Below are 115,343 nucleotides of genomic sequence, written 5' to 3'. Positions count from 1 at the left end.
TGCTGAAACTGAAATGGGACCTGTGATTTCAGCTGAACACCGTGAAAAAATTGAAGGCTATATGGAAGTAGCGAAATCTGAAAATGCAACAATTGCTGTTGGTGGTAAACGCCCAGAACGTGAAGACTTAAAAGATGGATTCTTCTTTGAGCCAACTGTAATCACTGATTGTGATACATCAATGCGTATCGTGCAAGAAGAAGTATTTGGCCCAGTTGTAACAGTAGAAGGCTTTTCAACTGAAGAAGAAGCTATTGAAATAGCTAACGACTCTATTTATGGCTTAGCAGGCGGCGTATTTACAAATGATATTTCTAAAGCAGAACGTGTGGTAAATAAATTGAAGATGGGTACAGTTTGGATTAATGATTTCCACCCATACTTTGCACAAGCACCATGGGGTGGCTATAAACAATCAGGTATTGGTAGAGAACTTGGTAAAGCTGGCTTAGCTGAATATCAAGAAGAAAAACATATTCTACGTAACACAAACCCAGAACCTGTGAATTGGTTTGGCAAATAATACTTTTAAGAAAATATAAATAAACACAAAGTTAGACATAAATTTTAGGAGGCAATATAAAAATGAGAAAATCTTATGATTATATTATCATTGGTGGCGGAAGTGCTGGTTCAGTATTAGGAGGCAGATTAAGTGAAGATGCTTCAAAAAACGTACTTGTATTAGAAGCAGGACGTAGTGATTATCCTTGGGACCTATTAATTCAAATGCCAGCAGCATTAATGTACCCAGCAGGTAACAAGCTATATGACTGGATTTATGAAACAAATGAAGAACCACATATGGATGGACGTAAAGTAGGCCACGCACGTGGTAAAGTATTAGGTGGTTCAAGTTCTATCAATGGTATGATTTATCAACGTGGTAACCCAATGGACTATGAGAAATGGGCTAAACCAGAAGGTATGGAGAAATGGGATTTTGCACATTGTTTACCATACTTTAAACGATTAGAAACAACTTTCGGCTCAACTAAAGATGATCCATATCGTGGACATTATGGTCCGATTAAATTACGTCGTGGCCCAGCTACAAACCCATTATTCCAAGCATTCTTTAATGCAGGAGTAGAAGCAGGATATAATAAAACACCTGACGTGAATGGTTTCCGTCAAGAAGGTTTCGGACCTTTTGATAGCCAAGTACACAATGGACGTCGTGTATCAGCATCAAGAGCTTATTTACACCCAGCAATGAAACGTAAAAATCTAGACGTACAAACACGTGCATTCGTTACTAAATTGAATTTCGAAGGTAATAATAAAGTGACAGGTGTTACATTTAAGAAAAATGGTAAAGAACATACTGTAGAAGCAAAAGAAATTATTTTATCAGGTGGGGCAATCAACTCTCCACAATTATTACAATTATCTGGTATTGGTGATTCAGAACACCTACGTTCAGTTGGTATCGAGCCACGTTTACACTTACCTGGTGTCGGTGAAAACTTTGAAGACCATTTAGAAGTATATGTGCAACATGCATGTAAAGAACCTGTATCAATGCAACCAAGTTTAAATAAATTAAAAATGCCATTTATTGGTTTACAATGGATCTTCGGACGTAAAGGTGCTGCAGCATCTAACCATTTCGAAGGCGGCGGATTCGTACGTTCAAATGACGAAGTAGATTATCCAAACTTAATGTTCCATTTCTTACCAATTGCTGTAAGATATGATGGTACAAAAGCGCCAACAGCACACGGATACCAAGTTCACGTTGGTCCAATGTACTCAAATTCTCGTGGTCATTTGAAGATTAAATCTAAAGATCCGTTCGAAAAACCAGACTTTGTATTTAACTATCTATCAACAGAAGAAGATAAACGTGAATGGGTAGAAGCAATCAAAGTTGCAAGAAACATCTTGTCTCAAAAAGCATTAGATCCATTTAACGGTGGAGAAATTTCACCAGGACCTGAAGTTCAAACAGACGAAGAAATTATCGAATGGGTTAAGCGTGATGGTGAAACAGCATTACATCCATCATGTAGCTGTAAAATGGGACCTAAATCTGATGAACTGTCAGTTGTTGACCCAGATACATTTAAAGTACATGGTATGGAAAACCTACGTGTAGTAGATGCATCTGTAATGCCACGTACGACTAATGGTAATATTCACTCTCCAGTACTAATGATGGCTGAAAGAGCAGCTGATATCATCAGAGGTAAGAAACCATTAGAACCAGAATATATTGATTTCTATCGTCATGGTGTACATGACAAAGATGCTGGAACTATTAAATAATTCCACTCACCAATAGTGATTATATAGCATATAAAAATAAAGCAGTGAAGCTGACGTTATAACTAACGTGACTTCACTGCTTTTTTGATATGGAATGTGGGTACAACAAATGATGATTGATTTAATAGACAAGCATTTAGTTACTGCTATTCAAGGTCGACTTCGTTTTATATATTATTTTATATTAAATTCTCCCAAACGATGTTATTCCTTTTCGATAAGCGTAAATTTATGTTCTAAAGTGTTTAATGCTTCTTCGATTAAGGTACTTTGTTGCATGAGATTTTGTTGGTGTAGCTTCAATATTTCAATCCTATCGTTTTTAGTTGCTGGACCTTGATGATAGAGTTCTGCAATTTGTTTGATTTGTGCAATAGGCATATGTGTTTGTCTCATACACTTCACAAATTCTATCCAATAGAGGTCTTCTTCCTTAAAATCTCTATTACCATTTTGATCGCGTTCAATAAATGGAAATAATCCGGATTTGTCATAGTATCTAATTGTGTGTGCACTCATGCCAATTTTTTCTGCTGCCTGCTTTACATTCATTATAAACGCTCCTATATTGCAATTGCGGTGTTTTTTAGTTAATCATTGTTATGGTTAATTTAATAGATTTAATCTAGTTGTTATTTATACTGAATAAGAGATTGAACTAGATTATCATGATCTTGTTCAATGTACGCACTGAAGCCGAATTTACTTTCTAAATCAGTTTTTAGTTGTGCTAATTCTGAATAATTGATGGCACTGATATCTGTGATGCTAAGTCCGATTGCTTTAATATCATCATGATATAAGTGGTTTTCGTGAGACAGTTCAATGATATACTCTGCAAGCTGGTTGACATACTCTGTTGGTTCTATTCGTACGGTTTGTTGATCAATGATTTCACCTTGCCCGTCAATGATGCTTAATTGCGTATTTGGATTTAAGAAATCTGCTATAAAATATTGCATCTTTAAAACCTCCATTTATCTTGTCGTGTAACCCCCATTTGCAAATAGCGTTTGACCGTTAATCCACCAACCTTCTAAAGTGAGAAATTTGACGATTGGCGCAATATCTTCAATTTGTGTGAGTTGATTGTGTAATGCTTGCGATTTATGGAAAGCAACAGCATCGTCAGATTCTTGCGGATAAAAGAAAGGTGTATCCATTGGGCCTGGTGCCACATTATTTACAGAAATACCACGTGCCATAAACTCTTTAGAAGCAGCTCTTGTATAATGTTCTAGTGGTGCTTTTTCACCTGCATACGTTGAGTAGAAACCTGTATATGCTGCTAACAATGATGTTGCAATTGAAATAATTTTCCCGTCATCATTCATATACTGTTCTGCATATTTAATAAAAAAATATGCCTGTTTGGCATTGATAGATTGCATTATGTCGAAATCTTCTTCACTGGTATCTGCAATTGGTTGTTTTAATACTTTACCCACTGTATTGATAGCGATATCAATTTTTCCGAAAGTTTTTTCGGCAAATGCAAATAAAGCTTGGATATTTTCGATTTGAGTTAAGTCACCAGAAAAGATTGCGCCGTTACCTCCTAAGTCTTTGACGGTTTCTAAAGTATGATTAGCTTGCTTTAAACTGTTATCATTATGATGATGAATGATAATATTTGCACCCTCTCTTGCATAGGTTTCACTTAATAAGCGACCTAGATTTTTTGCTCCCCCGGTAATGACTACGACTTTGTTGTTTAATGAATTAAATTTACCCATCATATTACCTCCTAATTTTTATAACGTTACGTTACACCTTAGAGTACGCTCTTAAGCAAGTTATATGTAGAAGGGGGTTAAGATATATCAATTAAAAACCACAAACAAATTAGGGAGTATCCCATTTGTTGGTGGTTTTAGTTTAATGATCTTATTTGGAGTTTATTAATTTTAGCACAGATTTAAATAGAAATTATTTTTCAGTTATTAAGTCTGAAATTGCTTTTGAAGCTTTACCATTTTCTATTGAACAGAAATCATTATAGAATTTATCAATCTTACCTTGGTAGTCATTGGTAATTTTATCTAAGTTCTGTAAATCATCTGCTAATTGATAAGCATCTTTATAAATTGGACCTGGTAAGTCGTTGTGGAAATCAAGATAGAATCCACGTAGGTCTTGGTCATATTTATCTAAGTCATAAGCAAAGAAGATTTGAGGGCGTTTTAATACACCGAAATCGAACATAACTGATGAATAATCTGTAATTAAACAATCAGAAATTAGATATAGCTCTGAAATATCGCTGTAATTTGATACGTCTATTGCAAAGTCTTCGTAACCACGTAGGTCTAACGCATTTGAAATTAGATAATGCATTCTTAGTAATACAACATAGTCGTCGCCTAGCTTTTGTTGTAAATTATCTAAATCAATTTTTAAGTCGAATAGATATTTACCTTTTTTCACAAATTCATCATCTCGCCAAGTAGGAGCATACATAATGACCTTTTTACCTTCTGGAAGGTTTAGATTTTCTTTAATTTGTTGTATAAATGCTTGGTCATTCGCTCTGTTTACTAAGACATCATTTCTAGGGTATCCAATTTCTAAGATTTTTTCGGGTGGCATCCAGAAAGCTGTCTCGAAAATTTTAGATGAATATGCATTTGGTGAGATAAGGTAATCCCAACGATTAGTTTCTTCACGGAAATTACGTTTATAATTATCCGTTGTTGTACCTGGCATACGAACGACTTTCATGTCATTTGCTAATCGTTTTAAAGGTGTACCGTGCCATGTCTGTATGTAGACTTGGTTTGGTTTTTTATTTAAATAAAGCGGTAATCTAGCGTTAGACACCCAATATTTAGCTCTTGAATATGCATCATAGTAAGCAGCAGAGCCTTTCTTTACTTTTTTAGCTGGACCAGGTAAAAAGGCTTTGTCTGGACTTTTGAATACCCAAATAAATTCTAATTGAGGATAATGTTTCATCATATATTCATAAATATATTTAGGGCTATCGCTATAATTTTTACCACCAAATGATTCAAAAACAATCGTTCTTGGATTTACTTTATCGATGTTATCGGTTAATTGATAGTGTGCACGATTTTTATTTTTCCTTTTTAGAACAACACTTTTCAATAATCTCGTATTTTTGCGTATGCGATTGACTTTAAATGCTTTATTACGTTTGTTAAACATCAATAATAGCATTTCTATAATAAATAAAGGTTTTTCATTTTTTATAATAGACGGGAATAATGAACGTACTACTTTTGGTAATAATTCACTATGTTGTTCGTAACGTTCTGGTGTCTTTCTCAATGACGGTTCGAATGAATGCTTCAGTAAGTTTTTCATTTTATTGCGAATGAATGCTTTGTTTTCTTGTCTTGACGCACGTTTGACTGAGTCACTAAAGCTATAAACATAATCGTTAAAGATTACGCCAAAGTCTTGTTTAGATAACGTCGGTTTTAAAAATGGATCATATACTTCTCCTTTAATATAGAAAGGGAAGCGACTGACACGTACGAATTTATTAGCATATTTAATAAATTCTAGTACAAATGACCAGTCAATAAATATATTTAAATCTTCATTAAACTGTATGTTGTGTCCATGGACGATAGCAGTTTTAAAGACGATATTACACGCAGAATGCTTACGTAAAAATTGATTAGAATTTTCTTTCGTATCTAAGTAACTAACTCTTACAAGATTTTGATCCACATATTGAGGAATATCAAGTGTAAATGAGTGAATTGGTGCGATTAAAGCATCAAAATGATTCAAGTTTTTCATATAGAATGATAGGGCGTAAGAAGCGAGATAATCATCTGAATCTACAAAAACGAAGTAGGGCGCTTCTACTGATTTCATTGCCACATTTCTTGCGTGTGCATGGCCCATATTTTGTTCTAAATCAATTTCTTTAACGGTAATATCCCAATCTTTAAGTATTTGTGTAGCGATGACTTTAGATTGGTCCGTTGAACCATCGTTCACTAAGATTAATTCGAAATCTTGGAATCGCTGATGTTTAAGACTATTTAGACATCTCTCTATATAATCTTCTGAGTTGTAGTAAGTTACTATAACGGATATAGACTTCATTGTTTTACCTCTTTTTCAATTTTTTTCTTAATTTTTATAAGGTAGAATGTAACAAAAAGTAAGTGGTTATTTCAAATGTTAACTTACTTTGGTCATACCTTAGTCTAGATACAGTAGTTTCTCTGTATTAAGAAATAGTAGTAGTCTTGTTGTTTGTATGAATAGTTAAATTATACCATGTAAATGTGTATTTTTTACTTTTGAATTATGAAAATACAGCACATGGTAAAAAACCACCTCTCTTATTTTACTATAAAAATTTAATATATCTAGTGATTAAACTAAATTATAGGTAATTTTTGTAGAATATTATTTAAAATTTAATATTAGTTCTAAAAAATAAAACGTAAATATACAACAATGTTTTGTGTTATATGATTTGAGTACAATTAGAATAGTTTTTAGTGTGGTTTATGGCAATGAAAACAATCAAATAAATAGTAAACATAATAATAGAAGGAAGTGATCAAATGTTTATTAAATTAGCGACGAATAAAGACTTGAAAGTGATTTATAACGCAGTACCCTATTTGTTTAAAGAGGCTATGAATTGTCAAATAGCTGTATCTGATGATGCACTTAAAGCATTATCGAAAGAATTAGTGTCAAAAGGTGCACGATACTTTGTGTGGAAAGAAGGGGAATCGATTAAAGGTTTTATATTATTTGATACAAAATTTGATTATTTAACACAACAAGCATATGGATTTATTTATGAGCTTTACGTGTTTGAGGAATATAGAGGGATGCATATTGCAAAGGAATTAATAAACTTTATTCAAAAGTATGCACAGGATCAAGGACTTCTGACTTTAAAATTAAATGTCTTCACAAGTAATACGGTACAGCGTTTTTATACTGCGTTAGGATATCAAGTGGAGCAAATGACCATGAGTTTATCATTAGAATGAAAGACATAATAAATAGAAAGATTATATTTTAAATTAAAATTTTAAGTGACATTATTGTTGTCGTTACAAGGGTTTTTGGATTTTTAATTTTTTGAAAAATCAAATTAATTAAAAAATTATATTGACAACGCTTACAAATAGAGTTAAGTTTTCTTATGATTTAAGTGTTTAAACATGGGGGGAGCAAGGTGAAAAATTATCGATACTTTATCATTACGATGATCATCGTAATGACTATGATTAATTATGTTGATCGTGGTGCTATTTCATATGCTCAAGAAGATATTATTAAGGAATTTGGTTTTGATAATATTGCTTGGGGTGCTATATTAGGCTACTTTGGATATGGTTATATGCTTGGTTCGTTATTTGGAGGCATTACTGCAGACAAAAAAGGGCCGAAGTTTGTATGGCTAGTGGCTGGAACATTATGGTCACTGTTTGAAATCGGTATGGCTTTTGCAGGTGAAATAGGCATGGCATTGTTTGGTGGATCAGCAATTGCTGGATTTGGATTGATGCGTGTATTATTTGGTGTGTCAGAAGGTCCAATCTTTTCGACAATTAGTAAAACAAATGCTAACTGGGCTGCACCAAAGGAACGCGGATTACTGTCTGCGCTTGGCTTGATTGGTGTACCATTAGGTGCATTGATTACGGCACCAATTGTATCAGGATTCTTAACGATTTCTAATTGGCGTGTATTATTTGTTTTATTAGGGCTTATTGGACTTATTTGGATTATCATATGGTATAAAGTGTTTACAGACTATCCAGAAGATAATAAACATGTGTCTAAAGAAGAATTAACGGCAATACGTTCTACTGAATCAACAGTCGAAGGTGAAAAAACTGTAGAAACAGAGCACAATGCACATGAAAAATGGTATCATTTTTTCAAGAGTCCGACGCTTGTGTTTAATATGATTGGCTACTTTGGCTTCCAATACATAAACTTTTTAATATTAACTTGGACACCAAAATATTTACAAGATGAATATCATTTTGAAATACATTCGTTATGGTATTTAGGTATGATTCCATGGATTGGGGCTTGTTTTACTGCGTATTTTGGTGGTAGACTTTCGGACTGGTTACGTTATAAAACAGGCAGTCTTAGAATTGCCAGATCCGGTTTAGCTATTTTTGGAATGACTTTAGCGGCGATTTGTTTCTTGATTATTCCAACAACTAACAATATTGCCTGGATTATGTTTTTGATGATGTTAGGTAATGCTTGTATCTTCTTGCCAAATGCCGTTTATTGGGCAGTCATTATTGATACAGCACCTAAAAAGACTGGAACATATGGTGGAATGACACACTTTTTCGTGAATTCCGCTACGATTATCGCTCCGACTTTAACAGGAATCTTAGTAACATCTTATGGTTATTCATCAATGTTTATTTCAGCGGTCATTGCAGCAGTTATAGGTATTATTGCAATGTGCTTTGTTAAGCCAGGTATAAAGAAAATATCTATTAATAATTAAATGTAAATTGAATTTTTGAAGTGAATTAATAATATGATATGAAAATGCACATTTCTAATTAAAGAAATGTGCATTTTTTGTGTTTAGAAGTTATTTTTAAAGATATGTAAAATAATATTTGGTAATTTTATAAACAGATGATTTGTAATCCGTAATAAATTGAGTATAATTTGATTTTGTAAAAAATAATTAAGGAGCATTGAACATGATTAATAATAATTTTGAAGATGTAGTAATGAATAGAAAATCAGTTAAAGTATTTGATGAAACTGTTAAAATACCTCAAGCAGAAATGGACGAAATCATACAAAAAGCAACGAAGGCACCTTCTTCTGTAAATATGCAGCCATGGCGTTTCTTAGTAGTAGAAAGTGACGAAGGTAAAGATAAATTACGACCACTTATTCGCTTTAATACGAGACAAAATGATACTTCAGCAGAAATGGTAGTCATCTTTGGGGATATGCAAAACTACGAGCACGGTGAAGAAATTTATAATAGTGCTGTAGAGCATGGGATGATGCCAGAAGATGTTAAAGATGAAATGTTAGCTAAAGTATTACCATACTATAAAAGTTTATCAAAAGCAGAAATGAATGACATCATTAAAATAGATAGTAGTTTAGCAGCAATGCAATTTATGTTAGTAGCAAGAGCATATGGTTACGATACAAACCCAATTGGTGGATTTGAACGTGATCAAATTGCAGAAGCATTTGACCTTGACCCAGAACGTTATGAACCAGTGATGATTGTTGCAATTGGTAAAGAGAAAAATCCTGGTCATGATTCATATAGATTACCAGTAGATACTGTGACTCGCCACGTATAGAATATAGATAATGTAAGACCCTTAAAAGCTTAACCATTTTAGATAAAGGCTTAAAGTAAGATACTAAGTCAATTTATCAACGGTTGAAGTTTAAGGGTCTTTTTTATGCTTTGATATTTTTATGTTTTGTAATTTAATTAAAGATTAATAATTACTACTAATGACAGTTATAGGTTTGCATAGATGAAAGCTATATAGCGGATTTAATCTTTTACACGTTTCGCTAAATCAGTCATAAACTTGAAGAACCTATCATGGTCAACGTGATAGACTACCGCGAGGGGTCTACCTGCTTGTTCATCTATATATGTTTGACCTTGGCTTGGTCCGTTTGTATATACTGATGCCATGACTGTCTTTTGTTTCACGAGGTCTGGGCATCCCGTATAAGCAGTAGTTAAGACATCCCATAGAAAATAAGTTGAGTTAGTCTGGAAGTGCGTTAATGGTGGAACAGCTGCATAGCTGACACCTAAGAAGTCTACACCAGTGTACTGCCTTTCATTTGCCCAGGCCTGTCTAATATCCCAGGTCAAAGGTACTTGATTTGTGCTTTCTAATGCAACCATATCAATTTTGATGTCTGTATCAAAGACGGTCTTGACTGCTTCAGGGTCCCAAAAAGCATTCCACTCTGCAGTACCATCATGTTCAGGCTCCTCGACATTTCCTTTTGATAAGAAAGTACCGCCCATCCAAACCAGTCGTTCAATATGTTCAGTGATTGTAGGATCAACAGTAAGTGCCTTTGCCAGATCTGTTAATGGTCCAGTAAATAATAATGTAATTTTTTCTGTAGCGTTATGTAACTTTTCAATAATATCTTCGTATGCATGATGTGACAGCATCTGTGCATGTTGTGCTTTAACAGGTTCGTTTAATATCGGTAAAGCATCCATGAAAAATGCGTGCATACGCCAATCTTTAGGAAAAGGGTTCTTTCCACGCTCTACTGATGCAGCAACATCAATTGGATAATGAGCAAAGCGATTAATAATTTTTTGTGAAGCGCTTACTGCAGGCTCTACATAACTATCAGCACCGATTGCACTTACACCCACTAATTTGACATCATCCATTTGTAGTAGAAGAAATAAGGATACTAAATCATCTACGCCACCATCATGGTTAAAATATATGTGTTTCATTTGGTAATAGACCTCCATGTAAAAATTAGAATTATCTATATTATATCAAAGAATTACTGTGATGATTTTTTATAAATGCTGTCGCAATATCTATAGTTGTTATTAATTTATGCTATTTATAAAAGTGTAAATTGTTTATTGATAGTTGCATAGGTTATTTAAAAAAGTAAGCGAATTTTTAAGGGGTGTAATTTTTGTGAAATTTAAAAAGGAAAATGTTAATAAGGTAGATTCAGATCAAACTAAGAAAAGTATAGTTGCAACTGGTATAGGTAATGCAATTGAATGGTTTGACTTTGGTTTGTATGCACAATTAGCTGTAATTTTAAGTGCTAATTTCTTTGGGAACTTACCGGCACAACTACAAATTATTTCTACTTTTGCAGTGTTTGCATTTGCGTTTATTGTGCGACCAATTGGGGGGATTTTTTTCAGTCATTTAGGTGATAAATATGGGAGGAAAATCGTATTATCAACAACCATATTACTTATGGCAGCATCTACTTTACTATTAGGGCTCTTGCCAACACAGGAACAAATAGGTATTTGGGCACCAATTCTATTGTTAGTAGTGCGTATGGTGCAATCATTTTCAACTGGTGGAGAATATGCAGGGGCAATGACTTATATTGCAGAGACAGCGCCTGATAAGACACGAGGTAAGCTAGGTAGTGGATTAGAAATAGGCACATTAATAGGCAATATCATGGCGGCCCTATTGGTTGGTACGCTTTATGCATTGCTAAGTGACCAACAAATGTCTGACTGGGGTTGGAGAATTCCATTTATTTTAGCAGCACCATTTGGCATTATAGGCATTATTTTACGTTCAAGCCTTGATGAAAGCCCGGCCTATGAAACGACATTAGAAGAACAACAAGCACTAGAATATTCCTATTTAGACATATTCAAATATTATTGGAAAGACGTTATCGTTTGTTTTACAGGAGTGGCCTTTTTAAATGTGGCAAATTATATGGTGTTGTCGTTCATGCCTTCATTCTTAAATCAAACAATTCATTTAGGTGGAGCCATGGGATCCGTATTAAGTACATTGACAATGGTTATAATGATTCCAGCAGTATTTTTCTTTGGTTGGTATAGCGATAAAGTGGGTAATAAAAGAACTATCCTCTTTGGTCTAGTTGGCTTTAGTTTGTTTTCAGTCTTTGCATTTTGGCTGATGAGCATACCAGTTTTACCTCTAGTCATTGTCGGTTTATTAATTATTGCTTGTTTTATGGCTACATTTGAAGGTGTGATGCCTTCATTACTACCGAGTATGTTCTATACAAAAGTGAGATTGCGCACGTTATCACTTGTTTATAACATTGGTGCTGCAATTTTTGGTGGACTTACACCATTTATTTTATCAACCTTAGTAGAGACAACTGGACAAAAAATTGCGCCATCTTACTATTTAATGTTTATCAATGTTGTTGGTCTCATTGTCTTTGTGACGATGTTTAAGTCAACTTCCAATAAATCATTAAAAGGTTCATATCCAAATGTAGAAACAGATAAAGAATATGAGGAAGTGGTGAATAACCCTGAAGAAGCCTTATGGTGGGAGCAGGAAAATAAAATAAATAACTCATCATCTTGATAACTATTGTTATTTAACTTTATTAGAGTAAAAATATTTATTAACTATAATTTTTAATAAGTATAATTGGTGATTATATATTTGAGTAACATTATAAAATGCAATTATTAACTATCTAAAGGCTCTAAAATCCATATTTAATAATTATTTATGTAAAAATACAATAAATAGTATAATATGTAACAAATAATTTGAAATCTAGGGTTAAATTCACTATGAACCGTTGATATGACAGTCTTTAACCTTTATATGAGCAATGAATTGTTGTAGATGCCGATATACTATTTATGAATAATTGAGTAACATCAATAAAAAATGCTTCATCGACTTTATATAGTGACGGGAAAGGCAATTTGTTGCGTGCTACGTTTATGCATTTTGAAGTCGTATAACGTATTAATATTCAATTGTATTCAAAAAAATAGCGATAAAATGTTGATTTGACTTGAATTTTAATATGCGTATAATAACAACATATACAAGAAAGTGTATACATTGTACATTTACCTTGATATGAATATAAAAAGATGAATAGTAGGAGTTTTTATGGGAAAACAGAAAAAGAGTGAAAAAATTAATTTGTCGCAGCTTGTACTATTAGGGCTTGGATCACTCATTGGTTCAGGTTGGCTATTTGGTGCATGGGAGGCGTCTTCTATTGCTGGCCCAGCTGCAATTATTTCATGGATTATAGGTTTTGTAGTTATAGGCTCCATCGCTTATAACTATATTGAAATTGGTACAATGTTTCCACAATCAGGCGGAATGAGTAACTATGCTCAGTATACACACGGTTCGTTACTAGGATTTATTGCTGCGTGGGCAAACTGGGTATCTTTAGTTACAATTATTCCAATTGAAGCCGTTTCTGCAGTTCAATATATGAGTTCATGGCCATGGGAGTGGGCTAAATTTACGTCCGGTTTAATGAAAGGTGGCACAATCAGTAATTCTGGATTGTTTGCTGTGTTTATTATCATCATTATCTTTTCATTATTAAACTACTGGTCAGTTAAATTACTTACTTCATTTACGAGTTTAATATCTGTATTTAAACTTGGTGTGCCATTATTAACTATTATTATGTTAATGATTTCTGGATTTGACGCAGGAAACTATGGTCATACTGCAGGTCAATTTATGCCGTATGGATCAGCACCAATATTTGCTGCTACAACAGCATCCGGTATTATCTTCTCATTTAATGCTTTCCAAACAATCATTAATATGGGTTCTGAAATACAGAAACCAGAGAAGAATATTGCAAGAGGTATTGCAATTTCACTAACACTAAGTGCCCTACTTTATATTGTATTACAGAGTACGTTTATCACATCTATGCCACAAGATATGATTCATTCTAAAGGTTGGAGTGGAATTAACTTTAACTCTCCATTTGCTGATATGGCTATCTTATTAGGTTTAAATTGGTTAGCGATACTACTTTATATAGAAGCAGTTGTGTCTCCATTTGGTACAGGTGTATCATTTGTGGCTGTTACAGGTCGTGTATTACGTGCAATGGAGAAAAATGGACATATTCCTAAGTTCTTAGGAAAAATGAACGATAAATATAAAATTCCACGTGTCGCTATTATTTTTAATGCCATTATCAGTATGGTCATGGTATCACTATTTAGAGATTGGGCAGTGTTGGCGAGCGTAATTTCAACGGCAACATTAGTTGCGTACTTAACTGGTCCAACGACCGTTATTTCATTACGTAAAATGGCGCCAAAAATGCACAGACCATTCCGTGCAAATATGTTGAAATTTATGGCACCATTCTCATTCGTGTTAGCTTCACTAGCAATTTACTGGGCAATGTGGCCAACGACAGCTGAAGTTATCTTTATTATTATCTTAGGTTTACCGATTTATTTCTTCTATGAATATAAGATGAATTGGAAAAATACTAAGAAACAAATTGGTGGTAGTTTATGGATTATTTTATACTTAATTATTCTTGCCTTCTTGTCATTTATAGGAAGTAAAGAATTTAAAGGTATGAACTGGATACATTATCCATATGACTTTGTCGTTATTATCATCGTTGCATTAATCTTTTATAAGCTGGGTACTACAAGTTACTTTGAAAGTGTGTACTTTAAGCGCGCTAAAAAGATCAATAAAGATATGCGTCAGAATTTAAAAGAAGAACAAAAGTTAGAAAACCAAGAATAAACATTGATAATTATAAAAAGAACAAACTGGACTAATTATGTACCAGTTTGTTCTTTTTTATTTCAAAGTTAAGAAATTTTTTTTGGTCTTTTAAAAGATATGAAAAAATAAAAATTTCTGAATGAAAAATATGCAAAATAAATACATCATAATATTGTGAAGATATAGCCGTTGAATAAGAATGATATGGATTCTTAATTTTAAAAAATCAACAGTGTAGTAAATTAAAAGATTTAAAATATGCAATTTTTTTAAAAATAATCTTTGACTAATTGCCAATATCGTTGTATGATTTTGAATATTAATTCAATTTCAGGAATAAATATAAAGGAATGAGGGTTAAGATGAACGATTTATTTGAATTAACAGATCGATACAGTTCTAACAATTACAGTCCATTAAAACTAGCTTTGACTAAAGGTTTAGGCGCTAAGGTTTGGGATGTGGATGGAAATAGTTATATTGACTGTGTATCAGGATTTTCAGTCGTCAACCACGGTCATTGTCATCCTAAAATTATTAAGGCTTTCCAAGAACAAAGTGAAAAAATAACCATGGTATCTAGGGCACTCTATAGTGACAATTTAGGTCAATGGGAAGAAAAAATATGTAATCTTGCAAACAAAGATAAGGTATTACCAATGAATACTGGTACAGAAGCCATAGAAACAGCAATAAAGATTGCTCGTAAATGGGGAACAGATGTCAAAGGTATTGAAGAAGGTAAACCAGAAATAATCGCAATGAATGGAAACTTTCATGGTCGTACATTAGGTGCACTGTCACTTTCATCTCAAGAAAGTTATAAAAAAGGGTTTACGCCATTATTAGATAATATGCATACAGTTGATTATGGAGATGTTACAACCTTGAAATCACTTATCAATGAAAATACAGCAGCTATTATCTTAGAACCTATACAAGGTGAAGGTGGTGTAAATATTCCGCCAGAGTACTTTATACAGGAAGTGCGTAATTTATGTGATCAACATAATGTATTGCTAATTGCTGATGAGATTCAAGTTGGTTTAGGCCGTACCGGAAAACTATTTGCAATTGAGTGGGAAGGTGTAGAGCCAGATATTTATTTGCTTGGTAAATCATTAGGTGGTGGACTATATCCGATATCTGCGGTGCTCGCTAATGAAGATGTAATGAATGTCTTAACACCTGGAACACATGGCTCAACATTTGGTGGAAATCCACTTGCTTGTGCTGTGTCTAGTGCAGCATTAGATGTACTAATAGACGAAAATTTAATTGAAAGATCTGCTGAGTTAGGTCAAAAATTATTAAACCAATTACAGCTTATTGATAGTGATTTAATTGTAGATGTCAGAGGTAGGGGATTATTTATCGGAATCGAACTTAACAAACCAGCGCAAACCTATTGTTTAGAAATGATTAAACAAGGTGTGCTATGTAAAGAAACACAGGGTAATATCATTAGAATCTCGCCACCATTAGTAATAGATGAAGAAGAAATCGCTACAGTAGCGAAAGTAATCACTGAAGTATTAGAACAAGCAAACCATTAATACCATTAAAAGTCCGAATATTCAGAAAGGAATGAACGTTATGATAGAAGTTGGGATTGTAGGAGGAAGTGGATATGGTGCAGTCGAACTCATTCGACTCTTAGTACATCATCCAGAAGTTAAAATTAAATATGTGTTTTCACATTCAAAGGCAGATGAACCCATAAGCAAAACATTTCCTCACTTAAATCACTTAACACATCATTACGAAGAACTAAATTATGAAACGATATCATGTGATGTAGTGTTTTTTGCAACACCTTCAAATGTTAGTAAACATATAGCTCCGAAGTTAGTAAAACAAGGAATTAAAGTCATTGATTTATCTGGAGATTTCAGATTGAAGGATAGAGATGTATATCAGCAATTTTATGGTGAAGAAGCAGCACCACAGGAACAACTGGATGATGCAGCTTATAGTATTGCTGAATGGTCTAATATCAAACAGACGGTTCCTAATTTGATTGCGAATCCTGGATGTTTCCCAACAGCGACATTGTTAGCTTTGCATCCAGTTATCGATCGACGAGTGGTCGATACAAATTCGATTATTATCGATGCTAAAACTGGTGTTTCAGGTGCAGGAAGATCACTCTCACAAAATGTCCACTATTCCGAAATGAATGAAAATTTTAGTGCATATGGTATAGGCAAACATAAACATAAACCTGAAATTGAACAATATTTATCTCAAGTTGCTGAGAAAGATATTAATGTTATATTCACGCCACACCTCGTTCCTATGACTAGAGGGATTCTGTCAACAATATATGTGAAATTAACTGAAGCATTTTCAGCTGAGCAACTGCATACAGTATATGAGAAATATTATAAAGACAAGCCGTTTGTCAGAGTTAGAGACTTAGGAGAATATCCTAAGACTAAAGAAGTTTACGGAAGTAACTATTGCGATATCGGTCTATATGTAGATGAGACGCAGCAAACAGCAGTTATTGTATCTGTAATTGATAACTTAGTAAAAGGTGCAAGCGGACAAGCGATTCAAAATTTGAATTTAATGTTTGGATTGCCAGAAACAACTGGATTAAAACAAACACCAGTATACCCATAAATTGAGAAGGAGAGATACTATGAAAGATATTAAAACAATTGATATATTAGATCAACTAAATGTAGACTTACAAGGTGATGTTAGTTCTCCGTCCGGTTTTGTAGCTGGTGGTTTCCATGTTGGTTTGAGAAAGCAACGCAAAGATTTTGGTTGGATTTATTCAGAAAATGAAGCGGCAGCAGCAGGTGTTTATACATTAAATCGTTTTAAGGCAGCACCATTACAAGTTACAGAAGCATGTATTAATAATAATCAAACGTTGCAAGCAATCGTTGTTAATTCAGCAAATGCGAATGCTTGTACAGGTGAAAAGGGATTACAAGACGCTAAAGACACACAAGCATGGGTTGCACAACAGTTAGATTTACCAACACATAATGTAGGTGTAGCATCTACAGGCGTTATAGGTTCCTTTTTACCAATGGATAAAATTCATTATGGAACGCAGAATGTAATGAAAGATGAGTATAATCATGGAGCCTATTTTAGCGAAGCCATTCTTACGACAGACACTATTACCAAGCATTTATCAGTACAAGTAGAAATAGATGGTAAAACAATAACAATAGGTGGGACAGCAAAGGGCTCAGGTATGATACATCCAAATATGGCTACAATGTTAGGCTTTGTCACAACTGATGCCAATATTGAAAGTATGGAATTATCAAACACATTAAAACAGTCTGTCGATCAATCATTTAATATGATTACTGTAGATGGTGATACGAGTACAAATGATATGGTGTTGTTTATGGCGAATGGTCAAGCTGAAAATAATACCCTCACACCGACACATCCAGATTGGCATAAATTTAATTATGCATTAAATTTTGTAACACAGTACCTTGCTAAAGCTATTGCAAAAGATGGAGAAGGTGCAACCAAATTAGTTACTGCAAAGGTTAATGGAGCAGCAGATACAGATGAAGCGAGAAAGATTGCTAAAAGCATTGTATCATCTAATTTAGTTAAATCAGCGATACATGGCGAAGATGCAAATTTCGGTAGAATTATTACAGCCATAGGTTATGCTTCACAAAATGTTGAACCAAGTGAAACATATGTCAAGTTAGCTGAGGTTCCAGTTGTTGAAGAAGGTATGGCAGTTTTATTTGATGAACAATATTTAAAAGAACAACTTCAAGGTGACAATATTGAAATAGAAGCGACTGTAGGTACTGGCGATGGAGAAGCTGCAGCCTATGGTTGTGACCTATCATATGATTATATACGTATAAATGCTTCATATAGAACATAAGGGGTGTATAGATAGTGAGTTATATCATAATAAAAATTGGTGGTAGCACCTTAACGCATTTACATGAATCTATTATCGAAGATATTGTAACATTGAAACAACAGGGGTTAAGACCAATCATTGTACACGGTGGAGGACCGTTTATCAATAAGGCATTAGAGAACAATGGTGTAGCAACAGAATTTCAAGATGGTTTACGTGTAACGACGAGTGAAGTGTTAACTGTCACTTGCCAAACATTAATTGGACAGGTTAATCCACAATTAGTCAGTAAAATAAATCAAAATACTGCTGTAAGTGTTGGCTTAAATGGGATAGATGGTAATCTCGTTGATATCATTCCATTAAGTGAAAAATATGGATTTGTTGGTGAACCTACAGATATAAATACAGAACTGTTAGAACATATAACTGATCATTTTATACCAGTTATAGCATCTATTGGCATGAAGCATGATACTCAGCAATTATACAATATCAATGCAGATACATTTGCATATAAAATTGCACAGACATTATCTGCACCTATCTATTTGTTGAGTGATATTCCAGGTGTACTCATTGAAGCACAGGTACAACAGACGTTAAATGCTGAGCAAATTCAGAATCATATTGATAGTGAAGCAATATATGGAGGTATGATTCCTAAAGTACAAGATGCAATTCAAGCAATTGAACAAGGATGCGAGAAGGTTGTAATTGCAGCAGGAGACGAACCCCATGTAATTGACAAAATTTTAAATAGTGGGAACGTAGGTACTACGATACAACAATAAATATCTGAACAGTTGCAGATAAAAAACAGTTCGAGACAATATGCATTGTTACCATGCCTCAAAGGCAGTGGCATATACATATGTTATCTCGAACTGTTTTTTAGTGTAATACTGGTGATTATAATTCAAGCTTACAAACAATTTTAGAATTATAATCTTATGGTATATTGATGATTATTTTTCGACATAAGTAGTTAATAATTCAATGTAGAAATCGATGAATTTAAAGTACATGTCTTTTTCAACGCGTTCATTTACTTGGTGAGGTTCACTTCCAGGTCCAAACACTAGGAATGGGAAAGATTCATCTTTACCACGTAATAAATTAGAAGCATCTGTTACGCCACCAATTGGAGATGCAAGTAAATCTTTATTGAACATGCGATCACCGATTGCTTTGGCCGATTCGATAAGGCCATTTTGACCAGTTGTTAGAACTGGTTCTAGATCAAGGTATAAATCACTTTCCAAATTTGCACCTTGGCTGTTATGTTTTTCAAGTGTATCTGCAAATAATGATTTAACCTGATCATTATTATACTCAGGAATTGTACGAATATTAAAGTCAGCATTAGCAGACTCTGGTACAGAGTTAACTTGTACGCCACCTTGGATTAATGTATTGCTGATTACAAGACCTTTTAATACATCTTCAATTTCACCTTTGTCGATTGATGCAGGTAATGATGTATTGAATTTTTGTAGCAGATTAGAAAAATCTAATGATTCACCTTTAACTTCTTTAGAAATTCTAGCATATGCTTCATCTATATCTTGTATAAAATCAATTAAAGGCTTAATTGCATTGATACCAAAAATTGGCATTGAACTATGTGCAGATTTACCAATAGATTTAATTTTATAATCCATAGAACCCTTATGCGCATATACGAGCATATCTTGACATGGTTCTGCAATAACTAAAGCTTCTACATCATCCATATAGCCTTTTTCGTATAACTGTTGAGAACCTAATTGTTCCATCTCTTCACCAGTTGTAGCTAAAAATCTAATACGTCCATTTTTTAAGGCATTTGAGTTGTTAATCTCGATTAAAGCAATTGCTAATGCTGCAAGTCCTGATTTCATATCAGCAGCACCGCGACCATATAAGAAACCGTCTTCCTCAGTTAACTTAAATGGATCATATTTCCATTGTTGACGATCGCCTTCAGATACGACATCCATGTGACCAGAAATGCCAATTACAGGTCCAGCCTCACCGATTTCTGCAATTAAATTGGCACGACGTTCGTCTACTTTATCAATTGTTGAATCGATGCCATGTTCGGCGAAAAGTTTTTGAAAATACTCACAAACTTGAATTTCATTATCGTTTACTGTATTCATTTCCACAATATCAGATAATATTTGCACTTTTTCCTCATTTGAAAATGTGCTCATAATATACCACTCCTTTAACAAACTATATAAATTATACATCTGTCTTATTATTTTGATAAGAAAAATGCTTACAATTAAAATGCAAATTATATATAAGATGATATAATTTATTAATTTTTAAGATTAAAATATCAATAGCGTTGTGGTTAAAATACGTATATTAAGAGAAAAGATAGTTGGCATTATTGTGGTATAGCATTTACTTTGATACTGGCTCTAATATCCAATTGTTATCAATGGCATAGGATAATTCGAATTGATCAGTTCGGATTGTCAGCGGATGAGCCTGTGATAGTTTATCAGAAAATAACCACTTTCTTTGTTCTGGTGTTAACAATAGATAACTTTCATCATTCATGTCGCCAATGAAATTCAACTGATTGGAATTGAACGGTTCCCCATTATGTACAGTGACATTATAGTTCAATAATGCAGGATATAATGTGTCTAGATCGTTACATACAAAGCTCATTTCACTTACTCTAGTAAATTCTGGTTCGTCTGTGATGTTGCTTGCTCTAGCAATCAATTCGACAATATTTCCTGACGGATCATTGAAATACATAGATTGTGCAACAAATGATTCACAATAGACAGAGTGTTTACCATCTTCCATTAATAAGAATAAGATGTTTTGAAAATGTTGTTTCATCTCATAAAAATAATTATATGGAATATCTATCGCAAAATGATAATAAGGCTGCATATTATCTTCCGTACGTTGAAAACATAAAGTAGTTTCCCCAATTTTCACCTTAAAATAATCAACATTAACTTCTAACATAGGACATTCTAGTATTTCATCATAAAATTGCATTGTTTCAGAAAAATTTGATGTAAATAAAGTAATTTGTTCAAATTTCATAGGATCCCCCATCCATTCCCTTAAGTTTAAACAATATATGATTCTAATTTTATCTGTACTGTAACAGAATAATAAATAAGATGATATTATTAAGAATTTATTTTGTACAAATAAATTAATTTTAGGAGATATTGTAAATTAATGAGTAAATATTATATCTTACTGATAACGCATACAACATTGCTATTAGTGTTGCTATGATTATTTAAAATGGCTCGCCATAAGGACCGATAATAATTATAAACGAAAAAATGTGAAAATAAACGAAAATAAATTTGCATTATTAGAAAAAATGAAATAACATAACATTAATAAATGAAAGCGTTTTCTGTCTTGTTAGTAACTGCATTTGGGAATTAATCATATTTTCAAATTTGTATTTATATGTAATTCAATTTCGATGATATGGTATTTACTTTTAAAGGGGTGTGGTGTTTTATGAATCAAAAATTAGCAAAAATGGGGATGCCTCCGACGCTTTTATGGGGATATATTGGTGTCTTAATATTTATGATGGGTGATGGTTTGGAATTGGCTTGGATCAGTCCATATCTTCATGAGCAAGGTTTATCTGTACAACAAACTGCATTGTTAACGACATGCTACGGCGTAACAATTGCAATTGGCTCATGGTTGTCTGGAGTGCTCGTTGAAATCATAGGACCTAGAAAGGTTATGTTGATTGGTACATCTCTATATATTATCGGACATGCAATATTTGTTGGTATTGCAATTCCGTCAATGAATTATAATTTAATGATTCCTTCTTATGCAATTAGAGGATTTGGTTATCCGTTATTTGCATATTCATTTTTAGTCTGGGTAGCTTATCGCTCGCCACAAAAACGATTAGGTGCTGCAGTTGGGTGGTTCTGGTTTGTATTTACAGGTGGTTTGAGTGTGCTAGGTGCCTTTTATTCTTCTATGGCGATTCAACTATTTGGTCATTTTGTTACTTTATGGACGGCAATTATTTGGGTAGTCATCGGTACATTTTTAGCTATTGTTGTGAATAGAGATAAATTTGAACTCGAAGATCGAGAAGAAGGATTTAAAGATCACTTAAAAGAGGTAGGAGCAGGCATTACTATATTGGCAAGAGAACCAAGAGTTGCTGTTGCTTGTATTGTACGTATTATCAACCAAGCGGCACAATATGCATTTCCGTTATTTTTACCAATTTATTTAGCAAGTAAAGGAATTGCGACGACGACATGGTTAAATATTTGGGGTACTATTTTTATAGCGAATATCATATTTAATTTAATTTTTGGTGCTTTAAGTGACAAGATTGGTTGGAAAAATACAGTTTCTTATATCGGTGGTATTGGATGTGCAATCTTCACATTAGGATTATATTTTATACCTGAATTGTTTACAGGCAATGTCTTCGTAGTTGGTACTGTAGGATTCTTATGGGGAATGTGTCTAGCAGGCTTTGTACCAATTTCAGCACTAGTTCCTTCCTTAGTGCATGATGGTGATAAAGGTCCGGCAATGGCAATATTAAACTTAGGCGCAGGTTTATGCGTATTCGTAGGACCAGGATTAGTGGCGCTCTTCTACGACAGTATTGGCGTTAAGGGTATGATGTACCTATTGTTCGGTTTATATATCGCAAGTGCAATTATGACCCGTTTCTTAAAAACACCAGAAGAACGCGAACGACTTAAAAGCAGAAAAAAAGAAATCGTTGAGTAATGTATAGAAAATGCATATTTAAAAATAAGATACTTTATTATTTACCATCATTATGAAATTCGATTTTATTTTTGTTCAAGTAAGCATATAGAACATGAATTCCGGAAGATAGCACTCAGATAATTGATTTCAATTTATCTGAGTGTTTCTTTTTTTATTCAATATTACGTATTATTGGCTCGCTTTCCTAGGGGACAGCTTCAGCCTGTAGTCTTCAGCTTGTCCTGTTCCCTCAGGAGTCTCGCCAAAACACAATTTAATAAAATATGACTATATATTAAAAAGAACAGTACAATTATCTTTTTGAATTTGTGTTGGAATATAAAATCAATAATGTTAACTATTAAATGTTTAATACCTTATCTACTAGCTTTTAGTTCAATATTTCGTATTGTTGGCTCGCTTTCTAGGGGGACAGCTTTGGCCTGTAGTCTTCAGCTTGTCCTATTCTCTTAGAAGTCTTGCCAACATAGTGGTTAAAGCATTATAAATGTACATTAAAATACTAATGTACATTAACATCCTCGAAATTTAATGGGTTTTGTTTGTGTTTGCAAATGTATATTCCCTTAATTACTGGCTATTTTTATTCAATATTTCGCATTATTGGCTCGCTTTTTTAGGGGATAGATTTATATGAGAATAGATAGTTTATCCTAGTAATAAATACAGTACTTAGTTGAGTTAGAAATAAGTGAATGATAGTAAGTAATTGACTATTGGTTAAGTGTATAGACCTATAGTCATATACATATATTGTGCGGATAGAGAATATCATACACCAAAACATTAAAAATAAAAAAACCGTCGACAATGACTGAGTGTTTGTCGACGGTTGGGTCAATCAACCATAAAATTGATTGACCTTTTTAAAGGCAAAAATAGTATCCATTGGGATAGGTGATTTCTAATTCATTTGGGATATAGATATACTATTCAATTTTTAGAAAGGTAAGGTTGATGAATATAAAATAGTAGGTGGATTGTTATTGGGATATTTGGATTATTGGAACCCACCAGAGACAAATTGTGATAACAGTTGTTTAATTAATTCAATAATTACACCTGACATATCGTTTCACCTCCATTAATAAGGGGTTATACATATATTGTAATATGTTTATTTATTTTGTGATTAAATAGTCCTTAATTCGTTATTTGGAGTGCTAAAGTGTAGATATTGTTTTTAATTCAATTCCTAATTGCTTAGTTATATTACATAACTGTATAAATCAAAATAATAAACTAGTCTGTATTATATAAAAAAAGATAGATAAATCGGAAAATTTCCAACAATATGCACAAAACAGTATAATTATACTTGATTTTCATGCAAAATACCTTTATTATGTATATTAATCTTATAATAACATTGGAGTGATGTAATTGGGGCGTACACAACAGCATTAAAAAAATTACAATCTTTTAAAGGAAAGCATTTTTTGAAGACGTGTGACTTTTCAGCAGATGAATTAAACACGTTGGTTGATTTTACTGGTGAATTAAAGGAAAAGAAAAAGAGGGGTATACCACATCCATATTTAAAAGGAAAAAATCTGGCATTATTATTTGAAAAGCCCTCAACGAGAACACGTTCAGCATTTAGTGTCGCTGCATATGATTTAGGCGCTTATCCTGAATATTTTGGACAAGGTGACATTCATTTAGGTGTAAAAGAATCTACTGCTGATACAGCAAAAGTGTTAGGCAGAATGTATGATGGTATTGAATTTAGAGGATTTCACCAAAAGGATGTTGAATCATTAGCAGAGAATGCAAATGTACCTGTTTGGAATGGCTTAACAAATGAATGGCATCCTACGCAAATGATTGCTGATTTCTTTACTTTAAAGGAAAATTTAGGCACATTATCAGGCAAAACGCTCACGTATGTTGGCGATGCGAGAAATAATGTGGCACATGATTTATTAGTTACGGGTGCAATACTTGGTGTCAATGTCCATATTGCAGCCCCAGTTAGTTTACAGCCTGATGAATCCATACAAGAAATGGCTCAGGCATATGCAGAGCAATCTGGAAGTCATATATTAATCACTGAAGATGTCAAACAAGCAATATATCAAACTGATGCAATATATACAGATGTATGGTTTTCAATGGGTGAAGATCAATCCGTGTTAGAAACACGTATCAATCAATTATTACCATATCAAGTGAATGAATCTATGTTATTGCAAACAATGAATCCAGATGTCATCGTGTTACATTGCTTACCTGCATTTCATGATTTAAATACGGAAGTCAGTCAACAAATCTATGAAACATATGGTTTAACAGAAATGGAAATGACTGATGACGTATTCCAAGGAAAACATTCCGTTGTATTCGATCAAGCTGAAAATAGATTACATTCTATTAAAGCGATTATGTCCGTTACACTTGGAGATATATTCTAAAATTTAAAACCAACACACGTTCAGTAGGCAACAAGAGCGTGAAATAAAGGCTACCAAGGTCACAATGACCTTGGTAGTTTTTTTAGTGAATTAAAAAGATTGAATGAATTATAGTTAGTTTTGAAAATGTTTTTCATAAATAGAATTTTAATTGATTAGAATTTTCTTTGAATGTATATTAAAAGCGATAGGGGGTTCTTGTTATGAGTAAATGGTTTGAGAAAGCACAACAATTTGGAAAGTCATTTATGTTGCCAATAGCAATATTACCAGCAGCAGGATTACTACTGGGGATTGGAGGCGCATTGAGTAATCCAAATACGGTAAAGGCGTATCCAATGTTAGATATCACATTACTGCAAAATGCTTTCACATTAATGTCATCTGCAGGCAATATTGTCTTTCAAAATTTAGCAGTTATCTTCGCGGTAGGTGTGGCGATTGGACTTGCCAAGAACGATAAAGGTACTGCTGCACTGGCAGCAATGTTAGGTTTCTTAATTATGAATGCGACTATGAATGGATTATTGACCATTACTAACACATTAGCGAATGATCAAAATTTAATATCTTCTGGTCAGGGGATGGTGCTAGGTATACAAACAGTTGAAACTGGAGTGTTTGGTGGGATTATTACTGGAGTTATGACGGCATTGTTACATAACAAATGTAATAATATCTCATTGCCAACATATCTAGGATTCTTTGGAGGCTCACGCTTCGTACCTATAATAACCTCATTATCTGCAATAATCTTAGGTGTCTTGATGTTCTTTGTGTGGCCAACAATTCAAGAAGGCATATATCAAGTCGGAGGAATCGTAGATAAAACAGGAGTGATTGGTACATTCTTTTTCGGTTTTATACTGCGTATGTTAGGTCCATTCGGTTTACATCATATTTTTTATTTACCATTTTGGCAGACGGCACTAGGAGGTACATTAGAAGTGAAAGGGCATTTAATTCAAGGGACGCAAAATATTTTCTTTGCACAATTAGGTGATCCGCATGTCACTCAGTACTTTTCAGGGATATCTCGTTATATGTCAGGGCGTTTTATTACGATGATGTTTGGTTTGTGTGGAGCAGCATTTGCGATATATCGTACAGCTAAAACAGAACGTAAAAAAGTCGTCGGTGGTTTAATGTTGTCAGCTGCATTGACTTCATTTTTAACTGGCATAACAGAGCCGTTAGAGTTTAGTTTTTTATTTGTGGCACCCGTTTTATATATTATTCATGCATTTTTAGATGGGCTAGCATTTATGATGGCAGATATTTTTAATATTACAGTTGGACAAACATTCAGTGGTGGATTGATTGATTATTTACTGTTTGGTGTATTGCAAGGAAATGCTAAAACTAATTTCTTACTAGTATTGCCTATTGGTATATTGTGGTTCTTTCTCTATTATGTCATTTTTAAATTCTTAATAATTAAGTTTAATTATAAAACACCAGGACGAGAAGACGAACCAACCACAGAAATAGTCGCAGATTCACAAAGGTCAACGACAATTGTTGAAGGACTAGGTGGCTCAGAGAATATTACAACTGTTGATTGTTGCGCGACTCGATTACGAATCACATTAAATAGGAATGAACTCGTAAATAAACAAATGCTAATGTCTACAGGTGCTAAAGGCGTAATCATAAAGGGGAAGGGCGTACAAATTATCTATGGACCACATGTTACAAATATTAAAAATGAACTTGAACAGTTATTAGGACTTAATTAATAATTATATAATTTTACTATAGAAAGCGAAGGAAATAGAGATGAAGATAATTAATATGAAAAATGCAACACTAGCTAGCCAATATGTAGCTACTGAATTGTTTAAGGTGATAGATAATAATTCAGCTGCAGTATTGGGGCTTGCAACAGGTAATACAATGTTAGAGGTTTATCGTAATTTAAATACTTTAATTTCAGCCAATAAATTAAATTTAAAAAATGTAAAAACATTTAATTTAGACGAGTATGTTGGTTTAAATGCATCACATCCTCAAAGTTATCATACTTATATGAGACAGCAATTATTTAAATATAATGATACATGGGATGAAAAGCATATATTTATTCCGAATGGTATCAGTAAAGATGTTAAAGCAGAGTGTCAGGCTTATGAACAACATTTAAATAAATATGGACCTGTCGACATACAAATTCTAGGTATAGGTGAAAATGGTCATATCGGCTTTAACGAACCAGGTGCATCATTCGACAGCATAACGAGAGTAGTGGATTTAAGTGATTCAACCATCAATGCTAATAGTATACATTTTGACAATAAAAACTGCGTACCGAAACAAGCAATATCTATGGGTATAGCATCAATTATGCAAGCGCGTCGTATTATTTTACTCGCTTTAGGTGCCTCAAAGCATACGATTATCCAACAATTATTAACGTGCGATGTTACAGAAGCATTGCCAGCGTCTATATTGCAAACACACCCTAATGTCGAAATCATTGTTGACGATGCAGTGTACTTTGGTGAATCAAATGGGGATCATAGATAAGAGATACGATTTCTAGGCTTAGTTTTGGGCATTGTTTACCTGTTGATGAATTACTAACAGATACTATTGCACTAGAAGTTATAATGAAGGTTTCGATCGTTTAGCACGTGGCGAAGCAGCGAGATTGGTCGTAATAATATCATAGAATTAGCGTACATTTAATCCGGAAACTTTAAAGTATTTCATTGTAAATCCATATTTTATTAAACAGTGTTTTGGCGAGACTCCTTAGGGAACAGGACGAGCGGAAGACTACAGGCTGAAGCTGTCCCCTAGGAAAGCGAGCCAACAATACGAAGTATTGAATAAAAAGCTAGTAGATAAGGAATTAAACATATAATGGCTAACATTATAGATGTTATAACCAAACACAAGCAGGATACATTTAATCCGGAAACTTTAAAGTATTTCATTGTAAATCCATAATTTATTAAATAGTGTTTTGGCGAGACTCCTGAGGGAACAGGACGAGCGGAAGACTACAGGCTGAAGCTGTCCCCTAGGAAAGCGAGCCCACAGTACGAAGTATTGAATAAAAAGCTAGTAGATAAAGTATTAAACATATAATGGTTAACATTATAGTTGTTATATCCAAATACAAGTAGGATACATTTAATATGGAAATCCTAAAGTATTTCATTGTAAATGCATATTTTATTAAACCGTATTTTGGCGAGACTCCTGAGGGAACAGGACAAGCGGAAGACTACAGGCTGAAGCTGTCCCCTAGGAAAGCGAGCCAATAATACGTAATATTAAATAAAAATAACCCTCAGATAAATTCAATCATCTGAGGGCTTTTTACTGGAATTGATATTCTAGAATTATTTTGAGTAAGTATATTTATTATCTCTGTAACCTCACTATTACCAGTATATAATCCGCTTTATAGTTGCCATGATATATTAACTTTGATCAAATGCAATGGGGAGGTGCATTTTCTATAGAACTAAGCCAATCATAGATGCGGAAATTATAGAAGCAAGTGTGGCACCTAATAATAATCTTAGTGCGAATGAGGCAACTTTATTGCCTTGGTCACTATTGATACCTTTTATTGCACCAACTATTATACCCACAGTCCCAAAGTTCGCAAAGCTGATTAGATAAACAGAAATAATACCCTGTGTACGTGTGGATAGTTCGTCCGCTATTTTTTGAAAATCTAGCATCGCTACAAATTCATTCGTAATTAATTTAGTTGCCATAATGGAACCAGCTTGAACAGCTTCGCTCCAAGGTACACCAATAATAAAGGCGATAGGTGCAAATATATAACCAATAAGTTGCTTAAAGTTTAAGCCGATTAAGTGAAAAATAAGTGTTATAGCTTCCATTAATGATATAAAAGCTAACAGCATAATCGCGACAGTGATAGCAATTTTAAAGCCATCTATCGCACTATCACCAATCATTTGGAAAAATGGCGTCCGCTTTGCTTTATTTACTGTAGTTTCGTTTGAACCAGCACTCAGTTCTAAATTTTTCATGTGTGAAAGATCATCTTCCTGATTTGAAGTGGGATAAGGATTGATGATACTAGCTACTATTAGTGCACTAAAGATATTGAGCATAACAGCAGTGACAACGAATTTTGGTTCGAGCATTTGCATATATGAACCTAACATCGCCATACTTACTGCACTCATTGCTGAAGTTGAAATTGTATAAAGTTTAGCGCGTGATAATTTAGGAATCATTTCTTTAATTGTTAAAAATACTTCTGGCTGGCCTAACATAGATGTTGATATAGCAAAGTAACTTTCCAAACGACCCATACGTGTTATTTTATTGATAAGATAACCTACATATTTGATAATAAAAGGTAATATTTTAAAATGATTTAATATCCCGATTAACACAGAAATAAATACTAATGGTAGCAATACATTTAAGAAAAATGTCGAACCGTTGTTATTTTGCAAATCACCAAAAACAAAGTTTATACCAGCGTTACTGATTTTAATTAAACCTTCGAAAAACGACCCTAGTGTAGTTAATATAGTTAAGCCTATCGTCGTATGCATCATAAATAATACGAGTAAGACTTGAATAATTATCATTATAAACGGTTTTTTAAAATCAATAGCTTTTTTATTGAAACTAAATAGAAATGCAATCAACAGTGCAAATAAGATACCTGTAATGGTAAACAGTATGGACATTTAATCACCTACAATTTATTAAAGGCAACAGCAATTTGTGCTCCGACAAATGCGTTGTTTTCTACTAATTTGATATTAGTTTCTAAACTTTTACCATTTGTTTGCTCTACGATGTATTTTAATAAGAATGGTGTCGAATCTTTTCCTGTTACACCTTGTTCTTCAGCTTGCTTTACAGCTTGACTGATAATGTTATTTATATAATCTTTATCTAGTGCATGTTCGGTTGGTACAGGATTAGCTACAACGATGCCACCTGATAACTTTAATGTGTTTTTTGTATGACAAATATTAGCGATACTGTGAACATCAGCTGCAGTGCTATTTAATTTAATGCCACTTTCACGTGTGAAAAATGCTGGTAATTCTGCAGTTTGATATCCAATAACGGGGACACCTTTAGTTTCTAAATATTCCATTGTCTTAGGTAAATCGAGTATAGATTTAGCTCCAGAACAAATTACCGTCACATTGGTTTGTGCGAGCTCCTCTAAATCAGCGGAAATATCCATTGTGTGTTCAACACCTTGGTGGACACCTCCGATACCTCCCGTCACGAAAAATTGTATGCCAGCTAATTCAGCACAAATCATTGTTGAAGCTACAGTGGTTGCACCGATTCTGTTAGTAGCAATGGTTTCGGCTAAATCTCTGCGTGACACTTTAATAACTTCTGAGCTTGAAGCAAGTAATTCTAGTTCATCTTCTTCTAGTCCGATTTTTATTTTGCCGTCTATTATAGCTATTGTTGCTGGGATGGCACCTTCCTTTCTAATAATATCTTCAACTGTTTTTGCCATTTTCACGTTTTGTGGATAAGGCATGCCATGTGAGATAATCGTTGATTCTAGTGCGACAATTGGTTTTCCTTGTTGTTTAGCGGTTGTAACTTCTTGTGAAAATTCAATATATTGTTCCATGTTTAAAATCCTCCACGTCTCTAAGTAATTGTTGTTTATCTAAGTTTTGTCTAACTGTGTATTGCGTTTCAATTGTTTTTAAGGCATTTACCATTCCGGCAGTTAAAATAGTATCGATGTCAAAATGGTGTATCCAACTAAAAATAACTGCACTTGAAAAGGAATCCCCAGCACCAGTTACATCGACAACACGATTTGACTTAATTACTGATTTAATGTGTTCTTCGCTGTCGCTACGGTAGATAAAATTTTTAATCCCATTCGTTATTATGACGTTTGAAACGCCAGCATCATTAAAGCGTTTAGCTACTTTACGTAAGTCAGAATCATCAGTAATGCTTGTATTGAAGTAAGATTCTGATTCATCTCTATTAATAATCAACCAATCAATTGCATGTAATGATGTCGGCATGTTTTTCATTTTTGGTGAAGAAACAGGAATAACAACGAGTTTAATATTATGCTTTTCTGAATAAGCGCATAGGAAGTCCATCGCACTTTTATCCAAATTCAAATCTACGACAATGCATTTTGCTTTAATTAATAGATGTGTACGTTTAATTAAAAATTCGGGTGTAATGTAGTTGTATACCTCCATATCTGCTAAACCATATTGCATATTACCGTTTGCATCGATAAGTGCAGTATAAGAACCGGTATTGGCACTTTCTATAGCTTGTACATGATCCAAGTTCATAAATGGGCTCGAAAGTTTATGAATCATATCCCATTCACTGTCATTGCCACAGACGGAAAGAAACGCTACCGTTTCTCCCATACGACCTAAATTCTCGGCAATATTACGTGCGACACCACCTACCGAACGAGTGGAGGTAACAGGATTTGAAGTTTCAGGCTGTAAATCTTTGATAACATTGAATTTTCTATCAAGATTAGCTGCTCCAATGCAGACAATCGGATAATCTTCATTTAATACGTAGGCTTTACCTAAAACATACTCTTTCTTAATTAAACCTGAGATGATATTAGCGACAGCAGGGCGTGATAATCCTATTGCTTCAGCTAATTCTTGCTGAGATATGAAAGGATTATTTTCGATACGTTGTAAGACCTGTTCCTCATTTTTATTCATTGACGTGCTCCTTTCTGTGCTTTTTTAAACAAAAGTTTACAAATTAAACAAATGTTTAGCTTACTACGAGATTAGCATGAGGGTTATATCATGTATACGCTTACATATGTAAAAAATATTCTTTCGATTTGTCACTTTATACAAAAATTAATAAAAATGTCTGCTTTTAATTTTCAAAAACGTTTAAATTAGATAATGTAAACTTATAAATGAAATAGGTTTACATTAATGATATAATCAAATAAATTGAAATAGGGGGAATTTAGATTGAATATTGCAAAGCGTATTTTAGAAGGTGACGCATTAACGCCGTCAGAAGCATATGAAATATATACAGATAATACTATTGATACATTAGAAATGGTGGATCAAGCATATCAGTTACGTAAACATTATTACGGACATAAAGTTAAATTAAATATGATATTAAATGCTAAAAGTGGTATTTGTCCGGAAGATTGTGGATACTGCGGTCAATCACGAGATATGAAAAAGAAAACACGCTATGGTTTAGTAGATAAAGAAAAGATTTCTGAAGGTGCAGAAGTTGCACATGATAATAATATTGGTACATATTGTATTGTGATGAGTGGCAGAGGGCCAAGTGATAAAGAGGTTGATTATATTGCTGATACTGTAAAAGATATAAAACAAGCACATCCACAATTAAAAATTTGTGCCTGTTTGGGTATTGCGAAAGATGAACATGCAGTTAAATTAAAAGATGCAGGAGTGGATCGATATAACCACAATTTAAATACAAGTGAAAATTATCATGATAATGTTGTTACGACACATACATATCAACAACGTGTTGATACAGTTGAAACAATGAAGAAACATAATATTTCACCTTGTTCAGGGGTCATTTGTGGAATGGGAGAAAGTTTACAAGATAGAGTTGATATGGCATTTGCGCTTAAAGAAATAGATGCAGACAGTATCCCGATTAACTTTTTGCACCCTATTAAAGGTACAAAGTTTGGTGACATGGATGAGTTAACACCAATGAAATGTATGCGTATTCTAGCATTGTTTAGACTGGTTAACCCAACAAAAGAAATTAGAATAGCTGGTGGTAGAGAGGTTAATTTAAGAGCCTTACAATCGATGTCACTGATGGTTGCGAATTCAATTTTCGTAGGAGATTACTTGATAACGGGTGGTCAACCAAACAAAATGGATTTCGATATGATTAAAGATATGGGATTTGAAATTGACTATGATAACCTCGTACCTGAAGTACAACAATAGTTAAAATTATTTAGGAAGATGATTTAAAACTGAAATTGAACAGGAACTTTTGGTCCCAATATTAAGACAAGCTCTCATCGTTTTTTATACTGAGTTTGTCTATTTTTATGTTCTATTTATATGGGTCTTACAATTAATGTGTTGGTAAAATTAAAGGTTCATTGATGAATAGAGTACAAGAAATCCTTATGAATCAATTAATATACATACACTGCTAACTGTCTTTGAGGTTATCGAACAGCGTAGCTATTGCTAAAATACTTTAATAGATTATTTATTCTAGGATGGATTGAACAAGAAGTATGGAAATAATGCTATCAAGTGTCAGAAATACAATTGACTTAAATAAACATGACTAATGGTTAATTGAATCATAGGGGATAATAAATGTATCTGTGTTAGTTCATAGTAATTAAGGGTAGTTAAAAATTAATTACAATATTTGTAAAAAAAGTTATTGACTAAATACGATCTTAGGAATAGAATACTTTTATTCCGATTAGTTTAATAAGAATAGGGGTTAGGAAATGAAGAAAATTTTGTATAGTGTTATTACATTAGTATTAGTGCTGGCATTAGCAGCATGTGGTAATAATGATTCTGACAAGAAAAACAGCGACAGCAAGACAAAAACAGTAAGCCAAGACAAAACATTTATAGTAGGAACGGAAGGAACATACGCGCCTTTCACTTATCATGATAAAAAAGGTAAATTAACAGGTTACGATATTGAAGTAATGAAAGCAGTAGCAAAAGAAATGGGTTACAAAGTTAAATTTAAAGAAACACAATGGGACTCAATGTTTGCAGGTTTAGATTCAGGACGATTTAATGTTATTGCAAACCAAGTAGGTATTAATAAAGAACGTAAAGAAAAATACAAGTTCTCTGAACCATACACTTATTCAAAAGCAGTATTGGTTGTAAATAAAAATAATAAAGACATCAAGTCATTTGATGATGTAAAAGGTAAAAAGTTAGCTCAAACATTTACTTCTAACTATGGTAAATTAGCTAAATCAAAAGGCGCGGAACTGACTAAAGTAGACGGTTTCAACCAAGCGATGGATTTATTACAATCAAATCGCGTAGATGGAACATTTAATGATAAAGTTTCATATTTAGATTATAAAAAACAAAAACCTAATGCTAAAGTAAAAGCAATTGAAGGTGATGCTGAGAAGAGCCAATCAGCATTGACGTTCACTAAAAAAGAAGACGACAAAACAATTAAAAAAGTGAATAAAGCACTTAAAAAATTAAAAGATAATGGTGAATTAGCAAAAATAAGTAAGAAATGGTTTGGTGAAGATGTTTCTAAACCTTAATGATGAACAACAACATGCTTTGGATGCTGCGGGACAAGCCTTCTTACCTATGCTAGAAGGCTTAGTGAAATATTCTATTCCAATTACATTAGTTACTTTTGTATTGGGATTGATTATTGCACTTATCACCGCACTCATGCGTATTTCAACTAGTAAAGTGCTAAGAGGAATTGCCCGTTTTTACATTTCAATCATTCGTGGGACACCGATGATTGTTCAGTTATTCATTATCTTTTACGGTATTCCAGAATTAGGGCGTTTACTTACTAATGATTCAGACAATCAATGGACATTAGCGCCAGTCGTGGCAGCTATTATCGGTTTATCATTTAATGTTGGTGCATATGCCTCTGAAATCATTCGTGGTGGTATTATGTCTATTCCTAAAGGACAAACAGAAGCGGCATATTCTATTGGTATGAATTACCGTCAAACGGTACAGCGTATTATTTTGCCGCAAGCAATTCGAGTGTCTGTTCCAGCTTTAGGTAACACATTCTTGAGTTTAATCAAGGATACATCATTACTTGGATTTATTCTCGTTGGAGAAATGTTTAGAAAGTCTCAAGAAGTTGCCTCAACAACCTATGAATATTTAACGATTTATTGTTTAGTGGCACTTATGTATTGGGTTGTTTGTTTTATTATTTCAATTGTACAGAACTTCTATGAATCTTATCTTGAAAGAGGGTACCGCTCATGATTGAATTGAAAAATATAAAAAAATCTTTCGATGATAAAGAAGTAATCAAAGGTATCGATTTGACAGTTGATAAAGGTGAAGTAGTCACGTTGATTGGTAGATCTGGTTCTGGTAAGACAACCTTGTTACGTATGATGAATGCACTTGAATTACCTACTGAAGGTGTCGTGTATGTGAATGGCATGTCTTATAAAAATGATGACAAAAAGTCACAAATTGCAGTTAGAAAACAATCTGGTATGGTATTCCAGAACTATAATTTATTTCCGCATAAGACGGCACTGGAAAATGTCATGGAAGGTCTTGTAACGGTCAAAAAAGTCAAAAAGGCAGACGCAGAACAACAAGCACTTCGATTACTTGAACGTGTTGGACTGACAGCTGTAAAAGACCAACGACCGAATGCACTTTCTGGTGGGCAACAACAGCGTGTCGCAATTGCCCGTGCTTTAGCGATGAATCCGAAAGTGATGCTTTTTGATGAACCAACATCAGCATTAGATCCAGAATTAGTTAATGAGGTGTTACGTGTTATCAAGGATTTAGCTAATGAAGGTATGACAATGGTGATTGTTACACATGAAATGCGCTTTGCTAAAGAAGTATCAAATAAAACAATCTTTATCCATGAAGGCGTGATTGCTGAGCAAGGTCCGCCAGAGCAAATTTTTAATCACCCAGAAACTGCAGAATTACAACGATTTTTAAATATTATACGTGAAGTTTAAAATAATAACATCCTTAGCAAAGTGGTTAGGTCCAATGCTAAGGATGTTTTTCTATATTATGATAAAATAATTTTGAATTTGCTTAATCATATATATAAATTAACGGCGTACAATAGGGCTATGTGTTATATGTAATCAGAACATAAAGTATCGTATGTCTTAAAAGGGAGATAATGAAAGTGATTTATTACACACGAAACGAGTGGCAACAAAATAACTTTTCAAAAAATATAGCAACGGAACAATTAGATTTAAATGAGATTGTGAGTCTTAATGATAAATTAACCCATAAAGAAATCAATGATATATACATACCGCTTGTTCAATTTTTAACTGAGAAAGTAAAAGCGGAGAAATCATTTATGTCATTTGTCAAAGATCATATGCTAGCTAAGAACCAGTCTATACCATTTATTATTGGTATTACGGGTGGTGTCTCTGTAGGAAAGAGTACGATGTCTAGATTGTTGTTAGAACTGATGCGTTCATATAATCCTAACTGGAAAGTAGAGTTAATTACGACGGATGGCTATATTTATCCAAAGAAAACATTGTTAGAACGTGATTTAATGTCTAAAAAAGGATTCCCAGAAAGTTACGAAACAAATCAACTCATTACTGATTTAAAGAAAATTAAAAGTGGCGAAGAGAATGTACCAACCTATACTTATTCTCATTTAACATATGATAGGCTGCAAGATGCATATCACTTTATCAATCAACCAGATGTATTAATTATCGAAGGGGTAAATATTTTTCAGACAAATAATTATTCTGAGGAATTAGTCAGTGATTATTTAGATTATAAAATATATTTAGATGCAGAAATTGAACAAATGAAACAATGGTATGTACAACGTTTCTTTAAACTACAAAGTGAAGCATTTCAAAATGAACAATCCCATTTCTATCAATATAAAGATTTAAGTTATGAAGAAACACAGCGTTTAGCCTTAGATATTTGGCAGTCAATCAATGAAATCAATATCAAAGAAAATATTATGCCGACACGTAAACGTGCGGATTTAGTCTTACATAAGGGGCATAACCATGAAATTGATTATTTACATTTCCAAAAAATATAACCATTAGCAATGAATCTGGGACATAATTACCGAGCATTAAGCCCATCAAAGATCAAATATCTTTGATGGGCTTGTTGTTTATATCGATACGCAGTATTGTATTGCTCGCTTACCTAGGGGGCTGGGTCGAGCCATGGTCTCGACACGCATCCTGCTCCCTCAGGTGTCTCGCAAACAATACGAGGTTCATATATGTTATTACTACAAAAGAGAATGCAAAAGCCAATTTGACTTTATTTAAGTCTGAAAGACTAATGTACCAGACCTATTTTATTATGTAATTTAATGTAGCGAGCAATAAGAAATCATATATATAATAAATATTTATTTGGATTATGTTACGATAAATTAACTTTCGAATTGGATGTGCAATTTTTCGTATTTAAAGACGAATGAGATTACACATCTACAGTTATTAGAAAGCGTTTACAATAAAGGCGTAAGGAGGTTGCTGATGTGTTAAGTAAGAGACAGCAACAAATATTAACTTTCTTACTGGAAAAAGAAGGTTTTGCGACTATTCATCATTTAGCAATGCAGTTTAATGTTTCAGAAAGAACGATTCAGTATGATCTAGAATACCTGGAAAGTATGGCGCAGCAATTGTCACTTGAGATTGCACGTAATAAAAATAGAGGTATTAAAATTAAGCGTCACTCAGAATATATGAAGAGTGAATCAGTTCAATTTTCTAGTATTGCTATGCATTATTCTAGGGACGAACGCGTACTCTATATTATCTTAAAGTTATTTGAGTCTATTGAACCTACATCCTCTCAATCTTTAGCGTCATTGGTTTCTGTATCTCGAAGAACGATAGTGGAAGATTTGAAACGTGTACAGAGTTGGGTAGAGTCACAAAGTTTAAGGTTGGAATATGTTAAAAATAAAGGCTTTGTGATTAAAGGTGATGAAAGTAATTATAGAAAAGCATATGCAGATAGAGTAAATGCATACTTTCAAACACATACACATAACATTGGACATCAGTTGTTTTCGAATAAAGAGCTAGAATCTATACGGCGTACAGTAACTGAGACATTGTTTGAAACACAATATCAACTTGTTCAAAGTGCTATCGATGGTTTGATATATCATATATTAATTGCCATACATCGCACTAGAGAAGATTTTGTATTTGATATACCTACAACAGAATATCAAAAGTTAGCTCAAACAAGTCAATTTATTGTGGCGAAACAAATTCAATCACAACTGGAATCTAACTTTAATATTACATTCCCTAAGAGTGAAGCGGCGTTTATAACTTTGCATTTATTAGGAGCTAAGACATCAGATATACATGATGACAACAATGTGGTAGACGACTTAGAAATCATGGTTGAGCAACTCATTGAAAGAATGAGTGGAGATTTAGGCATTGATTTAATGGCAGATAATAAATTGTTAAATGGTTTAGTTGTTCATCTAAGACCAGCCATACACCGCTTGCAATTTGAAATGAGTCACCCTAATCCTTTAAATGATGAGATACAGAAGGAATATCAACAATTGATAGAAAGTATTCATCGTCACATTTGGGGGATTGAAGAACTTTTCCAAATTTCATTTACAGCAGATGAATTATCATATATTACCTTACATTTTGCTTCGGCAATTGAACGTATTAGTAAACGTAGTGGTCAGGCGATAAAGGTCATACTGTTGTGCGGTTCGGGTGTTGGGACATCCCAACTATTGAAAAGTAGATTGAGCCATATTTATCCTGAATTGGAAATTGTTGATGCTTACTCTATTTATGAAGTCAATGATACTTTGTTAAAGCATGAAAAGATAGATTACATTATCTCGACAGTACCTTTCGAACAATCAACAGTACCTGTAGTCCAGGTGAGTCCTTTTTTAAATAAAAGCGACCGACAACAACTCAATGAGATTATTAATCAGGCACGTGAACAGTATGTAGCAGAAACTAAACGTATTGGTCCTAATTTGATAGAGGTATTATCTGAGACTAGAGTATTAACAGAACAACAATCAGTATCACGTGATAAGGCAATTCAGCAATGTGTTGCACTATTAGAAGCGGACGGTATTGTCGATGGTGGATATGCCGATGACATCATAACGCAGTTGGAGAACTTTGGACCTTATATGGTAATTAGCCCACATATAGCACTCATACATGCAAAACATGAACATGTGAAACAGTCTGTAGGCTTTAGTTTGGTACATTACACCAATGGTATTACGTTCAATCACAGTCAATATGATCCTGTCCATATAGTTGTAACTTTAGCTACCAAACAGCCACAAATACATTTAAATGCACTGCGACAATTGAGTGAATTGATAATGGATGCGCGAGGAAGAGAGGATTTGTTCTCAGGTGACAAACGTCAAATTATGAACTGGATAAAAGATGTCAGTAAATCATAGCATGATAGAGGAGGGTAAAGCGTTTGGAAATATTAACGCTAGATAAGATACAGATAAAAGATGCAGTAGATAATTGGGAACAAGCTATTGATATAGCATCACACCCATTGTTACAGCAAGGCTATTTTGAAAAGAGTTATATTGACGCGATGATTAATAGCGTAAAGGAACTTGGACCTTATATTGTAATTGCACCAGAGATTGCTATTGCACACGCAAGGCCAAATGAAGATGTAAAGCAAGTAGGATTAAGCTTGTTGAAATTAAATCAACATATTAATTTTTCACAAGATAATCATTTCGCTAGTCTCATATTTGTATTAAGTGCAGTAGATAATGAAGGACATTTAGAAATTCTTAGAACTTTAGCTTCAACATTAAGTGATAAAGAGACAGTAAATAAATTATTAGCTGCTACAGACGTAGCAGAAATTAAACAGATATTTAAAGGAGAATGATGAAAATGAAAATTTTAGTTGTATGTGGTCATGGTTTAGGGAGTAGCTTTATGGTTGAAATGAATGCTCAAGAAGCGTTGAAACAATTAAATGCCCCAGAAGATATAAAGGTCGAACATAGTGATGTGATGACAGCCAGCCCTGATATGGCAGATTTATTTATATGTGGCAGAGATTTAGAAGAAAACACAAAAAATTTAGGTGATGTTCTAGTATTAGATAATATTTTGGACAAAGATGAATTGCAATCAAAATTAAATGATAAGTTAACGGAATTAAATATTTTATAACAAGTTGGGAGGTAGTTGAATGAAACCGATACTTGATTTTATAGTGGATGTCTTGAGTCAACCTGCAATTCTTGTTGCTTTAATTGCTTTAATAGGGTTAATTGTACAAAAGAAATCAGCTGCAGATGTGACTTCAGGAACAATTAAAACAATTTTAGGATTCTTAGTATTGAGCGCTGGTGCAAATGTAGTGACACAATCTTTAGAACCCTTTGGCAAGATCTTTCAACATGCATTTGGTGTACAAGGTGTTGTTCCTAACAACGAGGCAATTATTTCTATTGCACTAGAAAAATATGGTACTACAGCTGCGCTGATTATGGTGTTTGGGATGATTGTAAATATTATTATAGCGCGTGTAACGAACTTGAAATATATCTTCTTAACAGGACATCATACATTTTATATGGCAGCGTTTTTAGCTATATTATTATCTGTAGGGCATATTACAGGCACAATGACTGTCATTATTGGTTCTGTAATTCTAGGGCTTATTATGGCCATATTACCAGCATTGGCACAACCAACAATGCGTAAAATAACAGGCAATGATCAAGTTGCTCTAGGGCATTTTGGAACGATAAGTTATTGGGCAGCAGGGCAAATTGGTAAATTGTTTAAAGGGAAATCGAAATCTACGGAGGAAATTAATTTTCCAAAGGGATTAAGTTTTTTACGAGAAAGTACTATTAGCATTTCATTAACAATGATTATTCTATACGTTGTAGCGTCACTATTTGCCACACCTGACTATGTACATAGTGAAATTAGTAATGGTCAAAACTTTATTGTTTTTTCATTAATTCAAGGTGTGACATTTGCTGCAGGTGTATTTATTATCTTGACTGGTGTGCGTTTAATTCTTGCAGAAATTGTACCTGCATTTAAAGGTATTTCAGAAAAGTTAGTACCAAATACAAAACCGGCATTGGATTGTCCGATTGTCTTCCCTTACGCACAAAATGCTGTGTTAATTGGATTCTTTGTCAGCTTTATTGTAGGTGTGTTAGGTATGTTTGTCTTATTCCTCTTTGGGGGTGTAGTCATTCTACCCGGAGTAGTTGCGCATTTCTTCTTAGGCGCTACTGCAGGAGTGTTTGGTAATGCACGTGGCGGTATACGTGGTGCTGTTGCAGGTGCTGCATTGAATGGTCTGTTGATTACCTTCTTACCATTAATCTTCCTACCATTCTTAGGCGATTTAGGTGGTGCTGCGACTACATTCTCAGATACTGATTTCCTTGTTGTAGGTATAATATTTGGTAATATAGCAAAATACCTAGGATTAATTGGCATTATTGTTTTAATCTTATTGATAGCAGGTATTTCGATCTTATTCCAAAAACGTGTTAATCAACATGTAAACAATAAATAGGCTACTAAATTAAGTCTAAATATAATTAATAACTAAGGGTATTAATCTTAGAAAAGTAGCATTCAGATGATTGAATTATATTTATCTGGGTGCTATTTTTATTTGCAATTTCGCATTATTGGCTCGCTTTCCTAGGGGCCAGCTTCAGCCTGTAGTCTTCAGCTCGACCTGTTCCCTCAGGAGTCTCGCCAAATAATGCCTAAAAATGATGAATATACATTAAAATATTAATATACATTAACATCCTCGAAAATTAATATGTCTTGTTTGTGTTTGCAAATGCATATTTCCTTAATTACTGGCTATTTTTATTTGCTATTTCGTATTATTGGCTCGCTTTCCTAGGGGCCAGCTTCAGCCTGTAGTCTTCAGCTCGACCTGTTCCCTCAGAAGTCTCGCCAAATAATGCCTAAAAATGATGAATATACATTAAAGAGAGCTAAGACATTACGGAATAGCTCTTTTTTGTTTTGATAAAGTGAATTTACATCACAAGTATTTTTGATAGCTCGAACATAGGGATTATATTGTTTCTTGAAACGGTATTTATATCTTAATCCTCCTTAATTAATAGTAAATAAAGTATCATTTAAGTGAAAAAATAATATAAACTACAGTTATTTCTAAAATAATAATATTGTAACGTGCAAAAGTTTATAAAAATCATGCATAGCGTGTTAGAATAAAAATGTTATTTAATTTAGCGATACAAGGGAGTGGGATATAGTGTTGTATACAATTACATCGACTTTGCCACCGATACATGGTGGACGTACGAAAGCATTGTTAAGTCGTATACAGTTAATGAATAAGGAACTTTCTGCAACGAATACGATTTTAACGACGAATTATAATGCTGATTACCATCAAGTAATCGAAAGCTTTATAAGTAATGGGAAGTTAGGTGCCAACATAAAAGTAGAGAATGTATATGATTGGCTGGCAGATTATAATCTACTTTATACACCTAATTCAAAGGAAAGAAAAAAGGCTAAATATTATAAAACCAAGCGTAAAATCAAAGGTTTAAAACATAAGGCTAATGAAAATAATAATAATATTGTTCGTTACTATGATGGTGATGCGTATGTTTTATATCGTAAATATAGACAAGATAGCGATGTATTAGACTTTGAGGATTTTATGACCCCTTATTGTAAGAAAAGAGTAGAACGTTGGCATTATAACGAATTTGGTCAATTACATAAGAAAACATATTATTCTACAAAGCGATATGGGAAAATCGCTGAGAAATTTTATGATAGGGATGGCAACAAATATTGCGAAAAGTTTTTTGCGGATGATGATAAAACAACCTTATTACTTATACAACTTTATAAAAAAGGCAGAATGTATAAAGCATTTTCTACTGAAAAACAATTGTTTGAATATTATTTTGAAGAACGTTTAACGGATGGGGATATTGTGTTTAACGATGCGAGACTTTTAGATAGACCATTGCTAAACCAAAAAAACAATACGAAAAACGTATTAGTATTACATAACTCACATTTAAATAATGATGAAGTAAAAGGTTCATTTAAATTTGCATTAAAGCATAGTGAAAAAGTAACGAAATATTTAGTATTAACAGAACACCAAAAGCAAGATATTCAAAGTGTTTATGATATTGAAGATGAAAAATTTGCTGTCATACCTCATTTTACACTTCAGAAAAACCCCAAATATAGCAAAGACCAACCTCAAGATCGGTTCATCTATATTGGAAGATTTGGCCACCAAAAGCAATTAGATCATCTTATTAAAGCGTATCATCGTTTTAGACAGAGGGGCTATACTACCAAACTAATGATGTTTGGCAAAGATGAAGCAGGTCAATTACAAATGATACAAGATTTGATAGATGTATATAAATTAAATGAATTTGTTGAAATTAATGAATTTACTAATAATCCATTACTTGAATTTAACAATTCTAGAGCCTCTTTATTAACAAGTAATTATGAAGGATTTGGTTTAACGATTATGGAAAGCATAGATGCAGGCTGTCCAGTTGTTTCATATGATGTTAAGTATGGACCTAGAGAAATTATTGAAGAAGGAAAAACTGGATACTTGGTTGAACCTAATAATATAGAAGATTTTGCAGAAAAAATGATTCAAATCGTTGAATATCCACTAACGAATGTACGTACAAATGAGCGATTAAAATATAAAGCAGCTGTAGAGAATTATAAGGATTTATTACAGATATTAGCACATAAAAAGTCTAAATTTAGTAAGATTTTTGATAAAATAAAATAGTGATAACACTTTAAGTATCAGTCCATTTAAGGATTGTAAAATTTTATATGAAATAAGCACTTAAATGAATAAATAATATATAGTTTTTGTCACTTTGGAGGAGAGAGAAAAAATGAAAATTAAAAAAGCGATTATACCAGCAGCAGGATTAGGGACAAGATTCTTACCGGCTACGAAAGCAATGCCAAAAGAAATGTTGCCAATCCTTGATAAACCAACGATTCAATACATAGTAGAAGAGGCTGTAGCGGCAGGTATTGAAGATATTATTATCGTTACAGGTAAACATAAAAGAGCTATCGAAGATCATTTCGACAATCAAAAGGAATTAGAAATGATTTTAGAAGAAAAAGGAAAGCAAGACTTACTAGATGAAGTTCAACATTCTAGTAATTTAGCTAATATGTTTTACGTAAGACAAAAGGAACAAAAAGGTTTAGGACATGCAATTTGGTCAGCAAAACAATTTATCGGGAATGAACCGTTTGCTGTATTACTAGGTGACGATATTGTTCAGTCAGAAGTACCAGCAATTAAACAATTAATGAATCAATATGATGATACAGGAAAATCAATAATCGGTGTGCAACAGGTCAATGAAAATGAGACGCATAGATATGGTATTGTCGATCCTGCTGAATCAAATGAAGGTTTATTTAGTGTGAATAAATTTGTAGAAAAACCAGAACCAGGAACAGCTCCTTCAAACTTAGCAATTATGGGACGTTATGTATTAACACCACAAATATTCGACTATCTAGAGAAACAAGAAATTGGTGCAGGTGGCGAAATTCAATTGACTGATGCGATTGAGCGATTAAACAAAGATGATAAGGTTTATGCATTTGACTTTAACGGTGAACGATACGATGTTGGAGAAAAACTAGGTTTTGTTAAAACAACAATACAATTTGCTTTAAACAATGAAGAAATGTCTCAAGATGTTAAAGCATATATTCAATCATTAGATTTATAATTTGAGTTTATAAAGTAAATTGCTGCTAGTAATGTGGCATATCAATCAATGTAATTAGTAAAAAAAGAACGTCAATTTCTAACTAGAGCTGCAGAAATTGACGTTTTTTAATGACTGTTTATAATATTTTAAAGTGTAAAAGAATACGATGATTTGTGTGGAATCATGTATATATTTAAGTTTCGCAAAAATAATGAACTGCAATTTATCAATATTTATTGCAACATTTCTTTATAGACTTTATGATTTTGATAAATTGTTGTTAATAGTGGTGCTTGAATTTGATGTTGATCAGCTAATTTAAGCAAATGACCTTGTAAATGATCGGCTTCTATATTTAGACCTTTTTCCATATCACGCTGCATTGAAGTTTTGAAATGATAGGATAATTGGGTGAGTGCTTTCATGTATTTAGGAACGATTTGGTTATCTAAAGGTGCGCCTTCTGCACGCATAATAGTGGCTACTTCATTATATAATGATTCAATAAATTGAGTACCACCGACACTATCTCTTATTGGACCTATAGGTGCATGCATTAATGTTGTAACACCTGATAATACGGTTATCATTAAATATTTGTGCCACATTCCTTGTGTGATATTGTTGCTCAAGATAAATTGAGCCTTGGAATTTGAGAAGGCCTCCGCAATATGTTTGGCACGTTGACTATCCTCGCCATTTAATTCGCCGAAAAATAATTTGTCGAATGTACTTGTGTGAACAATCTCGCCAGAAGTATCAAGCGTGGTTTCAATTACGCAATAACCTCCCATGATATTACTTTTACCAAATTCAGATTGCAATGTAGGAATGTGTGCAATGCCATTAAGTAGAGGAATAATGACTGTATTATGATGTATAAATGGTTGTAAATCTTCGATAGCGTGTTCCAAGTGATATGACTTTGATGAGAGTAGTACAACGTCGAAAGCTTCGGCACGATCATCCCGAGTAATTAATTTAGGATTGAAGTTGAAATCACCATTTTCACTATGGATAGCTAAACCATTTCTTTCTAGGTATGACTTTCGTTTTGGACGAACTAAAAAAGTGACATCCTGACCACTTTCAGCTAAACGGCCACCAAAATATCCGCCAATACCACCAGCACCTAGGACTAGAATTCGCATATAAACACAACTCCCCTATAAATATGTATTATGGATGTAATAACTGTATACCACAATCATCCATAAATTACGCATATAAATCAATAACTATAAGCGATAAGCATTTTGAAAAACTATATATACAATTTAATTTTTATGTTATTTTAAAATGTGAAAGGGGGGATACAATGAAAATATCAGGAAAATATACATATAAATGGAAAGATATTAAATGGCTAGATTTTATTTTACCGGTTATCTATTTAGTTAGTACATTTGCATTGTCCTTAATTTGTTCGATTTTTGTATTTATTTTATATTTAGGAACTGAAAATAAGGCTTTTCAAATGAATGATCACATGTTGAATATGATACAGTTAATTGTAGATTTGATTGCCTTCATTATTTTATTTGGGACATGGATACTATTTTATAGACGATCCTTTAAGGACCGTTTGACACAAGGCATTAAACATATGAAACGGTATTGGAAATTAATTATACTCACGTTTATTGTGTTATTCATTCTAAAGGCAATTTATCCTGAATTGGTAGATTTATTTGCTCCGGAGTCTTGGAAATTTGACGAAACAGAAAATGATAAATTAATTGAGCAAATGTTTGCTACGCCATTTTCAACGTTTTTAGCATTTTTTTCTATTGTGATTATTGCGCCAATTAATGAAGAATTTTTATTTAGGCATTTGTTAATTGGTGAACTTGGTAAGAAATTCAGCTTTACGTTGATGTCTATCATTTCAGTTATCATCTTTGCTTCACTACATGTCACAGAAGCGAAATCACCTTTAGAAATTGTGATGTATTTAATTATTGCTATCGGTCTCGCGTATGTTTATTTAAAGTCAGGTCGAAAGTTGTCTGTTGCGATAGCGTTACATGCGTTAAATAATTTAATTGCATATTGTGCTATGGTATTTATGGTATGAACAGTATAGAAACATGCTATAAAGCTATAGGATTAAGCTGTTTCACATGGAACAAAAAGTTAATATAAAGCATATGAAATTGAAGCATACAGAAAATTCTAAAAATTAGATTGACTAAACATGACCAAAATGCTAGGATTAAATAAATTCAAATACATATTTATAACTCTTATCAAGAGTGGTGGAGGGATGTGCCCGATGAAACCCAGCAACCGTCGTAATACGAAATGGTGCTAATTCACAGAAAGTATTTAACTTTCGAAGATGAGAGAAGCAGAATGCCTTCTCTTTATTTAGAGAAGGCATTTTTTATATGAATAATAAGGAGAGATGACATGAAAAAATTTACATATGCAATTCTGTTATTGAGTTTAATTGGTGTTTTAGCTGCTTGTGGCAAATCAAATAGTGATGCAGCAAATAAAAAAATAACTATCGCCGCATCACCTGCACCGCACGGAGAGGTATTAGAACACGCAAAAAAAGCAATGGCAAAAAAGGGCTACGATTTAAAAATAAAAACAGTAAATGATTATAAAGTACCGAATAAATTATTAGATAAAGGTGATGTAGATGCAAACTTTTTCCAACATGTACCTTATCTTAAAGCAGAAAGAAAAGATCATAATTATAATATAGAAGAAGTAGGTAAGGTATTCACTACGCCAATGGGTGTTTATAGTCAAAAGTATAAAAATATTAAAGATATTCCAAAAGGATCTACAATTTATGTATCGAATAATCCTGCAGAAGAAGGTCGATTCTTATCATTCTTTGTTGATAAAGGATTAATTAAAATTAAAAAAGGTGTCAAAATCGAGGATGCTAAGTTTGATGATATAGTTGAGAATAAAAAACAACTTAAGTTTAATAATAAACAAGGTGCTGAATTTTTACCTAAGACATACAAGAGTAAAGAAGGCGCAGCGGTTATTATGAATTCGAATTATGCAATTGATAATGGACTGACACCACATAAAGATGCGATTGCAGTTGAAGGGAAATCATCACCTTTTGCAAATATAATAGCAGTTCAAAAAGGGCATAAAGGTGATAAAAAGTATCAAGAATTATTAAAGGTATTACAATCCAAAGATATGAAGTCATTTATTAAAAAGAAATATGGACAAGATGTCATACCTTATGAAAAATAACTATTTAAAAATCATATTTTGATTTGAGTATATGCGTATTGTAAAAAGGTACTACTTGTAAAAATTATAAGTAGTGCTTTTTTATTATATAAAATAATGTTTTATTGTAACTTGCTCTTAATGTCAAATAGACCTACAATATAATTGCTGATATTAACTACAATATAAACAAAAGCCTTGATGAAATGAGGTGTATATATGATAGAACGACATATTAAAATCATGCGTCTGTTTATACAGGAATCTGAAAATTACAAAAGTGCAGATGATATTGCAGCTATATTAAGTGTCTCTAATAGAACTGTGCGATCGGATATAAAGTATATCAATACATTGTTTAGCGATCCAGTAATCACTAGTGTAAAGGGTCGTGGCTTTAGATTGAATTTAGAGCAGTATCATATTGAAACGATTGAACATTATATCAATGACTATGCCAATAAGGATAGTGAAATATTAATGAATTTAGGTTATCGGTTGTTAATGCAACACGATCCTACGACGACGGAACGTCTGATTGCTGACCTAAAGATAACTAAAAATGAATTTTTAGATTATTTACAAAGATTTGCTAATTGGTGTCAGTCATTTGATGTTCTAGTTGAAAGTGTTAGAAATAAAGGTGTATGTATTAAAGGAAATGAGATGAATATTAGAAATGCTATTTTACACTTGAGTCAACTCACATCTAAAAATAAATCGATTGAAGATATAATATTAGCCGATATTCCTAAAGTGCATTTAGAACAAATAACACAAATTATTAAGCGTGTCTTGATATATAACCATATTCAAGCAACACAAATACAGCTCAAACAGTTAATTATTCATTTAATCATTATTTATAAAAGACAAAATATTAGTTATAAAGCATGGGATATAAAACCAAAGTCATTTGAAATTGCTAATCAATGTATTACAGAAATTAATAATAGACTAGGATATGATTTGAATAGAGAGACAACAAAACTTTTTTCTTTCTTTATTAGTGATTATTTTGAACAACATGATCTTGGATTTGAACAATTATTCGTCAAAAGTTATATTGAACGGCTCATTGTTCAAATGGAGCAAAATATTGGTGTAGGTTTTACCCAAGATAGTGTATTGAGAGACAATATATTTTCACATTTTAGTAGGACATATCACAGAATAATTAAAAATGTATATATCAATAATCCTTTGACTCAAGATATAAAAAAAAACTATCCATTTATCTTTGATGCGTTATATGACATTGTGAAAGAGTTAGAAGTTGATGCCGATATTCATTTAGTAGAAGATGAAATTGCCTTTTTAGCATTACATTTTCAATCATCAGTTGAAAGAAACGAACAAGAAAAAATTAAAATAGTGATAGCTTGTTATTATGGTTTAGGTATTTCCAGTTTACTAGAAGCTAAAATTTTAAAGCTTGACGAACGTATCGAAGTGATAGATACCGTACAGCTGGATTCAGTTTATGATTATCACTTTGAAGGCATCGATGTATTAGTTACAACGCATGAGATAGAAGGTAATCATTTACCAAAGCGACTTTCTCAAGTAACAGTTTCACCTTTATTTTCAAATGAGGATGCTGAGAAAGTGAAGGTAATTATTAACCAAATCAATAATAACGTAATTAATCAAGCAGATTTATCATCAGTTCAAGTAGATGTGGTAGGAGGCGATGATGAGGTTACTGATATGGCTGTTGTTTTCGATAAGGCACAAAGTATATTAAATAATAATCATGCAATTACCGAAAGTTATATACCAAGTGCATTAGAAAGAGAAAAATTTGCTTCTACATTTATTGGAAATGCTATTAGTATGCCTCATGGCAACCCTAAAGAAGTATTGAAATCACATGTTATAGTGTTTAAACATGAACAGGGCTTGTTATGGAAACAAAATAAAGTCAAATTGGTGTTTTTCTTAGCCATTACTGAGGCTGATATACCGATAATGAAGAAAATTATACACAATATTGCAGATTTAACAGAAAATGATGTTGATCAATATTTATTGTTAGATGAGCAGGTGCTTCAGAAAAAAATCATGACTTTAATTAGAGAATAATTGCCACTAACAACGGCAATTATTATTTTTTTGCGATAAATGTATGCGGTTACAATGGAGTGGATAAGGAGGCAGATGAAATTATGAAAATTTTAGCTATAACTTCGTGCCCAAATGGGATAGCGCACACATATATGGCTCAAGAGAAATTAGAACAAGCGGCAGAACGTATGGGAGTAGAAATAAAAGTAGAGACGCAAGGTGGTGTAGGGACAGAAAATAAATTAACTACTGAGGAAATTAAAGAAGCGGATGGTATTATCATTGCTGCAGATCGCCAAGTTGACCTTACTAGATTCGATGGGAAGTACTTAGTTAATGAAAGTGTAAGGGAAGGAATACACAATCCTGAACAATTAATTCAGAGAATCATAAAAAAAGAAGCAAGTATTCATCATGAACAGTATGATGCTGATGCGAATCAAAGAACACAATCCGAAAATAAAAAGGGACTACAAGTCATTTATCAACATTTGATGAATGGTGTGTCATTTATGGTTCCCTTTATTGTAGTAGGTGGTTTATTGATGGCTATTGCATTAACCATTGGTGGCAAACCTTCTGCAGAAGGACTAGTCATTCCAGAAGATTCTATATGGAAATCTGTAGAAAATATAGGTAGTCTGTCATTTAAGTTTATGGTTCCAATATTAGCGGGTTATATTGCAGTGAGTATAGCCGACAAACCTGGGTTGGTTCCTGGTATGATTGGCGGTGCTATTGCAGCTGACGGTAGTTTCTATGGTAGTGATGCAGGTGCGGGTTTCTTAGGTGGTATTGTGGCAGGTTTCTTAGCTGGTTATATTGCGAAGTGGATTAAGAATATAAAGACACCTAAAGCAATGGCCCCGATAATGCCGATTATTATTATTCCAATTATTTCGTCACTCATTGTAGGGTTAATATTTATCTTTGTTATTGGTGCACCAATTTCAAGTATATTTGAAGGGCTAACATCTTGGTTAAAAGGGATGCAAGGTACTAATATTATTATTTTAGCCCTTATCATAGGAGCAATGATTGCCTTTGATATGGGAGGACCAATCAATAAAGTGGCATTTTTGTTTGGCTCAGCACTAATTGCAGAGGGTAATTATACAGTAATGGGTATGGTCGCAGTGGCAGTATGTACGCCGCCGATTGGTTTAGGTCTTGCTACATTTATCAATAAGCGTAAATTTAATCATGGAGAAGTTGAAATGGGTAAAGCATCGTTTACAATGGGATTGTTTGGTATAACTGAAGGAGCAATACCATTTGCTGCGCAAGATCCATTAAGAATTATACCAGCAAATATGATTGGTTCTATGATTGCAGCAGTAATAGCTGCTATCGGTGGTGTTGGTGATAGAGTAGCACATGGCGGACCGATTGTAGCAGTATTAGGTGGTATTGACCAGATATTATGGTTCTTTATTGCGGTGATTGTAGGTAGTATTGTCACGATGATTGTTGTATTGTTGATGAAACGAACGGCGCCAGCTGTTGCAGTTCATTCAAGTCCAATGGATACAGGTGTAATCAGTGAAAATCAAGCGGTGAGTGATGAAAGTATGACGACGAACCAAGAACAACTATCGCAAGAAAATAAGATAACACATGAGCAAGCAGATGATGATAATTCTGAGCGTGTTTTTGACAAACGTGTGATTGAATTAAGTGATGAAACAATGACACGTGACACGGTGATTAATCAATTAATTGACCAGTTAGCGGATCATGATTATATTAGCAATAAGTCAATATTAAAAGAAGCGGTAATGGCACGTGAAGCAGAATCCACTACAGCAATTGGAATGAATGTTGCTATTCCACATGCTAAATCTAGCGTAGTGAAGCAACCGATTGTAGCAGTATTAAATAATAAGGCTGGTGTAGAATGGGAAAGTCTTGATGGTTCATTACCGAAGATTATATTTTTAATTGTTGTACCAAGTCAAAGTAATGATGTTCATTTAAAATTATTACAAAGACTTTCAAGAACATTGATGAACGATGATATTAGAATGCAGCTTATCAATGCACAAAGTAAAGACGAAATATATAATATACTGAAAGCAATTTAATGGAGGTATGCAGTGATGGTGTTATTTTTAGAACCAGAGTTCAAGGAACGTATTTGGGGAGGTACAGGATTAAAGGCGTTTAATTATGATATCCCTAGTGATATTACAGGGGAATGTTGGGGCATTTCGGCACATCCAAATGGACCAAATAAGATTAAGAATGGTAGACATCAAGGAAAAACATTAGATCAAGTATGGATAGAAGACAAAGCATTATTTGGAAATCCCAAAGCACATACTTTTCCATTGTTAACCAAAATATTAGATGCGAATGATAAATTATCTGTACAAGTACATCCTAATGACGATTATGCATTGAAGCATGAAGGGGAATATGGCAAGACAGAATGTTGGTATATTCTTGATGCTAAAGCGGACGCTGAGATTATTTATGGAGTAAATACAACGGATTCTAATGAATTAAATGAAATGATTGACAATAGAGCGTTTGACCAACTTTTTAAACGTGTTAAAGTTCAGCCCGGTGATTTTTATTATGTACCTGCTGGGACTGTACATGCTATAGGTGAAGGTATCCAAATATTAGAAACACAACAATCTTCAGATACGACTTATAGAATTTATGATTATGATCGAACAGATAAAGATGGAAATCAAAGAGCGTTACATCTTGAACAAAGTAAAGCAGTCATTCAATTAAATGACAACTCACCAAATAGCACACCAATATCAAAAAATATACAAGGTCAGAAATATACACAATTTGTCTCCAATACATTTTTTACAGTTGCGCGTTGGGAAATTTCAGGCAAATTAAACTACGACTTATCACGTGATTATGAACTTATATCAATTGTAGAAGGTCGTGGAACAATTGAAATAGATGGAGAGGTCCATGAATTAGTAAAAGGTGATCATTTAATATTGACCGTAGAGGATACGAATGTCGTTATAGAAGGTGAGTTGACTGCAATTATCAGTTATGTTTAAGTCATCTATCAGATTTGAAATGGTTATCAACATGAGTGAGGTGGAATGATTATGTTAAAATTATGCGTTGATATCGGAGGTACGAAGACTATTGTTGGGGTAGTTAATGAACAACTTGATATCATTGCTAGTAAAAAATTTGAAACGATAAAGGAAGATCCGAAGCAACAATTTACTGAAATAATTAAACTAGCGAATCATTTTGTAACAGAATACAAAGAGGTAGATAGCAATATATTGAATATTGCTATGCCTGGTCCATGTGACTATACACAGGGATTGTTCTTAAATCCGCCAAACTTACAACAATACAATCAATTTAATGCAGGGCAATATATTGAGCAACACAGTCAATTTAAGCCGAGCTTTGTTAATGATACAGATGCTGCTGCGTTAGCGGAGTATCGATATATTAAATCAACTACATCTGATTTTGTTTATTTAACGATTAGTACTGGGGTTGGTATGGCATATGTCAAAAATGGACAGTTAGTTTCAGGTGTAGATGGCAACTTTGGTGAAATTGGTCATACTGTAATTAAAAATGATAGTGATTACCAATGTCCGGTTTGTCACCAGTATGGATGTGTAGAAAATGAAATATCTGGATTAGCCATTAGTCGAAAGGCGAGTGACCTTTTAAATCGACCAGTGACTACTAGAGAAGCTATAACGATGTATCTCGAGCATGAAGACGAAACAATTCATACTATGGTTGAAGAAGTGATTAAATTAACACAACAACTATGTATTAACATATTTAGCGTCTTTAACATTTACCATATAGTTCTAGGTGGTGGCGTAACGCAAAGTGCATTGCCATATAAGGAAGCAATAACGAATTATGTAAGTCAACACCATTTAATACAAAATAGTACGATTCAAATTGACATTAGCCATCTTGAAGCAAATGTACTGACAGGTTTATATTTCATTAATTAATGATATCAAAGACACCACACAACACTTGCTATATTAATAAAACCAGAGGTTAGACCTTTGAGTTTATGATAGTAAATGCGTGTGGTGTTTTTTTATAATCTATTACGTTTTATTGCCCATAGTTTACGGATGTTTAGTGTTTTAGACAATTGGTCAGAAATAAGAAGACCTAAGGCAATCGCACCTGCTACAAGAATTGCGCGTATAAATGTATTTGTTGCGTCGGTAAACTGTAAGGTTACAAGTTGTTGTGTTGCTCTAAATGCAATACTACCTGGAACAAGGGGAATAATACCTGGAATCATAAAAATAACAACTGGTGCTTTAAATATACGACTCATAATATGACTAAGTAGCCCCAATGTTAAACTCCCCAGTAAACTTGTATAAATACTATCCATATGAAAGCTTTCCGTTAATACAAAATACACCATGTAACCCATCGCACCTGCGAAACCAGCAGGAATAAATAACTTTTTAGGTGCGTCGTATATCACATTGAAAAAATATGATGCACAAAAGCTACAGATAAACGTGAAAATGATTGTCATCTTTAGTCCTCCTTAAAATGTTACATATGCAATAGCAATACCTGAACCGATAGCAAATGCAATGACAAGTGCTTCCAAGAATTTTGCAGTAAACATTAACATGTGACGAGCGAATAAATCTTGGATAGCAGTAGTAATCAATACACCAGGCACAATGGGCATCACTGATGCAATCATTGCAGGACCAAAGGTGTTCTCGATGTGGAAGATATGAGAACCTAAGATAATGATAGCGCCTAAGACAAATGATCCCACAAATTCTGGTATAAACATTGTTAAGGATTTGCTTTGCATAAATTCTACAATGCAAAAGCCTGTAGCACCTGCAATTAATGTAGTGAGCATTTCAGGCCATGTTCCACCTTGTAAATATAAAAAACACAAAGAAATGATGCCTGCTGCGACGACTTTCTTCCACAGTGAGATAGATACTGTACTATGCTCAATATTACTTAATTGCTGATAGGCTTCTTCTATTGAAATGTGATTACTTGTAAGTTGACGAGAAATTGAGTTTACTTGATAAATTTTTAATAAGTTTGTTATGTTTTTGTCTATACGTAAGATACGTGTGTCGTGTTCCTCACTTAGTGAGAAATTAATAAATACATTTATGACATAACCTTGACTGTGATAGTAACCCATACATATGGCCATACGTCTCATTGTATCTTCTACACGTGAAACTTCAGCACCTGAAGATAATAAAATTTTTCCAGCGAGTAAGATAGCTTGTATGGTTAATTTATCTTTTGTGCTATCCATGATTTGTCCCTCCTTTGTTTTTGAATGATTATCGTTATTATCCCAATATTATATGTGAAATTCAAAAGGAAATTTAAAAATAATAGTGAATAGGATGAGTAACTCAGCAAGAGGTGAGACTGTCGGTTGTGTGCGGGGAGACTGCCATGTTTATTGTTGTGTGTAATAATCTACTAAATGAGAGTCACTCATAGCGAACACTTTTGAACTTTATGTTCAATGTATTGTTATACAATCTGACCTTGTTAATGCATGAATGACGTCTGTGAGGATAGCGAGTGGCGTATTATAGGGCACATAGAAGCGTCCTACATGAGTAATAAGTGATTTTGTAATCCATAAATTAAAAACAACGCGTCTAGACATAACACTAGAAAAAAGCACTCAGATTTTTGAAACCGATTTATCTGAGTGTTGTTTTATATTCATATTTCGTATTGTTAGCTCGCTTTCCTAGGGGACAGCTTCAGCCTGTAGTCTTCAGCACGTCCTGTTCCCACAGGAGTCTCGCTAAAATACGTTGTATTCATTTTTGATATTTACATTAGGATATATTTAAATCTTCAAATTAAATTTGTCATGTAAGTGATGGTATATAAATCATTAAGTGCATAATCTTTCATTTGTTTTCTTTTATTCATATTTCGTATTGTTAGCTCGCTTTCCTAGGGGACAGCTTCAGCCTGTAGTCTTCAGCTCGTCCTGTTCCCTCAGGAGTCTCGCTAAAATACACCATAGTCATATGTGATTGTATATAAAAGCGCATAAAAAAATAAGACACTTCGTATTATTTAATAAATGCTACTAAATTAACGAGGTGTCTTATATATAATGAGTACAATATGATTCAACATATAGCAATAATGTAACATTTATCATGACAGTGATTTATGTTATACAATATGACTTTTGTTGTTCGAATTACTCAGAAGATTTGTTTGTGTTTACTGATTTCGATAGACTTTGATCTAAATCTGCAATGATATCGTTAATATTTTCAGTTCCTATAGATAGTCGAACGAGTTCTGGAACAACACCAGACGCTTGTTGATCTTCTGGTGATAATTGTAAATGTGTTGTACTTGCTGGATGTATTACTAATGATTTTGAATCACCGACATTTGCTAAATGAGAGAATAGGTGAAGATTTTCAACAAAGTTAGCAATATCATCAACACTACCATCGATGCCAAAGGTTAAGATTGCGCCTTGCCCTTTTGGTAGATATTTCTGTCCTAATTCATAGTACTTATTACTTTCTAAACCAGGATAATTTACCCAAGTAACACTTGGATGTTGCTCTAGATACTGGGCAACACGTAAGGCATTTTCTGAGTGGCGTTCGAGTCTTAAGTGTAAGGTTTCTAATCCGATTAAGAATTCGTGAACATTAAATGGAGATACAGCAGAACCTAAATCACGTAATAATTGTACTCTTGCCTTTGTAATATATGCGGCTTCACCTACGTCATTAACGTAAGAAATGCCATGATAACTTTCGTCAGGTTCAACTAAACCAGGGAACTTGCCATTATTCCAATTGAATTTACCACTATCGACAATAATACCTCCAATTGATGTACCATGTCCTCCAATAAACTTAGTTGCAGAATGAACTATAATATCTGCACCAAATTCAAACGGGCGTAATAAATATGGTGTTGGGAAAGTATTATCAACAATTAATGGAACCTCATGTGCGTGTGCAATGTCAGCTACAGCTTCAATATCTAATACATCAATCCTAGGATTACCAATGGTCTCCGCATAAACTGCTTTAGTCTTATTGTTAATAGCTGTTTTAAAGTTATTTGGGTCACTAGGGTCTACAAAGTGAACTTTAATACCTAATTTTTTAAATGTCACATTAAGCAAATTATATGTACCACCATATAAATTGGACGATGCTACGATTTCATCTCCAGATTCAACAATATTTAAAAGTGCTAAATGTATTGCGGCTTGTCCAGAAGATGTTGCTAGTGCCCCGATTCCTCCTTCTAAAGCAGTGATACGTTCTTCGAATACATTTTGAGTTGGGTTCATGATACGTGTGTAAATATTTCCAGGTTCAGCTAATGAAAATAAATTTTGGGCATGCGTGGTGCTGTCAAAGACATAACTTGATGTTTGGTAAATAGGGACCGCTCTTGATTTTGAGAAATCATCTACCTCTTGTCCACCATGAATTGATAAAGTGTCTAAATGCCATTGATTATTTGTCATATGTTGTACTCCTCCTATTTATTAGAATTTTCTGATAATTAGAACTATACTAGAATCACTATTAGAATACAAGTTTTTCTGACTAATTAAGTATGGATTCTTCATTGACTAATATCAGTAACTTTATAATATAAATGAGTTGCAAAAGGCTCATTTTTTATATATAATCCTTATCTGTATGGTAGGGTATGGATTAATAAGGATTTCAAGCCATTATGGAGGACTAAAATGATTGGGTATGACTTGATAGGTAATACGCCGTTGGTATTACTGGAAACATTTAGTGATGAGCAAGTACAAATTTATGCAAAATTAGAGCAATATAATCCTGGAGGTAGTGTCAAAGATAGACTAGGTAAATTTCTCGTTGAACAGGCACTCGAACAAGGATTAATTAAAAAAGGAGATACTATTGTTGATGCATCGGCAGGTAATACAGGTATTGGTTTGGCGATGGCAGCAAATCATTTCAAGTTACATTGTGTAATATATGCACCTGAAGGGTTTTCCGAAGAAAAAATTTCGATCATGAGAGCGCTAGGTGTACAAGTAGAGCGTACTCCTCGTGAAGAAGGCATGCGAGGTGCAAGAAAGGCGGCAGAACACTTTGCAGCGGTCAATAATGCTTTTTATACAAATCAATTTGAAACAAAGTTAAATCCACAAGCATATGTGAAAACATTAGGTCAAGAGATCACATCGGCATTACCTGACATAGATTACTTTGTTGGTGGTGTTGGATCTGGAGGCACATTTACTGGCGTTGCACAGCACTTATCGCAGTATAATGTAGGCAATGTTGTAGTAGAGCCAGAAGGGTCTATATTAAGTGGTGGTGAACAGCATGCACATGATGTTGAAGGTATCGGTGTTGAAGCGTGGCCACAGTTTTTATCAAAGGAATTAATTTCAGATATTATTAAGGTTTCCGATATAGATGCATTTCGAAATGTGAAGCAATTAGCACTGCAAGAAGGACTTTTAGTCGGTAGTTCATCTGGTGCTGCGTTACAAGGTGCATTAGAGGTGAAAAAGCATATTAATACTGGTGTTATAGTAACGATATTTCCAGATGGTAGTGATCGTTATATGTCGAAGCAAATATTTGAATATGAGGAGAATGTAAAATGAATAAAAAAACAAGATTAATACATGGTGGTTTAACTACAGATCCATATACTGGTGCAGTGACTACACCAATTTATCAAACAAGTACGTATATGCAAGATGAAATTGGAGATTTAAGACAAGGTTATGAATATTCTCGTACAGCTAATCCTACTAGAAGTGCATTAGAAAGTTTAATTGCGGATTTAGAACACGGTGAATTTGGATTTGCTTTTGGTTCAGGGATGGCAGCAATTTCTGCTGTTATCATGTTATTAGATAAAGGGGATCATTTATTATTAAATTCTGATGTTTATGGCGGAACATATAGAGCCTTAACTAAAGTATTTACACGTTATGGTATTGATGTTGATTTTATTGATACTACAGACATAACTAAAGTTGAACAATATATTAAACCAGAAACAAAAATGCTTTATATTGAAACGCCATCTAATCCATTATTACGTGTAACTGATATCAAAAAATCTGCCGAATTGGCGCAGCAACATAATTTAATTTCAGTTGTGGATAATACATTTATGACACCTTATTTCCAAAATCCCTTGGACTTTGGTATCGATATTGTCTTGCACTCAGCTACAAAATACTTAGGCGGTCATAGTGATGTTGTCAGTGGTCTTATAGCTACAAAAGATGCTGACTTAGCAGAACGCATTGGATTTATTCAAAATTCAACAGGTGGTGTACTTGGACCACAGGATAGTTATTTGCTTATTAGAGGTATAAAAACATTAGGTTTACGTATGGAACAAGTACAAAAGAACACATTAGCTATCATTGACATGTTACAAGGTCATGCAGCAGTGCAACAAGTATTTCACCCAAGTATTGAAACGCATTTAAACTATAGCGTGCACAAAGAACAAGCTGATGGACATACAGGTGTAGTTGCCTTTGAAGTGAAAGATATCGAATTAGCTAAAGCAGTTATTCGTAAATCACAATATTTTACATTAGCTGAGAGTTTAGGTGCAGTAGAAAGTTTAATTTCAGTACCTGCATTAATGACGCATGCATCTATTCCGAAAGATATTAGAGAAAAAGAAGGTATTGCTGATGGATTAATTCGATTATCTGTTGGTATTGAAGATACAGATGATTTAGTAGATGACTTAAGACAAGCATTAGATTCAATCAATCATTAATTCCCAGGAAATACTCAAAGTACCTAAACGTAAAGTAGGCATAAAAGCCAACCTAAAAGATTCAATTAATCTTTTAGGTTGGCTTTTTGTATGAATAATTTGTTTCGTAGAGGTTCCCATGACTAGAACTTTTAGTGGTGTTTTGTTGCGACGAACGTCGGATTTCATCAATTATTGCCTAGTCAGCAATATTTAAGGTTAATAAATGTAAACTATAAAAATAACTATGAAGCAATCTATCTTCACAGAAAGCTTCATAGCTAATATTTAGTAAGTTTGTTATATATAGACTGTTAATTATCAAATAATGAGTTGATTTTATCTTTGATTGTGTTTAATTTTTGGTCAATATCAGTTAATAATTGATTTACTTTAGATTGATCCTCGTTATTTAACTGCGCATTGTTGGCTTCTTTCAATTTGTCAGCTTGTTGTTGGAAATCTTCTGTCAAAGATTTATCGGTAGCATTATGTTCATTATTCTTTAGACCATCAATTTTTTGTTGTAGATTGTTGATAATATCTTCACTGTTTTGGTTATTTTCTATTTTTTCTTTGGCATTATTGATTTGAGTATTGATATCACTGCTTTGTGTTTGTTGTTGATAATCGTTTGATGCATTGGGTTCTTTATTGTCTGTTTGTTGCTCATGCGTCGTTGATTCAGTATCGTTTGGCGCGGTGTTATGTTTATGGATGAAAAAGAACGTTAAACATATTGCAACAATCGCAACTAAAATAACAATTACTGCGACTAACCATTTTTTTGAGCGCCGAGAGCGTTCATTTTCATATTCTAACTGTTGTTCACGTCTTTGATCTCGTTCATTATAGTAACGTTGTTCTTCTAACTTTCTATCTTCTTCGTATGCTTGTTTATTTCTTTCGGTACGTTTCATAATTACCACTTCCTATTTACTTCGAAATTATCAATTCCTTATGTTTAATATTTTAATGATTATCTTTATATTTGCAACTTTCTTTATATTTGAAGTTATTTTAAAAAGGAGGATTTTTAACAAATACATATTTAGTGGAAGTGAAATTTGACATTTTAATTGAATTTAAACGTGTGTAGATGTATGATAATTCAAAAGTGAGTAATCACTCACTTGAAGGGGTGGATAGTAAATGATTGAAGTGAATCATGTTAATAAGTCGTTTGGAGACAAACGTGTACTTAATGATATTTCCGTACTTTTTGAGGCAGGTGAAATTGTTGGACTGATTGGTCCGTCTGGAACAGGGAAGACGACATTAATTCAATGTATGTTAGGTATGGAGAAAGTGAATACTGGTGAGGTAGTGATTAACGGAACTACAATTCCTGATAGGAAAATACTAGGAGATATAGGTTATATGGCTCAAAATGATGCATTATATGAGGATTTAACAGGTAAAGAAAATTTGAAATTTTTTGCGAGTATATATATGAAGGATAAGAAGTTAATTAATGAGCGAATAGAATATTGTAGCGCTATGGTTAAATTACAAGATGCTTTGGATCAGAAGGTTGCGACTTATTCTGGAGGGATGAAACGTCGACTTTCGCTAGCGATTAGCATGTTGCAAGACCCTGGTATTCTTATCTTGGATGAACCAACAGTTGGTATTGATCCTAAGTTAAGAAAGGCAATTTGGCAGGATTTAAATGAAGCTAAGACAGCAGGAAAAAGCATTCTCGTAACGACACATGTACTTGATGAGGCATCACGTTGTGATAAATTACTATTGATGAATCATGGTGAAATCATTGCGTCTGGTACACCTGAAGATATTAAGCGGCAATACGATGCTGAAACGATAGAAGATGTATTTCTAAAGATGGAGGGGTAATTATGCATGCATTCCAAATTGCCAAACGTATATTTAAGCAAACGGTCAGAGATGTAAGAACCTTAATGTTACTATTAGTTGCGCCAATTCTTATATTATCGCTGCTGTATTATATTTTTACAGTGTCAGATAATGCTAATGGTCTTAAAGTAGGTGTTCATCAAATTTCAGATTCTTATTTAGAGCAGTTACATGATCAAGATATCCAAACAAAACAGTATCATGATAATAATTCTATTGGGCAGAAGATTAAAGATGACCAATTAACAGGATTCATCTATGAAAAAAATCATAAATTATATGTAACATATGCGAATGATAATCCTACAGAGACAGGCACATTAGCTTCGGCCAATCAAAAGTGGTTAATACAACATAATATGGCACAGATGAAAGATAACACAGAACAACTGCAACAACAGTTAAAATCAATTCAATCAAAGTTGCCCGATAATGTTATGGATGAGCAACAAACAAACACTAACAAAGCACAAGTCAATAAACCGGTTCAAATGACATCCGATTATTTGTATGCAAATAAAGATGCAACGTATTTTGACATGATTAATCCGATATTGATTGGTTTTTTTGTATTCTTTTTCACATTTTTAATTTCTGGCATAGGCTTATTGAAAGAACGTACATCAGGCACATTAGAACGTTTGCTAGCTTCTCCGATAAAACGGAGTGAAATTATCTTTGGGTATATTATGGGTTATGGTTTGTTTAGTGTGATTCAGACAGTAGTCGTTGTGATGTATGCAATTTTTGTGTTGCATATCGCAATTGCAGGTTCAATCTGGCTCGTGTTAGCAACGACAATATTAACAGCACTTGTTGCTTTGACCTTTGGAATATTATTATCAACATTTGCTTCTTCAGAGTTCCAAATGATTCAATTTATACCGCTTGTTATTGTACCGCAAGTGTTATTCGCAGGATTAATTCCAATACAGTCTATGAATACGGGGTTACAGTACTTTGCCCACATCATGCCACTATTCTATACAGGTAATGCAATGCAATCAGTAATGATCAAAGGCTTTGGAATAGATGATGTTTATCTTGATTTATGTATCTTGTTTGCAATATTTGTGGTGTTGTTAATATTGAATATCTTTGGCATGAAACGTTATAGAAAGGTTTAAAGGTCGTGGTTAAGATGAATCATACAGTGAAAGAAATAATGTCTGAGGTAATGCCTCAATTAGAACATTTAACAGAACGACAACGTAGAGTGATTGAGAGTGCGTTGATATTATTCAGTGAACAAGGCTATGATAAGACAAGTACGAGTGATATTGCAAAGAAAGCTGGCGTAGCTGAAGGAACGGTCTATAAACAATTTAAAAATAAAAAGGCGTTACTTTATGCTGCAATCTTACCTATCATCAGAGATAATGTTGCACCGGTAGTCGTTAAAGAATTTTCTGAGACTTTAGATGAAAAAGAACACTTTAAAGCATTTATCTATGCATTTGTAGACAACCGCTCAGAGTTTTTGTTTGATAATAGAGTGCTGTTGAAAGTTATTATTAATGAAGCAATGACGAACAAAGAAATACAAGCGATTATTTTTGATATCTTTAATCAGAGGATAGTTGAAAATTTAAAGCCAAGAATCGAATGCTATATAGAACAAGGTGAGATGAGGGCAGTAGATGTTGAATATTTCTTACGTACTGTTATTGCTCAAATATTTAATTTGAATATAAGTTATATCATCGACACAAACAAAGAACGTGATAATTCATACGAAGCCTTTGCTACGTTTATTAAAGATGGCTTATATCAGATGTTTAAGACGAACGTAACAAATTAAAATAGGATGGTTTATTTGGAATGAGAAGTAAATGATACAGCCAAATATTTTAGAATGGTAGGCAATAAAATATTGTGATAATAAAGCAAAAAATTAGAGGCTAAGTCACTGCTGGCTTAGTCTCTAATTTGTTAATCACTTAGGTATCTTAAGGTGAATGTGTTAATTTCATGGAAATAGTATTAAAGTAGTAGATCAATTTCAGTGGCTGATTGTAATTGTCTACTATTTATTGGTTACTACCTTTTAGGTATACCAATAACATGGCCTAATTGTTTAGGACTATCAAAGTTAGGTTGTTGCTCGAAATAGTTTGCAATCTTATCAAAAACCTCATCAGGGAATGGAGTGCTTTTTCTTGTTTCGAAATCAACGCCCATCATCATTACTTCGTATGTCGCACAACGTTCATCTTTTTCGTTGTACATCGTTAAAAATAAATGTACGCGTTTATAATCGTAATCATAAAGACGTGCCTTAATATAAAATTTTTCATGTACTAACAATTCCTTTAAAAAGGAAATGTGTGCTTCTAAGCTAAATATCGTAACATTTAAATCTTTACGATAATCTGTCGATAAGCCAACTGATTCAAAAAAGCCTGCGACTGAATCACTAAATAGGTCGTAGTATTTTGCATCATGTAAATGTTGGTTATGGTCAATCCAATCAGGATGGACAGTGTTGTTATAAATATATGTTTCTGTCACCGAAATACGCCTCCTAATAATTGCTATACGCTCATATTATGTCATAAATAAGATATAGATTGAACAAATTAAATTGTTTCTTATTTAATTAGATGTAATAGCTGTTAAATCATTAATTTACTAAAAAATGACTGACAAATTTATTATTATTTAAAATAAAAAAGGCGTTTAGAAAATTAATACCCAGCATTAAGCCCATCAAAGGTTGTTGAACTTTGATGGGCTTGTTATCGCTTGCTTACCTAGTGGGCTTGGTCGAGCTTCGGTCTCGACACGCATACTACTCCTTCAGTTGTCTCACAAACAATACGCAGTTCATAAATGTTGTTACTACAATAAGTGAGACACTTTATAATGAATTTATTGAAATAGAAATTATCCCTGAGATAAAACAAGAAATGCATAACGAGTAAAGTGATGAAGACTAAAATAAAATCATAATTCAGCGATTTTATTTTAGTCTAAAAAGGTAATGTCCCAGGCTCGTTCTATTTTCAGAAAAAAGTTGCTGAATTTGTATGTTTAGTAATTTTAAGCTCAAGTCGATATCATTGTGAAAGTTTATTATTGTATGAGTATTAATACTTTCGTAAAAAGTTGATGTCACGATTAAAGATACTTTGGTTTACATACTGTTGGGTAGCAGTTAAAATACTTTCGATTTCTTGTGTTTTGTTTGATAGTATTCGTAAGCTAAAACCATGTGTTGCAATTTGCGTGATTCCGAAACGGCAATCATAATCTTGGTGATAGTGTTTTAATGTGTCATAGAGTGAATCTATGAATTTTTGATTAACTTCTGGGTGGATGAAATAACATGATCCTAAATGTGAATAGTTTTCCATGTAACCAATAGCATGTACTGAATGCTTTGCAGGTTCTAATCTCATGTGATCATAAACGACCAACGTATCATCTACATATATTTCATTTAATAAGTGCATATAATGATAACTAAATTGTTTGTCATCTTTGGAATACCCAGGTGTTAATATATCCGTGTAAAATAAACTACTTGTATTTGTTAAGTGAAAGGTATTCTGTTGATAAAATTTTGCATTTTCGAATGCGATAATAGGGTCTCCAACATATTCTAAGTGCCCTTGATCTTTAATATTAACATGTTGATATTGAGCGACGTGATCGTTAGGTGTTTTATAAATTTTGGTGGCACCTTGTGAAGTTAATATAACAGAGGCATTATCCTCAACGTTAAACTCCATTATATAGCGATCACCGTCAAGGTAACCGCCGCCGACATTGACGATATAGAATGTTGGAATATCAGAATTGTTCAGATAAATCGGACGCATAACTTTAAGTGCCTTTTCAAAAAAGACATCTCTCGCCACAGACTTTCTACCGTTATTGAAGACAGATAACTTTAATTGACCTGTCCATGTTGGATTGGATTTAGGCATTATACCAAACCTTTTAGGAAAACGTCTTGCTCAATCCAGTTTATTACTTCGTCTAAACCTTCATCTGTCTTAAGGTTAGTAAATGCAAATGGACGAGTAGAACGAAAGGCCTTAGTATCTATTGCCATTTGTTCTAATGATGCACCAACATAAGGTGCTAAATCGGTTTTGTTAATAACGAAGAAATCTGATTTAATCATGCCTTGTCCACCTTTACGTGGAATCTTCTCACCTTGAGCGACATCGATAATATAAATTGAGAAATCAACCAATTCAGGACTGAATGTAGCTGCGAGGTTATCACCGCCAGACTCAATGAATATAAGTTCGATATCATCATTCCGTTCTATGAGTTCATCAATCGCTGCAAAGTTCATCGATGCATCTTCACGAATGGCTGTATGTGGACAACCACCTGTTTCTACACCGATAATTCTGTCTTCAGGCAGTACTCCAGAATTAACTAGAATTTTTTCATCTTCTTTTGTATAAATATCGTTTGTAATGACACCGATACTCTTTTCTGTTGACAGTCTCTTTACAATTTTTTCGATAAGTTGGGTTTTACCTGCACCAACAGGACCGCCGATACCTATTTTTATTACTTCTGACATAATTGTCCTCCTCTTTTTATGAAATAAAAATTCTTACATTTACGTTTTCATGCTCCATTTGATTTACTTCTAAACCGGGTGCTGTAAGTCCTAAATCATTTTCAGTCAATGTGAAAATATAATCACGTGTTTCTTTCATAATGGGAATCATTCGCTCAACGATTCGTTGACCTGCAGTTTGACCTAAAGGTATTGCACGAACCGCATTTTGAGTAAGACTGGACACATTTTGATATAAGTAGTAATCAATTATTGTTTCTATTGGTACACCAAAGTAATGACCTAACATAGTAAAGCAGATAGCTGGATGTAAGTGTACTTGTTTACTTTTCATTTGTTGTTGATACCAGTTAATCCATTCGCTTTGATATAGTTCAAGTGCCAATTTAACCATACGATTTCCCATTTGTTTTGCGCCTTGTCTAGTTTCTCGTGGCAAACTTTGAACGAATAGTATTTGATCTAATCGTATTATGGCTTCTGTATCTTGTGCCTCTAAGGCTTTATACACGAGACGCATAGTTAATCCATCTGAATAAGTGAGCTGTTCATTAATGAATAAAGTTAACCAATGTTGAAAAGTTGTTTCATCGTGCACGGAACCGCGTTGTATATATGTTTCTAGTCCGAATGAGTGACTGAACGCACCAGTTGGAAATTGAGAATCGCAAAATTGAAATAAACGTAAATTTGCGTGATCAATCATGCGAATGACCTATATGTCTAAATGCTTGGTTTACCTTACGATCCTCATGTGTGTAGGGAATACCTAAATCTTGTAAAAGTGATTCTACAAGATAATCATATTGGACTAACATTTCAGTTTCAGTAAACTGAGCGGGTAGGTGTCTATTACCTAACTGATGCGCGATATTACCCATTTCTTGCAAATTGCGTGGCTTGACGACAAGTAAATCTTCAGAATTAACATCTACAATAATCATATTGGTATCATCTTTATATAAAATATCACCATATTGTAGGTCGATCGGTTGCTTTAATCGAATGCCTAGTTCGTTACCATGATCTGTTGTTACGCGTTGAATACGTTTGACTAAATCAGAATTTTCTAAGTAAACTTTTTCAATATGCTTACCTTTTTCACTATCTGAAAGATTGGCGATATTGCCTACTATTTCTTCTACAATCATCTCAGTTCCTCCTAAAGTTAAAATAAGAAATATCTTTGTGTTAACGGTAGTGTTGTTGCTGGTTCACTTGTAATTTTTTGTCCATCAACAAACACTTCATACGTTTGCGGATCAACGTCTAATTTTGGCGTTGCACTATTGTTTTTCATATCCTTCTTCGTTAAATTACGGATATTGTGGACAGGTCTAAGTTTACGCTTTAAACCAAGCAATTGACCGATATCATTTTCATATGCAGTAGCGGAAACAAAAGTAATCGCAGTACTTTGCATATTGCCTCCAAATTGACCATACATCTTTCTATATTTTAAAGGTTCAGAAGTTGGTATAGAGCCATTGGCATCACCATTAATCGCAGTATTAATTAAACCACCTTTAATAATCACATCAGGTTTAACACCAAAGAATGCGGGTTCCCACATGATTAAATCAGCAAGTTTGCCTTCATCTATTGAGCCGACATAATCTGAAATCCCATGTGTGATTGCCGGATTAATTGTATATTTTGCTATATATCGTTTTATTCTATTGTTATCATCATATTCACTATCGCCTTCAAGAGGTCCGCGTTGGTCTTTCATACGATGTGCCACTTGCCATGTGCGTGTTATAACTTCACCGACGCGACCCATTGCTTGAGAATCGGAACTGACCATACTAAAGACACCCATATCTTGCAGTACATCTTCTGCAGCAATTGTTTCTTTACGTATACGTGAGTCCGCAAATGCAATATCTTCAGGTATTGCAGCGTTAAGATGATGTGTAATCATTACCATATCTAAATGTTCATCGACAGTGTTTACTGTGTAGGGGAGTGTTGGGTTCGTAGATGATGGGAGAATATTTGAATAGGATGCAGATTTGATTAAATCCGGTGCATGACCGCCTCCAGCACCTTCAGTATGATACATGTGTAACACACGGTCCTTTACTGCAGCCATGGTTTCTTCCATAAAGCCGGCTTCATTTAATGTATCGGCGTGTAATGCCACTTGTATGTCGTATTCATCGGCAACATTAAGTGCATAGTGTAAGGCAGAAGGTGTCGCACCCCAATCCTCATGGACCTTTAAACCGATAACGCCTGCATGAATTTGCTCAACTAATGCAGTTGGATTAACTGCTTGGCCTTTACCTGTAAAGCCAATATTTAATGGCAATGCTTCAGCAGCTTCTAACATGCGATGGATGTGCCAAGGACCAGCAGTAACTGTTGTTGCTTTTGAACCTTCAGACGCACCTGTACCGCCACCAATATGGGTAGTAATGCCACTTTCTAAAGCGACTTGTGATTGTTCTGGATTGATAAAGTGAACATGTGTGTCGATGCCGCCAGCTGTGAGAATCTTACCCTCAGCAGAAATGACATCAGTAGTGGCACCGATAATAATATCGACGTTATCCATAATATCAGGATTTCCCGCTTTACCTATTGTCATGATATAGCCATTTTTCACACCAATATCAGCTTTGATAATTTTATTATAATCAATGATTAATGCATTAGTTATAACTAAGTCAGCAACTTGTTTATCATCACGTGTTACATTAGGGTTTTGTGCCATCCCGTCACGAATAGATTTACCACCACCAAAAGCGGCTTCGTCTCCATAAGTTGCATAATCTTGTTCTACTTTTGCAAATAAGTTCGTATCACCTAGTCTTACAGAATCACCTAATGTTGGGCCATAAAGACTCGTATATTGAGATTGTGTCATTTTAAAGCTCATGATTTATACCCACTTTCTTTATTAGCATTTTTACTACCGTCATCCTGTACTTTAGGTGCTTCGGCAGAATTAACTTTCGGTTTATAAACGCGTGATTCGTCAATTGGACCATTCACATCACCATGGAAACCAAAAATTTTACGATTACCACGATATTCAACAAGTTGTATTTCCTTTTCATCACCTGGTTCGAATCGAACTGCAGCTCCAGCAGGTATATCTAAGCGTTTCCCGTACGCTTTTTCACGATCAAATTGAAGTGCAGGATTAGCTTCGAAGAAATGATAATGAGAGCCAACTTGAATCGGTCTATCACCTGTATTTTTTACATTTAAAATGGTACTTTGCAAGCCTTGATTGACCTCGATATCCGTATTGTTAACAATAATTTCACCTGGTTTCAATATACATAACCTCCTTAAACGATTGGGTGATGAACAGTGATTAACTTTGTGCCATCTGGAAATGTTGCTTCGATTTCCATTTCGGTTAGCATATCAGCTACACCATCCATTACATCGTCTTCATTTAATATTTGTTTCCCGTAACTCATAAGTTCTGCGACTGTCTTACCATCTCTCGCACCTTCTAATAATTCAAAGCTAATGATAGCAACAGCTTCTGGATAATTTAATTTTAGACCTCTTTGTTGACGTCTGCGTGCTAAATCAGCTGCAACTACAAGCATTAACTTATCTTGTTCCCTTTGAGTAAAATGCACGAAACTCACGACCTTCCAATAATAAATATTGTACGCATAATATATGCATGCTCTTTTATAATAAGATGATTATCTATTTACTACAAGAATTACACATTTAATTATTAGAAAAAAGTTACTAATTGTAAATGATATAACCAATGCGTTAAGCTTTAAATCGTATAGAATTTAATATAAAATTAATAGAGTCAAGAGATAAAGAAATTGGGTGACGACATGAATATCGTGAAAATATTACTCAGAAATATTTCGCAAGTATTACTACTGGAAAATGCAATTACTGGTTTGTGCATTTTAGTTGGCTTATTTATAGGGAATTGGAAAGTAGGTCTGATGGCACTGTTGGGCAGTATTATCGCTTTATTATTAGCTAAGTGGACAAATTATAGTGGGGCAGAAATAGAAGCGGGGTTAGCGGGATTTAATCCAGTATTAACTGCGATTGCATTGACGCTGTTTCTAGTGCCTAAATGGTATAGCTTGGTTATTGTACTACTTGCAGTTATTATCACGATGCCGATTGGCTCAGCTGTGCGAGAGTTTTTTAAACCCTTTGGTATTCCGATGTTAACTATACCTTACGTATTTGTGAGTTGGTTGATATTGCTAATGTCGTTTCAGTTTGAATTTGTGAATGCAAATGTACATATTTTACCTAATAAGGTTCAAGAAATCACTTTTTCAGGAAATAGCGTAGAAGGTTTGCAAGCATTTTTTACAGGATTTAGTGAGGTGTTTTTATTAAATCATGTTATTACAGGTTTCTTGATATTAGTGGGAATATTTATTGCATCGAGACGTGCGGGTGTATATGTCATCTTTGCGAATTTGATTGGCTTAGCGGCTGTGAGTTTACTTGGAGCAAATCACGACCAAATTAATGATGGATTGTTTGCGTATAATGTCGTATTAACTGTCTTGGCATTAGGTATTGCTTTTCGAACAATCATTTCAAGGACAATGAGTATCGTGCTAGGTTTATTATTAACGATTATTCTACACGCAGGTATGACAACTTTATTAACACCATTTGGGTTACCAGTCTTTACATTACCATTTATTATTGCAACATGGATCATGTTGTTCGGAGGTAATCGAATGAAGTTAAATGAAATTGCAGAACCACGAAATTGATGGGTAATCTTAAGGCATGTAGTTATATTTATGGATGAATTATTTTTGTTGAAAGAAGGAAGATAGATTGAAGAAAGTATTAGGGGTTGTTGCGGCAACTATAATGATTCTCGGAGGTTGTAGTGGGACACAGAGTAAAGAAGATGGCAAGACGTTAAATGTCGAATTACCATTGAAAACAACTTCAGTCGCACCGTACAAGACAGATGTCCCAGTAAAAGTAGGTGCAGCAGAATCTTTGTTTAAAGTGAGTACAGACGGCAAAGTTGAAAAATTATTAGTCTCGGAGTATAAGCAAATTTCACCAACTGAATTGAAGTTGACAGTAAAGGACAATATAAAATTTCAAAATGGTAAAAAATTAACGGGTCAAGCAGTGAAAAATAGTTTGGAACAAAGTATACAGCAAAGTGATTTAGTCAAAGGTTCACTCCCTATCAAAGATATTAAGGTGGATGGACAGACAGTGACGATTTTAACAAAGGAAGCATATCCTGAGCTCGTTTCAGAATTAGCCAGTCCGTTTGCAGCCATATATGACACTGAAGCGCAGGGTGATATTAATAAATCACCGGTGGGAACTGGTCCATATAAAATTGTTGATTATAAGCAATCACAAAGTATAAAGCTCAACAAGAATAAAGCATATTGGCAAGGAGAACCGAAGTTAGACCATGTTAATGTGAGCTATCAAGAGGACGGTAATACACGTGCGAACGACTTGTCAGCAAATAAGGCTGATGTCATTACCGATGTTCCAGTTGAAAAGGTAGATGCGCTAGATAAAGGTCAACAAACAAAGATTTCTAGTGTGCCAGGTTATAGAACAAGTTTATTATTATATAATCATCAAAGTGATAAGATGAACAAGCGAGTACGTGAAGCATTAGACAAGATTATTGATAGAGAAGCTATTGCCCATAATGTTTATAAAGATTATGCTAATGCCGCTTCGGGTCCATTTAATACTAAACTTAATTTTATTAATGATAAAAAGGTCACTCAGCAAGATATTCAGCAAGCACGCAAGTTATTACAGCAAGAAGGCTATACTAAAGAACATCCATTAACATTAACTGTGTCAACGTATAATGGTAGACCAGAATTGCCAAAAATCGCACAAGTTGTACAATCAGACGCTAAAAAAGCAAATATTAATATTAAGTTACGCAATGTTGATGATATTGATGGTTACCTTAAAGATAAAAGTCAATGGGATGCTTCATTATATAGCTTTGGAACATTTCCGCGAGGCGACACTGGTTATTTCTTTAATCAAGCTTATAAAGCACAAGGTGCTATTAATGCTGGAACTTATAGCAATAATCGTGTGAATGATTTGATAGAACAATTTAATAAAACGGTAGATAAAGCAGAACGTAATCAACTGACAAATAAAATTATTGCGTTAACAAAAGAAGATTATGCAAATAGCTATATTGCCTATAGTAATAATATTGTGGGTCTTAATAAGCATGTTACTGGACTCAAAGCTTCTCCTGAAGGCATTTATCTTATTGATTATAAGGTGAATGTTAACAAATGATAATCACGCAAATAATTCGTAGAATCGGACAAATGATCATTGTATTATTTGTCCTTTCTACTATCACATTTATCTTAATGAAATTAACGCCAGGAGATCCTGTAAATAAAATATTACATCTTGATGTTGCTAATGTATCTGCTTCACAAGTATCAGAAACGAAAGAGAAGTTAGGTCTGAATCAGCCCATTATCGTGCAATATGGGCAATGGTTAAATCAAATTGTACATTTGAATTTTGGTACAAGTTATCAGACTGGAGAATCTGTGAGTAAGGAATTACTGTACTATACACCTCCAACATTATTGATTGCTTTAGCTACTATGGTAACTGTCTTATTGATTAGCATACCTTTAGGCACTGTCGCTGCCAGATATTATCATACTTGGATTGATATGTTGATACGTATGATGACTTCTATTACGGTGAGCATTCCGTCATTCTTTTTAGGAACGTTATTAATTTATATATGTGCGCAACAATTAGCTATCTTGCCTTCTTCTGGTATTGCTACACCGGCTGGCTATATTTTGCCAGTTGTGTCATTGAGCATTGGCATGAGTGCTTATTATGTAAGACTGATGCGCTCAAATTTATTAGAATTATACCGATCGCAAGAGGTACAAGCATCTAGATTAAGAGGTATGTCTGAATCTTATATATATTGGAAAGATATATTTAAACCAGCTTTGTTGCCAATAATTACGATTATGGGTATGTCTGTCGGCAGTCTAATTGGAGGTACAGTAGTAATCGAAAATCTCTTTGGGATACCAGGGGTGGGACGCTTTTTAGTGGATAGTATAAGAGCCCGTGATTATCCAGTTATTCAAGGTGTTGTATTGATGATTGGTTGTTGTGTTATTTTCGCTAATACAGTAAGTGACTTGCTATTATTGTGGCTCGATCCAAAACGGCGCTCAGTGAAACATAAAGTGACGAAAGTAGAAGATAGATTGGATGGTGGTCCGTTATGAAATTAGGCAAACAACCTCTAATCTATTATCTCTTTTTTGCATATGTTGTATGTATTATAATGTCGCAATTGTTCGTAGTAAAGGATATGGCGTTAACTGTGCATCTCAATCGTACATTTGAAGTACCAAGTGTTCAGCATTGGTTAGGTACAGATGACTATGGTCGAGACTTATTCTCAAGGTTGATTTTAGGTGCCCGTTATACGTTGATAGTAAGCTTATTAACACTGTTGCTGACTGTTATTGTTGGTGTGCCACTGGGGCTGTTAGCCGGATATAAAAAGGGCATTATCGATACGATTATTATGCGTGTGATTGACATTGGTTTAAGTATTCCAGAGTTTGTGCTGATGATTGCCTTAGCAAGTTTTTTTAAACCTAGTATATGGAACTTAGTCATAGCAATTATGCTAATCAAGTGGATGACCTACACACGATTGACGCGTTCTATTGTTAGCGCTGAGCTTAAAAAGCCATACATTCACATGGCAAAGATGTTAAATGTACCAAGTTACGTCATTATTTTTAAGCACTTCTTACCACAAACAGTACCATCCATTATTGTGCTTATGACTGTGGATTTTGGGAAGATTATACTCTATATATCATCTTTATCATTTTTAGGGTTAGGTGCACAACCACCATCACCTGAATGGGGAGCGATGCTAAATGCAGGAAGAGATTATATAGAATCACACCCACTACAATTATTAGCTCCAGCTGTGATGATTACGGTCACGATATTAATTTTCAACTTAATGGGCGATGCATTAAGAGATCGACTTCTCCAAGGAAAGCGTGATAATAATGTCTAAAATGTTATCAATTCAAAATTTAAGCATTCAAAACTCAGTAAATGAGTATTTAATAAAGAATTTAAACCTGACCCTACATAAAGGACAGGTTAACGTATTGATTGGTGAAAGTGGTTCAGGTAAGAGTCTGACTGCTAAAGCAATCGTTCAACAATTAGCGCCGTCATTAAGTGTTTCAGAGTATGAAATACTTGTTGAAGGACAAAGCGTAGTAGATATGAAATCAATGCTTGGAAGAACGATTGGATTTATTGCGCAAGATTATAGTCATAGCTTTAATGACCATACAAAATTAGGTAAGCAACTTATGGCAATTTATCGTGCACATTATCAGGTGCCACGTAAAGTTGCCAAACAAATCGTATCGCAATCATTAAACGTGGTTGGACTAAATGAGCGTCTCGTGTTTGAAAGTTATCGCTTTAATCTATCTGGTGGTCAACTAGCACGCGTACAAATAGCGAGTGTCATAATGTTACGGCCAGAGATAATTATTGCAGATGAGCCTACATCATCATTAGATGTTGTAAATGGTCATGAAATCATGAATTTAATTCGTCATCTTGCAGAGGTACATGAGACAACATTGTTATTGATTACACATGATTTATCACATGTGTTGAAATTTAGTGATTGGATTGCGGTAATTAAATCAGGAGAAATTGTCGAGTATAATCATGTACAACAATTTCACGACAATATGGTGAGTCCTTATAGTTTAAAGTTATTTAATGCACGCCGTCAGTTGAGAAATGAGGGGAATGGATGATTGAATGTAAGAGAGTAACATTTAACTATAACAAGCATACTGTTTTACATGATATAAACTTAACGTTTTCCAGCCAACAGAAGATAGGCATCGTTGGAGAAAGTGGATCAGGAAAAACAACGTTAGCACACTTGATATTGGGAATGCTGAAACCGACAGCAGGAGAGATAAATAAACATGGCTTAACTATGTTACCAATTTTTCAAAATGCATATGATAGCTTTAATCCGAAAAGAACAATACAACAATCTATGGATGAAGCAATTAAGTATTATTATCAAGATGCTACCAAAGTGTTAACCCAACGATTAGACGAATTGTTAGTCCTGATGGGATTAGATTCAAACCTTTTAAAAAGGAGACCAGAAGAGCTAAGTGGGGGACAACTACAGCGTCTTAATATGATACGTTCATTTGTATTAGAACCAGATATACTAATTTGTGATGAAATTACAGCAAATTTAGATGTGATTTCAGAAAATAAAATGAAAGATATACTGGAACATTATCATCAATTGACTAGAAAAGGATTAATGATTATATCACACGATATTGCATTTCTTCAGGCATTAGTTGATCGAATTGTAGTATTAAAAGATGGTTATATCGTTGATGACTTTATGGTTAAAGATATGTTTGCGGATAGTAGAAATGCCTATACTAAAAAGCTGCTTTCTCTTTATTGAGAAAGCAGCTTTTGTTATGTGTTTTATTGTGATGTTTGTAATTTTAATTTAGGGAAATAACTTAACTTATGATGAACAAGCTAACAGAAATATTTTTATTTTATTAGCAAAATACTATTGAGCTTATTTATGCCAGTGTGATAGGGTTTTTAAATAACATAAAAATCGCGGGACATTTTTAAGAGAATTAAAAGGAGGGAGTAAATGATTAAAATAAATCGATATAAATACTTTACGATATTATTATTTTTAGCAGTACTATTTATTGGTGCGACGCTACGTTCACCTATTTCCTCTATAGGACCATTAGTTCCATTTTTCAAGGAAGAATTAGGCGTTTCGAATAGTTTGGTTGGTTTGATGAATACTTTACCGCTTGTTGCATTTGGATTATTTTCTCCATTTATTCCTAAGTTGTCACAGAAATTTGGTATGGAACGCACCTTGATGTATTCGATGGTTATTTTAGCAATTGGAATGTGGCTAAGGGGAACTGGAGGCGCAAGTTTATTACTTATTGGCACAATAATTGTTGGATTTGCAATAGCAGTAGGGAATGTTATGGCACCAGGGTTGATCAAATCATCATTTCCACAACAAATGGGATTTGTTACAGGTATGTATTCTGTGACGATGAATCTTGTGAGCGCTTTGGCTGCTGGTTTATCTGTTTCGATTGCAGTGGCACCAGGGATGAATTGGCGTATTGCAATGCAAATTTGGTTGATTGTACCTATTATTGCAGCACTTGTATTAGTATTACGTATTCCATATTTGCGCTCACGTAAAAAGAAAGTGTTTGCAGAAATTGATAGCGAACCTAAACAAAGTGTTTGGAAATCTAAACTAGCATGGACAATCACCTTATTTATGGGCTTGCAATCGTTTATACCCTATAGTTTATTTGCGTGGTTACCAATTATGTTAACAACTAAAGGATTTTCTGAAAGTGAAGCGGGATGGCTTGTAACTGTAAACCAGCTAGGAATCATACCAGTGGCATTTGTTGCACCTATTATTGCAGGGCGTATGAAGAAGCAAAGTAGTTTAGCATTATTTGGTGCTGGGTCCTTTTTTGTAGGGTTATTAGGTATCGCATATTTACCAAATGCTGCGATTGTACTCTATTTAATATTGATAGGTGTTGGTGCAGGAACAACATATAGTTTAGCAATGATGTTTTTTGTCTTGAGAACTCAAGATATTGAACAGTCTTACCAATTATCTGGTATGGCTCAATCCATTGGTTATTTATTAGCTGCAGTGGGTCCGGTATGTCTTGGTATGATTTCAGATATTACTGGCAGTTGGTCCGTCCCACTCATTGTACTTATGGGGGTAGCTGTATTAATAGCAATATTTGGCTTTATTTCAGGGCAACCATTTATTGTTCATCAACCGGCACATCAGCAGAATGATTAATTTAGGCAAAGTACTACTCAAAGTCTAGTATTACAGTTAATATTGTAGTACTAGATTTTTTTATGTTTAAGCAACTTTGTTTAATTAAAATATATTGTTGTAAACATATCGGTGAGTTCTATAGCTGAAAAATGTTATTATTTATATAAAGGTTAAGCCACGATTAATATGATACTTGAAATGTTAGGAGGGATTGGATGGAGGAACAACAAAAAATTGAAAATTGGATTGAGCTAACAAAATATGTTCATTATATAGATACAATGATAGAAAAATCATTAAAGCAGCAATATAATTTAAGTTTAAAAGAGTTCTATGTTTTATATGAAATTTATAAAGCAAAGGGCAAAAAATATAAAATTAATGATTTAATAAAAATAGTGGATTTGAGTCAGAGTGCTATGTCCCGTCTTATCGTAAGAATTGAAAAAATAGCAGAACCATTAGTATTTAGACAAGAATGTGTTGAAGATCAAAGAGCTATGTATATATATTTAACGGATGAAGGTTTATCTGTCATTGAAAAAGCCATCAAAACGTATGAACAATTAATAGCTAAAGTTGATTTTTCATCTATGCACGATTTGATAACAAGGCAATATAAAGCATAGCAATGGGTTAAGAGGAGGGTAACAAACTTCCTTTTTATACAATATAAGTTGGCGATTATGTGTTGAACATGGTCGCCTATTTTTTTATAGAAACATATATACATAATAAGACAAAATTAACACCAGTCCAACAAGAAAGATGTTGGACTGGTGCCGAATTCATAGCTCGTAGCTACTGTAATATTTTGAATTTTCCCCTGAATTCTATAATAGTACAATAGTGCTATACTAATTATTAAGTTAATGGTTTATGACTTTGTACTTTTATGTTTTTTTGAATGACTAATACCATAAATTAGATAAATCAGTAAACCGATGATGAACCAGATTAATGTATATAATTTGGCTTCTCCACTAAGCCCCCAAAATACAATAGCAACACTGATAAATGCCACAATTGGTAACACTGGATAGAATGGCATTTTAAACGCTGGTACTGGAATATCCTTTCCTTCTCGAGGGCGTAAGCCAAACATACCTAATGAAACAAACATAAATGCAACGAGTGTACCTGCAGATATTAACTGTGCTAAGAATGCGAATGGGAACATTGAACCAATAATCACGGCAATAATTGTTAAGATGATCAATGAACGGTTTGGTAATTGCTTATTATTTAACTTACCTAACCATGAAGGTAATAATCCGTCACGACCAAATGAATAAAGTAGACGTGAACCTGCCAACATCATACCAATCAATGCAGTAAACATACCAATAACTGAAATAGCTTGTACAATCGCGGCTACGACACCAAATCCACTTTGTCTTAATGCCCACCCTACAGGTTCAGCATTATTTGCATAATCTGAATACTTAAACATCCCAACAAGTACAAGTGCAACAGCCACAAACAGAATCACGGCAATTAACAATGATCCCAGTATCCCTCTAGGCATTGTCTTCTGCGGATTGATTGCTTCAGCAGAGTTTGCAGCGATTGAATCAAATCCAATATACGCTAAGAATATCATAGAAACACCAGCATAAATCCCTTGCCAACCACCAAATGCGCCAGCTTCAGTTGCTTTATATTCTGGTATGAAAGGTACATAGTTACTACCTTGTACTACAGTTAAACCAACTACGATAAATAATAGAATTGCTAATACCTTCAATACAACTAAGATGTTCTCTATACGCGCAGCGGATGATGCACCACGAGCAAGTAACAATGCTGTAAGTAATATAACGATAGCAGCGACTAAATCGATAACGCCGCCATCAGTACCAAATGTATTGGATAGTGCTTTAGGTAATTCAATACCTAAAGGTGAAACTAAACCACGTAAATTAGCTGAAAAACCAGAAGCCACAAAGGCGACAGCGATAAAATACTCAGCCAATAATGCCCAACCAGCTATCCATCCAAAAACTTCCCCAAACACGACATTAATCCAAGAATATGCAGAACCAGCAAATGGCATGGCAGATGACATTTCAGCATATGCAAAAGAAATCAAACCAGCAACAATCGCAGCAAATAGAAAAGATAATGCCACGGCTGGACCAGTATGTTGCGCAGCGACTACGCCTGGTAAGGTGAAAATTGATGTAGACACGATTGTACCGACACCTAAAGCTAGAAAATCTTTAACCTTTAATGTGCGATTCAAGTGCGCATCTTTTACTTGATAGACAGAGGGGTCCTCTTTCTTTAATAGTTTTTGAAAAAATCCAGTCATTATAAACCACTCCCTAAAACTCATTTCACAAAATTTAATAACGTTATTAATATAATCCATATCATAGCATATATCAATCAGAATATTTAGATAATTTCGAAAAAATAAAACAAATATTTGTCGTCTGACAGAAAATCGATAAATTTACGACAAATATTTAGTCATACCATGAATTGTTAATTGGGAACGAATGTAACTATCATATAATATAGACCGTTTGTAAGTGTTGACTATAGGCCGACACGATTGCTATAGATTAATGATTTGTGGCTCGATATGTGGATCGTGATTGGCGATTGCATCAATACAATTCGGATTTGTTGCTTGTACTTTAACCCAATTTAAGGAATTGATAGTTGCATCCTTATCGTCAACATATTTAGGTAAAATACCATGTTGCCAAGATGATTTTGCATAACCTACATTTGATGTTAGTAATAAAAATTGATCCGCTTCCTTATGACGTTTGATACGTGTGACACAATGTCCAGGGCTATGTCCTGGCGTATGGATAAATTCCACAGTACCGTCGTTAAATAAATCATAAGATTTACCGGTAGGGCCGATGCCTTTATGTTCTAGAGGAAAAGTATCAATAGGAATGTTTTGGCACATACCTAATTCATAATTATTATTGTTATTTGCAGCAGACCATTCTTCATCACTGACCATAATATGATGAGCCTGTGCCACATGTGGTAAACCTGAGACGTGGTCATTATGTAAATGACTTAAGATGACATAATCTACATCAGTTATTTGGTAGCCTAGTTTAGCAAGATGTTCATGAACTGCTTGTCCTTTAGGTAAAATAGCTTTCTGAGAAAGTGAAGCTGCATTTTTTGAATAATTGGGTTGGCGATTTGATTCATGCCATCCTGTATCTATCAATACAAGTCCTTTAGGATGTTCGATTAAGTAAATAGAAACGGGTAAACAAATGTGCTTACTTCGTGTTTGAATAAAACCACTCCAAGAAATTGGTAGATTTTTTTTATGATTAAAAGGTAAAGCCGAGTCAACAATAACTGATCCTGTATGTAATATATGTACATTAATATTACGTGTCATTGATTGTAAACCTCCAAATTTAGGCGTGCATGGCCTTTGTATTTAAATATAAGTTATTATAGTAATTGTGAAATGAAATATATTGAATTTAAATTAATCTTTTATTTTATAATAAAGATGGTAAGAACTTTATCTTAATAAAATAAATGTGTCAAATGTATCGTAAGTAAAAATAAAGTGCTTTTTGTGTTAAATTATAAATGTGAAAGAAACATAGACATTGGGGGAAATGATGATGAATGTTAAATCAGCGTGGTTAAATTTACCTGTAGTCAATTTGGAAGCGAGTGAAGATTTTTATCAACAAATCGGCTTTGAAATTAAAAAATCGGATGACATGATGGATAAGATGAGAGGTATTGCTACATTAGATAACACGGTCATTATGCTTATCGAAACGAAACAATTTAAAAAAGTGTCACGATTATCAAAAATTGGTAATAACGAAGCATTAATATCACTATCATTAAATACTAAAGCTGAAGTTGATCAACTGTTAGATTTAGTAGAAAGTGCGAATGGCACAGTGATAGAAAGAGGCACGATGCATGAAGGGTTCTATGGGGGATTATTTAGCGACATAGACGGTCATTTATATAATATTATTACAATGTAGGTCGCAAAGCGTTAAATTGAAATACTAAGATGTTGGAGGCAGGTAAAATGGTTAAAGCGATTGCTGTAGACAAAGATGGAACGTTAATGAGGTCTGATCACACTTTGGACGAATTATACTTTGAACAATTGTTCCAAACAATGATGAAGCAAGACATAAAATTTATCGTTGCGAGTGGAAATCAATATGCACAATTAAAGTCATTGTTTCCTGACAAAGTAAATGATATTACATTTGTAGCTGAAAATGGCGCCGTGACTTATTATCAAGACGAAATTCTAGATGCAAATTACTTTGATAAGACAGTATTACAACAGATTTTAGGCGATATCATTGATAAGCATAAAGTAACTGATTTGATATTAAGTGGTATACGTACTGCATATGTATTACCAAATGTGACAGAGGATTTTACGGCGTATTTTAATCATTATTATTATGATGTTCAACAGGTTAAACACTTTGATGATATTAGCGATGATGATTTTGTAAAGGTAGCAATGCGCATCAAAGACACAACGGTATTAGAACAAGTGAAAGCGGACTTAGAAGCACAGTACCCTCAATATTTAAGGGCAGTGACTAGTGGTAATGACAGTCTAGATTTGATTTTGCCGGATGTAAATAAGGGAGTAGCTATCCAGTCATTATTAGCACGTTGGGGGATAGACGAAGAAGATTTACTAGCCTTTGGTGATGCCGATAATGATATTGAAATGCTCAGTTTGACGCCTCACAGTTATGCCATGGCGGAGTGTAGTGAGTCATTAGCCTCTGTAGCCAACCACAGAGCACCGTCAAATAATGATTCTGGTGTATTAAAGGTGATTGAGCACTTTATAACTTCATGATAATTAAAAAGAGGTTGTATCCATTTACAATATAGTATTGTATTTGGTACAACCTCTTAATATTTTATTTAATAATTAACACTGGAATGTGTGCATGGTTGGCAATTTTATGTGTGACATTACCAAGTACATTCTTAATATCTGCTTTTGCACGTTTATTACTCATGACGATAATTTCATAATCGTGTTCTTCTATTTCTTCTAAAATGGTATTTCGAATATGACCCGTACCGAATTTTACAGTCACATTCAAGTCTAATTTTTCTAAGTCATCAATAAAGGGTTGGATTTCTTTCCCTTTAGATTCGGCTAATTGTTCAAAATGAATGTCATTGTATCTAACAGATGTTTGGAGTTCACTTTCTGAGATAACATTGAACACTGTGATCTCAGCTTCTTGTGAACCAGATGTTAGACGGACTAATTCTTGAGGCACATTGTTAAACGTGTTATCGAAGTCATAGGCTACTAATATTTTTTTATACATAATAGCACCTCCCTTAATATATGCATACCCTAATTAAGTAAAGCTAAAATTTTATTTATTAATTATCAACTTGAAATTTTAAAAGATTCTCACTGATTGTGATTTATGCATCTAATCCAATGATGTCTTTAAGGTTTTGGTAACCATTTTTATTAAGGTATTGTGCTAGTGCTTTATTTAATTTACTAGTAAGCCCTGGTCCTTCAAATACTAATGCGCTATATATTTGAACAAGTGATGCGCCGCTTCTTAACATTGTAATCACATCTTCAACTGTGAAAATACCACCTGTTCCAATGATTGTAAATGTACCATTTGTTTCCTTGTAAGCATGTTTGATGAGTTCAATGTTACGTTCGAATAATGGGCGACCGCTTAATCCTCCTGTTTCAATACGATTTTCAGATTTTAATCCGTCCCGTTGTTGCGTCGTATTAGCTAAAATAATACCATCAAAGGTCTTGGTAATTGGTGGTAACATATGTCCTAAACTAGTTAGATCTAAATCGGAAGTTAACTTTATAAATATTGGGACAGTGATGTCATTTTCTACTTTAAATGATTGTATTGCTGTGCAAAGCTGTGAAAATTCACTTTCATCATGGAATTTCTGTAAATTTTCAGTGTTAGGTGAGCTGATATTTACTGTGTAGAATGTGACATCATTTTTAAAGGTATCAAGCACCTTTATATAATCTTGATAACGATCTTCGTAAGGGGTACTTTTATTAACGCCAACATTTAAGCCTACTGGAATGTTATAACTATATTTACGTAAATTACTAAGTGCCTTATTCATTCCAAGGTTATTGAAACCCATTCTGTTTATTAACGCTTGGTCTTCTACTAGACGGTACATACGTGGTTTAGGATTACCAGGCTGTGGTTTTGGTGTAATACCACCGAGTTCGATTGAGCCAAACCCTGCATATTCTAAGGCTTTTGGAACTTCGCATGATTTATCGAAACCTGCTGCAAGACCAATCGGATTAGGGAAACGAACACCTGACAATTCTTGTGTGAGAATATCATTCTCATAATGGAAGAATTGTTTGATTATAGGTAATGTTTTAGGATATCTTTGGACAAATTTTAAGGCATCGATTGTCATACCATGTGCTTGTTCGGGATCGTACTTGAATAAGATAGGCTTGATTAATTTGTACATGAAATTTTCGCTCCATTTTTTAATTTTGTAATTAACTTAATTATAAAAAACAATCAGCTAAGAAAAAAGAGATAACACATTTGAATCTCATACTTATCTTGAAAGTATTGTCTTTAATAGACTAGCATTTTAGAAGGTTTATGCCTAGAGTGAATCACTGAAATTATAATTGAGGAATGCTTAAAGTGGTATCGACATGGATATAATATGAAAGACAAGTATGTTATTTTGGAGTGATAAATATTGGAAACTAAATGGAAAGAACAATTACCAATAACAGGTATTAAAGCTATTACCCCTGTAAGTGGTGGGGATGTAAATGAAGCTTTCCGAATAGAGAGTGAAGACGGGGTATATTTTTTATTGGTGCAACGTAATAAGTCTGAATCATTTTATGCGGCTGAGATTGAAGGATTAAATCTTTTTGAAGCTGCAAACGTGACAGCACCTAGAGTTATAGATAGTGGAGAAATAGCAGGTGATGCTTACTTGATATTATCATTCTTACATGAAGGGACTAAAGGTAGTCAACGTCAATTAGGTGAGCTTGTTGCAAAACTGCATAGTCAACATGAACCAGAAGGAAGATTTGGGTTTGATTTACCTTACCAAGGTGGAGATATTTCTTTCGACAATAATTGGTCTGATAATTGGACTACGATATTTGTTGAACGACGTCTAGATCATTTAGTTGAAACTTTATTGAAAAATGACCAATGGACGCTTGATGACAAAAAACGTTATGAGCAGGTGCGTAAGATTATTGTAGATGCATTGTCTAATCATAAGAGTAAGCCATCATTATTACATGGTGATTTATGGGGTGGCAACTATATGTTTTTAGAGGACGGGACACCAGCATTGTTTGATCCTGCACCACTATATGGTGATAGAGAGTTTGATTTAGGCATTACTACTGTATTTGGAGGATTTACGCAAGATTTCTATGATGCATATGAGCGACATTATCCAATGGCAAAGGGTGCAGAACAACGATTGGAATTCTACCGTTTATATTTATTGATGGTACATTTAGTAAAATTTGGAGGACTCTATGCACGTAGCGTAGATCAATCTATCTCTAAAATACTAGCCGATGCTAAATAGTGTTATGAATTGATACAAAATATGATACTTGATGAATGCAGTGTTGCAATATCGAAAAATTAAATAGTTGTCTTATTAAGCAATTTGATTAAAGTAAAAATGTCATTTTCTATTCTAATAATAGAGAGTGACATTTTTTATTATGGGAAAATTTACATTGTACGTACTATACAATCCAATATTGTCTAAGAATGAAGTTTATTTAGGGCTTAATTATTCATGTGTTTCACAAGTCATTTTCTGAAACGGCTAATGATGTGTTGAATAATATTGATGAATTTATATTAAAAGAAAATTACTATTTAATTAGAAATTTGTTATTTTTTAATTTATATTTGTTATACTGATAACAAGTTGTAAAAATAAATATTATATTAAGTGTAATAAAGATGTTTGCATTGTATTATTTAAGGTATTCATCCTTTGAGACGAGTAGAAATGGTGTAAATGATGTATTACGTACTGTTGAAAATGATTTGAGATGTTGTTTGTCTGCAATAAATTGTCTCGAATCAATAGATACATAGTGAGCGTATTATGTGAGAAGAAATCCTTTGAGAATCGAATAGTATGAAGAAGATATTGAAACATAGGGGGCTAAAAATTGAGTACATCTAATAAACTGTTATTCAACCGTACTTATATGTTAATGTTATTGGCAGGCATCTTTGCTATGGTTGGTTTCAGTACAATTTTAACGACAATAACCTGGTATGCTGTAAAGGAATTACAATCGTCGATGGCATTAGGTTATATATTAGTTTCAGCCACAGTACCCAGGTTGATTATGATGACATTTAGCGGTATGGTTGCTGATAAATTTAAGAAAACAACTGTTATGTATTATTCAAATATTGCAGAATGTTTGGTACTTGTGATTTTGTATTTTTTAATTATAAATCAACAACTATCACTGATTCCGCTAATGATCTTAGCAGCATGTTTTGGAATGTTGGACGCCTTCTTTGGACCAGCAAGTACATCATTAATACCTAAGGTAGTCACGCAAGCGCAATTACAGCGTGCCAATTCATTATTCCAAGGTGGGACTCAAATTTCCTTTATATTTGGACCTATTATTGCCGGTGTAATTATGGAACATTATTCAATTGCGACAAGCTTTTATATTTCTTTAATATTTGTATTTTTATCTGCTATATTCGTCTTTCCTTATTTTATTGATGAAGCGGATGTTAAAGAACGTTCTGATAATACACCAATCAAAGATATTGTCGAAGGTTTTCGTTATGTTAAGTCATCCCGTTTTTTAATTACAGGGATTATTATTTTGATTACTGCCAATTTCTTTGGACTAGGTGCGTTAAGTGTTGGGATTCCGATTATAGTAGAATCACTTGGTGGCACACCGATTAATTTAACGTATTTGCAGTCTAGTTTAGGTGTGGGGATGTTGGTAGGAACAGGATTGCTTAGTATTATTACGTTCCAAAAGGGACGAGGTAAGTTGACGATATTTACATTGTTGATCATGATTGTGCTATTGATTATCTTCACGCAAGTTACGACATTGATATTACAAATGCTGTTACTTCTCCTCATTGGTGTTACTTATACCTTTGTTTACATTCCATTTATTACAATGGCACAAGAATTTACAGATGAACAAGTAACTGGAAGAGTGATGAGTTTAATATTCCTTGCTATGACAGGGTTTGATCCAATTTCTTATGTAGTGATCTCAGGTCTGAATACAATGGATATTTCAATATTTAATGTTCTTGCAATTTCTGCATTTTCTAGCTTATTTGTATGGGTATTAATTCTTTTTAATTCTAAAAATTATAGACAGCTTAATTAAGTATTTAAAAGTTGGGACATAATTTCCAGAAAAATAGCACTCAGATGATTCAATTTATCTGAGTGCTTTTTTATTATTCATATTTCGCATTGTTGGCTCGCTTTCCTAGGGGCCAGCTTCAGCCTGTAGTCTTCAGCTTGTCCTGTAAGTGTTGATATATCAATCATTAAATAAATAATACTTAAGCTGTTGGTTTATTATTCATATTTCGTATTGTTGGCTCGCTTTCCTAGGGGCCAGCTTCAGCCTGTAGTCTTCAGCTTGTCCTGTTCCCTCAGGAGTCTCGCCAAAATACGTAGAAAACATAAGTGACTGTTACAGTAACAGTCATAAAAAAAGACAATTTCTATATTACTTCAATAGAAATTGCCTACTTCAATTATTTAAACACTTTACGTTCTATACGCTTGTGCTATGGCTAATTCAAATCTAATGTTCCCATTTCTTTTCTAAGTTTATAAACTTTATCAGGTGTCACATCTTCACCTAATGGATCTACAACTTTTAATGTTGAAAAGGTATTGATGACTTGTCCTCGAATCATTTTAAGGTATTCTTGTCTCAATGTTTGTTGTTCTTGTTTTTCTGTTGTTGTTAGTCCTTGTACTTTTTCTTTATTTGCTAACATATTAATTCTGTCCAATAATTTCATTTTTCTGTACCTCCTTGGTTATATGTGGTGGGAAATAGGGGATAATTTCTTTTCCTATTTCTTGTAACATATCTTCGTATGTTCTATTTGCCGATTTTAAGTTTAAAATGATGTGATTTGTTCCGATCCGTTCATAGGCGCTTAATATATTTAATAAAGTCTTACTCCCCAGTCGATATCCACCCTTAATTGGTGAAACAAGTTCATTTGGATTATTTGATAAATCGATGACGAGGGGATGCATAAATGGTTTGAATTTGTTGTTATCATGCCACTGTTCAAGTAGTTTCTTTTGCGCTTGAAAGGCTTGTGGATAGAATAACCACCCATCCATATGCTGTTTAATCCAGTCTATGCTTTGTTTGGCATAACCAGTAGCAAACACTGGGATTTGTTGGTGTTTGGGTAATATTTGTAAACCAGAATCTTCAGTTAGTTGGAATTTTGTATCTGATAAGTCTGGTGAGTGTGATTGCCATAATGCCTTTACAGCGTATATCGTTTGTTGATATCGTTCTGATAATTGATTTGTCTCTACATTGAATGCTGGAAATTCAAATTGTCTATCTCCTGTTGCCATGCCGAGTAACAAGCGTTCATTAGAAATTAAATCTAATGAGGTAGTTGCTTTAGCTATATGAATAGGATGTCTTAACGTCGCAACAATACTAGCAGTACCTAATGCAATGTTTGAAGTTCGACTACTTATATAAGTCAAAAATACAAATGGGTCATAATTTGTGGTTATAGGACCTAACTTAGGACTATAGAGTGGACTATCTCTAACGAATAAACTAGTGAACCCAAGTGTTTCGGCATATTTTGCTAAGTCTCCTTGTTCAGAAAATGATAATGCATTATGCTCGGCATTATCAAAAGGCATCATTAACCCAAGCGTTAAATGTTGTGCTTTAAAAGCGTAATAAAATCCGCTGTGTGATTGTATTGTTGAAATATTAATCCCTCCTTTTCTTTATACTAAGCAACAGTTATTAATTAAGTAACACCTGTTGTCTAGATAAGATTGTATGACCATTCTGTGCATAATGCAAACGACAAATTGTTTAATTTATTGGATAAGCAACAATTTGTGCAATGTGTTGTCAAAACATCATCATTACGATATAAAGCATTTATATTTTTTAGAATAAAGTTGCTTAACGAATATTAATTTTAGACATTTTTATTATTATTTGATTATTTTTCTGAATTTCTTTAAATTGAAGAAGACAAATATTATTTTTGGAGGTAATTTATGTTTTTGAGAAAAGTATTAAGTAGTATTACTTTGTCACTAGCTTTAATTTTAGCAATAGCACCATTTAGTAGTTTTGCCAGTTCAGATGAACAAGGAAATAATGAAGAGATTCAAGGCTCGCATGATACAGCTCAACAAAATGAAAATACTGCTAACCAATCGCCAGAAATATCACAAAAAGTTATATTGCCAAATGAAGATAGAAAACAAATAGATAATACAACGAGTGGTCATTACCAATCTATCGGTTATATTAGTATGGGAGACAGTATTGCTACTGGTGTTGTAGTTGGTAAAAACACTGTACTAACAAATAAACACGTAGCAAACCTTTCTGACGGTAATATGCAATTTTCACCAGCAGCAAAGGATGAAAATACATTCCCGTATGGGACATTTACAGAAAAAGATATTAAACCATATCCAGGTGACGCAGATTTAGTCGTTGTTCATTTTAATCCTAACAGTAAGGGACAAACAGTTGGTGAAGTAGTACAACCAGCTACTTTAAAGGACGCTGCAGCGACATCAAAAGGAGATCCTATGACAGTGACAGGTTATCCTGGTGATAAACCTTTAGCGACAATGTGGGAAAGTACAGGAAAGATTATAGGTAATCAAGGTACAGAGTTAACTTATGATGCAAGTACTTTCGGAGGAAATTCAGGATCACCAGTATTTGATAGCAATAATCAATTAATCGGATTACATCACGGTGGTGTTGAAGGTGAAAGTAATAATGCAGTTGCTATAACTGGAGATGTATTGAAGTTTATTAATGACAATAATGAATAGTACATATTGTGAGTAATTAAATTTCAGGAATAACAAAAACTCCCTAATTGTTAAGTGGAAAGGTAGGATGTGTTTGTAAACACTGTACCCCTTTTCAACTCAACTTAGGGAGTTTACTTTAATATGCTAGATGATTCACTAAAAAAGGTAATGATTTTTTTATATAGTCTTCTGCGGAAACGGTGCTAGTTTCAAACCAATGTTTCGCAATACCGTATAATCCCCAAGCAAGAAACCTCGCACTAGATGCAAGCATTTCACGATCTTGATTTGGGTTGCTATCTTCAATTAATGTAAGAAAGATATCTTCTAATTCTTCTTTGACACGTTTCTCAACAACTTCTCCATATGCTTTACTATTTAACTTACATTCATTATGTGTTTCCTCAATATAGCTAGTTATTTTAATAAAGAGCGTGTGTAAAGTGGATTCATCTAATTTCTCAGCAATATCTAATGTTTCATTTAGATTATTGAGTATTGTCTCAGAAATAGTGTAATCCATGATGTCATATTTATCATAAAAATGCGCGTAAAATGTTGCTCTGTTCACTGTAGCTCGATCGGTAATATCCTTCACGGTAATGGCATGTATTTTTTTCTCTTTAGCAATTTCACGAAATGCGTTCATCAACAGACTTTTCGTTCTTGATACACGTGGATCTGTATATGTGGTTGGCATTACTTGTGCATCTCCTCTACTTAATACTTTATTATAAGCATATAAATTATCTATGCTAGTTAAAATTATGTCAACGTGAATAATTGATATGGTGTTAAGATCTAGTTAATTAAAAGTGGTGTAGTCCTACATAAACAGTCTGATTTTATATGAAACGAATACAGAATTAATTAACGTCTGCTTGCTTTTCCTTAATAAAGGTACTCATAAAACTATAAATACAAATACCTAGTGTGATCAAGACAATACCAATAAGACTAATCATGTCTGGTAGTGGAAGGCCCAAGAAGAGCATTTCTCCTATTAAGGTAAAGATAATTTCTGTAGCCTGCGTAGATTCAACTGCTGCCAGGGTAGCTTGGTTATCCTTGACCATATTTGTAGCATAGAAAAATAAAGCGGTCGCAATGATACCTGAAAAAATAGCTACTGAAAAGGTTTGTAAGACCTGACTTGAAGAGGGTAACCCATTTGTTAAGACGCCAATTAAAAATATGATGGTCCAGATTGGCAGTGTAACAAAGGTCATCCCGTAGATACGTTCAATCGTAGTGAGTTCATTGTCAACGAGTTCCATCATTTTACGATTACCCAAAGGATAACAAAAGGCAGCTAGAACCAATGGTACAACGGACAAAATAAATGTTTGAGTTTGTATATTAGAAATTTGTGGAATTTGTATTAATATCACGCCAAAAATCATAATACTTGAAGTTGCAAGTGATCGCCAAGATATATGTTCTCTAACCTTTATAATTTGATTATTATATTCGATGAGTTCGTAGAATAATGGTGCTAATAATAAGCCACAAATAATTGTTAATTGCCACGTTGCTGAAATGAGCCACCCTGGGCTAAAGTTTGATACGAAAGTGATAGGTATGTAAAAGAAGACAAATCCCAAGGTGCTCCAAATGAGCCAATAGATGTAGTGCGCTTTAATATGTTTGATAATAACGTTGTGACGTTTTTGTATCCAGACAAATATAAAAAGAAATGGAAACATGAATATAAAGCGTAAAGATGAACTGAAAAGCCAGCTACCACCTGAATCTGACATTGCATGATTTAAGATAAAGGTAACAGAGAAAAACATTGCCCCCAAAATGCCAATTAATATTGCTTTCATGTTATTCCACCTTCCTAAAAATTTTTTAATAATTTTAATTTAACAGTTTTTTAAATATTGGCAAGGGTAAACTATTATTGTATATTGTTGTATTTTTTAATCATTAACAATAATAAAAACCTAATATGTTAGGAGAAATTAGATACTCTGAATGGGACATAGTATGATTAAAGAGTATAATTTCAAATTTAAGGGGTTGGAATTATGGCTGATCAACTAAAGAGAGAATTAAGTAACAGACATATTCAATTGATTGCAATTGGGGGAGCAATCGGTACAGGTTTATTTCTAGGTGCAGGACAGTCGATTCATTTAGCTGGTCCGTCTATATTATTGACTTACATAATTGTTGGATTTGCATTGTTTATGTTTATGAGAGCGATGGGAGAGATGTTGCTTTCTGATACGAAATTTAATTCATTCGCAGATATTACAAATGAATATGTAGGTTCACTTGCGGGTTTCATTACAGGTTGGACATATTGGTTAACATGGATTATCTCTGGTATGGCAGAGGTTACAGCGGTGGCGAAATATGTATCTTTTTGGTTTCCACAAATTCCCAATTGGCTATCGGCTTTTTTGTGCGTACTCCTATTGATGTATTTCAATTTATTGAGTACACGATTATTTGGTGAACTAGAATTCTGGTTTGCATTGATTAAAGTAGGTACGATTATCGCGTTGATTATTGTGGGATTGGCCATGGTTATCATGGCTTACCAAACACCGTATGGTACATCTTCATTTTCTAACATATATGCACATGGTGGATTGTTTCCAAATGGTGCTGCTGGTTTCTTTATGTCTTTCCAAATGGCGATATTTTCCTTTTTAGGAATTGAGATGATTGGTATCACTGCAGGAGAAACTAAGAATCCACATAAGACACTTCCTAAGGCAATCAACAGTGTGCCCTTTAGAATTTTATTGTTCTACATTGGGGCAATTGCTATTATTATTTCAATTGTGCCATGGAATAAACTTGATCCAGAGGATAGTCCGTTTGTTAAATTATTTGCGCTTGTAGGTATACCATTTGCAGCAGGAATCATCAACTTTGTGGTATTGACTGCAGCAGCCTCAGCTTGTAACAGTGGCATATTTGCTAATAGTAGGACGTTATTTGGCTTGGCAGATAGACAACAAGCACCACCAAGTTTTCAGGTAACAAATAAGAAAGGTGTACCGATCACTGCGATTTTAATTACAAGTTCATTTTTATTTATTGCAGTGTTATTGAATTATTTTATTCCTAATGCGACAACCGTCTTTGTCTATATTAGTACTGTATCAACAGTGTTGAATATATTTTTATGGACCTTAATTACCATTGCATACTATAGATATACAAAGCAAAGACCTGATCTGCATGAGCGAAGTAATTTTAAATTACCAGGTGGTAGTAAAATGGCAGTGTGTATCATCGTATTCTTTATCTTTATATTTGGTATTTTATTGGTGAATCCGGAGACTAGAATCGGTGTGTTATTAGCGCCATTATGGTTGATAGTCCTAGCATTGATGTATCGACAATATAAAAAGCATACACGACAAAGATGATGCCTCAAGTTTGAAATCGTACGATATAATCCTGTGATTTGGAGTGAAGGAAAATGACTAAAAAAATTATTATGGATTGTGATCCGGGCCATGATGATGCAATTGCATTAATACTTGCAGGAGCCAAACAAAGTCCATTAGATATCATAGCAGTTACGACTGTTGCAGGTAACCAATCTGTTGAAAAGAATACTAATAATGCTTTAAATGTATTGGATATTATGGGCCGGTTAGACATTGAAGTGTCTGTTGGTGCATCTCGTCCGTTAATAAAAGATGCGTCATTTGCATCAGAGATACATGGTGAGACTGGATTAGACGGACCCAATTTACCTAAAGTACCTGCATTAAAGCCGACGACTATGCATGCTGTAGATACAATAATTGAAAAAGTGAGCCACAGTGATACCAAAGTGACTATTGTAGCGACGGGACCATTAACAAATATTGCTATGGCAATGAATAAGGAACCTAATATTGTACAAAATATCGAATCTATTACAATTATGGGGGGCGGTACATTCGGTAACTGGACACCAACAGCAGAATTTAATATTTGGGTTGATGCCGAAGCGGCGAAACGTGTATTTGAAAGTGGTGTGATGATTAATGTGTTCGGTCTAGATGTCACACATCAAGTGCTGGCAACAGATGAAATTATCTCACGCTTTAAAGGTATTGATAATGAAATTGCCCGCTTTGTTGTTGAGCTACTTGAATTTTTCAAATCCACATATAAGACACATTTCAATATGGATGGTGGACCCATACATGATGCTTGTACAATTTTATATTTATTGCAACCCGAATTATTTACGATGCAATACACGAGAATCGATATTGAGTGTCAAAGTGATTTAACTTATGGCACAATGTCGGTAGATTTAAATGATATTACACAAAAGGAAAAAAACGCCAATTTTGCGATAGCTGTTGATGTAAATGACTTGTGGGATTTAGTTGAAAATATTTTACAAAGTTACAATAAATTATAATAAATGCGCTATTGTTAGATTAATCACTAGATTAAAGATGATGAGACAGAGCTTTATAAAACGATTCCTCCAATGGAAATGGTTTTATAAAGCTTTTTATTTATGCTGTTATTTGGTAGATACATCATTGCAGCATATAGATATATTATTTTTATGTGAGCGTTGTGTAAACGAATTATTCGCATTCATGTTGATGAGTGCGTATACTAATTACACAAATTTATTATTTAAGAGGTGTTACCTTTATTGAAGAAATTATTAAAATACTTAGCTATTTGTATCGTGATTGTAGGAGCGATAGTATTTTTTGTACAATATAATGAAGAAATTAAACAAACCGTGACTAAATTATATACTAATCAAAGTCATGAACCAGAAGAGTCAAATAATGACTTTGAAGCACTATTTAATCGTAGTAGAGAAACAGAAACTTTTGGTGAATATCAATATAGTGATTTCGATGGTAAACATTATGGCATTGACTACGATTTACCTGAAGATACACCAGTTAAAGCAGTGACCGATGGCGTTGTGACGAGAACCTTTAATAATAAATTAGGTGGAAAAGTCATACAAATTCAAGAAGATAATGGTAGATATCATCAATGGTATATGCATTTGAATACATTTAAAGTAGCGAAAGGTGAACGTGTGAATGCAGGTGACACCATTGCGCTCTCTGGTAATACTGGTGAGCAAACGACAGGTTCGCATCTTCATTTTCAAAGAATGAAAGATGGGGTGGGCAATCAATTTGCAATAGACCCCAAATCTTTCATAGATAAATTACCTAACGGCGAAAAGAGTTTGTATGAATTGTAACCGACTGAATGGGTTGTATTGTAATGTAGTATACGCTACCGATAGGATTGTGAATATATATGCTAAGATAATGCCTTGAAGCGTATTAGCTCAATAAAGATTGAAGTACAACGGCTTGATTATGTTGAGTATCTTTGGCGCCGAATAACAAGACGACCGGTTTATCACTTTCATCAACCCATTGTTTTAATTGTTTAAATGCTTTAGCTTGGTCGTCATTATCAGTTAATTCTTGTTGGTATTTCGATTTGAACTCTGTGAATTTTTCTGCATCGTGATCGAACCATTTTCTTAACTCTGTAGAAGGTCCAATATCCTTTAACCAATGGTCGATCTTAGCTTGTTCTTTAGAGATGCCTCTTGGCCATACACGATCTACTAATATGCGTAATCCAGTTACTTGTTGATTTTCACTTTCATCATAAATACGTTGAGTCTTGATTGACATTAAAATCACTCCTGTTTTAAATATATATCACTTTCATCATTGCCAATAGCTGTAAATTAAAAACATCGTAGTTTGAAGTTATTTTTTAGAAAAAGGGTAAAATAAAGAAAAACAGGAGGTTTTATGATGAATAAGTTTGATCATGTGCAGCCACCGAAAACGTATCAATATAGAACGAATAATGTGTTAATCAGAAATAGTTTCCAATTTCAGTGTGATAATAGAATTTATTTTTCTGAAACATTGCATAAAGATTTAAAAAATCAGCTATATCGTTTTAATGTAGAGATATTATCACCTATTGATGATTATGGGTTGGCATTAGATTTTAATGTTGTAGACAAATTATATGATGAACACATTAAACCTTTTTTAGCAAATCAGTTATTAAATGACACATTACCAGCTATGAATACGACTGCAGAAAATATTGCGTTTTGGATTTGGGAACAGTTTGAGCAATACCTTCCAAATGGAAATACACTTTATAAATTAGAGTTTTACGAAAACGATCGCCAAGGGCTTGTATTGACTGAAGCATTCATGCAGTAACATGAAGTAGATTTAGCGTATCGTTTTCAAAATATGATGGAATTTATAGATAATGCAAAATTAAATGACTAAAACAAAAATTAATATTCTGAAAATTTGGAAAATATGGTATATTAAGTACCTACTACAACTAAGGAGGAACTTCTATGATCAAGGTAAGTCCAAAACAGTTTATTAATAATGTATTATCAGGCGTGGCAATCGCTATTGTGGCCGGACTGATACCGAATGCAATTTTAGGAGAATTATTTAAGGTTTTTGCACCGAAATATCCCATCTTTCAAACGTTATTGCAAATTGTTGAAAGTATACAATTTACAGTACCAATCTTGGTAGGTGCATTAATAGCAATGCGATTTAAATTATCACCTTTAGCGACAGCCGTAGTAGCAAGTTCGGCATTTATTGGTAGTGGTGTTGCGCAATTTAAATCAGGTACATGGGTATTAATGGGTGTAGGTGATTTAATTAACACGATGATAACTGCAGCTATTGCAGTGTTTATTATATTAGTGATTGGTGAGCGTTTTGGTAGTCTCACGTTAATCATATTACCAACTTTTGTTGGAGTTATTGCAAGTTTGTTAGGTGTTTTATTGTTACCTTATGTGAAAATGATTACCACAGGTATAGGGAATTTGGTGAATTCATTTACAGAACTGCAACCTATTTTAATGTCTATGTTAATCGCACTTGTATTTAGTTTTATTATTATTTCACCTATATCAACCGTTGCAACTGCATTAGCAATAGGTATTAGTGGTTTAGCTGCTGGTTCAGCTTCACTTGGAATAGTGGCATGTGAAGCAGTACTTGTTGCTGGAACTGTTAAGATCAATAGAGCAGGTGTGCCGATTACTATATTTTTAGGTGGCGTTAAAATGATGATTCCTAATATGGTGCGTCATCCTATCATATTATTGCCTATTTTTACTACTGCTTTAGTCACAGGTTTTGCCGGAGCACTTATCGGCATTGGCGGTACTAAAGAATCTGCTGGATTTGGTATTATTGGACTAGTCGGTCCAATTAGTGCATTTAGGTTTATGGAACATTCACCACTATTGAGCCTGTTGATGGTATTTATTGCATTTTTTGTAGTGCCATTTACAATTGGTTATATTATTAATACCTTCTATATGAAAGTATTGAAATTATATGATCGAGATATTTTTAAATTCTTAGCATAATGAAAATAATTTAAAATACAGCTTAATAAAGTTAACAATTAATTGAGTCGTCTACAGGAGTAATAAAACCTGTAGACGATTTTTTCGGTAAAATTAAAGTTGAATACCGTCATGAAAGTAATAGATAGTTAGCGATTGAATTTTCAGAAAAAACAAAAATTACAAGTTTTGCCCCAATAAATATATTTTTTAACGGTTTATATTATTACAAAAGTATTACAGAAAGGATACTTGTAATAATTCAGAAAATAGTCTTAATGTGAAAAAAGTAGTAAATTACACTGTTATAACAACATTTTACATTAAATGTTAGCGTTATCTTTGATAGTTTATGCGTAACAAAACAAAACAAAAAGATTGCAATGTTACATAATGAGCTTGCTTTTGTAAAGTTTTGTTATATACATGTAATATAAAAACGAGAAATTTATGGTATATTATTTGTGGTCAAAAAATTAGACATAAATTTTAAACAATATTAGCAGATACGATAATTTTATTAACGAAAATATAATTTACTTTTAGAAAAGAATTAAATTTGGAGGATTTTTTTATTATGAAGAAAACAATTTTAGCATCATCTTTAGCAGTAGCATTAGGTGTAACTGGATACGCAACTCAAGCAGATCAAAATCAAGCGCACGCTTCTGAGCAAAACATCGACAAAGCACACTTAGCAGAATTAGCTCAAAACAACGCTTCAGAATTAAACGAAAAACCATTACACGCTGGTGCTTACCACTATGACTTCGTATTAGGCGGATTCGAATATAAATTTGATTCAGATGGTCAATCATGGTCTTGGAGCTATGACGTTGCAGGTTCACAAAGTGCATCTACAAACGTTTCATCAAACTCAGCTCAACAAGATGTAAGTGCACAAGCATCTACAAACACTAACGAAAAATCATCTAACGAAGTAAGTTCACAACAACAATCAAGCAATGTAGAAGTTCAAGCAGTTGAAGCTCCTAAAGCTTCTTCAAACTCAAACGTTCAAACTGCTCAAACAAGCACTGCAACTAAAGCATACGAAGCTGCAAAAACACAAGCTGCTTCAACTGGTGGATCAGTTAAAGCTCAATTCTTAGCTGCTGGTGGTACTGAAGCTATGTGGAATACTATCGTATTACCTGAGTCAAGCGGTAACCCAAATGCTGTTAACGAATTAGGATACAGAGGTTTAGGTCAAACTAAAGAATCTTGGGGAACTGGTTCAGTTGCTACTCAAACTCAAGGTATGATCAACTATGCTAAAGAACGTTATGGTTCAATCGAAGCTGCATTAGCTTTCCGTTCAGCTAATAACTGGTGGTAAGATTTAATTAAATAATTAAATGATTCAACACTATATATAGAGCGACTCTTTAGAGTCGTTCTTTTTTTACATTGACAAGTTTGAATATTCTGATAAAATAATTAGTAATTTAATATGAAGCAACTTATCTAGAGAAGTTGAGGGAATTGGCCCGATGATACTTCAGCAACAGACGTGATTGACGTACTGTGCTAAATCCAACAAGCAATATTTGTCTTGAGAGATAGGTGACATATGATATGACTATATGCCGCTGAACTTCGGTATATAGTTTTTTATTTAAGGAGGGCAGTTTTATGGTAATGTCAGAAAGATTATCTCAGATACCTGACAGCTATTTTGGGAAGACAATGGGACAAAAAGTAGAACATGGCCCCTTACCATTAATTAATATGGCAGTGGGTATACCTGATGGAGAAACACCTAAGGGCATTTTAGATTGTTTTAGTAAAGCAATACATATACCAGAGAACCAAAAATATGGTGCATTTCATGGAAAAGATACCTTTAAACAAGCGATAGTTGATTTTTATCAACGTCAATATCAAGTAGCGTTAGATAAAGAAGATGAAGTATGTATTTTATATGGAACAAAAAATGGTTTAGTTAATTTACCGCAGTGTATTGTTAATCCAGGAGAAAATGTGTTGTTGCCTGACCCAGGATATACAGATTATTTAGCTGGCGTAAAATTGGCTGATGCAATTCCGGTACCACTGGTATTGAATTCTCCGGATTATTTACCTGAATGGGATAAGGTGGCACAGTCAGTCTTAGATAATACTAAATTGATATATTTAACTTATCCAAATAATCCTACGGGATCAGTTGCGACACAAAATGTATTTGATGAAGCTATAAAGCGTTTTAAGGGGACAAAAACTAAAATTGTTCATGATTTTGCATATAGTGCCTTTGGTTTTGATCATAAAAACCCGAGTATATTGCAATCACCACAAGCCAAAGATGTAGCGATTGAAATATTTTCACTATCTAAGGGCTATAATATGTCAGGATTTAGAGTTGGTTTTGCAGTAGGTAATAAAGAGGTGATTCAGGCGCTCAAAAAATTCCAAACACACACACATGCAGGCATGTTTGGTGCGTTACAAGATGCTGCAACATACGCTTTAAATCATTATGATACATTTTTAGAGGAACAAAGTGCTACCTTTAAACGCAGGAGAGATCTTTTTGAAGCAAAATTGGCTGAAAAACACATTCCATTTGAACCAATGAAGGGTGGTATATTTTTATGGTTAGCTACTCCGGAAGGTTATGATGGTGAGCAATTTGTTAAGTATTTATTAGAGGAGCAATCTATTTTAGTAGCTCCTGGCATCCCATTTGGCGAGCATGGGCGTAATTATGTCAGAATTTCACTAGCATTAAATGATGCACAACTATTAGAAGCAGCTAATCGTTTACAATCATTAAGTGCTTTATATCATAAAGAAGGAAGTGTCTGCGATGACAAAAATTAAATTGTTTGGTGTAAGAGAGGAAGATATTCCTTATATTGAAGCGTGGTCAGCACAACATAAAGTATCTGTAGATTTAGATAGTCAATTATTGACTGAATCCACGGTAGATAGTGTCCGAGGCTTTGATGGCGTGTCTGTATCACAACAAATCCCTCTGCCCGAAGTGGTTTACAAAAAATTGAATGAGTTTGGAATAAAACAAATTGCCCAAAGAAGTGCGGGGTATGATTGTTATGATTTTGAATTGGCGAATAAGTATAATTTAATCATTTCAAACGTACCTTCATATTCACCTGAGTCAATTGCAGAGTATACTGTGTCCCAAGCATTAAATTTGGTGAGAAACTTTAATGATATACAGCAAAAGACCGCAGAACAAGATTTTCGCTGGCAACCTGCCATCTTATCGCGCTCTATTAAGGATTTAACAGTAGCAGTGATTGGTACAGGACGTATTGGTAGTGTAGTTGCGAAAATATTTGCAAATGGTTTTGGTGCTAAGGTAATTGCGTATGATATTGTGAAAAATGAACAATTACAATCTATCGTGAGTTATAAAGATACAATTAAAGAAATAGTGGAAGTAGCTGATATTGTTACGGTGCACGTGCCAGCAAGTGATGAAAATCATTATTTATTTGATGAATCATTATTTAATAGTTTTAAAGAAGGTTCAGTATTTATAAATTGCGCTCGTGGGTCGATTGTGAATACCCGTGCCTTAATTGAAGCTATTGATAAAGGTATTATAAAGGGTGCAGCATTAGATACATATGAGGCTGAAAAGGGTCTATTTCCTAGTGATCAACGTGGTGTCACATTAGAAGATGAATTATTACGTTCACTTATTGAACGTAAAGATGTTATTTTATCTCCGCATATTGCTTTCTATACGGATGCTGCTGTTGAAAATTTAATAGTTGATGCTTTAGATGCAACTATTGAGGTATTACAAACAGGAGATACATCATTACGTGTAAATTGATTATAACAAAATAGAGGCTCATATCATCAACGCACTTTGATGATATGAGCCTCTATGATTGTGCTATTTTACATCATATCCTTGATCTTCAATAGCCTCTTTCATGTTATCTGTTGTAACTTGTGTTTGATCGTAATCGACTGTGACATTTCCAGCCTCAAGATTTACTTCAGCAGTTGTAACACCATCTAGATTTGTTAGTGCTCCTTCAACAGCTTGTTTACAATGATCACAACTCATACCTTCTACTGCAATGATTTCTTTAGCCATAACATTCACCTCCTTATAAATTTTTATATAGGGTTAACTATAGTTTCATTCTTTTTAAACGTAAAGCATTTGTTACTACACTGACTGAACTTAATGCCATTGCTGCGCCAGCAATCCAAGGAGCTAATAAGCCTAATGCAGCAATAGGAATACCTGCTACATTATAACCCAATGCCCAAAATAGGTTTTGACGGATATTACGGATAGTATATTTACTTGCCTTTATGGCTTTAGGTATTAACAATAAATTGCCTCCCAGGATAGTAACATCTGCTGCTTCAATAGCAACTTCGGTACCTGTACCTATTGCAATACCTATATCTGCTTGTACTAGAGCAGGTGCATCATTTACACCATCTCCTACCATAGCTACTTTATGCTGATTTGTTTGTTGAATTTCTGCAATTTTTGCTGCCTTTTCTTCCGGTAATACTTCCGCAATAACGGCATCTATATTTACTTGTTTAGCAATAGCATGAGCTGTACGTTCATTGTCGCCTGTTAACATGACGACGTTGATGCCTAAATCATGCAATGCTTGAATTGCTTCTCGTGCATTTGATTTCACAGTATCTGCAACGGCAATTATGCCATTAATTTGATTATCGACAGCTACAAACATAGCAGTATGACCAGCTGTCTCGTAGCGTTGTAATTGTTCTATTTGCTCAGTTGTATCAATATTATATTCTGTCATTAATTGTTGATTACCTGCTAAGATATGACGATTATGAATGATAGCTGAAATACCTCTGCCAGGTATAGAAGTGAAGTGTTCAGGCTCTAACAATTTAATATCGTTATTAACAGCATGTTTCACTATAGCATCGGCTAATGGATGTTCGGATCCATTTTCTGCAGATGCAAGTAATTGTAGCGTCTCGCTATTACCATTGAATGCAGTGACTACTGGTTGACCATTTGTAATTGTCCCAGTTTTATCTAAGACTACAGTATCAATTTCATGTGTTCGTTCAATATGCTCTCCGCCTTTAAATAAGATGCCATGTTCAGCAGCTTTACCAGTTCCTACCATTATAGAAGTAGGAGTAGCAAGACCTAATGCACAGGGGCAGGCGATGACTAATACTGCAATAGCAGCAACGAGCGCAGGTTCAAATTCACCAGGTTGTACAAGTGTAATCCAGAAAATAAATGTGAGTAAAGCAATGGCTACAACAATTGGTACAAAGTAACCAGATATAATATCTGCGAGTCGTTGGATAGGAGCTTTAGAACTTTGGGCAGCTTCTACAGTTTGAATAATATTCGATAAAGCCGTATCCTTGCCGATTTTTGTTGCTTCAATAGTAATGGAACCATGTTTATTCATCGTTGCACCTATGACAGTATCATTCACATTCTTTTCAATTGGAATTGATTCACCAGTCAGCATAGATTCATCTATTGATGTTGTTCCTTTAATTATTGTACCGTCAACGGGTATCTTTTCTCCTGGCTTGATAACTAAATAATCGCCAACTTTGACTTCGTTTAATGGAACCATGATTGTTGTGTTATCTCTGATGATTCGTGCTTCTTTAGCTTGTAAGTTGACTAATTGACTTAATGCATTTGTTGTCTGTGCTTTAGCGCGTGTCTCTAAATACTTACCTAATAATATTAGTGTGATTAATACTGCACTTGTTTCAAAATAAAGATGCGGAGTGATTTGTGGTTGAATTAACCATTTAATCATTTCATAGATACTATAAAAATAAGCAGCGCTTGTACCTAAAGCAACAAGTACATCCATATTTGCTGATTTGTTTTTAAGATTTTTATAGGCACCAACATAAAATTGCCATCCAATAATGAATTGAACAGGTGTTGCAAAGACGAACTGGAACCAAGGATTCATTATAATATGTGGTAAAGGAATGCCGAATAAATGAACGAACATTGTTAGTAATAAAGGAACGGTTAGGATAGCTGAAATAATCAGTTTGAATCTTTTTCCCTTTAATTCTTGTTCCTTTCTAGATGCTTTTTGTGTTTCATCTTGTTTAGTCTGTGCATCATAACCAATCTGTTGTATTCTGCTTATTATATCATCGACCGTAACAGTGTTAGGGTTATAGTCGATAGCACCACTTTCTGTAGTGAGATTAATACTTGCATTACTTATGCCATCCATACGATTTAATACCTTTTCGATACGATTTGAACAGGCTGCACAAGTCATCCCGATAATATCTAAATCAGTGTGTTCAGTAGACACGCCATAACCAGTTTTTTCAATGCTTTCAGTAATTTGTGTTTCAGAAGTGCTTTGTGGGTCGTATGTTACGGTTGCTTTCTCTGTCGTTACATTAACATTTGCAGTAACATCATTGAGTTTATTTAAGTTCTTCTCGATACGATTTGCACAAGCTGCACAAGTCATCCCTGTAATATCATAGGTCGTTGTTTTTTGTTGTGACATAATATAAACCTCCCTTTTTATTTTATGTATCTTGGAACATTAATATCCGGTAGTAGAGCAAATCATTTATCTACAATATACCCCCTACCCGTATATATGTCAATGATTAAGATTTAAAAAAGCCAATGCGCAGTAAATACATGCGCATTGGCTTTTGTGTGAAATAACGGCTTATAATAAATGTTGATGATTAATTTCTGTAAGTTCAGTAACTATTTTTTTACTATCTTTATTTAAATGTTGAACATATACGGTATTGTGCTTTTTATTATAATTTTCAACGAGTGTATCAATAGCATTAACTGCAGAATCATCCCATAAGTGTGCTTGTTGGAAATCTAAATATATTGTCTGATGTTTCAAATCTAAGTCTAATTGATTCATCATTGTATCTATTGATACAAAGAAAATTTGACCTGAAATTTTATAATAAATGGTTTGTTCATGTGTCTCTTGTTCAACTTTAACCTTAGATATTTTAGTGGCAAAGCATAATGCACTAACAATGACTCCGACAATGACGCCTAAAGCTAAATTATTAGTCAACAACACAATAGCGACTGTTAAGATCATTACAAAGGCATCTGTACGAGGTGCACGTTTGATAAATTTGAATGATTTCCAATCAAATGTTCCGACTGAAACCATAACCATGATTGCAGCGAGAATAGGCATTGGAATTTGTACTACCCAATCACCAAAGACAATAATTAAAATGATTAAAAATACTCCGGCAGTAAAGGTAGACAGACGCGTTGTAGCACCAGAACGTACATTAATAACGGATTGACCTATCATGGCACAACCGCCCATAGAACCAAAAAAGCCTGTTATAAAGTTTGCGATACCTTGTCCGCGTGATTCTTGATTTTTATTACTATACGTATCAGTTGCTAAGTCAACAATACGAGCTGTAAGCAAGCTCTCAACAAGTCCAACAATAGCCATAGATAATGAATAAGGTAATATGATTTTCAAAGTTTCAAAGGTGTAAGGTACATCTGGTAAAAGGAAATGTGGTAGTGTACGTTTAATATCACCTAAGTCTCCGACTGTTTTTACATCGGCATGTGTATAAATCGAAATGACAGTTAACAACACAATGGCAATAAGTGGAGCGGGTATTGTGTTAAAAACGCGTGGTAATAAGTAAATAATCAGTAAGGTAATGATGACAAAGATGTAAGTTGGAATAGATATACCAAAGATATGTTTAATTTGCGTAGTAAATATCATAATGGCTAAAGCATTGACAAAGCCAATCATGACAGAATTTGGTATGAATTTCATCAAATGTCCGACCTTTAATATGCCGAATATGACCTGAATAAGACCCATTAATATAGTGGCAGCAAGTAAGTATTGTAATCCGTAATCTTTAACTAACGGAACGACGACTAGGGCGACGGAACCTGTAGCTGCAGAAATCATAGCAGGTCGACCGCCTACAAATGAGATGACTACTGCAATAATAAAAGATGCATAAAGACCGACCATTGGATCGACTCCAGCTATAATTGAAAAGGAAATTGCCTCTGGTATTAAAGCTAAGGCAACAACAATACCTGCTAAGATATTTGTCCCTGGTGCAGTTAACCATTCGCTTTTTAATTTAGTTAGCATTTATATACTCCTTAATAATATTTTAACTAAATTATTATAACATAGTATTTTAAGTACAAAGTTATTAAAATTCAATGTAAAGTATAATTGAATGCGCATAAAATTATACCTGTGTGACAAAGTTGTTATTTTAATAACTATGTTTGTTAGTTAAAACAAACGCCAGTGTTAGGATGATTCGTTACAATTGGATTATAAATAAAGGTAACTAGGAGTGAAAAGTATGCCAATTTTAAAAGTTGAAGGTTTAACTAAAAAATATGGTAACAAGCACCAACAACAAGAAGTGTTAAAGGGGATAGACTTTTCAATTGAAGAAGGTGAGTTCGTCACAATTATGGGACCATCTGGTTCTGGTAAGACAACTTTGTTGAATGTTATAAGTTCTATTGATTATTTAACCAGTGGTACAGTCGAAATAAATGGCAATCAGATAAATAAAATGAGCAATAAAGCATTAGCAGATTTTCGAAAAAAAGAGATAGGATTTATCTTCCAAGATTATAGTGTATTACACACGCTAACGGTTAAAGAAAACATTATGTTGCCATTGTCTATACAAAAGATGTCAAAAAAAGAAAAAGAAGCCAATTATAATGAAGTAACTGAAGCACTTGGGATCAAAGCATTGGGTAATAAATATCCTAATGAAATATCTGGTGGGCAACAACAACGTACAGCGGCAGCACGTGCCTCAGTGCATAAACCAGCTATTATCTTTGCCGACGAACCAACAGGTGCACTTGATTCTAAAAGTGCGCAGGATTTATTAAATCGTTTAGAAGAAATGAATAAGAAAATGAACGCCACGATAGTAATGGTTACACATGATCCTGTAGCGGCGAGTTTTTCTAATAGAGTGATTATGTTAAAGGACGGTAATATACATTCTGAAATTTATCAAGGTGAAGATACGAACCAAGCCTTTTATAAGAATATTATTCATATGCAAACGGCTTTAGGTGGTGTGACACATGAGCTTTAATCAGATTGTACTAAAGAATTTCAAACAGAATATTCGTCACTATGCGATGTATATATTTTCGTTGATAGTTAGTATTGTCCTTTATTTTAGCTTTGTTACATTAAAATATACCAACAGTATAAATAATGATAATTCTATGAAAGTAATCCAAGAAGGATCAAAGGTTGGCGCCAATTTTTTGTTTATCATTATATTGATCTTCTTAATGTATGCGAATCAACTATTTATAAAAAGACGTACACGTGAATTCGCGCTGTATCAATTAATTGGGTTAACAAGAAATAATATAATGCGTATGTTATTGATAGAACAAGTAACGATGTTTATCTTTACCGGTGTGTTAGGCATGATCATTGGTGTATTTGGTTCTAAAATATTATTGATGGTTGTACTCAAAATCTTAAGTGTTAAGACCAGTGTATCATTAACATTCCAACCGCCAGCAGTAACGCAAACGATTATTTTATTATGTTTATCATTTGTACTCATTTTAGTACAAAGTTTTTGGTTTTTACGTAGACGGAGTATTTTAACGATGATGAATGATAATACTAAGACTGAGGTCAATAAACCTAAAGTGACGATATTAGAGTTTATTTCTGGAATTATTGGTATCACGATGATTATTTTAGGTTATTATTTTTCGACCGAAATGTTTGGGAAATATAGTGATGCAATCATGTTTTTAGTCTTTGCTATTTTATTCTTAACCACAGTAGGCGCTTATTTATTCTTTAGGAGTTCGGTTTCGTTAATCTTCAAAAGTCTTAAAGGATTAAAGCAAGGCAAGATATCTATTACGGACGTCGTTTTTACATCCTCAATTATGCATAAAATGAAGAAGAATGCGTTATCTTTGACTATTATAGCTACATTATCCGCTGTGACGGTCACTGTGTTGTGCTTTGGTGCAATTAGTAAATCATCTATTGATGACAATATTTATGAATCATCACCTCAAGATTTTAATTTAAATTCAGAAAAGCAGGCACAGCAATTTGAACAAAAATTAGAACAAGCGCATATACCATTTAAACCTGTTTATAAAGAGGTAGCTAATTTGAAAATAACAAAAGATGATTTCTTTGTTAAACAAAGTAATTCTTTAATGAACAAACCTAAGGAAATGTTTATAACAAGTAATGAATTTTTTAAAGATAAAGATGTTTCTGGAAATAATGCTAAGTTGATTAATGTTTCTACAATTGGTGGTAGTTTAGTTAAATATAATATCGACAAGACAATTCAATTTAAAGGGCAAGGTTTTGCGCCATTTAAGGTGACAGCAGATCAACGAACAGTAGATTTTAGGGCAGATGTTTCTTATGGCCAACCGGTACTATTAGTCAGCACTGATAAATATGATGAACTAAGTCAACACAGTAAAGAAATTAATAAGCAATATGGCTATGAGTTATTAAATAAAAAGGATTGGCCAGCTGCTAACAAAATGTTAAAACAGGTAAATCCTCATATTGAATCACAAAAGGTTATACGACAAAGCATGGATAATTCTATAGGTATCTTATTGTTTGTAACATCATTTCTTGGATTAGCATTTTTAATTGCTGCTGGTTGTATTATCTATATCAAGCAAATGGATGAAACAGAAGATGAAATGTCTAATTATAAAATTTTACGTAAACTTGGATACACACATAGAGATATGTTGAAAGGTTTAACGTTAAAGGTAATATTCAACTTTGCTTTACCGCTAATCATTTCATTATTACATGCATACTTTGCAGCTAAAGCATATATGAAGATTATGAACTCTATAGATATGCTGCCAGTTTATGTTGTTATGGTGGTTTATTCTATTATCTTTATGATCTTTGCAATTATGTCCATCATACATTCGAGTCGGATTGTTAAACATTCAATCTAACAGGGTCTAAGTCAGCCGAATAGTGCTATACACGAAGTGACAGCAAAATAGTTTGCTTGTTACTAACAGTGTAGATTGATATGTGTGATCGGACGTTTGTTAATAGTACGACGTTCTTGTACGAGATATTCAATTGATTTAGTGTGCTTCATTTTATAATATTTTAATAATGCAAGTGGATTGGATAATATAGTCTATAGTTTCAAATAACTTAGTATTACTATTTCCTGGGAAATAGACGCCACATAAAGTGAGAATGTTTCATAATGCAAAATGGTGGTACTGGCAAATAAGAATACTAAGGAGTGATTGGATGAATTTAACTGAATTTCACAATCAAATAACAGGCTATACACAAAATCGACAACCAGGAATTGAAAAAGAGATGAATCCTAGACCAATTTCTGTATTAGATTCGTATCGTAGTGGCGGAAAGCTGGCAGGCAAAGTTGCACTCATTACAGGTGGTGATTCGGGTATAGGTCGTTCCGTGGCATTATTATATGCGAAGGAAGGGGCACAGGTTGCTATCGGATATTACGATGAGCACGAAGATGCAGATGAAGTTGTTCAACAAATAACAGAGTTAGGTGGTAAAGCGAAAGCTTATGCCCATGATTTGAAAAATATTAACGATTCTAAACAACTGATTGCATCAGTCATTGATGACTTTGGTGATCTGAATATTTTAGTAAACAATGGTGGTGTTCAATTCCCAAGAGATCAATTTGAGGATATAACGCCAGAGCAGGTTAAAGAAACATTCGAAACAAATATATTTGGAATGATATTTCTTTCGCAAGCGGCTGTACCTTACTTGAAGAAAGGCGATGCGATTGTTAATACAACGAGTGTAACTGCATATCGTGGCTCAGGTCATTTGATTGATTATTCTGCGACGAAAGGTGCAATTGTTGCCTTTACAAGATCGCTAGCTACTACATTAATCGATAAAGGCATTAGAGTAAATGCTGTCGCACCAGGTCCTATATATACACCATTAATTCCTGCTACATTTACTGCAGATAAAGTTGAAAATCAAGGGTCTGATACAGCAATGGGACGCCGAGGTCAACCAGCAGAATTAGCACCATCTTATGTGTTTTTAGCATCCTATGCTGATAGCTCTTATATCACAGGCCAAGTGATTCATGTAAATGGAGGAGATTATATAACATCTTAGGTCCGATTTATAGTACTTGGGGTGTGAATTGAAGTGAGGTATGAAATCAGTAGCGGTCAATGTATAAAGATATTTTGCTTTGAAAGTACAGTAGTGGAAGATGTAAGTACTTTATTGTTGAAAGCAAAGTGTTGAAATTAGGGAATTGTAAGCGAGAGACTTAAGTCATAAGTGATGTGTCGATACTTAGTCTTGAATTAAACCTCCACTGACTAGATAAAAGGTCAATATCGATGCATAATATAAAGAGAGTTCCCCAAAAGGTTTGTTCTTTTGGGGATTTTTTCATGCTTAACGTAATAAGCTTGTATCTTAAACAGTTAAGGACTATAGAACAAAACAACATAAATGACAACAAAAAAGTCGGTTGAAAGGAACTTCAATTCAACCGACAATTTTTTTAGTCTGGAGTATATAAAACAATATGTTGCGTACTTAGATACAAATAATACTATTGTACGAAAGGCAATCAATAATAATATTTGTGTGTATAAACCGAGTCTATTGCTAATCTAGTTATACATTATAACGAGCTAAACTTTAAAAGAAATCTGAAGGATTAAGGTTATCAAAATTGATATTTTTTAATGAGTCGAAATTAATGTTTTCAATATTTTGAAGTACTTCGCCATCTCTAAATTGTTGATAATAATTTGTCGCTTCATTTGTTAAATCATGGTCTTGAAAGGTCTTAACAACACCTAAGATTAATAGGATGGCAATAGCACCTTTGATTAATGTCTTCATAATAACTGCTCCTTTTATAAGTTTATATACTTATTATAATGTGTACCAGTGTATTTGACATGCGTCCGCAGTATAGATGTTACATCATACCTCAGCAGTAGCAATTTGACGATTATTGTTATATATCAAACTTATATGCCGAATGCGATTGGTAACCAGAAATAAGCAAAGAGTGATATAACGATGATAGCAAAAATATTTAAGATAAAACCTGCTTTCACCATATCTTTCATTTCTAATTCATCAGAACTAAATACTGCAGCATTTGGTGGTGTGGATATTGGTAACATAAATGCGCAAGTAGATGATAGTGCGACGATTCCCATAATGATAAATGGATCTTTACTTATTGCAGCAGCAAAACCAATACTTATTGGCATCAACATATTAGAAACAGCAGTGTTAGACATTACTTCGGTTAAGAATAAGATACCTGTTGTGATTACGATTACGATTAGAATCAATGGTAATGGTTTGACGATACTTAACATGCCACCAAACCATTTTGTCAGTCCAGAATCTTCAAATGCGGCTGCTAATGATAAACCACCACCAAAAAGTAATAATATTCCCCATGGTAATTGGGACATATCATCCCATACAAGGAGTCCACCTTTATGTTTAGTTGATGGTATTAAGAATAGTAATACTGCACCTAATATGGCAATGACGGTATCTGATACATGAATAGAATCAGGTATCAGACCACCGAATATCCATAGCAAACTTACTAATAAAAATACCGATCCTGTCAGTTTTTCTTCGCGACTCATAGGACCTAAATCATGTAAGGCCTTTTTGGCAAAATCAGAAGAAATTTTTTCGGCATCGTCAACCTTAAATAGCCATTTTGTTAACATGAAATACAGGATAACAAGTAAGATGATAGTCACAGGCACCGCAAAAATCATCCACTGAGCAAATGAAATTTTTCTATCTAAACTAGAGGCGGCTACTGCAGCGAAAACAGCATTTGGTACTGAACCGATTAAAGTAGCCAAACCACCAATTGACGCTGAATAAGCTACAGTTAATAATAAAGCTTTGCTAAATTTATGTGTTGATTCTGGTTTTAAAAATTGTGCTTCTTGAATTTCTTGTATCAAAGCAAGTGCAATGGGTAACATCATAAGTGCAGTTGCAGCATTAGAAATCCACATAGAAATAAAGGCAGTAGCAATCATTGTCCCCAATATAATGCGATTACTATTTGCGCCCATCATTGAAATAATAGTCATAGCAATACGCTTATGTAAGTTACATTTCTCAATGGCCAATGCGATAATAAATCCACCCATATACATAAAGACGATAGGGTCTGCATAGGCACTTGATGCAATTTTTTCATCAGTGCCGCCTGTTAACGGTAGTAATAACAATGGTAATAATGAAGTAGCAGGGATAGGAATGGCCTCAGTAATCCACCAAGTCGCTACAAATAATGTAACTGCGAGTACTGCTCTTGGTGCATCATCTAGACCTGTAATCCCAGGAATGAAGTAAAAAATGATAAATAATAGTGGTCCGAGAATAAGACCTATTCTTTCTTTCATATTACGTCCCCCTTGTTTGATGCATTCTCAAAATAAGAATATCAGTAACCGTACGTTTAGACAATTTATTTTCTGAAAATTTAAAAAATATATTGAGTAAATGATTATCGTCATTTAGTATTTTGACTATAAGCTCAATGGGGGGATTAGGATGATAGTAGGAACATTAGTAGCAAAAGATGATACCTGGATATTGTGGGCGATTATTATAGGTTGGGCAACTATTAGTATATATTTAGAAGAACGATATCGCTTTGCGAGTATTATTTCTGGTGCGATTATTGCACTAGTAGGGGCAATGTTATTATCAAACTTTCATATTATACCAACCAGCTCACCGGTGTATGACACGGTATGGGACTATGTCGTGCCTTTATCAATACCACTCTTATTATTTAGTTCGAACATACTAAAGATATGGAAGGAAAGTAGAAGGTTATTAATCATATTTATGATTGCCTCGATAGGAACAATGGTAGGGACGATAGTTGGTTTCTTAGTGTTAAATCAATGGATACCGCATTTAGCAAAGATTGGCGCAATGATGACTGGGAGTTACATTGGTGGAGGCGTTAACTTTGCAGCGTTAAGTTCTAAATTTGCAACACCGAGTGATATGATTTCATCGACTGTTGTAGCTGATAATAGCATAATGGCATTATATTTTATGTTATTAATTGCATTGCCTTCACTACCTTGGATAAAAAGATATTTCAATACGGACTATGACAGCTCTAACACTAAGACAGAGGAACAGCGCTTTGCACCTCAAAAGATTGCCTTAATCGACATTGCCTGTTCAGTAGCCTGTGCAGTGACTTTAGTAGCGATAAGTTTTAAATTATCAGAGTTTATTCAACATTGGATACCGAAATCTAATATTTTATTAACGTTAGTCGTGTCATTCTTTGGTGATTCATATTTATTATTAACGACATTGACTTTATGTGTTGTTGCGCTATGGGGTGATTTCTTTGAAAAATTGTCAGGGGCTTCAGAAATAGGGACATTCTTAATTTATATCTTCTTTGTGGTTATCGGTACGCCAGCATCATTTGTCACTATTATTAAAACAGCACCATTGTTATTTATCTTTGTTATGATAATATTGATATTTAATTTAGGTTTAAGTTTATTGTTAGGCAAGTGGTTGAATTTTAAAGTAGAAGAAATATTATTGGCAAGTAACGCAACGGCAGGAGGTCCCACGACTGCAGCTGCACTAGCTATAGGCAAAGGTTGGTCTAAGCTAGTAGGTCCCATATTAATCATTGGAACATTGGGATATGTCATTGGAAACTATGCAGGGACGCTTATGTATCACATACTAATGCAAATTAAATGATGTTAGGATACGAGTTGTGTGCCTTTAGTCAGATTCATATGAGGTAAGTGTTCGTATATTTTAAGGAGGAATTATGTTGACTGAAAAAGAGAAAATGTTAGCGGGTGAATGGTATGATGCCAACTTTGATGAGTCATTAGGTGAGGAAAGGCTTAAAGTTAAGGATCTATGTTGTGAACTTAACTATACCAAGCCGAGTGAGGTTGAAAAGCGTCACATATTATTACAAAAAATATTTCAATATGAACCACAGCAATTAGAATTGTTAAGTCCATTTCAAGTGGATTATGGATATAATATAAAACTAGGTAAACAAGTTTTTATAAATCATAATTGCTATTTGATGGATTGCGCTACAATTAATATTGGACATAATGTCTTTATCGGTCCAAATTGTGGTTTGTATACTGCCAACCATCCACTAGAAATAGCTGCACGCAACAGTGGTATTGAACAAGCGTTGCCGATTGAAATTGGAGATAATGTTTGGTTAGGCGCCAATGTCGTAGTTCTACCTGGTGTCAAGATTGGTTCGGGAACAGTTATTAGTGCGGGAAGTGTTGTAACTAAAGACATTCCTGAAAATGTATTAGCTGTTGGAACGCCCGCTAAAGTAATAAAAACTATAAATAATGAGTAATAAAAAATGCGTTGCCATACTAATATGGGAACGCATTTTATTAACGAGACATTTAGTTAATTTCTAAGTTGACTATCTAATACATCTGTTATAAACATATGGCCAGGTGCATGAGTGATCATTAACTCAGGTTTCGCTTCTAATGCAACTGATTGTGGTGTGACACCACATCCCCAAAATACAGGGACTTCACCTTCCTTTATTGTGACAGGTTCGCCGTAATCTGGTTGCGTAATATTATTAATACCTATCTGTTCAGGGGAACCAATGTGAATTGGTGTGCCATGAACATCTGCATAATGCGTTGTAATCTCAGTGGCTTGTATTGCTTGATTCATTGTCATAGGGCGCATGCTAACAGTGATATTACCTGAAAATTGACCACTTTGATTTGCTGGGATATTAGTTACAAACATGGGTACGTTATGATTTTCTTCAATATGACGAACTGGAATGCCAGCTTCGATTAAGGCATGCTCGAATGTGAAGCTGCAACCAATTAAAAAACTAACCATGTCATCATTAAATAAGTGATCAATACGGTTAGGTTCATCAACTAACTGACCGTGTTCATAAACTCTATAAGATGCTACTTCAGTCGTTATATCTGCTTGTGGTCCATAGAAAGGAAAGGATTTGCTTCCTTTTTCAGAAACATCCAATAATGGACATGTCTTCGGATTCCTAAAGCAAAATTTCAAAAAATCATAGGCATACTGAGAAGGTAAAATGACAACATTGGCTTGCACGTAACCCTTTGCCATACCACTAGTATGCTGAATCAGTTCATTATTACTAATCATAGTTCTCAAAGTGCTTGGTGATGCATCACGTAAATTCATTATAACAACCCCTTGTTTAAACTGAATTATTTATATCTTAGCAGAATTTCCCCTTTGTCATTAAAAATGACCAATTTTTAATGTTTAATCCATTTTACCGTGTTTATAGCTTTCATAAACATGATCATATTGTACATTACCAATACCACCAACGATATACTTACCAAATTTAAATAAATTGAATATATAAGCTAAACATATAGATACAGTTAAGGTGATGATAAAGTTAAACGTAATATTAAGTACTGCACTATCTTGGCGCAATAGACCTAAATTATGTACAAAGAAATAATGAATTAAATAAATACAAAAGGAGTAATTACTAATAAATAGAATAAACTTTGGTACATATTTGAAATAAGATGAAAATAAGAAAAAGACCAATATAATCATTGTTACATAAAAAGGGATATCGAAGCGTTTAGATTCTACCCAAGTACTGATACCGACGAGATAATTACCGACCATAATCACAATTGAAAGTACCGCACCTAGTAAGATAGCCCAGGTATAATTTTTGATTTTTTTCATAAACGTTTCATAATACACTCCAGTATAAAAACCGAGTAAGAAATAACTAATCCAACCTAAAAACAACATCCAGCCTTCGCGTTCCCAAAATAATCCTAATACAGGATTGTCTGATTGAGGAACGAATTGGCGAAATGCCCAGTAAAGCGTTGCGAATATAGTTGCTCCAATAATTACAGGGATAGGTTTCCATTTTATAAGGTACTTAGAAAATAAGTAATGTAATATGTAAAATTGGAAAATAATTACAATGAAATATGTGACAGCTGCACCATGAAACATTGTTTCGCTTAAATAATGTAGAAAATCACTGAAATGCTTAGGTTTAAAATAAAAGAACGAGATACCAATATTTATAAATAGGTATGGAATACCTAGATAAATTAATTTGTTTTTAAAGAAACCAGGTTTTGTTTTAACGTGATAATTTTTCGCCAATAAGAATTCTGAAATGAATACAAATAATGGCGTACTGAACATAAGTAAA

General features: G+C 33.8%; 102 protein-coding genes and 2 riboswitches (2 of these 104 running past the window's edge). Of the genes, 63 read left to right on the top strand and 39 right to left on the bottom strand.

Annotated features, from left to right (window positions below; all coding sequences use genetic code 11):
* Both betB and betA read left to right on the top strand, forming a co-directional pair.
* Positions 1-523, top strand: partial view of a betaine-aldehyde dehydrogenase gene (betB, locus tag SH09_RS15345; protein ID WP_042740462.1) — the 3' portion only. It extends 968 nt beyond the left edge of the window; 523 of the gene's 1,491 nt are visible here — the last part of the coding sequence; its start codon lies beyond the left edge, outside the window; the stop codon is at positions 521-523.
* A 62-nt stretch (positions 524-585) separates the two neighbouring features.
* Entirely contained in the window at positions 586-2,271 is a 1,686-nt protein-coding gene (gene betA / locus SH09_RS15340; RefSeq protein WP_042740461.1) for a choline dehydrogenase, read from the top strand.
* 204 nt (positions 2,272-2,475) lie between these two features.
* Here the strand turns inward: betA and SH09_RS15335 are convergent, their stop codons facing one another.
* The 4 genes from SH09_RS15335 to SH09_RS15945 all read right to left on the bottom strand — a co-directional run bounded on the left by SH09_RS15335 (position 2,476) and on the right by SH09_RS15945 (position 6,354).
* Entirely contained in the window at positions 2,476-2,823 is a 348-nt protein-coding gene (locus tag SH09_RS15335; RefSeq protein ID WP_042740460.1) for a MerR family transcriptional regulator, read from the bottom strand.
* An 80-nt stretch (positions 2,824-2,903) separates the two neighbouring features.
* The gene (locus tag SH09_RS15330) at positions 2,904-3,233 is read right to left on the bottom strand and encodes an ROK family protein (RefSeq protein ID WP_042740459.1); all 330 of its coding nucleotides are present in this window, start codon (positions 3,231-3,233) and stop codon (positions 2,904-2,906) included.
* A gap of 15 nt (positions 3,234-3,248) precedes the next feature.
* Complete coding sequence (locus SH09_RS15325) at positions 3,249-4,007, bottom strand: SDR family oxidoreductase (RefSeq protein WP_042740458.1); 759 nt, start codon at positions 4,005-4,007, stop codon at positions 3,249-3,251.
* A 193-nt stretch (positions 4,008-4,200) separates the two neighbouring features.
* Positions 4,201-6,354, bottom strand: coding sequence for a bifunctional glycosyltransferase/CDP-glycerol:glycerophosphate glycerophosphotransferase (locus tag SH09_RS15945; RefSeq protein WP_071225815.1), 2,154 nt, complete (start codon positions 6,352-6,354; stop codon positions 4,201-4,203).
* Between the two features lie 470 nt (positions 6,355-6,824).
* Here SH09_RS15945 and SH09_RS15315 point away from each other — a divergent pair, with 470 nt between their 5' ends.
* The 3 genes from SH09_RS15315 (at position 6,825) to SH09_RS15305 (ending at position 9,590) form a co-directional block, all read left to right on the top strand.
* The gene (locus SH09_RS15315) at positions 6,825-7,265 is read left to right on the top strand and encodes a GNAT family N-acetyltransferase (protein ID WP_042740457.1); all 441 of its coding nucleotides are present in this window, start codon (positions 6,825-6,827) and stop codon (positions 7,263-7,265) included.
* A gap of 188 nt (positions 7,266-7,453) precedes the next feature.
* Positions 7,454-8,758, top strand: coding sequence for an MFS transporter (locus SH09_RS15310; RefSeq protein WP_042740456.1), 1,305 nt, complete (start codon positions 7,454-7,456; stop codon positions 8,756-8,758).
* A 205-nt stretch (positions 8,759-8,963) separates the two neighbouring features.
* Positions 8,964-9,590, top strand: a complete 627-nt coding sequence (locus tag SH09_RS15305) for a nitroreductase family protein (protein WP_042740455.1) — start codon at positions 8,964-8,966, stop codon at positions 9,588-9,590.
* 203 nt (positions 9,591-9,793) lie between these two features.
* On the opposite strand, the gene SH09_RS15300 is transcribed toward SH09_RS15305, so the two are convergent.
* Positions 9,794-10,738 carry a nucleoside hydrolase gene (locus SH09_RS15300; RefSeq protein WP_042740454.1) on the bottom strand — a complete coding sequence of 315 codons (945 nt, stop codon included), beginning with the start codon at positions 10,736-10,738 and terminating at the stop codon, positions 9,794-9,796.
* Positions 10,739-10,934: 196 nt separating this feature from the next.
* Between SH09_RS15300 and SH09_RS15295 the strand changes: the two genes are divergently transcribed.
* The 6 genes from SH09_RS15295 to argB all read left to right on the top strand — a co-directional run bounded on the left by SH09_RS15295 (position 10,935) and on the right by argB (position 19,172).
* A complete protein-coding gene (locus tag SH09_RS15295) occupies positions 10,935-12,344 on the top strand; it encodes an MFS transporter (RefSeq protein WP_042740453.1) in 1,410 nt (469 codons plus the stop codon).
* A gap of 546 nt (positions 12,345-12,890) precedes the next feature.
* On the top strand, positions 12,891-14,528 hold the full coding sequence (locus tag SH09_RS15290) for an APC family permease (RefSeq protein WP_042740452.1): 1,638 nt from the start codon (positions 12,891-12,893) through the stop codon (positions 14,526-14,528).
* Positions 14,529-14,872: 344 nt separating this feature from the next.
* Positions 14,873-16,066 (top strand): ornithine--oxo-acid transaminase, encoded by a 1,194-nt coding sequence (gene rocD / locus SH09_RS15285; RefSeq protein WP_042740451.1) that lies wholly within the window; start codon positions 14,873-14,875, stop codon positions 16,064-16,066.
* Positions 16,067-16,106: 40 nt separating this feature from the next.
* Positions 16,107-17,138 carry an N-acetyl-gamma-glutamyl-phosphate reductase gene (gene argC, locus SH09_RS15280; protein WP_042740450.1) on the top strand — a complete coding sequence of 344 codons (1,032 nt, stop codon included), beginning with the start codon at positions 16,107-16,109 and terminating at the stop codon, positions 17,136-17,138.
* Between the two features lie 19 nt (positions 17,139-17,157).
* Positions 17,158-18,396, top strand: coding sequence for a bifunctional glutamate N-acetyltransferase/amino-acid acetyltransferase ArgJ (gene argJ, locus SH09_RS15275; RefSeq protein WP_042740449.1), 1,239 nt, complete (start codon positions 17,158-17,160; stop codon positions 18,394-18,396).
* Between the two features lie 14 nt (positions 18,397-18,410).
* Positions 18,411-19,172 (top strand): acetylglutamate kinase, encoded by a 762-nt coding sequence (gene argB, locus SH09_RS15270; protein ID WP_042740448.1) that lies wholly within the window; start codon positions 18,411-18,413, stop codon positions 19,170-19,172.
* Between the two features lie 174 nt (positions 19,173-19,346).
* Here the strand turns inward: argB and SH09_RS15265 are convergent, their stop codons facing one another.
* Together SH09_RS15265 and SH09_RS15260 are read right to left on the bottom strand one after the other, a co-directional pair.
* Positions 19,347-20,576, bottom strand: a complete 1,230-nt coding sequence (locus SH09_RS15265; RefSeq protein ID WP_042740447.1) for an ArgE/DapE family deacylase — start codon at positions 20,574-20,576, stop codon at positions 19,347-19,349.
* A gap of 199 nt (positions 20,577-20,775) precedes the next feature.
* Positions 20,776-21,441, bottom strand: coding sequence for a hypothetical protein (locus SH09_RS15260; RefSeq protein WP_042740446.1), 666 nt, complete (start codon positions 21,439-21,441; stop codon positions 20,776-20,778).
* A gap of 438 nt (positions 21,442-21,879) precedes the next feature.
* Here SH09_RS15260 and SH09_RS15255 point away from each other — a divergent pair, with 438 nt between their 5' ends.
* From SH09_RS15255 to nagB, 4 genes are all read left to right on the top strand, one after another.
* Complete coding sequence (locus SH09_RS15255) at positions 21,880-23,142, top strand: MFS transporter (protein WP_042740445.1); 1,263 nt, start codon at positions 21,880-21,882, stop codon at positions 23,140-23,142.
* 1,385 nt (positions 23,143-24,527) lie between these two features.
* Positions 24,528-25,559: an ornithine carbamoyltransferase gene (gene argF / locus SH09_RS15250; protein ID WP_082039251.1), complete on the top strand. Its 1,032-nt coding sequence runs from the start codon at positions 24,528-24,530 to the stop codon at positions 25,557-25,559.
* 203 nt (positions 25,560-25,762) lie between these two features.
* A complete protein-coding gene (locus SH09_RS15245) occupies positions 25,763-27,298 on the top strand; it encodes a PTS transporter subunit EIIC (RefSeq protein WP_042740443.1) in 1,536 nt (511 codons plus the stop codon).
* A gap of 40 nt (positions 27,299-27,338) precedes the next feature.
* Positions 27,339-28,085 (top strand): glucosamine-6-phosphate deaminase, encoded by a 747-nt coding sequence (gene nagB / locus SH09_RS15240; protein WP_042740442.1) that lies wholly within the window; start codon positions 27,339-27,341, stop codon positions 28,083-28,085.
* Positions 28,086-29,026: 941 nt separating this feature from the next.
* Here the strand turns inward: nagB and SH09_RS15235 are convergent.
* The 3 genes from SH09_RS15235 to SH09_RS15225 are packed head-to-tail and all read right to left on the bottom strand — an operon-like array spanning position 29,027 to position 32,263.
* On the bottom strand, positions 29,027-30,250 hold the full coding sequence (locus SH09_RS15235; RefSeq protein ID WP_042740441.1) for a NupC/NupG family nucleoside CNT transporter: 1,224 nt from the start codon (positions 30,248-30,250) through the stop codon (positions 29,027-29,029).
* Between the two features lie 8 nt (positions 30,251-30,258).
* Entirely contained in the window at positions 30,259-31,170 is a 912-nt protein-coding gene (locus tag SH09_RS15230) for a pseudouridine-5'-phosphate glycosidase (protein WP_042740440.1), read from the bottom strand.
* The gene (locus SH09_RS15225) at positions 31,154-32,263 is read right to left on the bottom strand and encodes a carbohydrate kinase (protein WP_042740439.1); all 1,110 of its coding nucleotides are present in this window, start codon (positions 32,261-32,263) and stop codon (positions 31,154-31,156) included. The genes SH09_RS15230 and SH09_RS15225 overlap by 17 nt, the downstream gene beginning before the upstream one ends.
* A 267-nt stretch (positions 32,264-32,530) precedes the next feature.
* On the opposite strand from SH09_RS15225, the gene bioB reads away from it, so the two are divergent.
* The 11 genes from bioB to galU all read left to right on the top strand — a co-directional run bounded on the left by bioB (position 32,531) and on the right by galU (position 45,125).
* Positions 32,531-33,517, top strand: coding sequence for a biotin synthase BioB (bioB, locus tag SH09_RS15220; protein WP_042740438.1), 987 nt, complete (start codon positions 32,531-32,533; stop codon positions 33,515-33,517).
* Positions 33,518-34,044: 527 nt separating this feature from the next.
* Positions 34,045-34,845, top strand: coding sequence for an amino acid ABC transporter substrate-binding protein (locus SH09_RS15215; RefSeq protein WP_042740437.1), 801 nt, complete (start codon positions 34,045-34,047; stop codon positions 34,843-34,845).
* Positions 34,829-35,548 carry an amino acid ABC transporter permease gene (locus SH09_RS15210; RefSeq protein WP_042740436.1) on the top strand — a complete coding sequence of 240 codons (720 nt, stop codon included), beginning with the start codon at positions 34,829-34,831 and terminating at the stop codon, positions 35,546-35,548. Before SH09_RS15215 ends, SH09_RS15210 begins: the two co-directional genes overlap by 17 nt.
* A complete protein-coding gene (locus SH09_RS15205) occupies positions 35,545-36,276 on the top strand; it encodes an amino acid ABC transporter ATP-binding protein (RefSeq protein WP_042740435.1) in 732 nt (243 codons plus the stop codon). Before SH09_RS15210 ends, SH09_RS15205 begins: the two co-directional genes overlap by 4 nt.
* 179 nt (positions 36,277-36,455) lie before the next feature.
* Positions 36,456-37,361 carry a type I pantothenate kinase gene (gene coaA, locus SH09_RS15200; RefSeq protein WP_232155116.1) on the top strand — a complete coding sequence of 302 codons (906 nt, stop codon included), beginning with the start codon at positions 36,456-36,458 and terminating at the stop codon, positions 37,359-37,361.
* A 456-nt stretch (positions 37,362-37,817) separates the two neighbouring features.
* The gene (locus SH09_RS15195) at positions 37,818-39,761 is read left to right on the top strand and encodes a BglG family transcription antiterminator (RefSeq protein ID WP_042740433.1); all 1,944 of its coding nucleotides are present in this window, start codon (positions 37,818-37,820) and stop codon (positions 39,759-39,761) included.
* A gap of 23 nt (positions 39,762-39,784) precedes the next feature.
* The gene (locus SH09_RS15190) at positions 39,785-40,219 is read left to right on the top strand and encodes a PTS sugar transporter subunit IIA (protein WP_042740432.1); all 435 of its coding nucleotides are present in this window, start codon (positions 39,785-39,787) and stop codon (positions 40,217-40,219) included.
* 5 nt (positions 40,220-40,224) lie between these two features.
* On the top strand, positions 40,225-40,509 hold the full coding sequence (locus SH09_RS15185) for a PTS sugar transporter subunit IIB (protein WP_042740431.1): 285 nt from the start codon (positions 40,225-40,227) through the stop codon (positions 40,507-40,509).
* Positions 40,510-40,528: 19 nt separating this feature from the next.
* Positions 40,529-41,884 carry a PTS ascorbate transporter subunit IIC gene (locus tag SH09_RS15180; RefSeq protein WP_042740430.1) on the top strand — a complete coding sequence of 452 codons (1,356 nt, stop codon included), beginning with the start codon at positions 40,529-40,531 and terminating at the stop codon, positions 41,882-41,884.
* Positions 41,885-42,610: 726 nt separating this feature from the next.
* Entirely contained in the window at positions 42,611-44,149 is a 1,539-nt protein-coding gene (locus SH09_RS15175; RefSeq protein WP_042740429.1) for a glycosyltransferase, read from the top strand.
* A 112-nt stretch (positions 44,150-44,261) separates the two neighbouring features.
* Complete coding sequence (galU, locus tag SH09_RS15170) at positions 44,262-45,125, top strand: UTP--glucose-1-phosphate uridylyltransferase GalU (RefSeq protein ID WP_042740428.1); 864 nt, start codon at positions 44,262-44,264, stop codon at positions 45,123-45,125.
* A gap of 215 nt (positions 45,126-45,340) precedes the next feature.
* On the opposite strand, the gene panE is transcribed toward galU, so the two are convergent.
* Entirely contained in the window at positions 45,341-46,258 is a 918-nt protein-coding gene (panE, locus tag SH09_RS15165) for a 2-dehydropantoate 2-reductase (protein ID WP_042740427.1), read from the bottom strand.
* Between the two features lie 167 nt (positions 46,259-46,425).
* On the opposite strand from panE, the gene SH09_RS15160 reads away from it, so the two are divergent.
* The 6 genes from SH09_RS15160 (at position 46,426) to SH09_RS15135 (ending at position 54,361) form a co-directional block, all read left to right on the top strand.
* A complete protein-coding gene (locus tag SH09_RS15160; protein ID WP_042740426.1) occupies positions 46,426-47,184 on the top strand; it encodes a CPBP family intramembrane glutamic endopeptidase in 759 nt (252 codons plus the stop codon).
* 166 nt (positions 47,185-47,350) lie between these two features.
* Positions 47,351-47,455, top strand: a riboswitch (SAM riboswitch).
* 64 nt (positions 47,456-47,519) lie between these two features.
* Complete coding sequence (locus SH09_RS15155) at positions 47,520-48,338, top strand: MetQ/NlpA family ABC transporter substrate-binding protein (RefSeq protein ID WP_042740425.1); 819 nt, start codon at positions 47,520-47,522, stop codon at positions 48,336-48,338.
* Between the two features lie 198 nt (positions 48,339-48,536).
* The gene (locus SH09_RS15150; RefSeq protein ID WP_042740424.1) at positions 48,537-50,402 is read left to right on the top strand and encodes a BglG family transcription antiterminator; all 1,866 of its coding nucleotides are present in this window, start codon (positions 48,537-48,539) and stop codon (positions 50,400-50,402) included.
* 83 nt (positions 50,403-50,485) lie between these two features.
* On the top strand, positions 50,486-52,468 hold the full coding sequence (locus SH09_RS15145; protein WP_042740423.1) for a fructose-specific PTS transporter subunit EIIC: 1,983 nt from the start codon (positions 50,486-50,488) through the stop codon (positions 52,466-52,468).
* A gap of 15 nt (positions 52,469-52,483) precedes the next feature.
* Entirely contained in the window at positions 52,484-53,419 is a 936-nt protein-coding gene (gene manA / locus SH09_RS15140; protein WP_042740422.1) for a mannose-6-phosphate isomerase, class I, read from the top strand.
* Positions 53,420-53,470: 51 nt separating this feature from the next.
* Complete coding sequence (locus tag SH09_RS15135) at positions 53,471-54,361, top strand: ROK family protein (protein WP_042740421.1); 891 nt, start codon at positions 53,471-53,473, stop codon at positions 54,359-54,361.
* 92 nt (positions 54,362-54,453) lie between these two features.
* On the opposite strand, the gene SH09_RS15130 is transcribed toward SH09_RS15135, so the two are convergent.
* The 3 genes from SH09_RS15130 to SH09_RS15120 form a co-directional block, all read right to left on the bottom strand.
* On the bottom strand, positions 54,454-54,912 hold the full coding sequence (locus SH09_RS15130; RefSeq protein ID WP_042740420.1) for a threonine/serine exporter family protein: 459 nt from the start codon (positions 54,910-54,912) through the stop codon (positions 54,454-54,456).
* A gap of 12 nt (positions 54,913-54,924) precedes the next feature.
* The gene (locus SH09_RS15125; protein ID WP_042740419.1) at positions 54,925-55,677 is read right to left on the bottom strand and encodes a threonine/serine exporter family protein; all 753 of its coding nucleotides are present in this window, start codon (positions 55,675-55,677) and stop codon (positions 54,925-54,927) included.
* Positions 55,678-56,598: 921 nt separating this feature from the next.
* Complete coding sequence (locus SH09_RS15120; RefSeq protein ID WP_042740418.1) at positions 56,599-57,903, bottom strand: homocysteine synthase; 1,305 nt, start codon at positions 57,901-57,903, stop codon at positions 56,599-56,601.
* A gap of 228 nt (positions 57,904-58,131) precedes the next feature.
* Between SH09_RS15120 and SH09_RS15115 the strand changes: the two genes are divergently transcribed.
* Both SH09_RS15115 and SH09_RS15110 read left to right on the top strand, forming a co-directional pair.
* Positions 58,132-59,034 carry a PLP-dependent cysteine synthase family protein gene (locus tag SH09_RS15115; protein WP_042740417.1) on the top strand — a complete coding sequence of 301 codons (903 nt, stop codon included), beginning with the start codon at positions 58,132-58,134 and terminating at the stop codon, positions 59,032-59,034.
* Positions 59,031-60,179 carry a bifunctional cystathionine gamma-lyase/homocysteine desulfhydrase gene (locus SH09_RS15110; RefSeq protein ID WP_042740416.1) on the top strand — a complete coding sequence of 383 codons (1,149 nt, stop codon included), beginning with the start codon at positions 59,031-59,033 and terminating at the stop codon, positions 60,177-60,179. The genes SH09_RS15115 and SH09_RS15110 overlap by 4 nt, the downstream gene beginning before the upstream one ends.
* Before the next feature lie 293 nt (positions 60,180-60,472).
* On the opposite strand, the gene SH09_RS15100 is transcribed toward SH09_RS15110, so the two are convergent.
* Complete coding sequence (locus tag SH09_RS15100; RefSeq protein ID WP_042740414.1) at positions 60,473-61,078, bottom strand: hypothetical protein; 606 nt, start codon at positions 61,076-61,078, stop codon at positions 60,473-60,475.
* A gap of 232 nt (positions 61,079-61,310) precedes the next feature.
* Here SH09_RS15100 and SH09_RS15095 point away from each other — a divergent pair, with 232 nt between their 5' ends.
* Genes SH09_RS15095 through SH09_RS15085 form a run of 3 tightly spaced genes read left to right on the top strand, consistent with a single transcriptional unit; the run spans position 61,311 to position 63,837 of the window.
* A complete protein-coding gene (locus SH09_RS15095) occupies positions 61,311-62,015 on the top strand; it encodes an ABC transporter ATP-binding protein (RefSeq protein ID WP_042740413.1) in 705 nt (234 codons plus the stop codon).
* A gap of 2 nt (positions 62,016-62,017) precedes the next feature.
* Positions 62,018-63,163 carry an ABC transporter permease gene (locus SH09_RS15090; protein ID WP_042740412.1) on the top strand — a complete coding sequence of 382 codons (1,146 nt, stop codon included), beginning with the start codon at positions 62,018-62,020 and terminating at the stop codon, positions 63,161-63,163.
* A 14-nt stretch (positions 63,164-63,177) separates the two neighbouring features.
* Positions 63,178-63,837: a TetR/AcrR family transcriptional regulator gene (locus SH09_RS15085; protein ID WP_042740411.1), complete on the top strand. Its 660-nt coding sequence runs from the start codon at positions 63,178-63,180 to the stop codon at positions 63,835-63,837.
* A gap of 239 nt (positions 63,838-64,076) precedes the next feature.
* Here SH09_RS15085 and SH09_RS15080 read toward each other — a convergent pair whose 3' ends face one another.
* From SH09_RS15080 to SH09_RS15045, 8 genes are all read right to left on the bottom strand, one after another.
* On the bottom strand, positions 64,077-64,547 hold the full coding sequence (locus SH09_RS15080) for a thioesterase family protein (RefSeq protein ID WP_042740410.1): 471 nt from the start codon (positions 64,545-64,547) through the stop codon (positions 64,077-64,079).
* A 578-nt stretch (positions 64,548-65,125) separates the two neighbouring features.
* Positions 65,126-65,968 (bottom strand): urease accessory protein UreD, encoded by an 843-nt coding sequence (locus tag SH09_RS15075; protein ID WP_042740409.1) that lies wholly within the window; start codon positions 65,966-65,968, stop codon positions 65,126-65,128.
* A complete protein-coding gene (ureG, locus tag SH09_RS15070) occupies positions 65,968-66,582 on the bottom strand; it encodes an urease accessory protein UreG (RefSeq protein WP_042740408.1) in 615 nt (204 codons plus the stop codon). Before ureG ends, SH09_RS15075 begins: the two co-directional genes overlap by 1 nt.
* A 16-nt stretch (positions 66,583-66,598) precedes the next feature.
* Positions 66,599-67,288: an urease accessory protein UreF gene (locus tag SH09_RS15065; RefSeq protein WP_042740407.1), complete on the bottom strand. Its 690-nt coding sequence runs from the start codon at positions 67,286-67,288 to the stop codon at positions 66,599-66,601.
* Positions 67,281-67,733 (bottom strand): urease accessory protein UreE, encoded by a 453-nt coding sequence (gene ureE, locus SH09_RS15060; protein WP_042740406.1) that lies wholly within the window; start codon positions 67,731-67,733, stop codon positions 67,281-67,283. Before ureE ends, SH09_RS15065 begins: the two co-directional genes overlap by 8 nt.
* A gap of 17 nt (positions 67,734-67,750) precedes the next feature.
* Entirely contained in the window at positions 67,751-69,466 is a 1,716-nt protein-coding gene (gene ureC, locus SH09_RS15055; protein WP_042740405.1) for an urease subunit alpha, read from the bottom strand.
* Positions 69,463-69,870, bottom strand: a complete 408-nt coding sequence (ureB, locus tag SH09_RS15050) for an urease subunit beta (RefSeq protein WP_042740404.1) — start codon at positions 69,868-69,870, stop codon at positions 69,463-69,465. The genes ureC and ureB overlap by 4 nt, the downstream gene beginning before the upstream one ends.
* A 14-nt stretch (positions 69,871-69,884) precedes the next feature.
* Positions 69,885-70,187, bottom strand: coding sequence for an urease subunit gamma (locus tag SH09_RS15045; protein ID WP_042740403.1), 303 nt, complete (start codon positions 70,185-70,187; stop codon positions 69,885-69,887).
* Positions 70,188-70,403: 216 nt separating this feature from the next.
* Here SH09_RS15045 and yut point away from each other — a divergent pair, with 216 nt between their 5' ends.
* From yut to SH09_RS15005, 8 genes are all read left to right on the top strand, one after another.
* Positions 70,404-71,321, top strand: a complete 918-nt coding sequence (gene yut, locus SH09_RS15040; protein WP_042740532.1) for an urea transporter — start codon at positions 70,404-70,406, stop codon at positions 71,319-71,321.
* A gap of 103 nt (positions 71,322-71,424) precedes the next feature.
* Positions 71,425-72,867, top strand: a complete 1,443-nt coding sequence (gene nikA, locus SH09_RS15035; protein WP_371663907.1) for a nickel ABC transporter substrate-binding protein — start codon at positions 71,425-71,427, stop codon at positions 72,865-72,867.
* A complete protein-coding gene (gene nikB / locus SH09_RS15030) occupies positions 72,864-73,844 on the top strand; it encodes a nickel ABC transporter permease (RefSeq protein WP_042740401.1) in 981 nt (326 codons plus the stop codon). The genes nikA and nikB overlap by 4 nt, the downstream gene beginning before the upstream one ends.
* Entirely contained in the window at positions 73,841-74,659 is an 819-nt protein-coding gene (gene nikC / locus SH09_RS15025; protein ID WP_042740400.1) for a nickel transporter permease, read from the top strand. The genes nikB and nikC overlap by 4 nt, the downstream gene beginning before the upstream one ends.
* Positions 74,652-75,428: an ATP-binding cassette domain-containing protein gene (locus SH09_RS15020; RefSeq protein ID WP_042740399.1), complete on the top strand. Its 777-nt coding sequence runs from the start codon at positions 74,652-74,654 to the stop codon at positions 75,426-75,428. Before nikC ends, SH09_RS15020 begins: the two co-directional genes overlap by 8 nt.
* On the top strand, positions 75,425-76,114 hold the full coding sequence (locus SH09_RS15015) for an ABC transporter ATP-binding protein (protein WP_042740398.1): 690 nt from the start codon (positions 75,425-75,427) through the stop codon (positions 76,112-76,114). The genes SH09_RS15020 and SH09_RS15015 overlap by 4 nt, the downstream gene beginning before the upstream one ends.
* Positions 76,115-76,318: 204 nt before the next feature.
* Positions 76,319-77,536, top strand: a complete 1,218-nt coding sequence (locus tag SH09_RS15010; protein ID WP_042740397.1) for a CynX/NimT family MFS transporter — start codon at positions 76,319-76,321, stop codon at positions 77,534-77,536.
* Positions 77,537-77,733: 197 nt separating this feature from the next.
* Positions 77,734-78,147, top strand: a complete 414-nt coding sequence (locus SH09_RS15005) for a MarR family winged helix-turn-helix transcriptional regulator (RefSeq protein WP_042740396.1) — start codon at positions 77,734-77,736, stop codon at positions 78,145-78,147.
* Between the two features lie 248 nt (positions 78,148-78,395).
* On the opposite strand, the gene SH09_RS15000 is transcribed toward SH09_RS15005, so the two are convergent.
* Entirely contained in the window at positions 78,396-79,832 is a 1,437-nt protein-coding gene (locus tag SH09_RS15000; protein WP_042740395.1) for an APC family permease, read from the bottom strand.
* A gap of 249 nt (positions 79,833-80,081) precedes the next feature.
* Positions 80,082-80,903, bottom strand: coding sequence for an N-acyl homoserine lactonase family protein (locus tag SH09_RS14995; RefSeq protein ID WP_042740394.1), 822 nt, complete (start codon positions 80,901-80,903; stop codon positions 80,082-80,084).
* Positions 80,904-81,138: 235 nt separating this feature from the next.
* Between SH09_RS14995 and SH09_RS14990 the strand changes: the two genes are divergently transcribed.
* Entirely contained in the window at positions 81,139-81,519 is a 381-nt protein-coding gene (locus SH09_RS14990) for a VOC family protein (protein WP_042740393.1), read from the top strand.
* 47 nt (positions 81,520-81,566) lie between these two features.
* On the top strand, positions 81,567-82,370 hold the full coding sequence (locus SH09_RS14985) for a Cof-type HAD-IIB family hydrolase (protein WP_042740392.1): 804 nt from the start codon (positions 81,567-81,569) through the stop codon (positions 82,368-82,370).
* Positions 82,371-82,434: 64 nt separating this feature from the next.
* On the opposite strand, the gene SH09_RS14980 is transcribed toward SH09_RS14985, so the two are convergent.
* Both SH09_RS14980 and SH09_RS14975 read right to left on the bottom strand, forming a co-directional pair.
* Positions 82,435-82,857, bottom strand: a complete 423-nt coding sequence (locus SH09_RS14980; protein ID WP_042740391.1) for a universal stress protein — start codon at positions 82,855-82,857, stop codon at positions 82,435-82,437.
* A 103-nt stretch (positions 82,858-82,960) separates the two neighbouring features.
* Complete coding sequence (locus tag SH09_RS14975; protein ID WP_042740390.1) at positions 82,961-84,025, bottom strand: quinone-dependent dihydroorotate dehydrogenase; 1,065 nt, start codon at positions 84,023-84,025, stop codon at positions 82,961-82,963.
* A gap of 243 nt (positions 84,026-84,268) precedes the next feature.
* Between SH09_RS14975 and SH09_RS14970 the strand changes: the two genes are divergently transcribed.
* Together SH09_RS14970 and SH09_RS14965 are read left to right on the top strand one after the other, a co-directional pair.
* Entirely contained in the window at positions 84,269-85,132 is an 864-nt protein-coding gene (locus SH09_RS14970; RefSeq protein ID WP_042740389.1) for a fructosamine kinase family protein, read from the top strand.
* A 604-nt stretch (positions 85,133-85,736) separates the two neighbouring features.
* Positions 85,737-86,951 (top strand): MFS transporter, encoded by a 1,215-nt coding sequence (locus tag SH09_RS14965; RefSeq protein ID WP_052495470.1) that lies wholly within the window; start codon positions 85,737-85,739, stop codon positions 86,949-86,951.
* Between the two features lie 418 nt (positions 86,952-87,369).
* Here SH09_RS14965 and SH09_RS14960 read toward each other — a convergent pair whose 3' ends face one another.
* Both SH09_RS14960 and SH09_RS14955 read right to left on the bottom strand, forming a co-directional pair.
* Positions 87,370-87,603, bottom strand: coding sequence for a DUF896 domain-containing protein (locus SH09_RS14960; RefSeq protein ID WP_042740388.1), 234 nt, complete (start codon positions 87,601-87,603; stop codon positions 87,370-87,372).
* Positions 87,581-88,558 carry an LLM class oxidoreductase gene (locus SH09_RS14955; protein ID WP_042740387.1) on the bottom strand — a complete coding sequence of 326 codons (978 nt, stop codon included), beginning with the start codon at positions 88,556-88,558 and terminating at the stop codon, positions 87,581-87,583. Before SH09_RS14955 ends, SH09_RS14960 begins: the two co-directional genes overlap by 23 nt.
* A gap of 300 nt (positions 88,559-88,858) precedes the next feature.
* On the opposite strand from SH09_RS14955, the gene SH09_RS14950 reads away from it, so the two are divergent.
* Positions 88,859-89,656: a trypsin-like serine peptidase gene (locus tag SH09_RS14950; protein ID WP_042740386.1), complete on the top strand. Its 798-nt coding sequence runs from the start codon at positions 88,859-88,861 to the stop codon at positions 89,654-89,656.
* Positions 89,657-89,774: 118 nt separating this feature from the next.
* Here SH09_RS14950 and SH09_RS14945 read toward each other — a convergent pair whose 3' ends face one another.
* Both SH09_RS14945 and SH09_RS14940 read right to left on the bottom strand, forming a co-directional pair.
* Complete coding sequence (locus SH09_RS14945; protein WP_042740385.1) at positions 89,775-90,338, bottom strand: TetR/AcrR family transcriptional regulator; 564 nt, start codon at positions 90,336-90,338, stop codon at positions 89,775-89,777.
* A 166-nt stretch (positions 90,339-90,504) separates the two neighbouring features.
* The gene (locus SH09_RS14940; RefSeq protein ID WP_042740384.1) at positions 90,505-91,467 is read right to left on the bottom strand and encodes a DMT family transporter; all 963 of its coding nucleotides are present in this window, start codon (positions 91,465-91,467) and stop codon (positions 90,505-90,507) included.
* A 204-nt stretch (positions 91,468-91,671) separates the two neighbouring features.
* On the opposite strand from SH09_RS14940, the gene SH09_RS14935 reads away from it, so the two are divergent.
* The 3 genes from SH09_RS14935 (at position 91,672) to SH09_RS14925 (ending at position 94,847) form a co-directional block, all read left to right on the top strand.
* Positions 91,672-93,030, top strand: a complete 1,359-nt coding sequence (locus SH09_RS14935; RefSeq protein ID WP_042740383.1) for an amino acid permease — start codon at positions 91,672-91,674, stop codon at positions 93,028-93,030.
* Between the two features lie 53 nt (positions 93,031-93,083).
* Positions 93,084-94,025, top strand: a complete 942-nt coding sequence (locus tag SH09_RS14930) for a nucleoside hydrolase (RefSeq protein WP_042740382.1) — start codon at positions 93,084-93,086, stop codon at positions 94,023-94,025.
* Between the two features lie 246 nt (positions 94,026-94,271).
* Complete coding sequence (locus tag SH09_RS14925) at positions 94,272-94,847, top strand: M23 family metallopeptidase (protein WP_042740381.1); 576 nt, start codon at positions 94,272-94,274, stop codon at positions 94,845-94,847.
* Between the two features lie 85 nt (positions 94,848-94,932).
* On the opposite strand, the gene SH09_RS14920 is transcribed toward SH09_RS14925, so the two are convergent.
* Positions 94,933-95,295: a DUF488 domain-containing protein gene (locus tag SH09_RS14920; RefSeq protein WP_042740380.1), complete on the bottom strand. Its 363-nt coding sequence runs from the start codon at positions 95,293-95,295 to the stop codon at positions 94,933-94,935.
* Between the two features lie 126 nt (positions 95,296-95,421).
* Here SH09_RS14920 and SH09_RS14915 point away from each other — a divergent pair, with 126 nt between their 5' ends.
* The 5 genes from SH09_RS14915 (at position 95,422) to SH09_RS14895 (ending at position 100,824) form a co-directional block, all read left to right on the top strand.
* Positions 95,422-95,847 (top strand): 6-pyruvoyl trahydropterin synthase family protein, encoded by a 426-nt coding sequence (locus SH09_RS14915; RefSeq protein ID WP_042740379.1) that lies wholly within the window; start codon positions 95,422-95,424, stop codon positions 95,845-95,847.
* A 146-nt stretch (positions 95,848-95,993) separates the two neighbouring features.
* Complete coding sequence (locus SH09_RS14910) at positions 95,994-97,037, top strand: PTS transporter subunit IIC (RefSeq protein WP_042740378.1); 1,044 nt, start codon at positions 95,994-95,996, stop codon at positions 97,035-97,037.
* Positions 97,038-97,593: 556 nt separating this feature from the next.
* The gene (locus SH09_RS14905) at positions 97,594-98,355 is read left to right on the top strand and encodes an aggregation-promoting factor C-terminal-like domain-containing protein (protein ID WP_042740377.1); all 762 of its coding nucleotides are present in this window, start codon (positions 97,594-97,596) and stop codon (positions 98,353-98,355) included.
* Positions 98,356-98,476: 121 nt separating this feature from the next.
* A riboswitch (SAM riboswitch) is annotated at positions 98,477-98,585 on the top strand.
* 66 nt (positions 98,586-98,651) lie between these two features.
* Positions 98,652-99,839 (top strand): aminotransferase class I/II-fold pyridoxal phosphate-dependent enzyme, encoded by a 1,188-nt coding sequence (locus SH09_RS14900; protein ID WP_042740376.1) that lies wholly within the window; start codon positions 98,652-98,654, stop codon positions 99,837-99,839.
* On the top strand, positions 99,826-100,824 hold the full coding sequence (locus tag SH09_RS14895) for a D-lactate dehydrogenase (protein WP_042740375.1): 999 nt from the start codon (positions 99,826-99,828) through the stop codon (positions 100,822-100,824). The genes SH09_RS14900 and SH09_RS14895 overlap by 14 nt, the downstream gene beginning before the upstream one ends.
* Before the next feature lie 63 nt (positions 100,825-100,887).
* Here SH09_RS14895 and copZ read toward each other — a convergent pair whose 3' ends face one another.
* The 3 genes from copZ to SH09_RS14880 form a co-directional block, all read right to left on the bottom strand.
* Complete coding sequence (gene copZ / locus SH09_RS14890) at positions 100,888-101,094, bottom strand: copper chaperone CopZ (RefSeq protein ID WP_042740374.1); 207 nt, start codon at positions 101,092-101,094, stop codon at positions 100,888-100,890.
* A gap of 37 nt (positions 101,095-101,131) precedes the next feature.
* Positions 101,132-103,519 carry a heavy metal translocating P-type ATPase gene (locus SH09_RS14885; protein WP_042740373.1) on the bottom strand — a complete coding sequence of 796 codons (2,388 nt, stop codon included), beginning with the start codon at positions 103,517-103,519 and terminating at the stop codon, positions 101,132-101,134.
* Between the two features lie 171 nt (positions 103,520-103,690).
* Positions 103,691-105,142, bottom strand: coding sequence for a SulP family inorganic anion transporter (locus tag SH09_RS14880; protein ID WP_042740372.1), 1,452 nt, complete (start codon positions 105,140-105,142; stop codon positions 103,691-103,693).
* A 223-nt stretch (positions 105,143-105,365) separates the two neighbouring features.
* Between SH09_RS14880 and SH09_RS14875 the strand changes: the two genes are divergently transcribed.
* From SH09_RS14875 to SH09_RS14865, 3 genes are all read left to right on the top strand, one after another.
* Positions 105,366-106,127 carry an ABC transporter ATP-binding protein gene (locus SH09_RS14875; RefSeq protein WP_042740371.1) on the top strand — a complete coding sequence of 254 codons (762 nt, stop codon included), beginning with the start codon at positions 105,366-105,368 and terminating at the stop codon, positions 106,125-106,127.
* Positions 106,117-108,015, top strand: a complete 1,899-nt coding sequence (locus tag SH09_RS14870) for an ABC transporter permease (protein WP_042740370.1) — start codon at positions 106,117-106,119, stop codon at positions 108,013-108,015. Before SH09_RS14875 ends, SH09_RS14870 begins: the two co-directional genes overlap by 11 nt.
* A 313-nt stretch (positions 108,016-108,328) precedes the next feature.
* Positions 108,329-109,198 (top strand): SDR family oxidoreductase, encoded by an 870-nt coding sequence (locus SH09_RS14865; RefSeq protein ID WP_042740369.1) that lies wholly within the window; start codon positions 108,329-108,331, stop codon positions 109,196-109,198.
* Positions 109,199-109,738: 540 nt separating this feature from the next.
* On the opposite strand, the gene SH09_RS14860 is transcribed toward SH09_RS14865, so the two are convergent.
* Together SH09_RS14860 and SH09_RS14855 are read right to left on the bottom strand one after the other, a co-directional pair.
* The gene (locus tag SH09_RS14860; protein ID WP_042740368.1) at positions 109,739-109,945 is read right to left on the bottom strand and encodes a hypothetical protein; all 207 of its coding nucleotides are present in this window, start codon (positions 109,943-109,945) and stop codon (positions 109,739-109,741) included.
* 131 nt (positions 109,946-110,076) lie between these two features.
* On the bottom strand, positions 110,077-111,498 hold the full coding sequence (locus SH09_RS14855; RefSeq protein WP_042740367.1) for an SLC13 family permease: 1,422 nt from the start codon (positions 111,496-111,498) through the stop codon (positions 110,077-110,079).
* 151 nt (positions 111,499-111,649) lie between these two features.
* Here SH09_RS14855 and SH09_RS14850 point away from each other — a divergent pair, with 151 nt between their 5' ends.
* Positions 111,650-112,843, top strand: coding sequence for a DUF819 family protein (locus SH09_RS14850; RefSeq protein WP_042740366.1), 1,194 nt, complete (start codon positions 111,650-111,652; stop codon positions 112,841-112,843).
* A gap of 76 nt (positions 112,844-112,919) precedes the next feature.
* On the top strand, positions 112,920-113,483 hold the full coding sequence (locus tag SH09_RS14845) for a sugar O-acetyltransferase (protein ID WP_042740530.1): 564 nt from the start codon (positions 112,920-112,922) through the stop codon (positions 113,481-113,483).
* A gap of 56 nt (positions 113,484-113,539) precedes the next feature.
* Here SH09_RS14845 and SH09_RS14840 read toward each other — a convergent pair whose 3' ends face one another.
* Together SH09_RS14840 and SH09_RS14835 are read right to left on the bottom strand one after the other, a co-directional pair.
* Positions 113,540-114,325 (bottom strand): putative hydro-lyase, encoded by a 786-nt coding sequence (locus SH09_RS14840; protein WP_042740365.1) that lies wholly within the window; start codon positions 114,323-114,325, stop codon positions 113,540-113,542.
* Between the two features lie 84 nt (positions 114,326-114,409).
* On the bottom strand, positions 114,410-115,343 hold the 3' portion of the coding sequence (locus tag SH09_RS14835) for an acyltransferase family protein (RefSeq protein WP_042740364.1). Its footprint extends 137 nt past the window's final position; only the last 934 of its 1,071 coding nucleotides appear in the window; its start codon lies off the right edge, out of view — the gene reads right to left on this strand; it ends in the stop codon at positions 114,410-114,412.

The organism is Staphylococcus gallinarum (assembly GCF_000875895.1).
Taxonomy (GTDB): Bacteria; Bacillota; Bacilli; order Staphylococcales; family Staphylococcaceae; genus Staphylococcus; species Staphylococcus gallinarum.
This window is presented reverse-complemented; position numbering and strand designations above follow the sequence as displayed.

Bases quoted from the DNA above. Each gene is read 5' to 3' on its own strand.
- SH09_RS15335 (WP_042740460.1), bottom strand. From the start codon at position 2,823: ATGAATGTAAAGCAGGCAGCAGAAAAAATTGGCATGAGTGCACACACA.
- argC (WP_042740450.1), top strand. From the start codon at position 16,107: ATGATAGAAGTTGGGATTGTAGGAGGAAGTGGATATGGTGCAGTCGAA.
- SH09_RS15015 (WP_042740398.1), top strand. From the start codon at position 75,425: ATGATTGAATGTAAGAGAGTAACATTTAACTATAACAAGCATACTGTT.
- SH09_RS15225 (WP_042740439.1), bottom strand. From the start codon at position 32,263: ATGAATAAAAATGAGGAACAGGTCTTACAACGTATCGAAAATAATCCT.
- SH09_RS14960 (WP_042740388.1), bottom strand. From the start codon at position 87,603: ATGAAATTATTGGACAGAATTAATATGTTAGCAAATAAAGAAAAAGTA.
- SH09_RS15135 (WP_042740421.1), top strand. From the start codon at position 53,471: ATGTTAAAATTATGCGTTGATATCGGAGGTACGAAGACTATTGTTGGG.
- manA (WP_042740422.1), top strand. From the start codon at position 52,484: ATGGTGTTATTTTTAGAACCAGAGTTCAAGGAACGTATTTGGGGAGGT.
- galU (WP_042740428.1), top strand. From the start codon at position 44,262: ATGAAAATTAAAAAAGCGATTATACCAGCAGCAGGATTAGGGACAAGA.
- betA (WP_042740461.1), top strand. From the start codon at position 586: ATGAGAAAATCTTATGATTATATTATCATTGGTGGCGGAAGTGCTGGT.
- SH09_RS15005 (WP_042740396.1), top strand. From the start codon at position 77,734: ATGGAGGAACAACAAAAAATTGAAAATTGGATTGAGCTAACAAAATAT.
- SH09_RS15125 (WP_042740419.1), bottom strand. From the start codon at position 55,677: ATGGATAGCACAAAAGATAAATTAACCATACAAGCTATCTTACTCGCT.
- SH09_RS14850 (WP_042740366.1), top strand. From the start codon at position 111,650: ATGATAGTAGGAACATTAGTAGCAAAAGATGATACCTGGATATTGTGG.
- nikC (WP_042740400.1), top strand. From the start codon at position 73,841: ATGAAATTAGGCAAACAACCTCTAATCTATTATCTCTTTTTTGCATAT.
- SH09_RS15315 (WP_042740457.1), top strand. From the start codon at position 6,825: ATGTTTATTAAATTAGCGACGAATAAAGACTTGAAAGTGATTTATAAC.
- nikA (WP_371663907.1), top strand. From the start codon at position 71,425: ATGATTCTCGGAGGTTGTAGTGGGACACAGAGTAAAGAAGATGGCAAG.
- SH09_RS14840 (WP_042740365.1), bottom strand. From the start codon at position 114,325: ATGAATTTACGTGATGCATCACCAAGCACTTTGAGAACTATGATTAGT.
- SH09_RS15300 (WP_042740454.1), bottom strand. From the start codon at position 10,738: ATGAAACACATATATTTTAACCATGATGGTGGCGTAGATGATTTAGTA.
- SH09_RS15075 (WP_042740409.1), bottom strand. From the start codon at position 65,968: ATGCCTAAATCCAATCCAACATGGACAGGTCAATTAAAGTTATCTGTC.
- SH09_RS15945 (WP_071225815.1), bottom strand. From the start codon at position 6,354: ATGAAGTCTATATCCGTTATAGTAACTTACTACAACTCAGAAGATTAT.
- SH09_RS15245 (WP_042740443.1), top strand. From the start codon at position 25,763: ATGAGTAAATGGTTTGAGAAAGCACAACAATTTGGAAAGTCATTTATG.
- SH09_RS14945 (WP_042740385.1), bottom strand. From the start codon at position 90,338: ATGCCAACCACATATACAGATCCACGTGTATCAAGAACGAAAAGTCTG.
- SH09_RS14920 (WP_042740380.1), bottom strand. From the start codon at position 95,295: ATGTCAATCAAGACTCAACGTATTTATGATGAAAGTGAAAATCAACAA.
- SH09_RS15180 (WP_042740430.1), top strand. From the start codon at position 40,529: ATGAAACCGATACTTGATTTTATAGTGGATGTCTTGAGTCAACCTGCA.
- SH09_RS14885 (WP_042740373.1), bottom strand. From the start codon at position 103,519: ATGTCACAACAAAAAACAACGACCTATGATATTACAGGGATGACTTGT.
- nikB (WP_042740401.1), top strand. From the start codon at position 72,864: ATGATAATCACGCAAATAATTCGTAGAATCGGACAAATGATCATTGTA.
- nagB (WP_042740442.1), top strand. From the start codon at position 27,339: ATGAAGATAATTAATATGAAAAATGCAACACTAGCTAGCCAATATGTA.
- SH09_RS14975 (WP_042740390.1), bottom strand. From the start codon at position 84,025: ATGTACAAATTAATCAAGCCTATCTTATTCAAGTACGATCCCGAACAA.
- SH09_RS15160 (WP_042740426.1), top strand. From the start codon at position 46,426: ATGAAAATATCAGGAAAATATACATATAAATGGAAAGATATTAAATGG.
- SH09_RS15255 (WP_042740445.1), top strand. From the start codon at position 21,880: ATGAATCAAAAATTAGCAAAAATGGGGATGCCTCCGACGCTTTTATGG.
- SH09_RS14855 (WP_042740367.1), bottom strand. From the start codon at position 111,498: ATGAAAGAAAGAATAGGTCTTATTCTCGGACCACTATTATTTATCATT.
- SH09_RS14900 (WP_042740376.1), top strand. From the start codon at position 98,652: ATGGTAATGTCAGAAAGATTATCTCAGATACCTGACAGCTATTTTGGG.
- SH09_RS15130 (WP_042740420.1), bottom strand. From the start codon at position 54,912: ATGACAATCATTTTCACGTTTATCTGTAGCTTTTGTGCATCATATTTT.
- SH09_RS15210 (WP_042740436.1), top strand. From the start codon at position 34,829: ATGTTTCTAAACCTTAATGATGAACAACAACATGCTTTGGATGCTGCG.
- SH09_RS15115 (WP_042740417.1), top strand. From the start codon at position 58,132: ATGATTGGGTATGACTTGATAGGTAATACGCCGTTGGTATTACTGGAA.
- SH09_RS14870 (WP_042740370.1), top strand. From the start codon at position 106,117: ATGAGCTTTAATCAGATTGTACTAAAGAATTTCAAACAGAATATTCGT.
- SH09_RS15145 (WP_042740423.1), top strand. From the start codon at position 50,486: ATGAAAATTTTAGCTATAACTTCGTGCCCAAATGGGATAGCGCACACA.
- SH09_RS14865 (WP_042740369.1), top strand. From the start codon at position 108,329: ATGAATTTAACTGAATTTCACAATCAAATAACAGGCTATACACAAAAT.
- SH09_RS15095 (WP_042740413.1), top strand. From the start codon at position 61,311: ATGATTGAAGTGAATCATGTTAATAAGTCGTTTGGAGACAAACGTGTA.
- SH09_RS15230 (WP_042740440.1), bottom strand. From the start codon at position 31,170: ATGGAACAATATATTGAATTTTCACAAGAAGTTACAACCGCTAAACAA.
- SH09_RS15290 (WP_042740452.1), top strand. From the start codon at position 12,891: ATGGGAAAACAGAAAAAGAGTGAAAAAATTAATTTGTCGCAGCTTGTA.
- panE (WP_042740427.1), bottom strand. From the start codon at position 46,258: ATGCGAATTCTAGTCCTAGGTGCTGGTGGTATTGGCGGATATTTTGGT.
- SH09_RS15305 (WP_042740455.1), top strand. From the start codon at position 8,964: ATGATTAATAATAATTTTGAAGATGTAGTAATGAATAGAAAATCAGTT.
- SH09_RS15185 (WP_042740431.1), top strand. From the start codon at position 40,225: ATGAAAATTTTAGTTGTATGTGGTCATGGTTTAGGGAGTAGCTTTATG.
- SH09_RS15150 (WP_042740424.1), top strand. From the start codon at position 48,537: ATGATAGAACGACATATTAAAATCATGCGTCTGTTTATACAGGAATCT.
- SH09_RS15000 (WP_042740395.1), bottom strand. From the start codon at position 79,832: ATGACTGGATTTTTTCAAAAACTATTAAAGAAAGAGGACCCCTCTGTC.
- SH09_RS14915 (WP_042740379.1), top strand. From the start codon at position 95,422: ATGAATAAGTTTGATCATGTGCAGCCACCGAAAACGTATCAATATAGA.
- SH09_RS15090 (WP_042740412.1), top strand. From the start codon at position 62,018: ATGCATGCATTCCAAATTGCCAAACGTATATTTAAGCAAACGGTCAGA.
- SH09_RS14990 (WP_042740393.1), top strand. From the start codon at position 81,139: ATGAATGTTAAATCAGCGTGGTTAAATTTACCTGTAGTCAATTTGGAA.
- SH09_RS15010 (WP_042740397.1), top strand. From the start codon at position 76,319: ATGATTAAAATAAATCGATATAAATACTTTACGATATTATTATTTTTA.
- SH09_RS15235 (WP_042740441.1), bottom strand. From the start codon at position 30,250: ATGTCCATACTGTTTACCATTACAGGTATCTTATTTGCACTGTTGATT.
- SH09_RS14935 (WP_042740383.1), top strand. From the start codon at position 91,672: ATGGCTGATCAACTAAAGAGAGAATTAAGTAACAGACATATTCAATTG.
- SH09_RS14905 (WP_042740377.1), top strand. From the start codon at position 97,594: ATGAAGAAAACAATTTTAGCATCATCTTTAGCAGTAGCATTAGGTGTA.
- SH09_RS15155 (WP_042740425.1), top strand. From the start codon at position 47,520: ATGAAAAAATTTACATATGCAATTCTGTTATTGAGTTTAATTGGTGTT.
- yut (WP_042740532.1), top strand. From the start codon at position 70,404: ATGAATATCGTGAAAATATTACTCAGAAATATTTCGCAAGTATTACTA.
- SH09_RS14940 (WP_042740384.1), bottom strand. From the start codon at position 91,467: ATGAAAGCAATATTAATTGGCATTTTGGGGGCAATGTTTTTCTCTGTT.
- SH09_RS15215 (WP_042740437.1), top strand. From the start codon at position 34,045: ATGAAGAAAATTTTGTATAGTGTTATTACATTAGTATTAGTGCTGGCA.
- SH09_RS15265 (WP_042740447.1), bottom strand. From the start codon at position 20,576: ATGAGCACATTTTCAAATGAGGAAAAAGTGCAAATATTATCTGATATT.
- SH09_RS14980 (WP_042740391.1), bottom strand. From the start codon at position 82,857: ATGTATAAAAAAATATTAGTAGCCTATGACTTCGATAACACGTTTAAC.
- SH09_RS15065 (WP_042740407.1), bottom strand. From the start codon at position 67,288: ATGATTGATCACGCAAATTTACGTTTATTTCAATTTTGCGATTCTCAA.
- ureC (WP_042740405.1), bottom strand. From the start codon at position 69,466: ATGAGCTTTAAAATGACACAATCTCAATATACGAGTCTTTATGGCCCA.
- SH09_RS14895 (WP_042740375.1), top strand. From the start codon at position 99,826: ATGACAAAAATTAAATTGTTTGGTGTAAGAGAGGAAGATATTCCTTAT.
- argJ (WP_042740449.1), top strand. From the start codon at position 17,158: ATGAAAGATATTAAAACAATTGATATATTAGATCAACTAAATGTAGAC.
- SH09_RS14860 (WP_042740368.1), bottom strand. From the start codon at position 109,945: ATGAAGACATTAATCAAAGGTGCTATTGCCATCCTATTAATCTTAGGT.
- SH09_RS15110 (WP_042740416.1), top strand. From the start codon at position 59,031: ATGAATAAAAAAACAAGATTAATACATGGTGGTTTAACTACAGATCCA.
- SH09_RS14875 (WP_042740371.1), top strand. From the start codon at position 105,366: ATGCCAATTTTAAAAGTTGAAGGTTTAACTAAAAAATATGGTAACAAG.
- copZ (WP_042740374.1), bottom strand. From the start codon at position 101,094: ATGGCTAAAGAAATCATTGCAGTAGAAGGTATGAGTTGTGATCATTGT.
- SH09_RS15260 (WP_042740446.1), bottom strand. From the start codon at position 21,441: ATGAAATTTGAACAAATTACTTTATTTACATCAAATTTTTCTGAAACA.
- ureG (WP_042740408.1), bottom strand. From the start codon at position 66,582: ATGTCAGAAGTAATAAAAATAGGTATCGGCGGTCCTGTTGGTGCAGGT.
- SH09_RS14950 (WP_042740386.1), top strand. From the start codon at position 88,859: ATGTTTTTGAGAAAAGTATTAAGTAGTATTACTTTGTCACTAGCTTTA.
- SH09_RS15330 (WP_042740459.1), bottom strand. From the start codon at position 3,233: ATGCAATATTTTATAGCAGATTTCTTAAATCCAAATACGCAATTAAGC.
- SH09_RS14985 (WP_042740392.1), top strand. From the start codon at position 81,567: ATGGTTAAAGCGATTGCTGTAGACAAAGATGGAACGTTAATGAGGTCT.
- SH09_RS14930 (WP_042740382.1), top strand. From the start codon at position 93,084: ATGACTAAAAAAATTATTATGGATTGTGATCCGGGCCATGATGATGCA.
- SH09_RS15120 (WP_042740418.1), bottom strand. From the start codon at position 57,903: ATGACAAATAATCAATGGCATTTAGACACTTTATCAATTCATGGTGGA.
- SH09_RS15205 (WP_042740435.1), top strand. From the start codon at position 35,545: ATGATTGAATTGAAAAATATAAAAAAATCTTTCGATGATAAAGAAGTA.
- SH09_RS14880 (WP_042740372.1), bottom strand. From the start codon at position 105,142: ATGCTAACTAAATTAAAAAGCGAATGGTTAACTGCACCAGGGACAAAT.
- SH09_RS15100 (WP_042740414.1), bottom strand. From the start codon at position 61,078: ATGAAACGTACCGAAAGAAATAAACAAGCATACGAAGAAGATAGAAAG.
- SH09_RS15020 (WP_042740399.1), top strand. From the start codon at position 74,652: ATGTCTAAAATGTTATCAATTCAAAATTTAAGCATTCAAAACTCAGTA.
- SH09_RS14910 (WP_042740378.1), top strand. From the start codon at position 95,994: ATGATCAAGGTAAGTCCAAAACAGTTTATTAATAATGTATTATCAGGC.
- rocD (WP_042740451.1), top strand. From the start codon at position 14,873: ATGAACGATTTATTTGAATTAACAGATCGATACAGTTCTAACAATTAC.
- ureE (WP_042740406.1), bottom strand. From the start codon at position 67,733: ATGATTGTAGAAGAAATAGTAGGCAATATCGCCAATCTTTCAGATAGT.
- SH09_RS15325 (WP_042740458.1), bottom strand. From the start codon at position 4,007: ATGGGTAAATTTAATTCATTAAACAACAAAGTCGTAGTCATTACCGGG.
- SH09_RS14995 (WP_042740394.1), bottom strand. From the start codon at position 80,903: ATGACACGTAATATTAATGTACATATATTACATACAGGATCAGTTATT.
- SH09_RS15085 (WP_042740411.1), top strand. From the start codon at position 63,178: ATGAATCATACAGTGAAAGAAATAATGTCTGAGGTAATGCCTCAATTA.